The sequence below is a fragment of the Burkholderia sp. AU17457 genome, assembly GCF_002223255.1.
Taxonomy (GTDB): Bacteria; Pseudomonadota; Gammaproteobacteria; order Burkholderiales; family Burkholderiaceae; genus Burkholderia; species Burkholderia sola.
Genome location: NZ_NKFB01000008.1, coordinates 1 through 115,343 on the forward strand (window position 1 = coordinate 1; position 115,343 = coordinate 115,343).

A 115,343-nucleotide genomic window follows, 5' to 3' on the forward strand; every position below is an offset into this window, starting at 1 on the left:
GACCGTGAAACGACTCTACGCCGATGATAGTGCGGATTCCCGTGTGAAAGTAGGTAATCGTCAGGCTCCCTTAGCCAAGAACCCCCGCCCGAAAGGCGGGGGTTTTTGCATTTCGGCGTCCAAAAAACATGCTGGATGGCGAACTCTATGCGAGGCGGGGCGTAGAAAGCGTCATTAGACCGCCTGGTCGGACTGATCGAACTCAGGCATTTCTCCGCCGCAACTTCGCTTGTCACCACCGACAGTTCAATCCCATCGGCCACACGCACAGCGAACCATCTTGCTGCTTTCACTACCCATCAGACCGTGATCCGCAAGATCGGAAAAAACCTTCCCGGAACGACGCTGGATTCCTTTTCGCCGATCTTTTCAGCGCCGAGCGTCAGATAGAACGGCACAGCATTGGGATCCGCTTCGATCACAAAGCTTTTGATTCCTCTCGCGGCGGCCTCAGTCCGAACTGCTTCCCACAGCGCACGGGCGACACCCCGGCCCATATGATCGGGATGAACGAACAACCATCCGGGTGTCGGTCGACCAGAATCCACTGATGCTCGCACCCAGAACCCGATGATCGACTGGGCCGATTCCGCGACGTAACCGATCGCCCCTTCGATCGTCTCCGGCGAAATCGTTAGATCGCTTTGCCACAGGTCGAGCCATTCCTTCGGATAGCCCCAGTGCGCCTTCGAAAGGCGCGCCAGTCGACTGAGTTCGTCCGCGTCCGCGACACGTGCGGCACGCACGGTAAATAGCTTGTGCATTTCGTCTCTCGTCGTGGTCGACACCACCTCCGTCGACGTTTTCATCGGCGCATCACCCGCATCGTACGGTCTCACCGCCGACCGACAGCCGGCCCGTTCGCCATAGCATCACCTGCGGCAGTTCAACCGCACACGCGGCGCAGCTACACGACCTGCGATGCATGTCCTGCGACGACGCGCCAGTTAGCGCCTGATCGACGCCAGAGCCGCGTATAGGCAAATGTACCGGCGAATGCCGTGCCATCGAAATGGCCCGCGAGGGTCGCTCGCGTCGTGGTCAGGATCATCTCGTCGATCGCGCATGCGCGCATTTCGTGGACGTCGAGTGCGTCGAGACGCAAAAGCTTCGCGCGATGCGCGACGAGGTCGTCCTCTTTCGAGATGACCTGGCCGGTCGGGACTGTGAACACCAGATCGTCGTCCAGCAGCGCCTCGAGCGCTTCGACGTCGTTGGCGAGCATCGCCGCGCGAAGTGCGGTTTCGCAGGGTTCGATGACGGTACGGATCGCATCCATGTCAGGCCTCGCATCATTTCGGAGGGGTAGCGGTACGGCGACAAACGCAGCCTACCGCGCATTCGGCAACGACTGACGCCGCACCAGCATCACCAGGCAGATGCCGATCGACGCGATGAGGTTGACGGCCGGATAGAACGCGACCGCGACACTCCACGTGCTCAATGCCAGCAACGCCAGTGCGTACTTGAGCACGCACAGCGCGAAATAGGCGAGGCTCTCGCTCCACGGATCGCGGATCGTCTTGCGCACGGTCGGGCCAAGGCCGGCAAGCCCGATCAGCGTGACCAGACAGATCGACACCGTCGGATCGTCGGTCAGCATCCACAGCGGAATGGCCGACAGTGCCGCGCACAGGAACAGCCAGTCGAGGCCCGTCCAGCCGCGCTCACCGCGAAACAGGCTGGCGATCAGCGTCAGAAAGCACGTGAGGGCAATCGCCGCCGTGCACCACGCGGACGGCCCCGCGCCCGCGACGAACTGGCCGGCGGCCGCGATCGCCGTGACGACCGACCACACGAGCCACGTGAACAGATGCGGGCGAATGGTGCGCCGGTAGATCGCGAGCGCGTAAGGAATCGCTGCCAGCAACGACATGGCCGTTCCGATCACGCCGAAGATCGAAGCGGCGCTCCCATCGACATTCACCATCCGCGCAACCTCGTTCAGACTGGCCGACCAGTATGTGGTCTGACGGATCGGGGTGCAACGTCATACGCGCGCTGCGGTGCGGTGAGCGTCATGCAGATTCGCACCGGAACGTGCAAGAAATCCAATCCAATCCAAACAAACGGCACCCTGACTGCGATGCTGCAGGCAAACCCACGGCGCATCGGCGCCTGCTTGACGTCAGCAATCGAACATCCGCAGGCGCTCGGCGTGTGCTTCGAGCCCGTCGAGCCCGAGATAGTGGCTGAGCTTGCCGGCGCGAACCTTGCGGATGTCGGCCTTCAACTCGTCCAGCAGTTTGTCGCTCGCGGTGCGGTAGGCAACTGCCGTATCGACGCCATGGGCCGACAGCGCCGCGCCGATCAGCCGTGCGCTATCGGTGCCGCCGCCCGCGACGCAACGCGCCATTGCGTCGGCATCCGGCCGCACGCCGGCTTCAAGCAGCATGCGCATCAGCTTGACCGGTACGGCGCCGGACACGGATGCCAGCGCATCGGGCACGACTGGCGCGCCCGCGGCGAGCAACGCGGCGGCTGCGGAAAACTTCTGGCGTCGCAACGCGTAATCCGTCGGGATCGAACTGCCCGCGAGCGCCACGCCAAGATCGGCGACGATCGACGCCAGTCGCGCGACGAGTGCCGCATCGTCGTGATCGATCGCATGGCGTAATGCGTGCCGTGCGAGTACCGGCTGCATCCCGAGTGTGCCGTCGGCGAGCGGCGTGCGCCAGTCGATCACCGCTTGTCGATAGAACGCGATCAGCTTGTCGGCCAGCGAGGCCGGCAGGCCATGATCGTCGCGGCGTTCATCGACGTATTCGAGCAGCGCGACACCGGTGCCTGGTTCGCCGCCGGGCGCCAGCGGATCGGCATGAAGCTGCAGCGCGCCGAATGCTGCGTACAGATCGGGCGCGATCGTCGCGAGACCGTCCTCGTGCATCGCGCCGCGCCACGCGGGCGGCAACCCTTGTTTCCATGCAAGCACATGGCCATAGTCGTGTGCGCCGGGCTCCGTCACGACGTAGATGCGGTCGCAATATTCGAAGCCGCCGAACGGCAGCGCATCGATTTTGCCGTTCCACGTGCGCGCGTTCTCTTCCGCGGCTTCTTCGGCCAGTTCGAGTTCGTGGTCGATCCAGCCCTGCAGGTCGCGGTAACCGTCGCTGCCGTTGTAGAACAGTTCGCTCCAGCTGATGGCTTCGACATTGCCGTTCATCTCCAGCGTCAGGTCGTAGTCGAGGCTGCCGCCGGCCGTGATGCGCCACAACTCGAGCAGCGGGAGCGGAATATCGCCGTGACAGCAGGCCTGCACGGCCGCGATCTGGTCAGGCGCCATCGGCGGCTGTGCGTCGAAGATCACGCGGCCGGCAAACAGCACGATACCGTGCGCGCGCAGATCGGCCAGTTCGGTGTCGGAAAAGGAGGTGGCTTGCATCGGAGCGTGAGCGGTGAGGGTTGATCGGTGTTCGCCGCGGTCCGGGGACAATGGACGGCAGCCGCATGTTTGCATCGTATCAGCGGTGCGGGGCGAGACGTTCCGTGCTTGCACGCCATTCAAGACTCCGCGTTCGCCACATGCACGTCGCGCCGAAATGCACCGGGGCTCGTGCCCGTCCATTTCCGGAACGCGCGATGAAACGCGCTCGGCTCGGTGAAGCCGAGCTCGGCCGCGATCTCCGCGACGCTGAGCGCGCGCCCGCGCAGCAGCGACTGGGCCAGCGCACCGCGCAACTCGTCCTTGATCGCCGCGAAGCTTTGCCCTTCGCTGCGCAAACGCCGCCGCAGCGTCGCGGGCGTCGTGTCGAGGCGTACGGCCAGCGTATCGAAGTCGGGCCACTCGGCGGCCGGCAGCGCCTTTAGATATGCGCGCGTCTTCGCAACCCAGCCCGTGTCGTGCCGGTAGCGCACGAGCAGGTTGCCGGGCGCGCCGCGCAGGAAGGTCTTCAGCGCCTGCTCCGAACGGATCGTCGGCAGCGCGAGATAGGCCGCGTTGAATGTGAGCCGGCTGTCGGGCCGGTCGAAATGCACGGGGACGCCGAAGAACTGGTGATAGTCGCTGCGCTGGCCGGGGCTGGAGCACGCAAAATCGATGCGCTGCAGCGGGATGCGCCGGCCGATCAGCCAGCACGCGACGCCGAGCAGGATCAGCCAGAACGTCCGGTACGCGAACGCCGGGTACGGCGAACCCGATTGCGCCAGCACGATCTGCGCGTGCCCGTCGGCTACGATGAGCTCGCCGTGCGGCTCGTCGAGCACGACCCGGAGAAACTGCAGCGCGCGCCGCAGCGCCTTGTCGAGCGTGCCGGCATGCAGCACCGCGTGGCACAGCAGCGTGAAACTGCCGCGCCGCATCGGACGCGCGGCGAGCCCGAAGAATTCGTCGTCCAGGGTGCCCGCGATCGCGAGCCACAGGCGGCCGTACTGCTGCGGCGTGACGGACTCGCGCACGACGGCCGGCAGCCCGGCGCTGCGCAGCACGGGCGCCGTCGGCAGGTCGTGCCGGCGCAGGCACGCGAGCGCATCGTCGACGAAATCCGGCGAAATCATCTGCGGCCCCATTTTCCTGTGTCCCCCCGACATGGCAAAAGCGATCACGATTCTAGATTCCGTTTGTCATTGATTGCAATGTAGCGGCTGTCTACTATCGATGTATCCCCGTCGCGCCCCTGGCTCGCCGGTGGCCATAACGAACAGGAGACACGCATGCCTGAAGGAGCTACCGCCCAGCCGGTGCCGGCTTACGCCGACGCCGTGGCCCGGTTCAGTATCGAGACAGCCGCCGCGCAACTGAGCGGCGACCTGGAGCGCGGCCTGAACGCGTGCGTCGAATGCTGCGACCGGCACGCGAAGTCGGACGCGATCGCGCTCGACTGGATCGACGCCGGCGGGCAGCATCACCGCTTCACGTTCGCGCAGATGCAGGCGTTGTCGGCTCGGGTCGCGAACCTGCTCGTCGCGCACGGCGTGCAGCCGGGCGACGTGGTGGCCGGGCTGCTGCCGCGCACGCCGGAACTCGTCGCGACGATCCTCGGCACGTGGCGCGCGGGCGCCGTGTATCAGCCGCTGTTCACAGCATTCGGCCCGAAGGCGATCGAGCACCGGTTGCGGATGAGCGACGCGCGGCTGATCGTGACCAACGTGGCGAATCGCGCGAAGCTCGACGAAATTGCCGATTGCCCGCCGGTGGCGACGGTGCGCGAAGCAGGCGAGACGCTGCCGGCGCACGACATCGATTTCCGCGCGGCGCTCGACGCGCGGTCCGATACGTTCGAGCCCGTGCTGCGCAAGGGGTCGGACCTGTTCATGATGATGTCGACGTCGGGCACGACGGGCTTGCCGAAGGGCGTACCGGTGCCGCTGTACGCATTGCTCGCGTTCGGCGCGTACATGCGCGAAGCGGTCGATCTGCGCGCCACTGACCGGTTCTGGAATATCGCCGACCCGGGCTGGGCGTACGGCCTCTATTACGCGATCACCGGCCCGCTTCTCCTCGGCCATGCGACGACGCTCTACGAGGGCAGCTTCACGGTCGACAGCACGTATGACGTGATCGAGCGTCTCGGCATCACGAGCCTCGCGGGTTCTCCAACCGCGTTCCGGATGCTGATGGCGGCGGGGACGGAAGCGGCCGCGCGCATGAAGGGCCAGCTGCGCGTGGTGAGCAGCGCGGGCGAACCGCTGAATCCGGAAGTCGTGCGCTGGTTCCACGCGGCGCTCGGCGCGCCGATCCACGATCACTACGGCCAGACCGAACTGGGAATGGTCGTGAACAACCATCACGGCCTCGCGCACGTGGTGCACGTCGGTTCCGCCGGCTTCGCGATGCCGGGCTACCGTGTCGCGGTGCTCGACGAAGCGGGCCGCGAGCTCGGGCCCGGCGAGCCCGGCAACCTCGCGATCGACATCGCGCGCTCGCCGCTGCTGTGGTTCCGCGGCTACTGGCAGCAGGACACGCCGGCGATAGCGGGCGGTTACTACCGGACCGGCGACAACGTCGAGTTGGAACCGGACGGCGCCGTGAGCTTCATCGGCCGCGCGGACGACGTGATTACGTCGTCCGGTTACCGGATCGGCCCGTTCGACGTGGAGAGCGCGCTGATCGAGCATCCGGCCGTCAGCGAGGCCGCCGTGATCGGCGTGCCCGACCCGGAGCGCACGGAAATCGTGAAGGCGTTCGTCGTCCTGTCGAAAGGGTTCGACGGCACGCCCGGACTGGCCGAGGAATTGAGTCTGCACGTGAAGCGGCGGCTGTCCGCTCACGCTTATCCGCGCGCGATCGACTTCGTCGCCGCGCTGCCGAAAACCCCGAGCGGCAAGATCCAGCGCTTCGTGTTGCGCAAGATGGAAGCCGAGAAGATCGCTCAACCCTGAATACGGACTGCGAATGAATATCAAGGATCGTGTTTTTCTGATTACGGGCGCCGGTTCCGGCCTCGGCGCCGCGGTGGCGCGCATGGTCGTCGCGCAAGGCGGCAAAGCCGTGCTGCTGGACGTCAACGACGAGGCGGGGGCGCGTCTCGCCAGCGAACTCGGCGCGGCCGCGCGCTTCGTGAAGACCGACGTGACGAGCGAAGCCGACGCTCAGGCGGCCGTCACGGCCGCGCGCGACGCGTATGGCCGCGTCGATGCGCTCGTCAATTGCGCGGGCGTCGCACCGGGCGAGAAGGTCGTCGGCCGCGACGGCCCGCATTCGCTCGACCGCTTCGCACGCGCGGTATCGATCAACCTCGTCGGCACGTTCAACATGATCCGGCTGGCCGCCGAAGCGATGTCGAAGCAGGACGCCGACGCGGAAGGCGAGCGCGGCGTGATCGTCAATACCGCGTCGGTCGCGGCGTTCGACGGGCAGATCGGACAGGCCGCATACGCGGCGTCAAAGAGCGGCGTGGTCGGCATGACGCTGCCGATCGCGCGCGAGCTCGCGCGCTTCGGCATTCGCGTCGTGACGGTCGCGCCCGGCATCTTCGCGACGCCGATGATGGCCGGCATGCCGCAGGACGTGCAGGACGCGCTCGGCAAGAGCGTGCCGTTCCCGCCGCGGCTCGGCCGCCCGGAAGAATTTGCGGCGCTGGTGCGCCACATCGCCGAAAACACGATGCTGAACGGCGAAGTCATCCGTCTCGATGGCGCGTTGCGCATGGCGCCGCGCTGACACTGGAGGAAGCGAATCATGACGACTCAGGATCCGATCGTAATCGTGGGTGCGGCGCGCACGCCGATGGGTGGTTTTCAGGGCGATCTGGCGGCAGCCAGCGCCAGCGACCTCGGCGCGGTGGCGATTCGCGCGGCGCTCGAACGCGCGAACGTGCCGGCCGAACGCATTGATGAAATCGTGTTCGGCTGCGTGCTGCCAGCCGGCCAGGGCCAGGCGCCCGCGCGCCAGGCCGCGCTGAAGGCCGGGCTGCCGCTCGCGGCGGGCGCGACGACGGTCAACAAGATGTGCGGTTCCGGGATGAAGGCGGCGATGTTCGCGCACGATCTGCTGCTGGCGGGTTCGGCGGGCGTGGCCGTGGCGGGCGGGATGGAGAGCATGACGAATGCGCCGTACTTGCTGCCGAAGGCGCGCGCGGGCATGCGCATGGGGCACGGGCAGGTGCTCGACCACATGTTCCTCGACGGGCTCGAGGATGCGTATGAAAAAGGCCGCCTGATGGGCACGTTCGCCGAGGATTGCGCGCAGGCTTACCAGTTCACGCGCGAAGCGCAGGATGCGTTCGCGATTGCGTCGCTGACGCGGGCGCAGCGCGCGATCGCGGAAGGGCATTTCGTGTCGGAGATCGCGCCGGTGACCGTGAAGGCCGGCAAGACGGAAAGCGTCGTGTCGATCGACGAGCAGCCGGGCAAGGCGAAACTCGACAAGATCCCGACGTTGAAGCCGGCGTTCCGCGAAGGCGGCACGGTGACGGCCGCGAACGCATCGTCGATCTCCGACGGCGCGGCCGCGCTCGTGATGATGCGCCGCTCGGAAGCCGAGCGCCTCGGCCTCACGCCGAAGGCCGTGATCGTCGGGCATTCGACTTATGCGGACAAGCCCGGGCTGTTCGCGACCGCACCGATCGGCGCGCTGCGCAAGCTGTCGGAGAAAACCGGCTGGAACTTGCGCGACGTCGATCTGTTCGAGATCAACGAAGCGTTCGCGGTGGTGCCGATGGCCGCGATGCGAGATCTCGATCTGCCGCACGAGAAGGTGAACGTGCACGGCGGCGCGTGCGCGCTCGGGCATCCGATCGGCGCATCGGGCGCGCGCGTGATGGTGACGCTGCTGGCCGCGCTCGACACGTATGGCCTGAAGCGCGGCATCGCATCGCTGTGCATCGGCGGCGGTGAAGCGACGGCCATTGCGATCGAGCGCATCGCGTAATACGTCGCCGCAACACGTCGCTTTACGCATCGCATCGCATCGCATCGCATCGTTCGCACGCGCGAACGCGGCATCACGGGCGGCGCGTATCGCACGGGACATCCCCGTGTGGTGCTCGCCGCCTGTTTTTAATTCGGCGGATCGTCGTGTCGCGCTACGGCTTCGCGTTCGGCGACACCGCGCCGCACGCACGAATCACGAGCTGCACGACCTGCTCGGTCTTTTCGTCGAACGCCTTCTTCGTGAACGCGCGCTTGCCGCTCAGCGCGCGAATCTGCGCATCGAAATCCGCATAGTGCTGCGTGGTCGCCCAGATCAGGTACATCAGTGCATGCGGGTCGATCGGCGCGAGCAGCCCGCTCGCGATCCAGCCTTCGATCACCTTCACGCGGGTGTCGAACCACGGCTTCACACGTTGCGACAGGATGTCCTTCATGTGCTCCGCGCCGTGAATGATCTCGTTGGCCCACACCTTCGAGCCGAGCGGGCGCCGCTGCGACAGCGCCATCTTCGCGCGCACGTAGCCGCCGATCGCCTCCACCGGATCGTCGCCGGCCTCGAACGAGCCGGCCGCGCGATGCCAGTCCTCGAACAGGTCGTCGAGGACGCGTCGGTACAGCGCGAGCTTGGTCGGGAAGTAGTAGTGCACATTCGCCTTCGGCAGGCCGGCGCGCTCCGCGATCATCGCGGTGCTGGCGCCGGCGAGCCCGCGTTCCGCGAATACGGCCTCCGCGCACGCGAGCAGGTGCGCTTCGTTGGACTCGCGAATGTGCGCCTTGCGTCGCCGCAAAGGCGCCGGCGTTTCGTCCCGGTCGGTCGCTTCGATCGTCGCCTCGTCATGTCTCATCGTTACCCTCGCGCGGCGGCCATGCCGCGTTGGGCTTCATTCTAGCCGCTGATTCGCGTCGCGCGCACGCACGTGAATGCCGCCACGCCGCGGCGATGCTGCGTTGCGATGGCACGTTTCTCGCTCCCGTGCGTTGCGCAAGAAAGACGTTGCGCTGCGCATTTTGATCGTCTAAAACCTGTCCAATCGGACAGGATTTGACGCATTTCGCGAACCGACCGAGCATGCACCGCATCCGGGCGGCGCGCCCCGAAACAGGTCTCGCATGCACCGGCACAGACCGGGCTGACGACATCACCGACCCCACAGGAGCGATACGAATGAGCGCGGTATCGGAAACAGTGAAGCGGGCAGCTTTCGACACGTCGATCAAGGTCGACGGCAGGCGGCTGTGGGACAGCCTGATGGAAGTCGCGAAAATCGGCGCGACGCCGAAGGGTGGCGTATGCCGCCTCGCGCTGACCGATCTCGACAAGGCCGGCCGCGACCTGATCGTCGGCTGGGCGAAGGCCGCCGGCTGCACGGTGACGGTCGATACGATGGGCAACGTGTTCATGCGTCGTGCGGGCCGCGTGGCCGACGCGGCGCCGGTCGTCACGGGCTCGCACGCGGATTCGCAGCCCACCGGCGGGCGCTTCGACGGCATCTACGGCGTGCTCGGCGGCCTCGAGGTGATTCGCAGTCTGAACGATCACGGCATCGAGACCGAGCATCCGGTCGAGGTCGTGATCTGGACCAACGAGGAGGGGTCGCGCTTCGCGCCGGCGATGGTCGCATCGGGCGTGTTCGCGGGCGTGTTCACGCTCGACTACGGGCTGTCGCGCAAGGACGTCGACGGCAAGACGATCGGCGAGGAACTGGCGCGCATCGGCTACGCGGGCGACGTGCCGTGTGGCGGGCGCAAGCTGCACGCGGCGTTCGAACTGCATATCGAGCAGGGGCCGATTCTCGAAGCGGAGTGCAAGACGATCGGCGTCGTGACCGACGCGCAGGGGCAGCGCTGGTACGAGATCACGTTCACCGGCCAGGAAGCGCACGCGGGGCCGACGCCGATGCCGCGCCGCCGCGACGCGCTGCTCGGCGCGTCGCGGGTGGTCGATCTCGTCAACCGGATCGGCCTCGATCATGCGCCGTTCGGTTGCGCGACGGTCGGCATGATGCAAGTCCACCCGAACTCGCGCAACGTGATTCCCGGCCGCGTGTTCTTCACCGTCGATTTCCGTCATCCGGACGACGCCGTGCTCGCGAAGATGGACGCGGCGCTGCGCGATGGCGTCGCGCGCATCGCGGGCGACATCGGGCTCGACACCGAACTCGAGCAGATTTTCTACTACAAGCCCGTCGCGTTCGACCCCGCCTGCGTGGCGGCCGTGCGTGATGCGGCCGACCGCTTCGGCTACTCGCATCGCGACATCGTGTCGGGGGCGGGCCACGACGCGTGCTATCTGGCGCAGGTCGCGCCGACGTCGATGGTGTTCGTGCCATGTATCGACGGCATCAGCCACAACGAGATCGAGGACGCGACGCCCGCATGGATCGAGGCCGGCGCGAACGTGCTGCTGCACGCTATGCTGTCGCGTGCGTGCGAGCCGGCTTCATGACCGACCGGACATAGCGCAGCAGGCAGGCTGCGCGTCGCCTGACCGTAGCACCCCGAAGCATGACCGCCCCGACTGTGCATCCGCAGCCGGCGGGGACGGCTTTGTCTCCACCCAGTCGAAGGAACGCGTATGACCACCCAGCCAACCGGCGATATCGCCGCGCATCGCCTGTCGTCCACGCAACTCTCGTGCGAATTCGCCGATATCGCGCCGCTGCTCGATCCGACCGCCGCGGCGGCTGCCGCCAGCCGCTGCCACTACTGCTACGACGCGCCCTGCGTGCACGCGTGCCCGACGCAGATCGACATCCCGAGCTTCATCCGCAAGATCGGCAACGGCAACCTGAAAGGCGCGGCGATGGATATCCTGTCCGCGAATCCGCTCGGCGGGATGTGCGCGCGCGTGTGCCCGACCGAGATCCTGTGCGAAGGCGCATGCGTGCACAACCATCAGGATGCGCAACCGGTCGCGATCGGCGCGTTGCAGCGGCACGCAACCGACTGGGCGATGCAGACCGGTGCGGTGCAGTTCCGGCGCGCACCCGAGACCGGCCGCCATGTGGCGGTGGTCGGCGCGGGGCCGGCCGGGCTCGCCTGTGCGCACCGGCTCGCGCTCGCCGGGCACCGCGTCACGCTGTTCGACGCGCGGCCGAAGGCCGGTGGACTCAACGAATACGGGATCGCCGCGTACAAGACCGTCGACGATTTCGCGCAGCGTGAAGTCGAGTGGCTGCTGTCGGTGGGCGGCATCACGCTGGAAACGGGTATGGCGCTCGGACGCGACGTAACGCTCGACGCGCTACGCGAGCAACACGACGCGGTATTCCTGGCGATGGGGCTCGGCGGTGTGCGCGCGCTCGCGATCGACGGCGAGCAACTGGGCGGCGTGATGAACGCGGTCGACTTCATCGAGCAGGTGCGGCAGGCGGACGGATTGGAGAACGTGCCGGTCGGACGGCGCGTGGTCGTGATCGGCGGCGGCAACACGGCGATCGATGCGGCCGTGCAGGGCCGCAAGCTCGGCGCCGAGCGCGTGACGATGGTGTACCGGCGCGGCGTGGATGCGATGAGCGCGACGTGGGCCGAGCGCGAGTTCGCGCAGAAGAGCGGCGTCACGCTCGTCACGCACGCGAAGCCGGTGCGTATCGCAGGTACGGACGGGCAGGTCACGGGCGTCGAGTTCGAGGCCGCGTCGGGCGAGCGTTTCACCATCGACGCGGACATGGTGCTGAAGGCGATCGGCCAGACGCTCGTGCCGGACGGCATCGCGGCGGAATTGCTGACCGCGGACGGTTCGCGTATCGCGGTCGATGCAAACGGGCGCACGGCGCTGCAGGACGTGTGGGCCGGTGGCGACTGCGCGGCGACGGGCGGCATCGACCTCACGGTGCAGGCCGTGCAGGACGGCAAGCGCGCGGCCGCGTCGATCGACGCGACGCTCGCCGCGCGCGACGCGAAGGCGGCCTGAACGCGCGACGCACCGCACGCACACCGAACACGACCCCATTCTCACGGAGCCGAACATGGCCGATCTTCGCTGCACCATCGCAGGCATTACTTCGCCGAATCCCTTCTGGCTCGCGTCCGCGCCGCCGACCGACAAGGCCTACAACGTCAATCGCGCGTTCGAGGCGGGCTGGGGCGGTGTCGTCTGGAAGACGCTCGGGCTCGATCCGCACGTCGTCAACGTCAGTTCGCGCTACGGCGCGGTGCAGTGGAACGGTCAGCGCATCGCGGGGCTGAACAACATCGAGCTGATCACCGACCGTCCGCTCGACGTGAACCTGAGAGAGATCGCGCAGGTGAAGCGCGACTGGCCGGACCGCGCGTTGATCGTGTCGCTGATGGTGCCGTGCAACGAGCGCGACTGGAAATGGATTCTGCCGCTCGTCGAGGATACCGGCGCCGACGCGGTCGAACTCAACTTCGGCTGCCCGCACGGGATGAGCGAGCGCGGGATGGGCGCGGCGGTCGGGCAGGTGCCCGAATACGTCGAGATGGTCACGCGCTGGGTGAAGGAAGGCACGAAGCTGCCGTGCCTCGTGAAGCTCACGCCGAACATCAGCGATATCCGGATGGGCTCGCGCGCCGCATACAAGGGCGGCGCGGACGGCGTGTCGCTGATCAACACGATCAACTCGATCGTCGCGGTCGATCTCGACCAGATGGCGCCGATGCCGACCGTCGACGGCAAGGGCACGCACGGCGGCTATTGCGGGCCGGCGGTCAAGCCGATCGCGCTGAACATGGTCGCGGAGATCGCACGCGATCCGGAAACGCCGAACCTGCCGATCTCGGGCATCGGCGGCATCTCGTCATGGCGCGACGCGGCCGAGTTCATGGTGCTCGGCGCCGGTAGCGTGCAGGTGTGCACCGCCGCGATGCATTACGGGTTCCGGATCGTGTCGGATCTCGCCGACGGCCTGTCGAACTGGATGGACGAGAAGGGCTACGCGACGCTCGACGACATTCGCGGCCGCGCGGTGCCGAACGTGACCGACTGGAAATACCTGAACCTGAAGTACGACATCAAGGCGCGCATCGACCAGGACCGCTGCATCCAGTGCGGGCTGTGCCATATCGCGTGCGAGGACACGTCGCATCAGGCGATCACGGCGACGAAGGATGGCGTGCGGCATTTCGAAGTGATCGATTCGGAGTGCGTCGGGTGCAATCTTTGCATGCATGTGTGTCCGGTCGAGCAATGCATCACGATGGAGCGCGTCGACGCGGGCGACTACGCGAACTGGACCACGCATCCGAACAATCCGGCGAGCGCGGAGGCGGGGGCGAGCGCAGGCGCCGCGGCACCCGAGAAGCACGCGAAGAAGGCTGCCTGACCGGCGTCCGGCGATGCGGGGCATCCTGCACCGCCGCCTTTCGTTCCACCCGGGCCGGCATCGCACGATGCCGGCGTTGACGTTTTCGTGGAGTGTGTTCGATGAATCACGCAGCGATTCCCGCCGATCCCGATAGCGCTGCGGCGCACGGCGGCAGCCTGTACAACGACGACCTCGCGCCGACGACGCCGGCGCAGCGCACGTGGAAGTGGTACCACTTCGCGGCGCTGTGGGTCGGGATGGTGATGAACATCGCGTCGTACATGCTCGCGGCCGGGCTGATCCAGGAAGGCATGTCGCCGTGGCAGGCGGTGATGACGGTGCTGCTCGGCAACCTGATCGTACTCGTGCCGATGCTGCTGATCGGCCATGCGGGCGCGAAGCACGGGATTCCGTACGCGGTGCTCGTGCGCGCGTCGTTCGGCACGCAGGGCGCGAAGCTGCCGGCGCTGCTGCGCGCGATCGTCGCCTGCGGCTGGTATGGCATCCAGACCTGGCTCGGCGGCAGCGCGATCTACACGCTGCTGAACATCCTGACCGGCAACGCGCTGCACGGCGCTGCGCTGCCGCTCGTCGGCATCTCGTTCGGGCAGCTCGCGTGCTTTCTCGTGTTCTGGGTGCTGCAGCTGTACTTCATCTGGCACGGCACCGATTCGATCCGCTGGCTCGAAAGCTGGTCCGCGCCGATCAAGGTCGTGATGTGCGTGGCGCTCGTCTGGTGGGCGACGTCGAAGGCGGGCGGGTTCGGCTCGATGCTGTCGGCGCCGTCTCAGTTCGCGGCGGGCGGCAAGAAGGCCGGGCTCTTCTGGGCGACCTTCTGGCCGGGCCTGACCGCGATGGTCGGCTTCTGGGCGACGCTCGCGCTGAATATTCCGGACTTCACGCGCTTCGCGCATTCGCAGCGCGACCAGGTGATCGGCCAGTCGATCGGGCTGCCGCTGCCGATGGCGCTGCTGTCGGTGGTGTCGGTCGTCGTCACGTCGGCGACCGTCGTGATCTATGGCAACGCGATCTGGGATCCGATCGACCTGACGAGCCGGATGACCGGCATCGGCGTGGGCATCGCGCTCGTGATCCTCACGCTTGATACGATGTGCTGCAACCTCGCCGCGAATCTCGTCGGGCCTGCCTACGATTTTTCGAGCCTGTGGCCGAAGGCGATCTCGTACCGCGCGGGCGGGATGATCACCGCGACGATCGCGATCGTGATGATGCCGTGGAAGATCCTCGCGACGACGGACGGCTATATCTTCACCTGGCTCGTCGGTTATTCGGCGCTGCTCGGGCCGGTCGCGGGCATCCTGATGGTCGACTACTTCCTGATTCGCGGCACGCAGCTCGACACGCGGGCGCTGTTCGACGAGGGCGGCGACTTCAGCTACGCGCGCGGCTGGAACCCGGCCGCGCTGGTCGCGCTCGCGGTCGGCGTGCTGCCGAATTTGCCGGGCTTCCTGCATACGGCATTTCCGGCGTCGTTTCCGAACGTGCCGGCGTTCTTCAACACGCTTTACACGTACGCGTGGTTCGTCGGCCTCGTGCTGGCGTCCGGCGTGTACGGCACCTGGATGAAGTGGCGCGCCGGACCGCGCGCGCAGATCGCGAGCGCATGACGCGCGGGCCGGATGCGACTCGCGCGCGGCATGCGGCACACCGACAGTCAACGAGGAGGCAACGAAATGGCAATCCTGATTCGTGGCGGCACCGTGGTCGATGCGGACCGCTCCTATCGCGCGGACGTGCTCTGCGCGGATCCGCAGGATGGCGGCACGATCCTGCAGATTGCGGAGCAGATCGACGCGCCGGCCGGCGCAACCGTCGTCGACGCGCACGACCAGTACGTGATGCCGGGCGGCATCGATCCGCATACGCACATGGAACTGCCGTTCATGGGCACGACCGCGAGCGACGATTTCTATTCGGGCACCGCTGCCGGGTTGTCGGGCGGCACGACGAGCATCATCGATTTCGTGATTCCGAGCCCGAAGCAGCCGCTGATGGAAGCATTCCGCGAATGGCGCGGCTGGGCCGAGAAGGCGGCTTCCGATTACGGTTTCCACGTGGCCGTGACGTGGTGGGACGACAGCGTGCACCGCGACATGGGCACGCTCGTGCGCGAGCATGGCGTCTCGAGCTTCAAGCACTTCATGGCGTACAAGAACGCGATCATGGCCGACGACGAAGTCCTCGTGAACAGCTTCACGCGTTCGCTCGAACTCGGCGCGCTGCCGACCGTGCACGCGGAGAACGGCGAGCTCGTGTTCCAGCTGCAAAAGGCGCTGCTCGCGCGCGGGATCACGGGGCCGGAGGCGCATCCGCTGTCGCGGCCGCCGGAGGTGGAAGGCGAGGCCGCGAACCGCGCGATCCGCATCGCGCAGGTGCTCGGCGTGCCCGTGTATATCGTGCACGTGTCGGCGAAGGACGCGGTGGACGTGATCACGCGCGCGCGCAGCGAAGGGCTGCGCGTGTTCGGCGAAGTGCTGCCGGGCCACCTCGTGATCGACGAGGCCGTCTATCGCGATCCGGACTGGACGCGCGCGGCGGCCCACGTGATGAGCCCGCCGTTTCGCTCGGCCGAGCATCGCGAGGCGCTGTGGCGCGGGCTGCAGTCGGGACAGCTGCATACGACGGCGACCGATCACTGCGTGTTCTGCGCATCGCAGAAGGCGATGGGCCGCGAGGATTTCACGAAGATCCCGAACGGTTGCGGCGGCGTCGAGGATCGCATGTCGGTGCTGTGGCATCACGGCGTGAACCACGGCCGCATCACGCCGAACGAGTTCGTGCGGATTACGTCGACCAATGCCGCGCAGATCTTCAACCTGTATCCGCGCAAGGGCGCGGTGCAGGTCGGCGCCGATGCCGATCTCGTCGTGTGGGACCCGGCCGCGACGAAGACGATCTCGGTGAAGACGCATCATCAGCAGGTCGACTTCAACGTGTTCGAGGGGATGACGGTGCAGGGCGTCGCGACGCACACGCTCACGCGCGGCGCACTCGCGTGGGCCGACGGCGAATTGCGCGCGGTGCGCGGCGCGGGCCGTTACCTGAAGCGTCCGCCGGCGGCCGGCTACTACGAGGCCGCGCGGATCGCGAACCGGCTGCGCGAGCCGCATCCGGTCGAGCGCGCGGGCTGAACGACGCGTATCGTGCGGGGCGTGTCCGTTCCGACGGCGCGCCCCGCGCGTGTTTTGGCCGTGTAGATAGAACAACTGATCAAGTTGACGAAGACGAAAACGGAAACGATCGATGCCATTGATCGCGGCGATTTTGGCGACGTTGCCGGCGTGCGTATCGAGCGAGTAACATCCACCCACCCGATCACGCGGGTCGCGGGCACGGGCCGCCCGCCGGACAGTTCAAATAGTGAGAAAGGAGCACAAGGTGGATATTCTGCGCAGTCTCCTCGGTATGCTGTTTCTGTTGCTGGTCGCGTATCTGTTGTCGAACAACCGCCGCGCGGTCAGCGCGCGGACCATGATCGCCGCGCTGCTCACGCAGTTCGCGATCGGCGCGCTGGTGCTGTTCGTGCCGTCCGGCCGCGCGGCGCTGGCCGCGGCCGCGAACGGCGTCAATCGCGTGCTCGACATGGGCAATCACGGCATCGCGTTCGTGTTCGGCGGGCTCGTCGACGCGCGGATGTTCCAGTTGTTCGGCGATGGCGGGTTCGTGTTCGGCCTGCGCGTGCTGCCGATGATCATCTTCGTCACCGCGCTGATCTCGGTGCTGTACTACATCGGCGTGATGAAGTGGATCGTCGCGATTCTCGGCGCGGGGTTGGCAAGGTTGCTCGGGGTGAGCCGCATCGAGGCATGCTCGGCCGTCGCGACGATCTTCCTCGGACAGAGCGAGATGCCCGCGCTCGTGAAGCCGTTCGTGCGCAACATGACGAGCGCCGAGATCTTCACGGTGATGGCGAGCGGGATGGCGTCGGTCGCGGGCTCGGTGCTGGTCGGCTATGCGGGCCTCGGCGTGAAGATGGAGTACCTGCTCGCCGCGTCGTTCATGGCGGTGCCGGGCGGGCTGCTGTTCGGCAAGCTGTTGTTTCCGACCGTCGAGCCGAGCCGCGTGGTGGTCGACGGCCTCGATTTCGACGACAAGCGCGCCGCCAACGTGATCGAGGCGGCCGCATCCGGTGCGTCGGTCGGCCTGCGCATTGCGATCAACGTCGGCGCGATGCTGATTGCGTTCGTGGGCCTCATCGCGCTGATGAACCTGATCGTCGGCGGCGCGGCCGCGTTCGCGGGCTTTCCGCAGGTCACGCTGGTCGGTATCATCGGCCACCTGTTCGCGCCGCTCGCGTGGATCATCGGCGTGCCATGGCATGATGCGGCGCTGGCCGGCAACTTCATCGGCGAAAAGCTGATCTTCAACGAATTCGTCGCGTACGGCGACCTGTCACCGTACCTGAGGGGCGGTGCGCACGCGGCGGCGGCCGGCCTGCCGGTGCTCGATCCGAAGACGCTCGCGATCGTGTCGTTCGCGCTGTGCGGCTTCGCGAACTTCTCGTCGATCGCGATTCTCGCGGGCGGCTTCAGCGCGGTCGCGCCCGAGCGCCGGTCGGACGTCGCGCGGCTCGGTTTGCGCGCGCTGACGGCCGCGACGCTGTCGAACCTGATGAGCGCGGCGATTGCCGGCCTGTTTTTCTCGCTGCATTGAACCGTGCAGTCGACTCCGACCGATCGAAGCGAGGCAACGATGTTTCTACCGCAGGAATTCATTCGCAGGAAGCGCGACGGGCAGCCGCTCGATCGCGACGGGATGGCCGCGTTCGTGCGCGGCGTGACCGACGGCAGCGTGACCGAGGGCCAGGTGGCCGCGTTCGCGATGGCCGTGTATTTCAACGACCTGAGCACGGACGAACGCGTCGCGCTCACGCTCGCGCAGCGCGATTCGGGCGACGTGCTCGACTGGCGCGCGCTCGATCTCGGCGGGCCGGTGATCGACAAGCATTCGACGGGCGGCGTCGGCGATGTCGTGTCGCTGATGCTCGGGCCGATGGTGGCCGCGTGCGGCGGCTACGTGCCGATGATCTCGGGGCGCGGGCTCGGCCACACAGGCGGCACGCTCGACAAGCTCAGCGCGATTCCCGGTTACGACGTGATGCCCGAGACGGACGCGTTTCGCCGCACGGTGCGCGAGGTCGGCGTCGCGATCATCGGGCAGACCGCGCGGCTCGCGCCGGCCGACAAGCGCATCTATGCGATCCGCGACGTGACGGCGACCGTCGAATCGGTCGCGATGATCACCGCGTCGATCCTGTCGAAGAAACTCGCGGCGGGGCTCGACGGGCTCGTGATGGACGTCAAGGTCGGCTCCGGCGCATTCATGCCGACCGCGGAGAAATCGGCGGAACTGGCGCGCAGCATCGTCGACGTCGGCAACGGCGCCGGCATGAAGACGACCGCGATCCTCACCGACATGAACCAGTCGCTCGCGCCGTGCGCGGGCAATGCGCTCGAAGTGGCGTGCGCGATCGACTACCTGACGGGCAAGTCGCGTCCCTCGCGCCTGCACGACGTGACGATGGCGCTGTCGGCCGAATTGCTCGTGACCGGTGGGCTCGCGCCCGATGTCGCCCACGCACGCGAGAAGCTGCAGCAGGCGCTCGATTCCGGCGCGGCGGCCGAGCGTTTCGCGCGGATGGTCGTCGCGCTCGGCGGCCCGACCGATCTGATCGACGCGCCCGCGCGGCATTTGGCGCGCGCGGCGACGATCGTGCCGGTGGCGGCACCCGCGAGCGGCGTGGTGCAGCGTATCGATTGCCGCGCGCTCGGGGTGGCCGTGGTCGCGCTCGGCGGCGGCCGCACGCGTGCGGAGGACGCGATCGACGTCAGCGTCGGCCTGTCGGCGCTCGCCGAGATCGGGCAGCGCATCGAGGCCGGCGAGCCGCTCGGCTTCGTGCATGCCCGCGACGAAGCGGCCGCGGCCCGCGCGGTGGACGCAGTGCGCCGCAGCTACGTGCTCGGCGAGACCGGCGAGGCGCCGCCGACCCTTTACCAGCAGATCGGCTGACCCTGCTCGCGGAGGCATCACCACGATGGAACGAGACGAACTGATCGAACAGGCGAAGGCTGCGCGCGAGCGCGCGTATGCGCCGTATTCGCGCTTCAAGGTCGGCGCGGCGCTGCTGGCGCGCGACGGCACGGTGTTCCACGGCTGCAACGTCGAGAACGCGTCGTACGGACTGTGCAATTGCGCGGAACGCACGGCGCTGTTCGCGGCGATCGCCGCCGGCTATCGGCCGGGGGATTTCGCGCGGCTCGCGGTCGTCGGCGACACGGACGGCCCGATCGCGCCGTGCGGCGCGTGTCGTCAGGTGATCATCGAGATCGGCAAGCCCGACATCGAGGTGATCCTGGCGAACCTGAAAGGGGCCGTCGAGATCACGACGGCCCGCGCATTGCTGCCGGGCGCGTTCACGCTGTAACGGCGCGCACCGCGGCGAGCCGCATGCGTCACGTCACGCGCTGTCGCGCGCGTCGCGGATCGGGATCACGGTGCGTGCGCCGCACTGGCGCAGCAGGTCGCGCAGCTCGTTGATGACCGGAAACACCTCGTGGTTCCAGTCGGCGCCTTGGGCGTCGTGCGCTTCCTGCTCGCGCTCGACGATCCAGCGATCCTCGCGGAAGATGCGCTCGGTGAACCACACGAGCAGCGGCCACGCGAGATCGAGTGCGAACGGGATGCCGGGCTTGTGGATCGACAGCAGCCCGAACGTGCGGTTGGTGCGCTGCTCGGCGTCGAGCGGCACGTAGACGATCCACAGGTCCATCACGAGCGTGCCTTCGCTCGAACGGATTTGCAACGTCTGGTACGGGTAGCCGGTGCGCACCGTCATCACGCTCTTGTCGGACTGGTCGGCCGGCTTCTTGCTCGCGCCGAACACGAGCGCCTCGCCGACCGGCTGCTTGCCTTCCATCCGCGCGAACGTGTAGTCGACCTCGACCCAGTCGTCGCCGCGGCGGCGGCCCACGGAGCGCGCGCGCATCTGCCCCATCTGCTTGCGATGCAGGAACTGATGGTTCATGTCCATCAGGTTCTCGTGCATGAACGAGTAGTGGCACTTGACCTCGCGGCCGAAGCGGCGCGTCTTGTACGCGGGGTTGTCGGCCGATTCGAGCGCGGGGAACGGCCGTTCGTCGGCGAGCGTGGCGTCGCCCGGAAACACGAAGATCAGCCCGTGGGCCTCGCGGCACGGATACGCGCGCACGCCGTTGGGCAAGCGCTCGCGGCCGAGGTAGGGCACGTCGACGCAGCGGCCGCTGTCGCACGCGTAGGTCCAGCCGTGATAGCAGCAGCGCAGCGTTTCGCCGCTCACGACGCCCGCGTGCAGCGGCACCTGGCGGTGCGCGCAACGATCTTCGAGCGCATACACGGCGCCCGATTCGGTGCGCACGAGCACGATCGGATCGCCGGCGAAGCGCACGCCGAGCGTCTTGCCGCGCTTGAGCTCGCGCGACCACGCGAGCGGGTACCAGTGATCCGGGTGAATGGGCACGCGGCGCAGGTCGCGCACGACCGCGCCGGTGGACGGTTCTTCGAGGGTGTTGCTGTCAGGCAAAGGCACTGCGCGCATGCGTGACGCCTCCTGGCTGGACTGAATGTCGAGCGCCGCAAGAAGCGGCGGGAATCAGGAGAGTCTACGCGAAGTTGCCGATCGCGGCGGATGCGATGCGGGTTTGCCCCGGCATCGCGTCCGCCGGTTCGTTGATCCGGCGCAAACGGGAGCCGCCGGTGCGGTGTGCCCGCGGCTCTGCTGGGCGGCGGGCGTCCGCCCCGTCATGCAGCGAGCGGACGGTCACAAGCGGCTTATAAACGACTCATCAACGACTCATAAGCGGGCTTCGCGCCACAGCACCGGGTCGGCACGGTACAGCGCCGGGAAGCGCTGCTTCAGCCCGGCGACCTTCGGCAGGTCGTTGAACGCGATATACGGCGCGTCGGGGTGCAGTTCGAGGTAGTTCTGATGATAGGCCTCGGCCGGATAGAAGCCCTTGTAGGCTTCGACACGCGTGACCACGGGCGCCGGAAACACATGCGCGCCGCCGAGCTGCGCGATGTACGCGGTGGCGACCGTGCGTTGCTGCGCCGTGGTCGGGAAGATCGCGGAGCGGTACTGCGAGCCTTCGTCGGGGCCCTGCCGGTTCAACTCGGTCGGATCGTGCGCGACCGAGAAGAACACCTGCAGCAGCCGGCCGTACGTGACCTGGGTCGGGTCGTAGACGATGCGCACCGATTCCGCGTGCCCGGTCAGCCCCGAGCCGACGAGCGCGTAGTGCGCGGTTTCGGATGCGCCGCCCGCGTAGCCTGCGGTTACCTGCTTCACGCCCTTCACGTGCTCGAACACGCCCTGCACGCCCCAGAAGCAGCCGCCGGCGAACACGGCCGTCTCGTCGTGCGACGCGCCGGGCGTTTCGTCGAGCGTCGGCGCGGGCACGGTGCGCATCGGCTCCGCGGAATTGACGATGCGCTGGTAGCCGAACACGGCGGCCGCCGCGACGGCGATGGCGCCGATGCGGCGCAGCATGGTCGCGCGCCGGCGTGCGGCGGCATCGCGGGTAGGGATCGGGTTCATCTTTTGCTCCTTCGGAATGCGTTGGGAAAGGCGGCGCAGGGATGGCGGCGGCGTGCGATCAGCCGAAAGTGAATGCATACGCATCGACCCCGGGATCGAGAAACTCGATCGCGAACGTGCGGTCGGCGATCGCGCCGGGCTGGCGGACGAGCTGGTACAGGCGCTGGCCCGTGACGGTGCCGTAGCCCTGCGCGTCGACATCCGTGCCATGCGCGGCGCCGGGCGCCGCGCCGTCGAGCGTCACGCGAAAGCGCACGGGCCGGCCGTTCGTGCCCGGGCCAAGCACCAGGTGCAGGTCGCGTGCATGGAAGCGGTAGACGATCCGGCCATCCGGCGCGGCGAGCGACGCGCGCTCGGCGCCGACGTTCCACGTGCCCGTGAGGCCCCAGTCGTTGAGCGCCGGCCGGGCCGGCGCGTCGTAACGGTGTGCGGCATCGCGCACGGCACCGCCCGGCGACGCGAAGCTTTCCGCACGCGCATAGCCGACATACGTTTCGGGTGAACGGACGTCCGCGCTGTCGGCCGCCGCGAGCGCGCCCTTCGCTGGTGCGCCGGCGAGCCCGAGCGGCACGTTCAGCGCGTCCGGGTGGCCGGCTTCGGCGAGCAGCGACTGGATCGCGCGTTCCGATTGCGCGTATTCGCCTTCGCCGAAGTGGTGATGGCGGATCCGCCCTTGCGCATCGATGAAGTAGTGCGCGGGCCAGTATTCGTTGTTGAACGCGCGCCAGATCGAATAGCCGTTGTCGATCGCGACCGGGTAGTCGATACCGAGGTCGTGAACGGCCTTCTTCACATTGCCGATGTCGCGCTCGAATGCGAACTCCGGCGCGTGCACGCCGATCACGACCAGCCCGTACGGCGCGTATTTGCGCGCCCACGCAGCCGTGTACGGCAGCGTGCGCAGGCAGTTGATGCACGAATACGTCCAGAAATCGACCAGCACGACCTTGCCGCGCAGCCCGGCCGCCGTCAGCGGCGGCGAGTTCAGCCACTGCACCGCGCCGTCGAGCGACGGCAGCGTGCCTTCGACCGGCAGCGCGGCCGCGGTGGCGCCGGCCGCACGCATCATCGCGCTGCCGGCCATCGCACCACCGCCGGCCTGCGCGTCATCCACTGCGGCGGCCATCATCGCGCCGCCCGTCGCGTTGTCGGTAGCGGCGCTCGGGGCCGCTGCCGCCGGCGCGCCGTTCGAGCGGCCGCCGAGGCGGTCGACGAGCTTCGTTTCGAGCCCGCCCGTGGTGACCGTCGACAGTTGCGCGAGGGCGCCCGTGTCGAGGCCGAGCGCGATCGCGCCGACGCCGGCCAGGAGCGCCGCGCCGATCCCGCGCCGGATCCATTCGCCGGCGCCGAGCGAGCGCTTCATCGCGGCGAACACCTTGCCGCCGATCACGAGCGCGACGCCGAGCGACGTCGCCGCGCCGGCCGCATACGCGACGAGCAGCAGCGTCGTGCCGACGCTCGCGCCGCGCAGCGCGGCGCCGGTCAGCACGAGGCCGAGGATCGGGCCCGCGCACGGCGCCCACAGCAGGCCTGTCGCGACGCCGAGCAGCAGCGACGACGCAGGGCCGGCCGGGCGGCCGTCGCGTTGCGCGAACCCGGTGAGCCGGTTGCCGGCGGCGACGAGCGGGCGCGTCAGGTGTTCCGCGAAACGCGGCATCAGCAGCGTCAGGCCGAACACGGCGAGCAGCACGATCGCGATCCAGCGGCCGGCCTGGTTGGCCTGCGCGACCCAGCCGCCGCCGACGGCGGCAAGCGTCGCGACGACGGCGAACGTGAGCGCCATGCCGGCGAGCAGCGGCAGGCCGGTGCGCACGAACGGCTGGTCGGCGCGCGCGAACACGAACGGCAGCACCGGCAGGATGCACGGGCTCAGGATCGTGAGCACGCCGCCGAGATAGGCAAGAACGATGAGGAGCATGATGCGTTCTCCAGTCGGATGGGAGTGGGGCCGGATCAGGCGGCAGCCGGGTGGAACGCGAGCGCGAGGCCGTTCATGCAGTAGCGCAGGCCGGTCGGCGCGGGGCCGTCGTCGAACACGTGGCCGAGATGGCCGCCGCAGCGGCGGCAGTGCACCTCGGTGCGGACCATCCCGAACGACGCATCGGTGTTGGTGCCCACCGCATGATCGAGCGGTTTCCAGAAGCTCGGCCAGCCCGTATGGCTGTCGAACTTGGTGGCCGACGAGAACAGCGCGAGGTCGCAGCCGGCGCACGCGAATGTGCCGTTCCGGTGCTCGTCGTTCAGCGGGCTGGTGAACGGCCGCTCGGTGCCGGCTTCGCGCAGGACCGTGTATTGGGCGGGCGTGAGCCGGCGATGCCATTCGGCGTCGCTGAGCGTGATTTCGAACGGGACGGCCTTCGGCGAGCCGGCCGGCGGCGCGGCGAACGCGCGGCCGACCAGCGCGCGGCGGCCGGCGGACGACAGCGCCGCGAGCGCGGCGAGGCCGGTGGCGCCGGCGAACAGCAGATGTCTGCGGGTGGGCATGATGGGCTCCTGGAAGCAGGTCCTGAAAACATGCGCCCATCGTAGGCGGCGGCCGGTGTCGAAGTCCTCACGGAAAGTTAAATGAATCGTGATTATTTTCTGGGTGTTCCGAATAGTTCCGGTGAAATCCGTCAAATCCCCGTCTGACAAGGGTTTGCCGGGTATTCGTGGTCCGTTCACTTCCACGGAAATCCGGCACGAGCCGCAACTTTTTAGTGTCTTTTTAGTGTTCGTCGTGTCGGGTAGGCTCTGCTTGGATGCGCGGGCCGACCTGATGACGAAATCGATGGAGGGCGATCATGGGTGCACTGACGGTCAGACAAATCGAAGCCGCAAGGGCGACTTGAAAGCGGTATTTCCTGTCGGATGGGCGTGGACTGTTCCTGCGCGTCGGCCCGACCGGCGGGAAAACGTGGTTTGTTCGCGTCAGCATCAATGGCAAGCAACGCGACAAGCCGCTGGGCAAGGTATGGGGGCGCTGCTCGAGCGTTGCGCAGCTGTCGCTAGAGGATGCACGCACGGCAGCCGCGATGATTCGCTCCCAGGCGCGCGACGGCGTCGACTATCTCGAAGCGAAGAAGCGTGAACGCCAGACCAAGGTCGAAAAAGCGGCGACGGCAGATCTCACGTTCGGCGATTTATTCGATGCATGGTTTGTGACCATCAACAAGAAACGCGGCAAAAAGGGTCGAAAGGATGGCGGTAAATTGCTTCGAGGTGGGATGGAAAGGCATGTGCTGCCCTCTCTCCGTACACACAGGATCGCAGACGTGTTTGCGTCGAACGTTCTGCCGCTGCTTACCGCGATTTCCGACGTGGGACACAACCGTCAAGCGGTCGAGATGTTGATAACGATCCAGCAAATGGTTCGATGGGGCGAACGTAATCAGCCGTGGAAGCGCTTGCTGATCGATTGCGACGTGCTTGCGCTTGCGAAAGAGGATGTCGTTTCAGGTGATTACGATCCGGTGCGTGGCAATGAGCGTAACCGCACACTCACGGACGATGAAATCCAGTCACTCGGTGAACTGATTCCGGCCGCGCGACTTCCGCGTTCCATCGTGTCAGCGGTATGGGTGATGCTCGCATGCGGAACGCGCGTCGGCGAAACACTCCTGACGCGCTGGATCGATCTCGACTTCAAAGCACGAACGTGGACGATTCCAAAGGAACACACGAAATCGAACACGGCGATTACGATTCATCTGTCCGATTTCGCTCTGGCACAGTTTGCAGCGCAGCAAGCCGTGCGCGCCGGCGTGCCCGAAGGCAACGCACGCCGCGAATACGTGTTTCCCTCGGAAAAGGGCAAACTGCCGCACGTCAGTATTCATACGACCTGCGGGGCGATCCATGACCGGCAACGCCCGAAGGATGCACCGACAGAAGGTCGCACAACGGCAACCGATGCGCTCACTGTCGCGGGCGGCCAGTGGAAATGTCATGACTTGCGCCGGACGTGCGGGACTATGATGCAGTCTCTCGGCATCCCAGAAAGCATTGTGCATCGGTGCTTGAACCACGCGCGCAACGATCCGCTTGATCGAATCTATCTGCAGTTCGACTATGACGCGCAGATGCGCGATGCATGGCGGCGATGGGGCGATCGTTTGTCGGTTTTGCTTGGCATGAGTACAGAAAACGTACGCTTTCTGTTTGCGCCGTAATCGGAGCGTGCTTGTCGACGACGCAGGTCTGAACTGTGGTCCGCGGATAGCCGCGCTAATGGCTTTGGTGAGCCCCTTCAAGTCATCGACCACGGCGATCAGAACGTCCTGGCAGGCGTGCGTTCGTTGAACATCTTGAGCCGGAACTTGGCGCCCTCGGTCCGTTCGATCCAGAGGCCCAGCACGTCGAGCTGGCCGTCGGCCTGGATGCCTAAGGCCGGAGACGGCCTAGTTGCTGACCACGCCGTCGTCGCGGATATGGCCCGCAGCGCGTCGAAGAAGACCACCGGATACATCGTCTCAAGCGGGCGGCTCTGCCAGCTCAGCGCATCGGCCATTACCTCGTCGGTGACCGAGATGATGAAGTCGGGAGATACCTCGGTGACGTATTGCTCGTGTCGTACGATTGCGTGCGTGGCGCCAAAAACCGGCGCAAGCCTATCCTGCGTTACCTCCTTTTAATGTCTTTGCTTTTGAAGTTCGCTAATCCCACGGGCTTGGTGAGTTTTGCTGCATGGAAAAAACAGAGCTCGGCTGCAGAAAGGACGAATCGGCTTGCGCAGGAAAATTGTGTGAGCCATACAGCAAAGCGAACTGAACAATGCGAAAAATGTCCCAGCCGCATGTGCGGATCCGTGGCAATCGGTTGATCTGTTGCCACAGGAAAACCGAATGCTGAGAGCGATCGCGCAGAGCGCACAGGTTTCGTATCGCGCAAGAAGGGCGATCGTCCGAACGCAAATCAGGTGCGCCAGTATCGAAGCGGAACGACAAGGCGCGAGGATTAAATCAATCGATCAGAGTTCCGCCGTTAGCATCCGTAAAAACGTGTACGCCCGATTGCATCAAACTTCAGATGTGGTCGTTGCCTTGGAAACGTAATCGATAGTGTGATCGGCGGTGTGACCCGGTGCTTGTGGGCACGCACACTTGAATACGCGCTTGCTCGCGCACAAAGGCAAAAATATTCTCGTTTCCAGGCGAGTCTGGCGAATTCTTGCATGTGCCGAGACCTCCAGTTTGGCTTGTTTTTTGACGTTAGCGGCCGCCATTGCCTGCAGAACCGAACAGCCGGGCGACGAGCAAACACCGCCCGTCAGTCGTTATGCCTTCATCTGCCGCATCGCATCGGCGAGCATCCACAGCGCACGGTTGGGCTTCACGCTCTGATCGATGCCGGTAATGGGGCGCGTGGACATCGCACGGCCCGAGCGGGAGCGGCCACGCAGGCCACCCTTGGTCAGGTTTTCCTGCACGCGGTTAAAGACGGTCCAGAGGTCGTCGTGGCGATCCTCGAAGCGGCGCGGGGCCAGCAACTGGCTTTCGCTGACGGGAGCAGGCGCTTCGGCGTCGGTTGGGTCGTACCGCAGCGCGAGCGCGGAGCGGGCGAACGCCTGCTGTTCGTCGCGGTCGAGCGTTACCGATCGCATGCCGTCTTTCTGTTCGCGGATCAGTTCGAACCCGTCGAGCACGTCGAACGCACCGTTGATCACGTTCTGCACCACGTTGCCTTTGTGCGGCACGCGGATATCGGCGATGTTCTCGCCCGCGACCATGCCGTTCTGGCAGACAAAGCGGAATGTGCCGGCGAGCATCTGGTAACTGCTGGTGCCATCGTGCGAGTTCAGCAGCACGATTTCATCGGCTTCCTCACCGGTGATCTGGTCGGCATGGCGCAGCCGAAGCATGTGTTTCGTGAATTCGCGCTTGCTGGAGTCGCGCACGCGGGTCTGACAGATCATGAACGGTTGAAAGCCCTCATTACGCAGGCCGCGCAGAACGTCGATGGTGGGAATGTAGGTGTAGCGCTCGGAGCGGCTTTCGTGCTTGCCGTCCGCGAAGATGGACGGGGCCACACGGCGAATCTGGTCGTCTGAGAGGGGGGCACTGGCGCGCAGCATCGGTGCGCAGTAATGGAAAGAGGAAGCGAGTTGCATGACGTTCTCCACAGTCAAGGTTGAGGACTTGAACCGAGCGAGGAGATATGTCATGCCGTTGCGGCTGGATATCTCCCGGTGGAACTCGGGGTTGGCGTTGCTGCCGCCTGACTCCCGGGTTCCCGCCCGTGCGACTGAAGGAGCCGATAGCGGGCAGGCGTCAAGGAAAAAGGCGCGGGAGGGGGCGGGCAACACGGTCCCGCGCCCCTTGATGGCTGCCCGCTATCGGCTACGGTCGCGGGTCAAGGGCGCGAAGCTGGGAGTCGGGTGCGTGCCATGCTCCGGGCTGACCGCAGGCTGCGTAGTGAGATGGGACTCGGCGCGCCGCGCGACACTCGTGTTGGCTTGCCAGCGTCGAGACGGGTGACGCTTTATTGCATTGCAGCGCAGGCCGGCGACAAGAAATCGCGACGAGGGTGACGCGGCGCCGCCGCCGCGTGCTTTGCTCATGGTTGACTGCGCGTGAGGCGGTGTTGCGGTGAAGTGTCCGATAAGTTACCGGTGAGCTACGGATGGTGAGCAAGGCTGATAGACGCCGGTGGTATTTTGGGCGTTAGGCCTGAGGGGGAAAAAATGCATGAATGACCGCGCCTTGCTGGTGTTGTGAAAATTCACGGGGCGCGATATGTCTGGATGGTTTCGCCGAGCATGCTTTATTTGAGAGCTGTTGGATTGGGACGAGCAACGCGGTGCCTCCGAGCACGAATACTGTATGGCGTCGAGGCACTGAAAGAGAATCCCGAAAACGGATGACGAAGAGTTACAACGAGCAGCAGGTCCTTGAGCGGCAAGTCCGCGAGTGGACGGCAGAACTGAAGCGGTTGGCCGGGCAGATTGCAGCAGCAAAAACAATCATGCGCGATCGTGATGATCACGCCGCTTGACGCGGACTACACAGACGTCGTGCCTGAACTGATCACCGAGGACGCGATGCGCGTCTTGAATTACGGCTGGCCGGAGGGCTTTGAGGTCGAAGTCCTCAATCAATCAGCCTGATCGATCCGTGAGATCAAGATGAGCGATATTCCTTCCGAAGCGGAGCAAGCGGCCGTTCGCGCCGTTGCGTCGAATACTTCAGTGCGTGTCCGAAGTGCTCGCGTCCGTTCCGGACCTGTTGCTGCACTCGAAGTGTCGCGTGGCTGTATTGGAGTACTTCCCACGTGTGTGACTGCGTATCGATCTTGGCGTCGACACGCACATGTGCTGCTGATGGAGAGATTGTCATGGCAGGGAATTTGTCTTGCAAGACCCCCCATTGGGGGGGTATAACAGTAAGTCTCGTCGAGGAGAGCAACATGGACGTGGCTGTCGATCCTGAAACCGCCCATGCGGCCGATGTGTTCCTGAAACGTATCGCGCAGCGCTACCCGGTCCGCCGGGCAATCCTCTTTGGTAGCCGAGCGCGTCACGAGCATACCGACGAAAGCGACGCTGATATCGCAGTCATCCTGAGCGGCGTTCACGGTGAACGCACGGACATCGTGCTGGACATGGCGGGGACGTCGTTTGACGTATTGCTGGAAACGGGAGTGCTGGTCGGCGCCCTTCCGATTTGGGAGGACGAACTGGAGCACCCGGAACGGTTCAGTAATCCGGTCTTGATCGAGAACATCCGCCGCGAAGGAATCACGCTATGAGGATGACTTCCGCGGACTATATGGCAAAAGCCGTACGCGCGTTGGCGGAGGCCCATGTATTGCTGCAGGTCGGTGGGCGCGAGGGCGCATGCAATCGCGCGTACTATGCGATGTTCGACGCCGCTCATGCCGCGTTGCTCGGCGTTGGAGTCGTTGAGCAATCGCCGGCAACCCATAGCGGCGTGATCGCGGCATTTGGTCTAAAGCTTGTGAATCAGGGGCTTGTGCAGCCCGAATACGGCCGATCACTGAGACAAGTCGAGAGTTTGCGCGGCATCGCAGATTATGGCGTCGGTAATATCCCCATGGACAAGGCGCGTTGGGCGGTTACGCAGGCGGAAAATTTCGTTGCAGTCGTGCGGGAGCTTTTGACGCCTGATCAGGAACAAAGGCCCGATGATCCGGATGCGTCTCCGACGCCCGATCTGGACTTGTAAGCGAGGGGACGCGAATGGCCACCAATAAGTCGCCTCCTGAGATCACGCAGCAGGTGTTTCTCCGCGATGCGATGGCGTCACTCTGCATGACGCGTATGGAGTTCGCAGAGCGTATCAGCGTTCCGATCAAGACGCTGGACAAGTGGTTGGCACCGATGAGCACAAGCGATTTTCGGAATATGCCTGATGTGGTATGGGCCTATGTGCGAGAAATTTTGGACTGGACGAAAAAAGGGCTTGATTCTCAAGTCAGGGCCGTGTCAGAAACGTCATGTGCTAGGGAGCGGCTAAAAATCTCAGCTAATGGCGAGGTGCGTCGCTCGCCGAATAGGAATGCGAACAGATGACTGCTTGCCGCTAAGATTGTCGTATATACAATTTTCCGGATGTGGGGCGCGAAGGCGTAGAACGAAATCACCTGATCCCAGGCCCGGCGCCAGAGCGGCAATCGGGGGGTATTTTGTACCCCAGGGGCTCGTATCGAACGCATCCAGCGCCATGGCGGCGGCTTTCGCCGACGGTGCCCGATAGACCTCCTTGAGCGCCGCTGCGACCGATTTCCTGTCTTTCCAGCTGGCGAAGTCCAGTGAGTTCAGGATCAGATGCACGATGCAGGTCTGGACCGTCGTTTCCGGGAACACCGTGTTGATCGCTTCCGGGAAGCCCTTCAGGCCGTCGACCACGGCGATCAGGATATCCTGCACGCCGCGCAGCTTAAGGTCGTTCACTACCCTCAGCCAGAACTTGGCCCTCTCGGTCTGCTCCATCCAAAGGCCCAACACGTCGCGTGTGCCGTCGCGGCGCACGCTCAGCGCCAGGTAGATCGCTTTGTTGCGCACGACGCCTTCGTCGCGGATCTTGACTCGCAAGGCGTCGAAGAACGCGACCGGGTACATCGGCTCGAGCGGCCGCTGCTGCCATTCGCGCACTTCGTCGATCACGGCATCGGTCACCGTACTGATGAAGTCCGGCGACACCTCGATGCCGTACATCTCCAGCAGGAAACCCTGAATCTCCCGCACGCTCATGCCGCGTGCGTACATCGCAATGATCTTGTCGTCGAAGCCGGTGAAGCGTCGCTCGCCCTTGGCGATCAGCACCGGATCGAAGGTGCATTCGCGGTCGCGCGGAATCTCGACGTCGAGCAGGCCGTCGTCGGTCTTGATGCGCTTGCGGCTGGTGCCGTTGCGGTGGTTCGTGCTACTCGCTGGCTTGGCTTCACCCTTCTCGTAACCCAAGTGGTGGGTCAGTTCGCCGCCCAGCGCACGCTCGAAGATCGCCTTCTTGAGTGCGGCCAATTGCTCATTGATCGTCGCCGTCCAGTGCCCCGGGCACCAGTTGCTTGATCAGTTCCGGCGTCACGCCTGCGCTATTCGAAGACGGACGGATGGCTAGGACTGCTATCAGAACCAGTTGGCCGAATGGATCAACGGCATCCTCCCAGTACGAGTTCCTCTTGTAACGTCTCGCTGACCTTGCTCAAGCCGTCAAGACGGTCGAGCAGTCGGCGCGCATCTACACCCCTGAACGATCACATGCAGCCCTGAAATACAAAACGCCCGATGCGATGCATCGGGCATGCTAGCGCCTCGATACTGTCAACCTATTCAATGACTTGACACCCCCAACACGCGTTGCGCCGTATGGTCGGTATGTGTGGCATCGATTTCGATGCCACACATACTTTGAGCGAGTTACTGGCTGCAATTTCAAATGTGCGGGATCGAATTGATGGATGCGCCGGAGTTCCTCAGGTGCTTGGACGAGCGTATCACTTGAGCTATTGATTTTTTAAAATACCATCATTTATCATAGAAATACGGTCCGCATTACGGAATACTCAATTGTTTAGAAGACGTTCGAGCAGTTCGTACACGACGGGATCGCTCGCGCACTGACCGCCACCGCATTCGAGTAACGTCGATATGAGATTGGCGATGATCGTAAGCCCGAAGACTGCCATCGCGATTCGCCCGCGGGTACTCATCGACACGGGTTGCACAGTATTGCTTGTGCGGCGGACGGAAAGCAGCAAGGAAACATACAAAATGATCAAAACCGACGCGATAAAGCACCATGTGTAGAAATGCAAGCCCCACAGAGCTGAACCATACGCTCCCGAATCAGGTGCGATGTGTAGCAGTACCTGACGACCTGCGATGACGCCGGTTACGACAGCGCTGACGAGCACGCAGCAATAATGTGTGCCGCGTACACCGTATCTGACGTTCATTGCGAATCCGATCCCGGCGAGGATCAATCCGACGCGCTGCAGTAAGCAAAGTGGACAGGGTAGCTCATTGAATGCAAGTTGATAATAGAATGCGATGAGCAGTGATGCACTAATCGCAATTAATGCAAGAACATCTAGCGTATTGTTCGTCGTCGCGTTGTCGTTGCTATCGTTTCGTAGAATCTTCATTTCCATTATCGCGATGTCATTTAGAGGGATAGATTGAGCGAATCTGTCGCGTGATGAGAGAATGAGAAAAGTGTGGAGATCAGTGCGACGACGAACAAAGAGATCGTACGTGAACGCGTACCGTATATCATTGAGACGAACGATGCGAGTGACAACAGAAACGGAAGAAACATAAAAATTTCGAGTCCTTCAGGTGGTGGTTAAAACGAACAGCGTAACGAGGTTGGGTCAGACGACCGAAAATCGATTGCCTGTCACAGGTTGGAATAGAAGAGCCGGCAAGGCCGCCGTAGCGATCATGGCAGGGGCGTCATCCAAGCGTGCCGACAATGCTGACTTCCTTGTTGTCGGGAACTTCGTTGTACGACAGGACGGTTAGGTCCGGAGAGAACAGTTTGGCGTACCGCGCGAGCATCGGGCGAATGCGTGGCACCACGATCAGCACTGGGGCGGCGCCCATTTGTTTCAATTGTTCGACCACCGCCGGCATATGGGTCTGCAACTGCGAGAGCACATTCGGTTCGACCGGGAAATTGTCCAGCGGCACACGGGTTCCCGATTGCTCCGCGAGACTTAGGGCATTCAGCAGAATGTTCTCGAGTTCCACCGTCAGGCTGAAACCCTGGAGCGCCTCGTGCTGGGCGCCAAGTCCGGCCACGATCTGGCGACGCAGTGCGCAGCGGACTTCGGCCACGAGCAGTAGCGGATCCTTGGTGGTTTCCGCGGCCTCCACCAGCGTGGCGGACACGGTCTCGATGTCCTTGATCGACACGTTCTCGGCCAACAACGTACGGAACACCTTGCGCAACTGACTGTGCGTGAGGCATTTTCCCAGCGCATCGGCCAGCGCTGGCGCAATGGCCATCAGGCGTTCGATGATGGCGGTCACATGATCGTAGCTGAACAGGTCGGGAATCGTTTCGCGAATTAACTTGGCCGCATGCGTGGCGATCACCGTCGCGCAATCGACGACCTGGTAGCCGAGGCCGAGGGCATGGGCCTTCTGGTCGGGCTCGATCCACGTGACGGGCATGCCGTAGGCAGGGTCGATGTCGGGTGTGCCATCCAGTTCCCCGTAGACGGTAGGTGACGGAATGGCCATCAGCTTTCCAGGTTGCACTTGGGCCTGAGCCAGTGTGGTGCCATTGAGCACGATGGTGTAACTGGAGGGGGGCAGGCTCATGTCGTCGCGCGCGCCGATGGCCGGTAGCAGGAAGCCGAGCTGTTCCGACAGGGTTTGTCGGGTGCCATGCAGGCGGCGCACCAGCGGCGCGCCCTGAGCGCGGTCCAACATCTCCACCAGCTTATAGCCGAGGGATACCGAAAGCGCGTCCACATACGGCAGGCTGCTCCAGTCGAACGATTCGCTGCCGGGCGCGGCTAGCGTGGCTTGCATGACACGGGCGGTTTCTTCCGCCTCGACCGCGGCGGAGGGCGAAGTACGCTGCGTCATCCGATAGCCGACGTAACTGAGCACTGCTGCAAAGCACAGAAACACCAATGTCGGCATGCCCGGGATCAGACCCAGCGCGGCCATCAGTGCGGAAGCGCTGAACAGCACCAACGGCGAAGCCAGCAATTGCTGGCCGACCTGTTCCTCGAAGTCGCGTGCATCGTCGATGCGGGTGACAATGACCGCGGCGGCGGCGGACAGCAGGAGGGCGGGTATTTGCGCGACCAGGCCGTCCCCGATGGCCAGCAGCGCATACTTGTGGAATGCCTCGCCTGCAGGCAAGCCGTGCATGATTACGCCGATGATCACGCCGCCGATCATGTTCGTGATGAGAATCAGAATGCCGGCGATGGCGTCGCCGCGCACGAACTTCGAGGCGCCATCCATGGCGCCGTAAAAGTCGGCTTCGGTCGTAACGTCCTTGCGGCGTTGCTGGGCTTGTGCCTGTGTGATGACACCGGCGTTCAGATCGGCGTCGATGGCCATCTGCTTGCCGGGCAGCGCGTCGAGGGTGAAACGCGCCGACACTTCCGAGATGCGCTCCGCACCCTTGGTGACCACGACGAAGTTGATGATCATCAGGATCACGAAGACAACCAGGCCGACCACGAAGTTGCTGCCAATCACTACATTGGCGAACGATTCGATCACTTGACCGGCTGCGCTCGCACCCGTGTAGCCATTAAGCAAAACTACGCGTGTCGATGCGACGTTCAATGTCAGGCGCATCAGCGTGGCAGCCAGGATAATGGTCGGGAAGGCCGAGAAGTCCAGCGGTCGCTTGACGGTCACGGCCACCATGACCACCACAATGGACAGCACGATGTTGAACGTGAACATGATGTCCAATGCAGCTGGCGGAAGCGGCAGGATTACCATCGCCAAGATGGTGAACAGGGCGAGAGGCGCAGCAAACTTCAGGCGCCTGAATAGGTCGAGCACGTTCATCGGGATTGAGACTTTTGCAAGTGTTCGGGAATGGTGATGCCAGTGGGCAGCGAGGGTGAAACGTCGCGTCCACCGCTGCGGAATGCCTTGATCTGCAGCACGTAGGACAGCACCTTTGCTACGGCGCGATACAGCTCTGCCGGAATTTGCTGATTGACTTGGCTGGTGTGGTAGATCGCGCGGGCCAGCGGCGGCAGTTCGAGCACCTCGACGTTGTGCCCTCGGGCGACGTCGCGAATGAACAGCGCGACCTCATCTACTCCCTTGGCTACTACGTACGGCGCTTGTGCGCGCGTTACGTCGTACTTGAGTGCGACTGCATAGTGGGTCGGGTTCATCACCACCACATCGGCGGTTGGCACGGTCTTTCGGATCCCCTGGCGCGCGAGCTGGCGCTGGATTTGGCGGATGCGGCTCTTGACCTCGGGCTTTCCTTCAGACTGCTTCATCTCATCTTTGATGTCACGCTTGCTCATGCGCTGGCCGCGCTTGAAGATGATTTGTTGTACCGGTATGTCGACGAGTGCGAACACGATGATGATGCACGTCAGCGTGAGCGCAGAGGTCAGGAACAGGCTTGCCCCACCGGTCAGTGCGTCGGCGAGCGGCGCGCCTTGCAAGCGGATGAAGCCGCTCAAGTTGGAGCGGCAGACGATGAAGAGCGTGGCCATCAACACGAGGGCCTTGAGCACGGTCGTGCCGAACTGCAGGTAATGCTTGCCGGACACCAGGCGCTTGAGCCCGGAAAGCGGGTTCAAGCGGTTCAGCTTCGGCATGACGTTTTTGTGGCTTATGGTCCAGCCGCCCGGTACCAACGACGCGACGATGATGCTGGCGGGCACCGCGGCCAGCGGGGCAAGCATCTTGCACAATAGCAGCGCCGCTGCGGGAAATAGCATCGACGCCGCATTGCCGATCCTGTCGTCGCCGGAAAGGTCTGCAAACGACAACCCGAAAATGTGCTTGAGTTCAACCAGCCACGCCGGGGCTAGTACGACGATAAGCTTGAGAGCAATCAGAATTCCCACACACGTGCCGATATCTCGCGAACGTGCAACCTGGCCTTCCATTCTGGCTTTGCGCAGTTTCTGCGGGGTGGCCTTTTCTGTCTTGTCGCCGGTTTGTTGCTCGCTCATTGCATTCCCCCGTTGCCGAGGGGCCGCGTCGCGAGTCGGTCGTAGAGTTCTAGAACGTGCTCCACCATGCGACCGTAGTGATCCGGCAGTGACGGCAATAGCAGCGTCAGCAGTAACAGCCCGAACATGGTCGTGATCGAAAAGCCCAACGCAAAAAGATTCAGTGCGGGTGCTACGCGATTGAGGAGGCCCAGGCCGACTTGTACGACCAGCGTAGCGAACATCACCGGAAGCGCCAACGCCACGGCGGCGGAGAACACCCAGCCTACTGCGAATGCGAGATGCTTGAGCGCGTCGAGGTCGAAGGCAAAACGACCGACCGGCCAGACTGCAAAGCTGCGCGCGATGACAGCCGTCAGGATCAGGTGGCCGTCAACGGCGAAGAACAGCAGGATGAATACCACGTACATGACGCTGGTGAGTACGTCGGCCATCTGACCATTCATCGGGTCGTTGATCTGCGCCATGGACAGGCCCAATTGCGACGACGCGACGGTACCGAAAATCTGCAGCGCGCTCAGCACGAGATGGAACACGAAGCCGAGCAGGCCGCCTATCAGGACCTGTTCGGCCACGGCAGCCACACCTTCGAACTGCAGCAGGTCGATCACGGGCATCGCCGGAATACCGGGCTGTATGGCTAATGCGAGGATGAGGGCGATCAGCAGGCGAATGCGCACAGGGACCATCGCGTCACCCAGGATCGGCGACGCGGCCAGCGCGGCAGCGATTCGGCAGAAAGGCCAGAAGATCGTGTTCGCGAGCGGCAGGAGCTGGGCAAGGACAATTTCCATTGCCGAGTCACCCGGTCAGTTGCGCGGCGCGGCTGAAGATCTCAACCGTGTAATGCATGACGCGGCCGGTCATCCACGGGCCAGCCAGCGCGAGTGCGACCAGCGTCGTGATCAGGCGCGGAAGAAAGCTCATCGTCTGCTCATTGATTTGCGTCGCGGCCTGGAATATGGCCACCAGCACACCCGTGATCAGGCCTGGTGTAATCAGCACGAGGATGATGACGAGCACCAGGCGCAACGCGTCGACGGCGAAGCTGGCAGCCAGATCGGGAGTCAGCATCAGTAGGCCTTCACGCTGGTAATGAGGGTGTTGACGGTAAGTGACCATCCGTCCACCAGTACGAACAAGAGCAGCTTCAGCGGCAGCGAGATAACGAGTGGCGACAGCATCATCATGCCCATTGCCATCAGCACGGACGCGACAATGATGTCGACGATCAGGAACGGGATGAACAGCATGGCGCCCATCTGGAACGCAGTCTTCAGTTCGCTCAGCACGAACGCCGACAATTTAACCAGGAACGGCTGCTTCTCCGGGTCCGTGATTTTTTCGGTGCCGGAGAGTTTGGCCATCTGCGCAAGCGTGGCCTTGTTCGTCTGCGCGAGCATATAGCGCCCCAGCGGTTGTTCCGATGTCGCGAGCGCGGCTTGCATGCTGATCTTGCCCTGGTCGTATGGCACGAAGGCCTTTTGCCAGATTTCCTCGCCGACCGGGCGCATCGTAAGCATGGTCAGCACCAGCGCGACACCCGTCACGATGCGTCCCGGCAATCCTTGCTGCAGGCCTAGCGCCTGCTTGACCAGTGACAGCACGATCACATAGCGCAGGAAGCTCGTCATCGTCATCAGCAGCGCGGGCAGTAGCCCGAGCAGCGTCATCAGAACGAGGATCTGAGTTTTGACCGTGAAGCCTTGGCCGCCGACGGCATCGGATGTGAGCGTCAGCGTGTCGGCTTGCACGAGTGCGGGCACTGCGAAAACGGCTAACGCCAGACCCAGGTGGGGCAGGAGGTCGCGATTCTTCATGTCGCAAGCGAGTTGAGGTCGTCGAGTTCGATGATGCGTAGCCCGTAGTGTTCTCCCGAGACGACGACTTCGCCCAAACCCACAGGCGTACCATTTACCTTGATGATGAGGGGGTCGCCGGCCAGGCGATTGAGCTCCACCGTCGAGCCGGTTTCGTACGACAGCAGATCGGCTAGCGGTACGGTGGCTTCCCCCACCTCCAACGTCAAGCGCACGGGAATGCGGCGCAGCATACGCATCGGGTCGCGCGGCGAAGCAGGTTCTGTGATGGATTTGGGATCGTCGCCCAGATCCAGATCGCCCAACGCGGAGAGATCAAGGTCGGTGGTCGATGTCATGTTGGGGGGTTACTCCACGGGTTCGAAAGAAGTAATCCACAGCGCGCCTTGGTGTTCGGCCAAGGCCGCGCGGTAGAGGCGGACGTTGTTGACGAGCACGTCGACGGTATCGGGCAAGCGAACAGGCAGCACGTCGCCTGGCCTCATACGAAGCAGTTCGTCGAGGCGCATGTTCTTGGACAGCACGTGCACCGACATCGTGACCGGGATGCACACGTTGGCCGGAGCACTATCGGGTGCAGCACGCTGATGCTGAGCATCGAGGCGCGCAAACAAGCGGTCGAGCCACATTTCTTCCAATGCGAATTCAACGTCGCCACCGACTTTGCGCAAGCGGTCCAAGATGGTCATGCGCAGGACGCGGACACCGGGGCCGGGCAGGATGTCCCCACTTGGCAAAAAGGGCTCTGCGTGGTCGCCGAGCATTGCTGAAGCAAACGCGGCTAGCAGCGCGGTGTGTTGTTGTGCCGCGAAACGCCGTTCCGCCCCGGTTTCCGGCACGGGCGCCGGGGCGTTCGGCACGGCTTCGTCCAGCGAAGTGCCGTAATGACAGGCCAGCAGCGCCAGCAGTAGCGTGCGGTCGCAGCGCACTGAAATCTGCCCATGGTTGCATGCATAGGTGCGCCAGACGGCCGCATTGCGCGACCGCATCGCGGCGACAGAGAGCTCGGTGACGACGAAGCGCGTGCCACGGCGCAGATTGAACCGTTCATGAAGGGAGTGGTCGATTCTGCGCTTGATATCTTGCAGCACATCCTCGAGCAAATGGTATGGACGCCCCAGCATGCACGGATCAAGCACCACCGGAGATGCGGCTCGGCTGCTGCGGGAGTGGGAGGGAGATGCTGACACGGTCAAGGGGTCGTTTTGAAGAAGAGTGGGCGCCATTGTCGGCAGCGTGCTGCATGGAGCAGAGAATGTTGAACAGAGTTTGAACACCCCAAAAAAAACGACCCGCTCGTGGCGGGCCGGTTTTGAACTCCAGTGAATTGCGAGGCAATGCTTACTGGAGCAGCGACAAGACCATCTGGTTCATGCTGCTGGTTTGCTTGAGCATGGACATGCTGGCTTGCAGCAGCACTTGCTGCGAGCTCATCTTGGCGGATTCCGATGCCATGTCGGCGTCCATGATGCGGCCTTCGGCGTCAGCCGTGTTCGTCGACATGTTGGCCAGGTTGTTGTGGGTGTGCTCGAGGCGGTTTTCTGCCGCACCGATGGCCGAGCGCAGCGCGCCCACGTCGTCAAGTACGTTGTTGATCAGATCGATCGTCGCGTTGGCGCTTTTAGTCAGCTCCTCGCCGGCCACTTCAGGCGTGCCTTCTGCCGGGCCCTTGTAAGTTGCCGACAGGCCCTCGAACTTGGTGTCCGCGTTTGTGACGTGCTTGGAGAAATCGACGGTCATCGTTTCGTCCTTGGTGGCGCCGATCTGGAAAGTGATTTCCTTGGTCAGGCGACCGCCTTCTCTCACCACCTTCTCCACGTTTTTCCCGTCTTCCACCACCGTCTGCGTCACTTCCTTCTGCATCAGCTTGGCGCCGCCGTACGACGTGTTCTTCATGATGTTCGACAGTTCCTTGCCCAGCGCATCGTACTCGGCCTGCATGGCAGACTTTTCGTTTGCCGAGGACGATCCGTCAGCGGCCTGCGTCGCCAGATCCTTCATGCGGTACAGAATGTTGGTGACTTCCTTCATCGCGCCGTCCGCGGTTTGGAGCAGCGACGACGCATTTTGCGTGTTCTGCATGGCCATGCCCATGCCGCGGGTTTGCGCTTGCAGGCGCACGGCGATCTGCAGGCCGGCAGCGTCGTCCTTGGCGGAGTTGATGCGCAAGCCGGTGCCCAGGCGGGTCATCGTGGTGTTCAGGCTGCCGCTGGTGTTGCCGATGGCCTTCTTGATGTTCATGGCGGCGGCGTTGGTGTGCAGGCTCAGCATGGTAAGTAATCCTTAAATCTAGACTAGGTTGGGGGTATTTGTTTGTCGCTGCCCACTTGTCAGGAGGCGACGCCTGTTCAAGACGGCAGGCGATCCACAGACGTTAAATCGAATCGAGTCGGCCAAGCGGGAGATGCGGCGCGGCGGATGTGCAAACGTCGAGATTGCTTCTCCGCTGGCGGGGAAGGCTTGCCATTTAAGCGGTGCCGAGCGATGGCGCTATGAGTCGCTGCAATAGCGCCAGTGAATACTGCTGTGCTGGCGTTCCCGCGCGTGGCGACATGCTATTGATCCGGCCCGTCTAATGGGGCGACTCCGGAAAATAAGAGTTGTCTGATATTGGGCACGGCGGATTTCGCTCACACTTTAGCTCTACATTGGGATCTGTATCGCAGGTCCAAAAGGAGCTGGTTTGAGATTCAGGTCTCGCCGCGCAAACTTCACACTTGGCATTTCTCTTGCCACCGGTTCGCACTTGGGTTGCCCGTCCGTTAGGTTGCTGGCGATTCGTCGGCGGTGACGAGCGTTGCGCATAACGCGTGTTGAGAAACGTGCGAGTTCGGTTTGACTGACGCCTAATCTTCACTCTCAGGGCCTTTCTCGCACCATGTGCATGCGTGGGCTGCTGACGCAGTGCCGAGCGATTTCGGCCCCGCTGAAATGTCTGTGGCCTCGCGATATTTTTTCGCATCAAGGACGCCACAATTCGTAGTGTGCATTCTGTCTATCCTTGCGGGGGAACTCCGCTGCTTAACCGTGGGCTCCACGAATTCCGTTCGATAGCGTGTTGACGGGATACGTCGGTGGGTGCCTCCCAAAATCCTCATCAGTCTCGTAATCATGTCGACAGTCACACCCGCCGATGCAAAAAAGCCGCGCATTGCGCTCCTGGAAGACAACATCGCACATGCGAAAACCGTTCGGCACTGGCTCGAGGCCGCGGGCTACGATGCGATTGTCGAGCACGACGGCAGTCGCTTTATCGACCGCATCGGCCACGAGAAGGTCGATATGCTTCTACTCGATTGGGATGTGCCCGGCATGACCGGCATCGACGTACTGATAGACATGCGCAAGCGGGTCGACTATCTGATTCCCATTGTGTTGCTCACTCAGCATGACGACGAGCGCGATATCCTGCACGGCTTGAGCTGCGGGGCGGATGACTATCTGGTCAAGCCTATCAGCGAGCGAATGTTGATTGCGCGCGTTATCGCACAGTTGCGCAAATGGTACCCGGGGGTCCAGCGCAATCAGCAAATCAAATTTTCCGGATTCATCCTGGACGAGACCACGCGCACGGCGACGTTGCCCGACGGCGAGCAAGTCTCGCTGCCTGAGCGCGAATTTTCCATTGCGCTGTACCTGTTCGCGCACGCCGGACGCGTGGTGAGTCGCGATGTGCTGCTCAAGCAAGTTTGGGGTGCTGCGGATTCGTCGAATGTAGGCACGTTGGCAACCTATATCACACGGGTGAGAAACGGCCTTCGTCTGCGTCCGAACGGGCTCAGAATTTCGAGCGTATATCGCTACGGGTATCGCCTCGAGCGGTTGGCGGACGGTGCCGACAACGACTTGGATTGAGCTTGCGGCAAGCTGGTGGCTCCATGCGTGCACTCATTTCCCGCTTGATGATGATCGGCCCCTTGCGGGGCCTTGTGGTCCTTGCGATGCTGGCACTGGCTGCGTTGAGCGGTAACCCCGGCAGCGGCGTGGTGTCGGGTGCGCTTGATCGTGTGCTGTTCGATATGATGGCGCAGGTGGTTGCGCATCGGTCGACGCGACAGGTGGTGGTGGTCAACATCGACGAAGGGGTGATCGCCCAACTGGACCCGCATGGCATGGACGCGTATTTGGCTCAATTGCTCGGCGCCCTTGGGAAGGCGCGCAGCGTCACGCTCGATTTGCCGCTGTGGCCCGGGTTCGATTATTCGAGTCTGCGCGCCGGCATGCGAGCATGTTCGCATACCGTGTTGGTCGAGCCAGGCCTCGCTGGGCACGCACGAAGCTGTTCAAGCTTACTGCCGCCGGCACTCAGTTCGCTTGCTGCCGCGCGCAGCCAGCGCATCGTTACGATGGGCCACTACGGTGTGGTGAGTGGTTTCGTACCTTACCGTCTGTCTGCAGGCGTCCGTTATGCACACGTTGCGCTCGACGCGCTGCGGGTGGCGGGCATCGAGCCGCCGTTGCCGGTTGTTGATTTCGTCAGGCCGTACGCGCAGTCGATCGGAGCCGCACGCACGCCGGCGGTGATGACAATGCTGCCGGCATCGATGCACCTCACGCAGTATTCGGATATTGATGTGCTGCAGCAACGCGTACCTGCGGATGCGTTCGATGGGAAGGTGGTATTCGTCGGTAGTCACGCGTGGGGCGCCGGAGGGATGTTCCAGATCTCGTCGCTCAACTCGCACGAGGTTACGCGCTCACAACTCGACGCGCTCATCGCCGACGCCGTGGCGTCGGGCAATCTCGCACGCGAAGCGCCCGCCGTCGTCGGGGTGTCGATCTATCTGATCCTCGCGTTCGGCGTCGTACTGATCTGCGTGTTTGTGCCCGGTCGGGCGGTGCATCTGGCGGCGCTCGGCTGGGGCGCGCTGATCTTCGCCGTTCCACTGGGAATGTTGGTATTCCATATCTGGTTGCCGCTGGGGCTGCTTCCGGTTGTTTGCCTGCTGATCTACGGCTTTTTTGCGTGGGAGCGACATGCTCGCATGCTCTCGATGTTGCGAGGCGAATTGCGCGAATGGGGAGCGATCGCCGCTACGATCCATCCGCGAGAGGGTGTCGCCGCGGTCGCTGCGCCGTCCGGGCGGTCCGACGAGCTGGTCGGCATCAAGGCAGCGTTGCTGCAGGTACGCGGCTGGCAAAAGCTCTACGTCGACATGGTCAACCAGTTTCCGTATCCAGTCTTTCTCACGATGGGCGGCCACGTTGCCGTGTGGAACGCGAAGGCTGCCACTTTAATGCACGAGGACTCCGCCGGTGAGCTGACCGACGCTCGATTGCCATTCATGCAAGTCGAGCGGCTCGTGGCCGAGAGCGTATGCAAGGGCGGAGACGCCAGTCGTGAAATCGAATGGGGCGGTCGCACCTACATGCTGATGTGCGAACGGCTGTCGAGTGGACTGAGCGGGGATACTTCTTTCGACGGCGACACGCAGATGTCCCACCTGGTTTGTCTGATCGACCTTTGCGATCTGAAGGGATTTGTCTCGCACGACAAGTGGATGTTGCGCCATATCGCCCATGATCTGCGCAGCCCGCTGACGGCCATCCTGTCGTTGATCGATCGCCGGGGCGCGTCCGTTGGCGGTAATCCGGACGGGGAGTCGGATCGCGCTTTCCTGAGCGATCTACGGCAGCAGGCTTCATACTCGTTACGTATTGCGAAGGACTTCATGCAGTTGAGCCGTGCCGAACGACTCGACCGGACCGAATTCGAGCCGGTGGCGTTGAGCGAGGTGGCCGAAGAGGCGATCGACCAGAACTGGCTCGCCGCCGAGCAAAAGGGCGTCGTGTTGCGCGAACCGGCATTCTTGGTGGAAGACACCCTCGTTAGCGGAAATGGTGACATGCTCATGCGTGCGGTCGTCAACGTGCTGGACAACGCGATCAAGTATTCGCCGCCTGGTGCCGTAGTGTCGCTCACCATCGGCTCGGCTGGCGACGGCGCACTGGTACTGACGGTGGCTGACAGCGGCGTCGGCATGACCGACGACACGGTCCGTCGCCTGTTCGAGCCGTTCTTCCAGGCCGAGCGCAAGGCCGATGGCAGCGCCAGCGTCGGATTGGGGTTGCCTTTCGTCAAGGCCGTGATCGAAAGACACGGCGGCACGGTTGCCGTGCACAGTGCGCCAGGGAGCGGCACCGCGTTCGAGCTGATCCTGCCACGCGTCTCGGCGAAGGCGCGAGGTGTTGGATCGCTGGAAACGGTCGGCGTAACCCGACCTGCGACGGTGGCGATGACTGCCGCGCCCGCGCGTGACTGCCGGTTCGCCATATAGCGCGACGCTAGGGGCGCTCGGGCGCGGAGCCGCCCCGAACCATGTTCCTCCATTGTGTACCGGCTCATTCTCCATATGGTCGTGCTCTGCCCCATCGAGCACGAGCAGCAGTGACGGGCCGCCGCTAGCGGGCCAATCAATGTTTCGTTGAACATTCTCGTTCTACGACGGATGACGTCCCAGAATCTGCGCCATAGCCAATCTGGAGCCGCCATGACTGTCGACCTCTCGAGCGCGATGCTCGATTCGATTCGCCAATCCGTCATCCAAAAAAACGATGACCCGAAAACCGAAGCCGCTTCTGCCGACATCGCAGGAGGCTTCGCCGATTTACTCAAGCAGGCCGTGCGTGGCACGGATGCGCAACAACATCACGCCGACGATCTCGTCACCGCCGTGGAAACGGGCGCCAGCGATGACCTTGTGGGTGCCATGCTGGCCAGCCAGCAGGCAAGCCTGTCGTTCTCCACAATGGTCCAGGTGCGCAACAAGGTCATGAGTGCTTTTGACGACATCATCAAGATGCAGGTTTGATGAGGACCGCAAACGTGCTTGCTCAAGTCAAGGCTCAGATTGCGCGCTTCGCGCCTCCCGGCCATTTCCGATTGCCGTCCCCCGCGGCGCTGTCCAAACTGGTGCCCATCGTCATCCTGGCGATTAGCCTGGCCGCGCTGACCATGATGCTGATGCATCGTCAGGACTCGCGCTACAAACCGCTTTTTGGCTCCCAGGAAGCAGTGGTCGCCGCCGACATGATGGCCGCGCTGGACGCCGATGGCATTCCGTACCGTATCCACCCGGACAGTGGCCAGGTGCTGGTGCCTGAGCAGAAGCTCGGTGCTGCCCGCATGATGCTGGCCGCCAAGGGTGTGGTAGCCAAATTGCCGGAGGGGCTGGAGCAGGTGGACAAGAGCGATCCGCTGGGCGTCAGTCAGTTCGTGCAGGACGTCCGGTTTCGGCGTGGCCTCGAAGGCGAACTGACGCAGAGCGTGATGGCGCTCGAGCCGGTGTCGTCGGCTCGTGTGCATCTATCGATTGCCAAATCGGCGTCGTTCATTCTGGCCGATGGCGACAAGAGTTCGGCGTCGGTAGTGCTCACGCTCAAGCCTAACCGCAAGCTGAGCAAGGAGCAGATTGCGGCGATAGTCGCGCTGGTAGCGGGCAGCGTGGCGAACCTCGACCCGGCCCGCGTGACGGTGATAGACCAGGCCGGCAATCACCTGTCCGCGCAGATCGATCCGGTACTGGGAAATTCCACACTCGACAGCGAGTTGGGTGCGCAAATGCGTGAACAGGTATTGCGCAATATTCGCGAGTTGCTCACGCCGGTGTTGGGGGACGGCAACTTTCGCGCGAGCGTTGCCGTCGAGCTGGACCACGATCGCGTGGAAGAGACCCGCGAGCAATACGGCGAGGCCCCGAAGGTGACACAGGAAGCGATTCGCGACGAGAAGGACATCGGTCAGGCAGCGTTGGGGGTACCGGGTTCATTGTCGAACCGCCCGGCACCGCCGTCGACGGCCAGCATGCCCGAAGCGCCGCACTCGGCCAAGAACGCGCAGACACGCCAATACGCTTACGACCGCAATGTCGTACAGATCAAGCGCAGTCCCGTGCGCGTGAAGCGCCTGAACGTGGCGGTGGTTCTGAACAACGCCGCCGCGCCCGGCGGTGGAAAGGCTTGGGCGCCGGCGCAACTTGCGCAGGTGGACACGATCCTGCGCAACGGCTTGGGCATCGATGCCGACCGTGCAGATGCACTGACGGTGTCGTCGCTGGACTTCCGCGGCACGCCGGTGACCGTATCGCAGCCGTGGTGGAAACAGCCCGACAACATCGTGACGATTGGTACTTGGGCAGCGTGGGCATTGGGTGCGCTACTCGGGTTCGTATTCATCTTCCGCCCACTGCTTAAGGTGCTTCGCATTTGGGCCAACGGCGGGCGCGATCCGCAGTCGCAAGGCGCCAACGCCGTACCCGGCGGTCCGGAAACCCCGGCGCTTGCGGCAGCCGCCGACGCCGACACGCAGCCCCTGCTGCTGGCCGACGCGAATCTCCCGCCGATTGGCTCCGGCGCCGACGTGCTGATCGCACACCTGAAGCATCTGGCAGCTCAGGACCCTGAGCGCGTTGCCGAAGTCATCAAACCCTGGATTCGAGACGATGAGCACACCAACTGACGTACCTGCGACCGTGGACGCCGCCATAACGGCAGGCCCGCCAACCCAGACTCTTGCCGCGGTGGAGCGTGCTGCCATCATCCTGCTCAGCATCGGCGAGGAAGCTGCGGCGGGCGTGCTGCGATGTCTCTCGCGCGAGGAGTTGCTGGACGTGACACTCGCCATGTCACGCATGCAAGGCGTCAAGGTGGAGGCTGTGCAGAACACCATCGAGCACTTCTTCACGAATTTTCGCGAGCAGAGCGGCGTACGTGGCGCTTCGCGCTCGTTCTTGCAGCGCTCGCTGGAGATGGCGCTCGGCGGTGTGGTAGCTAATAGCGTGCTCAACAAGATCTACGGCGACGCGATAGGCCCGAAGATGGCGCGCCTGCAGTGGGCACAGCCGCAATGGCTTGCCGACCGCCTGCGCGATGAGCACGTACGCATGCAAGCCATATTCCTCGTCTTCCTGCCGTCGGAGCAGGCGAGCCGCGTGATTCAGGCGCTGCCCGAAGTGCGACGCGAGCAAGTGCTGCTCGATATCGCGCGTCTGACGGAGATCGATCATGACCTGCTGCGAGACTTGGAAGGCGTAGTCGACGGCTGCATCGCTAACCTTGGCACACAAAGCACGGCGGTCGAAGGTGTGCGGCAGGCCGCCGACATCATTAACCGTATGCCGGGCGACCGCGCCCACATGGTGGAAATTCTGCGTGCCCGAGACCCGGAGTTGGTGGCAGCGGTGGAAGACCTTATCTACGATTTCGCGGTGATCGCGAACCAGGATGATGAGGTGATCTCCGTCATTCTCGAACATGTCGACACGGCGCTGTGGGGCGTGGCGCTCAAGGGTGCCGACCCAGCTGTGCGCGACGCACTGTTGCGCTCGATGCCGCGGCGCGCGGTGCAGGCCTTCGAGGAGATGTTGCGCCGGACGGAACCCGCAATCCCGAGCAAAGTCGAGTCGGCGCGCCGCGAAATCATGGACATCGTACGAAGACTTGCCGACGACGGCGACATCGAACTTCGGCTCGTGGCGGAGGAAGCACTTCGATGAGGACGTACCGACGCTATGCATTTCCCTCGCTGGCACGCATTCGCGCGGCAAGCGAGCAGCTTGGCGGATTCACGGCGCCCGACGAGGTGGATCTGCTCTCCGAGCAACTGCATGTACCACCGGCTGCGGAATTGCTTGAAGAAGCTCGGCAAGCGGGTTACGAGGAGGGCTTTGCCGCCGGCGAACGAGTCGGCGCCGAAGGCGCACGCCGCGATGTGCGTTCTGGGTTCGATGCGCTGGTAGCACCGGTCGACGCGCTGGTTCGTGGCTTCCAGCGCGTGCAGGAAGCGTATCGAGCCAAGGTGCGCAGCGAAGTGGCCGAGCTCGTTGGCGACGTTGCCCGGCAGGTTGTGCGTGCGGAGCTTGAAACTCGTCCCGAGCGGATCCTCGCGTTTGTGGATGAAGCCGTCGGCACGCTGACGAAACCGCCCGAATCCGTCAGCGTGCGACTGAACCCGGCCGATTACGCGCGCCTGGCTGAGGCGGCACCCGACCGAGCGCAGGGCTGGCAACTGGTGCCGGACGACCGGCTTGAGCCCGGCGAATGCCGCGTGCGGGCCGATGACATCGAAATGGACGCGGGCTGTGGTCAGCGCCTTGTCGCCTGCATCGAGCGGATTACCTCGCAGCTTGCGCATGCCCATGCCGATGACTCGGACGGAGTGCCAGCATGAACGAATCCGTACTCGGCAAGCTTCACCTTGGCGATGTGCCCGTCGCAAGGCAGGTAGGGCGCTTGTCCGCCGTCTCGGGCCTCCTGCTTGAGGTGACCGGCTATGCATTCGAGACCGGTCAACTCGCACGGATCGAAACCGCATCGAATGACTGGCTCGACGCCCGCGTGGTCGGCTTTCGGGAAGGCGTGTCGTATTTGATGCCCTTCAGGCCCGCAGAGGGTTTGGCCGCGGGCGCGCGCGTGTTTGGCGATGAACGTGCGCGCACGCTGTCGATCGGCGCTGGATGGCGGGGCCGCATCGTCGATGGCCTCGGTGAACCGATCGACGACCGTGGTCCGCTCGTCGGCGACGCCGTGCTCGATCTGGCTCCCCCGCGCGTGAACCCGCTGCGCAAGCAGCCGGTGGAGGGGGTGATGGACGTAGGCGTGCGCGCGATCGACGGCATGCTGACGTTGGGCCGCGGGCAGCGCGTTGGCCTTTTTGCTGGCAGTGGCGTTGGCAAGAGCGTGCTACTCGGCATGATCGCGCGCCAGGCCGCGGCCGATGTGGTGGTGGTTGGCATGATCGGCGAGCGAGGCCGCGAGGTGCGAGAGTTTATCGAGCACTCGCTTGGCCCAGAAGGCTTGTCCAAAGCCATCGTCGTGGTCGCACCGGCGGATGATTCCCCGCTGATGCGTTTGATGGCGACCGAGCTGTGCCACGCGGTTGCCACACACTTTCGCGATGCCGGTAACGATGTGCTGCTGATGGTCGATTCCCTCACGCGTTACGCGATGGCACAGCGGGAAATCGCGCTGGCGCTGGGGGAGCCGCCTGCCACACGCGGCTATCCGCCCTCTGTGTTCGGCATGTTGCCACGCCTGGTGGAGCGTGCGGGCAACGGCGAAGGTGTTGGCAGCATGAGTGCCATCTACACAGTGTTGGCTGAAGGCGACGACGAACAGGACCCGGTGGTCGACACGGCGCGTGCGATTCTCGATGGTCACATCATGCTGTCGCGCGATCTCGCCTCCCAGGGGCATTACCCGGCGATCGACGTGCTGCGCTCGGTCAGCCGCTGCATGTCACTCGTGGCGCCGCGCGAGCAGATCGACGCGGTACGCAAGGTCAAGCAAATGATGTCTCGCTACGCCAATGTTCGCGATCTGATCCCGCTGGGCGGCTACGTGGCCGGCGCGGATCTCGTTACCGATCACGCCGTGAAGATGCACGACCGGATCGAAGCCTTCCTGTGTCAGGCGCAGGACGAGGTCGCGCCGCGCCAGGCGACGCTGGATATTCTGGCGGAGATTGCCGCATGAACGCCCGACATGTCGTTGCCGGACTATCGCAACTCGTTGCGATGCGTGCGAAGGAAGTGGATCGGCTGGAAGTCGATGTCGCCGCGCGTGATGCGGAAGGCGCTCGCTATCGCCATCATATTTTGCAAATGACTTTGCTGATGCAAAGCGTTGACACCGGTACGCACGTACATCCTGAGCATGCGATGAACGGTGCGCGCTATCGCTCTGCGATCGCCAATCTGATTCATCTGCACGAGCGTCAATTGGCAAAGCACGAGGCATTGGTCGCGGGCTTGCGCGCGGATTTGTGCCGCGCACGCCTACGGTACGAGCAGATCGATCGAGTTCGCAGCAAGAAGCTTGGCGCGCTCGAACTCGAGAAGCGCGCACGCGATCGCAAACTCGAAGACCAGCAGGCTTCCCAGGCATGGCTGCGCAGGCGGCTGTCGCAGCAACGTTCGATATCCAACCCATTCTGATCAAGCGAGGACGCCATGTTCGGCAGTATTGGAGACCCAGTGGCAAGCGCCAAGGCGCTTACCGAAAAGTACATGCAGAATGCAGTTCAGCGCCTGAAAAGCCAGCAAGCGGGCAACGCGGTTGCCCAGGCCGGGCTTACCCGGTTACAAGGCGCGTTGAGTTCGTTTCAGACCGCGTTGAAGGGCTTGTCCGGTGTTGGTGGCATCGTCAAACAAAAGGCTTCGCTGTCGAACCAGGCGCTAGGCGAAGCCACGGCGGCGGCCAGTGCGCAGCCCGGTCGTTACGCGTTCTTCGTCAAGCAGCTTGCGTCGGCGCATCAGGTGGCTTTCAAGGACCTCTCGTCATACGGTGCCACGGATGCGGGCACACTCGGAATCGCACTCGCGAACGGCGAATCGTTCAAGGTGGACCTATCGGCGGCCAACGCGGACGCGAGCAGCAATGTGTCGCCGGCCGAACTGGCTCGCGCGATCAACCAGGCCGCTGGCAACAAGGGCAAGGTATCTGCATCGATCGTCACGATCGAGGGTGAGCAGCGTCTCGTGCTGACCTCGGGCGAGACAGGCGAGGCCGGTGCCATTTCGCTCGACACCAGCGGCATCAACGATACAGCGCTGTCAGCTGCCCTGTCGGGTACGCCGGACGAACTGTCGGTAGCACGAGACGCCATATTCAAGCTTGGCGGAAAGAGCGGCGTCGAAATCAAGCAGGGCAGCAATAGTTTCACCGGCATTCAGGGCGTGTCCGTCACGTTCAAGCAGTCGATGGTCGAAAGCGACGCGCCATTGTTGCTCGATATCAAGCTTGACCACGGCGGCACGGCCGACGCCGTGCAGGCGTTTGTCGATGCATATAACAAAGCAATGGGCGTGCTGGCCGAGCTGACAAAGGTTAACCCTGACAATCCATCCAACGCGGGGCCGTTCGTTGGCGATGCCGGTGTGCGCAATCTCCAACAGCGAATGAACGCGCTGTTGCGCGCCACAGTGGGCGAAAGGCGGATGTTGGACTACGGCATCTCAGCGGACCGTACCGGCAAGCTGTCGCTCGATACGGACAAGCTGAAAGCCTCGCTGGACAAGAATCCAAATGGTCTCGCCGCCTTGTTTGCCGATCCTGAGAAGGGCATCGTCGCGCGCATGGACGCCTACCTGAAGACATGGACCTCCTCCGTCGACGGTCAGGTCAAGCGTCGTCAGGATTCCGCCGAGCTTATTCAGCAATCGTTAAAGAAAAAGGAGCGTTCGCTCGAAGTGCAATACCGTCAGGTCTATGACCGATATCTGACCCAGTTCACGCGCGTGGCGGAACTGCAGAAGCGGATGGAATACACGAAGCAGTTGCTCGACGACCTCCTTAGCGGAAACAAGAAATGATGACCGGACATGGTTACGGCAATTACCAGACGACGAACCTGGCGAGTCAGGCGGCAAGCGCGTCGCCGGTACGGTTGGTGATTGTGCTGATGGATGGCCTGCTCGACGAGATGGCGCGCGCGCGCGCCCATATCGAAGCTGGACGCTACGAAGAGAAGGGCAACAGCCTGAACAAGTGCATCGGCATGCTGCATGGTCTGACCAGTGCACTCGATTTCGACGTCGGCAACGAGGTCGTCGTCAATCTTGCCCGGCTGTACGAGTACTGCACGGTACGCTTGAATGAAGCCGGACTCGCTCTGGATCCGCTCCTCATCGATGAAGTCTCGATGCTGATTCGCACGTTGCGCGCGGCGTGGGAAGGCGTCGATCAACGATTCGGATGATAGGCCATGGACCAGAGCGACTATGTGCTACGACTTGCAATGCGCGTACGACAAGCAATTGCGAAGTGCGATTTCGACGCGCTGGTGTGCTTGAGCGTCGAAGTACACGATATCGTGAGCAACATGGCAACCGGTACGGCGTTGACCGCTGCCGAGCTGGAAGCACTGAGACTTTTGACGATCGCGCACCGCGTCGCTATTTCGTTATTGGAAATCGAATCCGAACGGCTGATCGAGGCGATGAACGATCTCAATGATCGCCGCGAAGTCTGGCAGGCCTATGCAGTTCAAGGGAGCCAGCAATGATGAGCGGTCTTTCGGCAATGGCCGACCTTGCGCCGGCAACGGCAACCGACGGTAGCGCCGTGCTGGCTGCAGTGCTCAGCGTGCAGCCATCCGTGTTAACCGATGATTTCGAGTCCTTGCTGGTGGAAGGCTCCGGACTGGACGACGGCACGGACGCTACGGCGGATCCGGTGTCGGTGCTGGATCCGTGGTTGGCACTGGCGCGAGCGCCTGAAACCGAACCGCCGGCTAGCGACATGCCATCGTTGCAGGACGGCGCGGTGGTCGCACCAGGCCTTATGCAGGCGCTGGAAGCACGTGCAGTCGACACTGTCGCACCGGACCGGACGACAAGCGACGCACCGGTCGATACCGTCGCAATGCAACGCCTTTCCACCATCGTTTCGTTGCCGGCACACACGCAGGGGACAGCGCAACCAGTGGACTTGTACCGGCGCGGCGCGATCGAGCAAGCGGCTTTGCCGCAAGTTGGTGCGAAGGAACCAGTCGCGCCCATGCTGGCCGCGCGCCTGTTCGACCATCGATCGAGTGCGGTACCTGGGGCGCTGTTGAACCAAAGCATGAATCTCGCGACGACGCACGTGTCGCCGATCTTCGGCCCGCTCGCGTTCGGTGATGCAATCGCTCCGACAGGGCCATCGGCCGTCACGCCCGACTGCGAAGTAGGCACCCGCGCAACACAAGCCGAACTGTTGACGGACGCGGCAAGGGTACCGGAATTGGCAAAGGCACCGGAAGCGGCAATGGTACCGACAACGGCTACGGGTGCGCCGACCGCGCGTCAGCAGAAGCTGATCGACGCGTTGGGAGAGCGCCTGAGCGTGCAGATGGCTCAAGGCATGCGTCAAGCCGTGATCCGACTCGAACCGGGTTCGAACGGATCGATACGCATCGACCTACGCCAGAACGTCAACGGCATGGCAGTTCACTTGTCGGCCACTCATCCCGAGGTCGTTCTCCAGTTGCAGGCGATCGGAGAAAGCTTGCGCCAGGATCTCGGCGCGCGCCATGGTGGCGACGTGACCGTGCAGGTCTCGGCAGGTCGGCAAGGCCATGGGGAGGCGAGCGGCTCGGGCGGCCGCGAGCACCCCCCACGCGATGATGCGCCCACGCGAGGGCCTGGTGGCGGATTGGCCTCCGCAGGAGGCGATTCAATATTCGAATTGACGCCTCGCGAATTAGCGTACGTGAAGAGGATGACGACATGAATCGGAACGCACGGCAACAAGGGCAACACGCGGCCGTGCAATCTGATGCCGGATATGCTGCTTTCGGCTAACGAAACGAATTGCGCGAAGGGCTGCCGGCGCTGAGCGAGAGGGGCCGAGGCGTACCAGCCGCGCGCACGATGGTCGATGTGCAGTGCATAGAATAGCTCGAATCAGCAGCATTGCTCGATTTGGAATACGAACATTGTGCTGCGGCACCAATCGCACGCTCTCGTAACGTGACGGTAACGAAGGTCATGATGGACCGAATACGATGACTGCAACGATTTACACCGAATACCAAAGTGTACAGCGCGAGAACCAGACGTTGTCCTCCGCTGATGAGGCACGCTGGATGACGCAGTATGCGCCGCTGGTGAAGCGCATCGTGCGCAAGCTGGCGTCGCAGGCGGGTGGAGCGATGGAGGCCTGCGACCTCGAGCAACTCGGGCTAATGGGCCTGCTCGAAGCGCTGCGTCGCTACGGCGAGCCCGATGATGAATTCGAGCATTTTGCGCTATTTCGCGTGCGGGGCGCGATTCTGGACGAACTGCGCCGCCAGGACTGGCGCCCGCGCTCGGCACGCCAAGGTGCTCACCGTCTGCGCAGCACCGAGCGAGCACTGCGCCGGGAACTGCGCCGCGATCCTACGAAAGAAGAAGTGTGCAACGCGCTGGAAATCGGCGACGACGAATACGAGCAGTTGCAACTGGACGACTGTGCACAAGAGTTTGTCAGTTTCGACGCCTTGCTGGAAGAGGACGCGGAACGGTACGAGTGCGGCGGCAGCGATGGCATTGAACACCGGGCCATGCTGCGCCGCTCGCTTGAACAGGCGCTGGGCGTGCTCGATGCACGCGAGCAGCAGATTATCCAGCTCTATTACGAATTCGATCTGAGTCAAGCGGAGATCGGGGCGGTGCTGGGCCTGACGCGGGCTCGAGTCTGTCAGATCAACAAGAGCGCTTTGGTCAAGATGCGCAAGCGCCTCGCTCAGCATTGACGTTGAAGAATATTGCGCCGCTGGCATCGGACGGCGCGCAGGTCGGGAAGAAATCATGCAACAGATATTTGGAATTTTGATCGTGCTTGGCTGCGTATTCGGCGGCTTCGTATTCATGGGGGGCGATTTCCGCAAGCTCTGGCAGCCTGTCGAGCTGTTGATCGTCGTCGGCTCGGCCGTTGGTGCGCTGGTGCTCGGCAATTCGCGCCACGTGCTCGTGGACATGGGCAAGCAATTGCGTAAGGTGATGGGCAGGCGCAAGCGCATGGCCAACAAGGAACTCCAGCGCCAGCAACTGCTGCTGATGTATGAGCTATTGAACATCGGCAGAGACCTCAAGGCGCTCGACAACCACGTCGAGAACCCTCACGAAAGCCGGCTGTTCCAGCGCTACCCGCTGGTGCTACAGGGTCCCGAGCTGCTTACCTTTATCGTCGACAACCTTCGCTTGATGGCGATGGGCAAGATCAGTTCCCACGAGCTGGAAAGCGTGCTCGAGCAGGAGTTGGTTGCCATTCAAGAGAACATCGAGTTGCCGTCGCGCTCGATCAAGAAGATTTCGGAAGCCATGCCCGGCTTTGGCATTGTGGCGGCGGTATTGGGCGTGGTGATTGCCATGGGCAGACTTGGCGACGGCGCCAGCGCGGCCGAACTGGCCGAGAATGTTGCAGCCGCCATGATTGGCACGCTTATCGGCATTTTCTTCTGTTACGGCGTCTTGGATCCGGTGTCGAACCTGGTCAAGCAGGCGATGAAGGCCGAGATGTCGGAAATGGAATGCATGAAAGTGATACTGGTGGCCTTTGCTGGCGGCAAGCCACCGCTGCTGGCGATCGATGCGGGCCGTCGCATGATGCAACCGGCCTGCAAGCCAAGCTTCGCGCAGCTCGAGGGCTGGATCGGGCAATTGGACGCGGGGCGTGAATGAGCTTGGATAGCACCCACGAAAGCGTCACAGCCGAAGATGCACCCGTCGCGCCCGCGACGGCTAATCCTGCCAAGCGAGTTGAACGCCGGGCGGCCCCAATCGACTTGATCGTCAAACGCCCGGTTCGGCGCGATTACGATGACGATCATGGCGGTGGCTGGAAAGTCGCGTTCGCCGATTTCTGCCTCGCACTGCTGTGTGTGTTCATGTTGTTGTGGGCACTTAGTGCGCGCGACGAAGAGACGCGCCGCAAAATGGACGCAATGGTCGACAGTGCACTGTACGACGACGACTCGGACATGCCGGCCGGTGCGCCGTTGGGGCCGAATACTCACGCGCTGCAGGACACGTCGGCGTCGCACGTGGCTGACGATGGGGCTGGCGACGTGAAGCACAGCCAGCCGATGGCAGGCAGCCGCGAGGCGATGGATGCGCTTGCCGAGCGTGTGCGCAAGCTCGGTAAGGACGCAGGGGTGCTCGACAACGTTCAAGCGATCGTCACGCCAATGGGCCTGCGGGTCATGCTGCACGATACCGAAGAGCGCGGCGTGTTCGTCAGCGGTGGTGCGGTACCTTCCGAGCCGTTTCGACCGATGCTGATCAAGCTGGGCGCGCTCATGGGCTCGATCGGCAATCCACTGTTCGTACTGGGGCACACTGATTCGGTGCCGTATCGCAACTCGGACGCCGGCTCGCGTTCGAACTGGGATCTGTCGGTGGATCGCGCGATGTCCGCCCGGTCGTGGCTGTTGCAAGGAGGCGTGAACTCCGAACAAGTGATGCAAGTGATCGGCATGGCCGACCGGGCGCCGCTGGTGAGCAATCCTCGCGCCGCAATCAATCGACGCATTGAATTTCTGGTGCTGACGCCGGAACGCGCCCGCGCTATCTGCTCCATGTTCGGCCCAGTCGACCAAGTGGTGCCGCTGACGCCCGGCATTAACGCCACGTCGGCCGGGAATCCTGACGCGGGCCGCGTCGGTGCGGAGGTCGGTGTCGAGCTCGACAAAAAAAGGACTTAACAGATCGATCCGCTTGCTCGTTCTGAAGGAGTGAGGACGGGTAACAATTTTGAGGGCCGCGGGGCCTTAGGGTGACATCATGCGAATTGCTAATCTGGCGGCACACGCCGCAGTCAATGGAGCGGAAGGCGTACAGCGTTCCGAGGGCGCGCGCCACAAGCGTACTGTGGCGTCAACTGAAGTGGTGCACGAAAAGACCCGTGATCGCCTGGTGCTGGATGCAGCACGCGCTGCGCTGGACGAGACGCCGGAAATCGACATGGTTCGCGTGGCTCGCGTTCAGGCCGCGCTGGCCGCCGGCAAAATCCGGTTCGATGCCTGCAAGCTTGCGGGCACGATTCAACGTTATCACGGAGGTAGCGAATGACGGGCACGGGTTCCCCGCACCAACTGCTCGTGGATGTTATCGCAGACTGCGTCGGCTACCGCAAGCTAGTGCAACTGCTGGAAGATCAGTTTGCTGCGGCGCGGCAACTCGATACCGTGAGGCTTGGCGTGCTCGCTGGCGTGATCGCAGCTGAGGCCGATGCGATTGACATGCGGCGCCGCTACCGCATTGAGCGGCTCGGTCTGGTGCCGGGTGCGGTGCTGGACCTTGGTCGGCGTCTGTTGGCCGACGACAGGCACGCAATGCAACGCGCATCGTTCGTCGAGCGGTGTGAGGAAGTGAAGCTGCTTGCAGCGCGATGCCACGCCCTCACTCGGCGCAACAGCGGCCTCTTGGTCGCGCAGTACGAGGTGATGCAGCGCCTGGTGTACGGAGAAAGCCACACCTATGTTCCGGCCTGACGTCGCATTCGTGCCCGCCGCGCCGGGTCCGTCTGCCCGCACTCCCTCTCCCGTTGCGTCCGCAAGCGAGTCGGCGATGGGCTTTGGTTCGTTGTACGCGTCGCTGAATCGCGATATCCGCGGCACTATCCGCAACGGCTTCGGCCGCTCGATCGAGCCGCAGCTTTCGTCGCAGGCGGCAACGTGGACCAATATGATGCGAGCCCGCGCGGAAGCGCTCGCGAAGCCGCAGCAGGGTGTCTTGGGAAACGACGCGTCTGCGACGGGGCCGAACTTCGCCGATTCGGATCAGCAGGCCTTTCTGGCCGAGATCATGCCGCACGCTCGTCGTGCGGGTGCGATGATTGGCGCGGCACCGGAACTGATTGCCGCGCACGCGGCGCTTGAGTCAGGCTGGGGCAGCAAACCGCTGAAGAACGTACGCGGCGAGACCACGCATAACCTGTTTGGCATCAAATCGACGGGCGGATGGGCGGGGGAGTCGGCTGCTGCCGTCACCACCGAGTATGTCAACGGTTCGGCCGTGAAGATGGTCGACCACTTCCGCGCGTACCGCAGCTATGGCGGCGCCTTTCATGATTACGCCAAGCTGCTGCGCTATTCGCCCCGCTACGCCGGCGTGCGCAACGTAGGCGACGACGCTGGCGCATTTGCCGGCGCACTCAAGCGCGGTGGTTACGCGACCGATCCTGCGTACGCGACCAAGCTTGTGGAAATGGTAGGGCTGGTCAAGCGGATGGTTCGCTGACGTTCATTATGGCCGGGTGCCGACGGCCGTGTCACCTCTACTTCGTCACGCCGACCGGCTCGACGGTGTCGGCACTGATCACCCGCGCGAAGATTACTTTGCCGGTGCTCGCGTTTTTCACGCGGATAACCTCGTCGACCGCGCCATTCTGCATGGCGGTGCCCGGTACGGATACGCGTATCGGCCCGGAATTAGCCTCGATTTGGACCGCCTGGCCGCGGTGGATGGTTTCCGCGCGGTTGAGTAGGCGCGCCTGGATCACCTGGCCGGCTTTTACCGTGCGACGCAGCATGCGCCCAACAGCAAGGGCGGGATCGGTCAGCGCATCAGGGGTGAGTGCAAAGTCACGGACATCCTGCTTGAAATCCGCTTCGTTGAGCGTGTGGCCGGAGGGCAACGCGGTTGCCGCTACCAGCACTGGCGTGTCGATGTGAGCCTTCACCAGATAGGTCGTGGCGCGCGGGTCCCCCTTGCAGCGCACTGAAAAACGCATGCGGGTCAGCGTTTTGGTGTCAGTCGCGGCGATTTCGTAGGGCTCGCTGCACGTCGGGGCGGGCCGACGCGGGGGCGACACCGCGACTGAAGCATGGGGTTTGGTCAGCGCGCGATCGGCAACATAGCGCTCAAGCCACGTCAGAGCCGCCTTCTCGACCTGCGGAACGGCCGGATCGCCTGGATGCGCCGTGGCGGGGGCGGGTGCCTGCGCAAAGGCTGCAAGCGGCATCGCCAACGCCGCGATGACTGCTGCCAGCACCACATGCTCGTGCGGTTGCTTGCGGGAGTGTGTCGGAGCCATCGCATCCTTTTTCTTGAACTGAATGTTGTCGCTCGATTATAGGGCGCCGCGCGGCTGTAGCGAACGCTCGAGCGCCGTGTTCAAGTTCTGTAAAACCTCTTCGCGGCCACGTTCGCCAGCCCGTAACCTCCACCCGGTCTATGACTCAACCGCTGCCCGGTAACAACCGCGCGGCACTTTCCGGAGGCAAGCCGCCACTATGGGATTGAATCTCGAACAAGCACTTGGCGTACATGCGGCCGCACTCAAGGTGCGTGCCGAGCGCACCAAGCTCCTTGCATCGAACTTGGCCAACGAATCGACGCCGGGCTACCAGGCGCGCGATCTGGACTTCCGTGCGAGCCTCGGCTATGTGCTCGCCAACGATGCCTTCGATGTCGCGCTGCGATTCGGCGGCGATGAACCGATGTACCGCGTGCCCAGCAGTCCCTCGCAAGATGGCAACACCGTCGAACTGGGTGTCGAGCAGGCGGCGTTCTCGCAAAACGCGGCGGATTTCCAGGCCAGCCTGACATTCGTCAACATGAAAATCAAGGGTCTGAAATCCGCCATCACGGGGAACATCTGATGAGCTTCAAGGACATTTCGCAGATCGCGGGTTCGGCGTTGTCCGCGCAAGCCGTGCGACTCAACACCATCGCCAGCAACCTTGCCAATGCAGGTACGTCCGGCACCGAGGAAACCGCGTACCGCGCGCGCAAACCGGTATTCGCATCGGTGTTCCAGAACGGCGGTGCGCGCGTGCAGGTGCTGGACGTGATTGCCACCGACGATGCGCTCGCTGCTCGACATGAGCCGGGCCACCCGCTGGCAGATGAAAACGGCATGGTGTTTTACTCGAACGTCAGCGCCGTCGAGGAAATGGCCGACATGATGGCCGCTTCGCGCGCTTTTTCCACCAACGTTGAGGTGCTCACGCGCATCAAGGGTATGCAGCAGGACCTGCTGCGCATGGGTGAGGGCTGAACACGGTGGATATCCAGAACAATGTCAATAACGTCAGTGGCACAGGTGGCTCGGTCGCCACGCCGACAGCAGGCAATGGCGGAGGCGATGTGTCTGCCATGTTCACCCGGCTGTTGGTCGCGCAGGTCAAGAATCAGGATCCGCTGGCGCCGATGGAAGCCAACCAGTTCGTGACGCAGTTCGCGCAGATGAGCCAGGTGGAAGCCATGCAAACGCTTGCCAACCTGAGCGCCGCCAACGCCAGGACGCAGGAAAGCATGCTCGTCGTGACGCTCGGGTCGCAAGTCGGATCACAGGTGCGCGTGCGATCGGAAAAGGTCGAGTTGGGCGATGCGGGGGTCAAAGGGGGCTTCAAGCTCGAATCGTCGGCGTCGGAGGTCGGTGTGATCCTGACCGATGGGGGCGGCACCGAGTACAAGGTCCCGCTCGGCGCAAAACAGGCGGGCGACGTCGACTTCAACATCGACCCCGCAGAGCACGGCCTGCCGCCGGGCAAGTACACGCTCCGCGTGGTTGCCGACTCCGGCGAGAAGCCCCCCGTCGAGCTCGATGGCAATCTGCAAAGCGTGCGTCTCGGAACGGATGGTCGCGTGATCTTGACGATCGCGGGCATGGGTGATGCGGCGGCCACGGACATCACGCGTTTTCTCGGCCGTTCAAATCAGCAACCTATGTCTTCGGAAACCGCGTCTCCCCAGAGTCTCCCCATTTCAAAGAGGTTCCAGTCATGAGTTTCAACATCGCGCTCGCCGGCATCAACGCCATCAACGGGCAGCTCAACCAGATCAGCAACAACATCGCCAACAGTGGCACGCTGGGCTTTAAATCGGGCCGCGCCAACTTCGCGTCGAGTTACATCAATGCGATGCCGTCGGGCGTATCGATCGGTTCGACCTCGCAGTCGATGGACGTCACCGGGAATTTTTCCGCGACGGGTCGCAGCATGGACGCCGCGATCGCAGGCAAGGGGTTCTTCATCTCTCGCGACACCGACGGCTCGATGGTGTATTCGCGCGCCGGTGTGTTCAACATTGACAAGAACGGCAACGTGACCGATTTCATGAGCCGCGTCGTGCAGGGGTATGGCGCGGACGGGGCACTGGGCAACCTGACGATTCCCAGGGGCTCGATTCCCGCACAGGCGAGCAGTTCGCTGGAATACGTCGGCAATATGTCTGCCGACTGGACCAAGCCGACGGTGTCGCCATTCAACAAGGACGATCCGAAGTCGTACAACGGCATCTCGGCCGCCACCGTGACGGATTCTCTCGGTCGCGAGCATACCGTCACCCAGTATTTCGTGAAGGATGCGGGCAACAAGATGCAGGTCTATTACGCGATGGACGGTCAGGATGTCGGCAACCCCGTGGAGCTGAGCTTCGACAACACCGGCAAGCTGGTAACGCCGGCCTCCACCGTTCAACTTGACCTCGGCACGCCGACCGATGCCGCACCGATGTCGATTGCAATCAGCTACGCCGGCACGACGATGTTTGGCGGCAAACAGACGACCGACAGGTGTCGGGCTGACGGCTACAAGGCCGGCACCGCGACCGGTGTGTCGCTGGCCGAGGACGGCTCGATCGAGGTGCAGTACAGCAACGGCAAGAAGCTGTCGGCCGGCCAATTGGCCATCGCGACGTTCCAGAACGAAAACGGCTTGGTGCCGGTGGAGGGTTCCGCCTGGCAGGCCAGTTCCGCTACCGGTGAACCGCTGGTCGGCAAACCGGGTACCGGCATGGCCGGCAAGCTCGCCGTGCGCGCAGTCGAGCAGTCGAACGTAGACATGACCGCGGAACTCGTGAGCCTGATGGGCGCGCAGCAGAACTACCAGGCCAACTCGAAGGTGCTGTCGACCGAAAACGAAATGATGCGCGCGTTGATGCAGGCGCTGTAACGCGATGGACAATTTCCTCTACACCGCCATGACCGGCGCCGAGCATTCGCTGCGCGCGCTCAACGTGCGAGCCAACAACCTTGCCAACGTGCAGACCAGCGGCTTTCGCGCCGATCTGGCTAGCGTGACAAGCGAGGCAGCCAGGGGTTATGGCTACGACTCGCGTTACCACGCCACGCTCACGTCGACGCATGTGAATCAGGAGCCGGGCAAGATCAGCGAAACGGGGCGCACGCTCGACGTGGCGATCGACGGAGCCGGCTATCTGGCGGTGGAAACCGATCAGGGCGTGGCGTACACGCGAGCTGGCGCGCTCACGCTCGACGGCGACGGCGCACTGACCTTGAACGGTAACGCGGTATTAGGTGAAGGCGGTCCGATCGTGCTGCCCGAGCACGATGCGTTGACGATCGGCGCGGACGGCACGATCTCCGTCGTGACGGCGGGCGAGAAGGATGTGCAGGATGCGGGTCGCCTGCTGCTGGTGAACCCGGAGCCGACCGACTTGGTGAAGAACGCGCAAGGTCTCATCGTTTCGCGCACCGGTACCGACTATGCGGCGGACGACAGCGTGACCGTCAAGGGCGGCCACTTGGAAGCCAGCAACGTGTCGGCCGTCGAGGAAATGATGCAAACGATGTCGCTCACGCGCTCATTCGAGATGCAGATGAAGCTATACAAGGTGGCCGATGAAATGGCCGATGCCGGAAACAGGCTCATCCGCGGGTAAGCGGTCGGCTGGACCGGCGCCTAACGAATCAACCAACACTGAAGGGCAACGATGAATCACGCAATGTGGATCAGCAAGACGGGCATCCAGGCCCAGGACGCGAAGCTGCAGGCGATTGCCAACAACCTTGCGAACGTCAACACGGTCGGCTTCAAACGCGATCGTGCCGTGTTCGAGGACATGTTCTACCGTGCCGAGCGCCAGCCCGGTGCGCAGGTATCGGACAACGCAACGGGGCCGGGTGTGCAACTCGGCAACGGCACGCGGATTGCCGGCACGCAAAAGGTGTTCACCACTGGCGCGCTCCAGGAGACCGGCCAGCCGCTGGACGTGGCCATTGTCGGCAATGGCTTTTTGCAGGTGGAAATGCCGAACGGTGAAGTGGGCTACACGCGCGCCGGCCAGTTGCGCCTGAACGACCAGGGCCGCCTGATCAATGCACAGGGCCTGCCGCTCGTGCCGGGTATCGACATTCCGCCTGAGGCGGTGGGTATCACCATCAGCGAGAACGGGACGGTATCGGTTTCGACGGGCGCAGGCAAGACGCTGGCCGAAGTCGGCCAACTTCAGCTTGCCCAGTTCGTTAATCCGGCTGGCCTGCTCGCATTGGGCGGCAACCTGTATGCGGAAACCGTTGCCAGCGGCGCGCCCACCGAAAGTGAGCCCGGTCAGAATGGCACCGGAACGATCAAGCAAGGTGCGCTCGAGGGTTCCAACGTATTGGCCGTGGAAGAAATGGTCGAGATGATCGCTGCCCAACGCACCTACGAGATGAACACCAAGGTGCTGTCGGCTGCCGACAACATGATGCAGTACCTGTCGCAGGCTGCGCGCTGATGACGCTCACCCGCTTCGTTGCCATGGGCGGCGTACTGGCCTTCTTGGGCGGTTGTGCGACCGGGCCGTTCGATCGTTCACTGCCGGACTTCGGCGACGGCATGCCGGATACCGTTTTCGATGTCCGTCGAGGCACGGCGGGCGGCGTGCTGGTTCCCGATCAGGCGTGGTCGCTCACGTCGGACGTGCGCGCCTTCCGCGCCGGCGACGTGTTGACGGTGGATCTCGAAGAGTCGACCCAGGCGAGCAAGAAGAGCGGCACGCAGGTCGGCAAGGACAGCAGTCTCAGCGCCAAGAAGCCGTCGCTGTTCGGCAAGGCGCTGCCGGTCGAGGCCGAACTCGGCACGAAGAGCGGGTTCAACGGCGCGGGTTCCAGCTCGCAACAAAACACGCTGCGCGGCTCGGTGACGGTGGTGGTGCTGCGCGTGATGCCCAACGGCCTGCTGCAAGTGCGGGGCGAGAAGCGCCTCGTGCTCAACCAGGGCGAAGAGAACGTACGTCTGGCGGGTTACGTGCGTGCGGCCGATATCGATTCGAACAATCGTGTGTCATCTCAACGCGTGGCGAATGCGCGCATTACCTACGCGGGCCGCGGGTCGCTGGCGGACGCAAATCAGCCCGGCTTGTTGACCCGATTCTTCAACAGCCCGTGGATGCCGTTCTGAGTTGACGACGAACGGACTGAACCAGGTCGACGCCCAGTCGACCACAGGATGAAACGATGAAACCAACCCGACTAACCATCCGTGTCGCCGCCCTGGCTATCGTAATCGGCATCGCGCTAAGCAACACAATTGAAGCGCGCGCGCAGACCGTCGGTAGCCTGGTCGACGTAGAGGGCGTGCGTGAGAATGCGCTTGTCGGCTACGGCATCGTGGTTGGCTTGGCGGGATCGGGTGACGGCACGCAAGCCAAGTACACCACCCAGTCGCTGACGAATATGCTCAAGCAATTCGGCACGCGACTGCCGGAAAATATCAACCTGCGTTCGCGCAACGCGGCCGCGGTGATAGTGAGCGCGACGTTCCCGCCGGGCTATCGCCGCGGCCAGAAAGTGGACGTGACCGTTTCATCGCTCGGTGATGCGAAGAGCCTGCGCGGGGGCACACTGCTGATGACCCCCTTGCGTGCGGCGGACGGCGACGTCTATGCGCTGGCGCAGGGCAACCTGGTGATTCCAGGTCTGAACGTGCAGGGGCGCAGCGGCACCAGCGTCACCATCAATACGCCCACCACGGGCCGGATTCCCAAGGGTGCGACGATCGAGCGGGAGATTGCCACCGATTTCGCCGATACGCCTACCGTACGCTTGAACTTGAAACGTCCGGATTTCCAGACCGCCTCCAGTATCACCGACGTGATCAACAACGCACTCGGCAGCGAAGTCGCCAGCACGGTGGACGCCACCTCGGTGGATGTGGTCGCCCCCCAGGTGGCGAGCCAGCGCGTGGCGTTCGTTGCGCGCCTGAACGCGTTGAAGGTGAGTAAAGGCGCAGAGGTGCCGCGCGTTGTCTTTAACTCGCGCACCGGTACGGTCGTTATTAGTCAGGGCGTGACGGTCAAACCGGCGGTCGTCTCGCACGGCTCGCTGAAGGTTACGATCGCCGAAGGCACGATGGTCAGCCAGCCGAACGCATTCGCCAACGGCAGCACCGTGACGGCGCCCGTGAGTGAGATCGGGGTGACGCAGGCGGGCGGCAATGCGTTTCAGTGGACATCGGGCGCTAGCCTGCAAGCGATCGTCGACACGATCACCCGCACCGGTGCCACGCCGGATGACCTGATGGCGATCCTGCAAGCCCTTTCCGAAGCTGGCGCGCTGACGGGCGACCTGGTGGTGATCTAACGAGGAATTCGATTATGACGCTTGAACCCGGATACCTGCCACACGAACAGTACGCCGCGATTGAGACCGCCTCCATCAAGGCATCGGATCCAGCTTACCGCGCACGCGTGGAAGATGCAGCCGTGAAATTCGAAGGCCTTTTCATCGCGCAGATGTTGAGCGAAATGAAGAAGGCGACCGACCAGCTCAAGGGAGACGATGGCTTTGCCGACCGTTCCGGCGAAGCAATGCTTGACTATGCGAACCGTGCGGTGGCCGATGCTATCGCGAAGCAACGTGGCTTTGGCATCGCGGACACGCTGGTCGCACAGATGCTGCCACCTGACGCGACGCCGTCGAAAGACTGATGCATTAACACAATCACCGCCACACTCTTTGTACTCGAACCTCACTATGAATATTACCCAAATTGGTTTGTCAGGCGCGCTCGGGGCGCGAGCAGCAATGGACAGGTCGGCGCGCAACACGGCAAACCAGCAGACCGTCGGCTACACGCGCCAGGGTGTGCTGCGAACCTCGCGCGTGAGTGGTGGCGTCGATGCGAGTTCGGTGATCCGTTTCGATGATCACACCAACACGCAGCAGAAGTGGACGTCGCACGGATCGGTCGGCGAGCATCGGGCGGCGGAATCGTACTTCCGTCAGCTCGAGGAAGTGATGGGGCTCAAGGACGGCAGCATCAAAGTCTCGATGGGCAAGTTCTTCAGCGCGCTGGATGCGGCCAGTGCCGATGTGGCTAACTCCGCGCTGCGGCAGCAGGTGCTGCTGGCCGCCGGTGGCATGGCGAAGAGTTTCAACAGTGTGCAGCAGATGATGCGTGGCCAGCTCGATACGCTGCGCCAACAGAGCACGGCCACCGTGGAGCAGATCAACGGTCTATCCCGAACTGCCGCCGAGTTGAACCGTCTCGTCGCCGAAGCGGAAGCCAACGGTGGCGCACCATCCGAGCTCATCGATCAGCGCGACCAGGCCATCGACCAGTTGGCGGCGTTGGTCGATATTCGCACCGTTCGTCAACCCGACGGCACCGTCGACGTGAGTCTTGCGGGCGGTACACCGCTGATTGCGGGCCGTCAGGTCGCAAAGATGAAGGTGGAAACGCTGTCCGGCGGCACGTTCGAGCTCAAGCTGGAACTGGTCGGCACGCAGTATTCGGTGGACGGTGCCAAGGTCGGCGGTGAGCTGGGCGGCTTGTCGTCTTTTGCAAAGGACACGCTGCTGCCGCAGATGGACGCTATCCGCTCGCTGGCGGCCGAACTTGCGGGCAGCTTCAACGAGCAGGTCACTGCCGGCTTCGGCATGGGAGGTTCGCCGGGCAAGGCGCTGTTCACGTTCAATCCGGTAACGGGCCACCTGACGGCTAACGAGATGAAGCCCGAGGAACTCGGCTTTTCGGGCGATCCAAAGACTCCTGGCAACAGCGACAATCTTCTCAAGCTGATCGAACTGCGCTCCCGACGTATCGATTTGCCGGGCTTCGGCGAGGCGTCGTTGGGCGACGCATACGTGCAGCTCGTCGGGAAGCTCGGCGCGCAGAGTGAGCAGAACCAGTCGAGTTTGGCAATTGCCGTCAATGTTCGCCAGCGAGCGGAAGAAGCGTGGCAGTCGCTTTCGGGGGTCAGCATGGACGAGGAAGCCGTCAATCTTTCCGAGGCCCTTCAGGTCTACTCGGCCAACATGAAAGTGATTTCCGTCGCAAAGGAATTGTTCGACGCGACAATGCGCGCTTTCTAAGCGGGATGGAATGGATGGCTCGCACCTGCGAGCGGTGTGAGCCAATGAAGGGACGCCAGGAAGCCGTTCTCTCAAAGGTGAGCGGCATCAAAGAGCCCGGTTCGGCAATCGCAATTGTCGATGCAGTGGGGAAATCCGGTGCGATCGGTATGACGGCGTGTGGTCGCCCATACCGGAAAGGCTGCGTGACCGCGACGGCGGCGTAAGCAGTGGCACGGCGCGTCGAAGACTAACATTTAATTCGGTAAACAGCACATGCGTATCGCCAGTCAACACTTCGGCAACACCATGCTCGCGACGCTACGCGCGTCGAACAGCAAGGCCGCCGATCTCACGTCCAAGATATCCACGGGCCAGCGCGTGCAGCGCGCATCGGACGACCCGATTGCGGCCGCGCGGCTGCTGCTTATTGAGCGCGACACCTCGGTGCTCGAGCGTTATCAGAAGAACATCGACACGCTGTCGGTGCGCTTGCAAAAGAATGAAGCGCATCTTGACGGCATGCTTGGCACGGTGATGTCCGTGCAGGATTCGTTGTTGACTGCCGCCGACGGTAGTCGCAGCGCGGCTGATCTGAATGCGCTCGCCGCGCCGCTGCGTATGCGGCTCGACAACCTGAAGCAGGCCGCCAACGCCAAGGATGGCGATGGCAACTTTCTTTTCTCCGGCTCGCAAACGAATACGGCGCCGATCGCATATGACGCGACCGCGCCTGTCGGCAACCGTTACTCGTACGCCGGCAATGGTGAACTGCAGCAAGTGGTGATCGGCCACGGCGTCACCCAGCACGCCAACGTCACGGTCGAGCCTCTGGCCGATGTGATGAACAAGCTCGAAGCGGCCATTGCGGCCATGGAGAATCCTGACGTCAATCCGAGCGCACCGGCGGTGCGACGCGTCTTGACGGCGGCGTTGGACTCGGTCAAGCGCAACGGTATCGATGCACTGAGCATGAAGATTACTGATCTAGGCGGTGCCCAGAACACGCTGGATCTGATGAGCGAGAATCATTCAGCGCAGCTTGTCGCCAACGGGCAAGCCGTTAGTCTGGTAGGGGAACTGGACTTTGCCGAGGCGATCGACCAGTTAAACAACTACATCGCAGCCGTGAAAGGTTCGTACGCGATTTATACGCGCATGACGCAGTTGTCGTTGTTCGACGCAATCTGAGGCCGCGTTCATGAAGATGGGATCTACCACACCCGTTCGCGGTCAGTTGGTTTCCCGGCGTGACGATGCACATGTGGCCAGCCGCGCGCAGCGGGGTGCTCGTACGAAGCACGCCGCCGCACTCACCGCGACACCGATTGCCCACCTGCCGGCATCGGGAATTTCCGCCGCGGCGCCGCGCTTCCCGGAAGTGTCGGTCGCCTTTACCGCACGCCACGCACAACTGAACGCCGACGTGACTGTCGCGCAGCGTGCGCTCGCGTTTGTCGAGACGGCCGCTGGGCAGTTGCGCGGCTTGAAGAGGGCAATCGGCATGGTCTTGAGCGGCGCGGAACGCGGGGGCGATGGTGCTGCTGCACTGATCGAGAAATTCGGCGCATTCTGGCGCGACCGCGCGGTACTGGCGGGCGGTGTGCTGGATGCGCAGTTGGCGGTGCATCCGGCCGCCGATGCAGTATGTACGTTCCGCATGCGCGCGCTCGATGTCGAGCAATGGCGAAGCGGCGGTGCGGAAACGCTCGTTTTCCACCCGGCCGGGTTGGGAAAGCAGCCGATAGCGGTCAGCTTTGGCGATGCGCCGCTGGACGCAGCCGCCTTTGTGGGCGAGCTCGACCGTGCACTGGCCTGCATGGGTGTTCGCGCGGCGCTGGCCGTGGACGGCCAGATTGATTTCACCGTGGCGGAATCGCGCTGGCCCACCGTGCGCGATCATCTGATGGTGCAGGGCGGAGGCAGGCGGTTCCCTGGAGGCCGCCCCAGCCGCGCGCAAGTCGACGCGATGCCGGAAGCCGTCGATTCCGCGCGCTGGCAAGTGACCGACCGCGTGTCGCAACGCGCGGCATTGCGCGACGTGGTGCGCGCGCTCGACGGGCTGACGCAAGCGGACCGCACGCTGCGCGCCCACCTCGATACCAAGGGACAAGCCCTGCAAGGCGACAAGAACGGGCCCGCAGTCGCACAGGCGGCGACCGACATTCAGTCGGTATCGGATGCGCTTGCCGAGTCGGCGGACTTCAAAGTGCTGTCCGTCGTTACGTCGACGTTGTCTGGTCTGAGCCGCAGGAGAGTCGAAGCACTACTTGTGCATTGACGGTGTGGGGGTGAGAAAAAGCCGCACGGTCCCGATGTGGGCACGCACGTACGTGCGTGAAGTATGCCCCGGGATCGAAGTCGCTCAATGGCGTCGTGTCGATTAGACAACCCATCGCTGCCGCGTTCGACGCCAGGTTTGGAACTGACGAACGAGTTGTTGCGCCTCCCGATCGCGATACCACGCAGCGCTCGCTCGGCAATCCGGTTGCGGATCGCGGCCCCGCACGTCGCTGCGGCTTCCCGACACGATTGGAAGAGCGCGATGACGATTTCGCACTGCTTTACCCGTATCGAGTCAACATCGGGGGCTGAATCTCAACGCGCCTCCCATACGGAAGTCCGGATGTCTCCGGCAGGAGTTGGAACCGAGCGGCGTGGCGCTGATTGAAGACGCACGCCGCGCTGCTCACGTCATCCCCGAATTTCTCTAACGCCGCCGGCTCGAAGCCTGTGCCGAGGCCAACCCGAAACTCATTTGAGACATTTCTGATCGATGTGGCTTGCCACTGTCGGTACCATCAATTTCATTGGACTCCGCCGACAGGGTTCAAAATCTTGGCCACTGGAAACGAAAGGAGAGGGCTTCGGTGAATAACAATCGATGCGAAAACAAGGTAGTCGTTCTGGAGGTCCACCCCGGTGACTATCATCATGTAGAGCGGGCCGCAGAGAGGTTGGGCTACGGAACCCCGGAGTTTGTGATGTTGAGTGCCTCGCTCGTCGCATCCGCCATCGCGAACGGCGACGATGCACTAAGAACGCCGGCGGCATTGCGCGAGAGCACTGATCGTTGGTCTCGATGACGCAAGGCGTCGAGCTGTACTCCAGGCGGTTAACCTCGCTCGACATCCCGGTCATCAAGTGCAATGCGTAGCCGTTAGTCGTTGGTCACGGGGCTCGACCCGGGATGGCCTCAATGATTTCGATTAGCAATCCTACTGTGAAAACGGCGGGCACAAATAAGAGTTGTCTGATTGGGTCGGGCTGACCGGAGGCAGAAAATGTGATTGGCGTGCGCATCCTGTTGCGCTGCCCCTATTAATCATTCGTGGAGTATGTATGCATCAATCAATCGTTCGTGCGTGTCTGCTGGGCGCGGTCGCAATTGCCGGTACCGCGCACGCGGAGGTCAAGCAGCAGTCCTTTGAGATCAAGCTGAGCGCCGAGGTGCCGGTGGCGGGCGGCTTCGAGATCAAGGAGGAGGGTTGGAACAGCGCCGAGCCGCTGAAGCTCGATTGGAACGAGGCCGAAAAGAAGTTCGATACGCGGAAGAAGAGCGTGCTTGCGAAAAGCGGGGTAGGCAACGTGCAGGTCAAGTTCTCGACCACCGATGAGCTGAAGCTCAGCCACCAAAAGAAAGAGGACGCGTTCTTCAAGTTGGGTGTCAAGGTCGGCGGCAAGGACGTCGGCGTTGATCCCGTCGAGGTGGTGACGAAGGACGAAGCGAAAAACGGCAAGTCGATCGAAGTGGAGATCATGCCGGGGGAGGCGAGCGATGCGATGAAGGATAGCCTGGTGGCGGGTGACTATTCGGGCACGGTGTCGCTGATGTTTGAGACCAAGGTCGACGAGTAAGGAGGAATGCGGTGAAAAAGTTGGTATTGGCAGTTGCAGCGAGTGCATGTGCAATGTCGGTGTATGCGACAAATCCGGAGCCGATCAATCTCAATGTTCAGATCAAGGGCGAGGTACCCTCGCAGGATTTCTTTGATGTTACGGTGAACCGCGGAGATTTGGATAACGTTGTCTTTACGCATCCGGATGGGTGGACGAAGGGCAACTCGTCAAAAGTGGAGCTGAGCTGGAAGGTGCGCAGCAGCTATGGTCGAGTCCGCATGCGGGTCGGTAATATGGGTGAGAGCGTATATATTAAAAACGCTAGTGGCGACGCTATGCAGGTCGCCTGGAACGCCTCGACGGTCGACAACAGGGACTGGATAGGGAGCTGGATAGGCCCCTATTGGGTGGGGACTCGGCACGACGTTGCTGGTGCAGAGGTAGCCAAGACAGGGGGGCTGGCCGGGTTGGCACTGTGGGTGAAGCTTGATGGAGCGCCGCGGCCCGGAGAATACAGTGGAACGCTTCCAGTGGTCTTCGAGACCGGCATCGAGGATTGAGGTTGTGCTTTCGCTCGTGCATGTGCGGTGCTCCCCGCCAGCGCACGACGACGGACTCGTCCCTATAAGTCGGGGCGAATCCGTCTTTCCACAGGCGCCGATCAAATGGCCATTGCGTGCCGCTATCGCATTAACTTGAATGGTCCAAACAACTTACTGCAAGTGTCAATTGTTCAGCATGATGAAAAGGCTCGTTGTGGCAATTGTTGCCAGTGCATGTGTAATGTCGGCGTATGCCGCAGATCCGAACCCGATCGATTTCAACGTTCAACTCGCCGGTAAAGTTCCGCTGCCGAATTTCTTTGAAGTAAAGTCAGTCGGTTGGGAAAATGGTGAGGAGGCCAGGTTCGACATTCCGGAGGAGTGGGATGATCAGATGCAAGTTAAAAAAGAACTCCCATTCCTGGTAAAAAGTAGCTATGGTGCTATTCATATGAAGGCGTGGTTGCTTTCGGGGGAGCAAAAGGCGAATGCTAAAGACGACTGGTATCTCCAGAGCAACGATGGAAAATCGAGGGTCGGTTTGTTGCGGCAGGTGTCCATTCCCGGTAAGCAGGATTTAATATGGGCCGATAGGGATAAATTGGAGATCGCAAGTAAAGACCATGCTGCAAAAGGTGCTCAAATAAAATTGGTTCTGACTGCCTTGCTTGGGGAGAGCGCGAAAATAAAAAGGGGCGTTCAGCATACCGGGACTGTGTTTGCGGTCTTTGAGACGGATCTCGAAGGCTAAGGGAGTTGTATGTGCGATAGGCCATGGTGTTTAGTGTATATGGCTTGTTCGTCGGTGAGGCCGCTCTTTGACGTCTTCGCGGTTCACGCGGGCGCACGGCGCGAAGCAGTAACCGTTAGCCTCGGAATCCAACCTCCGCTCGGGCTAAAACCGGGCGGCAAATCATCAATCCATGTGTGTAGCCGTGAGTCGATGACCATCGCGAAATCCGCGAGGAGCGGTGCCGATGGCATCGTTAGTGATCCTGTCTTCATCGGCAGTGCACAAATAAGAGTTGTCTGATTGGGCCGGGCTGACCAGAGGCAGAAAATGTGATTGGCGTGCGCATCCTGTTGCGCTGCCCCTATTAATCATTCGTGGAGTATGTATGCATCAATCAATCGTTCGTGCGTGTCTGCTGGGCGCAGTCGCAATTGCCGGTACCGCGCACGCAGAGGTCAAGCAGCAGTCCTTTGAGATCAAGCTGAGCGCCGAGGTGCCGGCGGTGGGCGGCTTCGAGATCAAGGAGGAGGGTTGGAACAGCGCCGAGCCGCTGAAGCTCGATTGGAACGAGGCCGAAAAGAAGTTCGATACGCGGAAGAAGAGCGTGCTTGCGAAAAGCGGGGTAGGCAACGTGCAGGTCAAGTTCTCGACCACCGATGAGCTGAAGCTCAGCCACCAAAAGAAAGAGGACGCGTTCTTCAAGTTGGGTGTCAAGGTCGGCGGCAAGGATGTCGGCGTTGATCCCGTCGAGGTGGTGACGAAGGACGAAGCGAAGAACGGCAAGTCGATCGAAGTGGAGATCACGCCGGGGGAAGCGAGCGATGCGATGAAGGATAGCCTGGTGGCGGGTGACTATGCGGGCACGGTGTCGCTGATGTTTGAGACTAAGGTCGACGAGTAAGGAGGAATGCGGTGAAAAAGTTGGTATTGGCAGTTGCAGCGAGTGCATGTGCAATGTCGGTGTATGCGGCAAATCCGGATCCGATTGATCTCAAGGTCCAACTAGCCGGTAAAGTCCCGTCGCCGAGCGTCTTTGATGTCACTCACGACGCTGCGGTATGGGATGGCTCGAACATAGCGTTGACCGCGCCAGTTGACTGGAATGGCGGTGAGACGGGTAAGCTAAGGGAAGTCCAATGGAGTGTGAAAAGCACCTATGGACCCGTCCGTATTAAACTTCGTTCCCCCCTGCAGGGCAAAGACGTGTCGCAACAAAACCGTGGAGTGCTCGTACACGACAACGGCGAGTCTATCGAGTTTCTCGCGGCCGTATTTCAGTCGAACGGTTGGTGGGGGACGTGGAATGCAGTGAATCGTGAAGACGGATTCGAGGTCTTGACGGCTGAATCTGCTGCAAACGGCGGCAAGATCCATCTCCGCTTGGGTCTTCACGCTCCCGGCGGCACTCCGCGTAGCGGTGCCTACACTGGCTCGATGACCGCGACCTTCGAGACCGGCATCGAGGATTAAGATTGTGCTTTCGCCCGGGCGTGCGCGGTGCTCCCCGCCAGCGCACAACGACGGATTCGTCCCTATAACCAGAGGCGAGTCCGTCTTTTCTCAGGCGTCGGCTCAATGACGCATTGCGTGCCTGAACGGCGCCGGCTTGTCCAATTCAACCGGCGCCGCTTTTCATTATTTAATAATCTCCACATTTAACGAGCCGATTCAGCCGTGTCCTGGCCTCCCAAATCAGATTTCTCTGATTCGTTTCGGTCATTCAATTTCCCATAATTGCCTCAGTCGACACCGGCCGCATCTCGTCGGCGTTGCGCTTTCCGGCCGTCCACACCGATAGATTGCCGCGCGTCCGCTGCGGTGGTTTTGCTCGCGTGGCTCTGGAGCGCGTTTCGCCAATACGGCGTGTCCGGTTTCGATTGTCCCGCGTATCCATCGGGTTATCCATTTAACGGAATTTAACGAATGTTGGAGCAGCTATGCCAAAAATGAGCAAGATCAGCGTCGCTATTTTTCTTGCCATTGGCGCGCTGTGCCAACAGGGTGCGTTCGCGCGTGCGGAGGTGGCCGGCTCGGGGGCGGACCTGTTCGAGCAGGCGGAGCAGCTTCCGGCGGATTTTCTCGAGCAACTGTTCGATTCGCCGCTGATTGTGCGCATCGATTTTGACGGTCATTCGGCAGGCGAGGGCACGATCACGTTGAGCCGTGATGGAAAGGTTCAGTTGGTGGCGCTCTCGGATGAGCAGCACGGCGGCATCGACCAGGGCGATCGCGCGCTGATCGAAAAATTTCTGCGTGAGCCGCGTGCGCTTGGCGCCTGCGAGACCAACTGCGATGGCGTGCTCGCGCTTCACTACAACCTCCAGGACTCCGTTTTATCGATCGTGACGCGCCGCGCGGAACAGGATGGTGAGCAGAAGAAATATCACCCGCTGCCGGCCAGTGGAAGCACCGGCCTGATTACGTACAACTACCTGAATCTCACGGGTGGCCAGGGCCGCGAAATCGGCGGACGGTATGCGTTCGACGCCATCGGCAGCGTGGGAAACTGGTCGATCACGAGCGGATTGCAGGCGACGCAGAACCGCGGCATGCGGCGAGCCAGCGAGATTGAATACTCGGTGCCCCGGCTGTACGCGCAGCGCGAGTTCGAGGGCAAATTTGCGCGCGCGGGCTTCTTTACGCCGGACCTGGCAACGGGTATTCGGCCTCCGCGCATGCCTGGCGGAGGGGCGGCGACGACGCTTGGGGTGATGTTTGGCACGTCCGAAGCACGCGAGGTTGAAGGCGCGCGCCCGAGCCTCTATCCCGTTTATGTGACCGCGAATCGCCAGGGCATGGTGGAAATCTACCGCAATGGCGCATTGATCCACAGCCAATCGGTGCAACCGGGGCTGCAGGTGGTCGATACGCGCCCGCTGCCCAGCGGCATTTATGAAGTGGAGATCCGGCTTGTCGAGGATGGTCAGGTTGCGTCCACGCAGAACGAGCTTATCTACAAACCTGCGGCATGGAGCGATCCTGCACAACGGTGGAAGTACGCATTCTTTGCTGGACAGGAGCGCAACCTGATCGGCGAGGATCGCTCGCACGCGTTCACCGCGGGTGGCGCGATCAACTACCTCGCCCATCCGCGGGTCGTGCTCGGTGCGTCGGCGCAGCATGTGGCCGACGCCAACGTATTCGGCGCGTCGCTTGACTGGCAGTTTACCGACCGTGCGCGAACCTACTGGAATGTGTACCACTCGTCGAAGCACGGAGTGGGCGGCGATGTGCAGATCCTGATGCCGTACCGGGACGGGAGCGTATCGCTGAGCCACAGCCAGCGCTGGCAACGCAACGACCGACGCCAGCGGAATGCGCGCGCGAGCGTGCGCAGCGGCAAGGTGCATGACTCGGCGATCACGTGGAGCCATCGCTTCACGCCGCAAACGAGCATTATGTCGCGCGCTTCATACGCCAGCGGCGCGACGAGCGGCCTGGGTGTCGACCTGTCGGTTTCGCATCGACATAGCTTGTTCGGCAACGATCTCACCTGGCGCTTGTCCGGCTTCGATCGTCCCACCGGGACGTTGGCGAGAACCCGCAACCGAGGCGTCGATCTTGGCTTGAGTATTGCGCTCGGCAAGGAAAAGCGCAGTTACAACGTGAACCTCGGAACGCGAAGCGGCTCGGATGGCCAGCGTGATCAGTATGCGTCGCTGGGCGTACGGCAGGAGCTGGACACTGGCTTCATCAAGTCGGTTGGGGCAAACGGAACCGTCGACCGGTACGGCTTGAGCATGGGTGCCACCACGCAGTTCGAACATTCGGTGGCGCGCGGCGATGCGTTCCTCCAGCGCTCGTCCAAGGAAGGTGGCATTGCCGGCGGGATGAACCTGTTCAGTACCGTTGGCACGAACGGCAAGTCCGCTGCCGTATCCGGCAAAAGCAATGCCTTCAACGGCGAGTCCGCGGTGATTGTGGACCTGGCATCCGATTTCGAGGGCGTCAAGGTGCGTGCGCAGGACACCGCGGGGGGCAGCATTGAACTGCGCCCGGGTCGCAATCTGGTTCCCGTGTCGGCTTATCGCGCAGGTCGACTCCAGTATTTCTTCGATCGATCGCAGGCGCCGGCGGCGACGCTGCAGCCGAGCACGACTCATTACCACCTGAACAAGGGCGGCGTCGGGTACGAGAAGGTGCACGTCATGAAGACGATGACGGTGATCGGCCGACTGGTCGACCATGCAGGCAACCCGGTGCGAGCCGCTCATCTGTCCAGCCCCGCGGGCCGGTCGGTCACCGAGGCCGACGGATTTTTCGCGCTCGAGGTGAGTCACGCGAAGCCGGTCGTCAAGGTCGAGAAAGGGGGCAAGCCGCTCTGCACGCTTCACCTGAAGCCGCAGGACCATCAAATGGAAGGGGACTCTCTGATTGTCGGGGAGTTGGAGTGTGAACAGGAGCAGACCAATGCCGATTCAGGGGAAAGCCGTGATGAACAGGGGTAATCAGAAGGGTAGCGCCAATCGCGGCGCGCGCGCATCCACCGCCCGAGCGCTCATCGTGCTCATGCGATGGCTGGCCGGTTCGGTGTTGGTGCTAGCCGGCGCAACCGTCGTGCGTGCCGCCGATGTGTCGATCGAGGCTGAATATCTGCCCGGTGCGCAGATCCAAGGCGACAACGGCTTTCGCAATATCACGAGGCCGGCAGGCTTTTGTGCGGCCGATCCGGGTGGCTGCGCAGGCGTGACGACTGTCGATCTGCCGGTGGGCGATGTGAGTTACGGTGCGCTCGATAGCAGTGCGACTGGGCAGGATGGCGTCTATCTTCGGGCGCCGGCCAATCCGATTCGTGTCGAACTCAGGGACGAACGCACGAACCGGGTCACTGCGGTCACGTTCCGGGTCGTGGGCATGTTCGGGCAATACACGCTCCGGCCCGATGTGTACCAGCTGACCGGTACGCCGGCAGGAAGCGCCGAAACGGCGCATGCGGCCCTTTGGAATGGAGGTGGCTGGCTACAGCCGCCGGCAGGATGTACGGCGCTCTCCGTCCAGCCTATGGCCACGGCAAATGCCTACCGGTTCGGCTGGCGTTTGCCCCGCGACGGTGGGGGCTGTTTCAAGACCCCTCGCCAGCCGCTTCCCGCGGGCGCAGTCGTCCTCGATGGAAGCTCACTTGCCGTGGCATACGAACTCGTCGCGCCGGATCCCGTATCGCTGCCCAATGGCACTTACCAAGGGGTGCACACCTTCACGGTTGGGCCAGGCAAGGATTTCGACTTCGGCGCGCACGCTCACGTGGCGCGATCGAGCGTCGATGTCGCGTTCGTGCTGAAGGTGCGCCACAAATTCATGATCACGGACTCGGGCGCCGGTAACGATGTCAAGCTCGCCCCTGCTCAGGGCTGGTTGAACTGGATAGCCGAAGGCAAGCCCTCTACAAGGATCGAGCGTGACGTCGCGTACGGGCTGTCCACGGGCGAGCCGCTGCGGGTGAGCCTGCGGTGCGAGGACGGTGAAGACGCAGCCGGCCGCTGCGTCATGCGCAACGCCCATGGCTCCGTCGTACCGGTCGATCTTGCGTTGACGGTGGCCGGTGCGACCACTGACCGTCAAGCGCCGTTTAGTCGGATTCCACTGACCACGCGGGCGCCCGCCGCGCTCGATGTCGACCGGTATCTGGACAACGCAGTGGCAACCGCCCATGTTGCCATTGACGGTCAGGGAGTCTCGGAGATGGGCCGGCATCCGGGGACGACCTATACGGGAAGGGCCTCCGTTGTATTTGATGCGATCGCCGAGTGACGCGACGGACGGGGCCGCGGCCGGCGCTTTCAGATTATTCCGATATTCGCCGCAACCTGGCGTGCGGAAAATGGAATCTCTGACATGCAGCCGGTCCACGCAAGCGCTGCATATTTTTGAACTGGCACACATGCAATGAGCGAAAGACGGGCCCCGGCAGCATCGGGCGAGATCGCATTCAGTGCCGATAAAAGGAGTGTCGAATGAAAGTCAATCTCGCGAAGTGTATGTTTGCCGGCCTACTGGCCATGTGCTCTCTTTCGGCCCACGCGGGCTCGCCGTCGATCAACATTGGCCCGATGTTCGAGTACATGGGCGGCAAGCAGTCATCGATCCTCAAGCGGATCCGGAACAAGGGGGATGCGACCGCCTTCGTACGGGTCGAGGTGAGCGAGGTGGTGTTCAAGGATGACGGCAAGCAGGAAGAGGTGCCGCTCGACCCCGCGCTGTTGACCCAACGAGACGGTCAAGGGCTGATCGCGAGCCCCTCTCGCCTGATCGTGCCGGCCGAGGGTGCCCAATCGGTGCGTCTGCTGTATCGCGGCAAGCGCGACGCGGAGCGCTACTATCGCGTGCGCTTTGTACCGGTGGTGCCGAAGTCGAAAGACGACTTTGTGCTGAGCAACGACGAAATCGAGCAATACAAGGAATCGCTGTCCGCGGGCATCAACGTCCTGACCGGATACGGGGCCATGGTGATCGTGCGTCCGGGCGACGAGCGCTATCAAACGGAGTTCAAGGTGGCGGGTGGCAAGAGCACCGTCGAGAACAACGGAAGTTCGATGGTGACGCTCGAGGCCTATCGCGTGTGCAAGGAGAAGAACGGTGCATGCGGTGAACCGACGGCGTACTACATCCGCCCAGGGAAAACGAAGGAGCTGCCGTGCGAAGCCGGCTCGCGGTGCGAGTTCGAACTGCGCGAAGGCGAAAAGCGAACGAGGATGCATGTCGAGGCCGGGCAAGCCGCGTCAGCGACGTGAAGATGACCTGCCTCCGCTGACGTATTCCACCGGGAAGTTGGTGACACGGCCGCAGTGACCTTGGCCCGCCCGCCAACTTGCGCGCGGTGTACTCCTGAGCGGTAGGTCGGTTCGTCGACAACCCGTCGCGCGCTTCAAGATGAGCGGCCCCGCTGGCACTCTATGAGTGCTCCTTCGGCGGCAAGGACGGCGGCACTGAGTCTGTCAAGGTTGTGACGAAGGCCCAAGCGAAGAGCGGCAAGCCATCGAGCTGGTGATCACGCTCGGGGAGGCGAGCGACAAAATCAAGGCTGCCCGGGTGACGGGTAAGTACACGGGCACAGTGCCCCTGGTGTTTGAGACTGAAGTCGAGTAAGGAGTAGTCGGTGAGAAAGCTTGCTTTGGCAATTGCTGCGAGCGCATGTGCAATGTCGGCGTATGCGGGAAATCCGGAGCCGGTCGATTTAAAGGTCCAGCTCGCCGGTACAGTACCGAAGCAGAATGTCTTTAAAGTAACGCCACTCGGCTGGGAAAATAGTCGCGAGGTGAAATTTAAACCCGATGACGGGTGGAATGGTAGAGGGCTAGGCGAGGTCCTGTTCTTCAATGTAAAAAGTAGTTATGGCGCTATTCATATGAAGCTGACGTTGACTTCGGGCGGCGAGTCAATGACGACGGGTAACTGGTACCTCTTGGGCGAAGACGGAATCTCGAAGATCGGTGTACGGCGAGAGGTGCTTCCCCTCGACCATAAAATGGTGGATCCGGTAAATGAGGAGAAGATGGAGGTTGCAAGTAAGGACGCTGCTGCAAGGGGCGGCGACATGCAATTGAACCTGGGCGTCTATTTTGACAAGGATATCCCCATGAAAAGAGGTATGACATATACAGGTGTTGTGTCTGCGGTCTTTGAGACGGCCCTCGATGAGTAACGGGCTTGTATTTACTATTGGCCGGAGTGGCTCCTGACGGTAATTCACGTAGTGGTGCCTACACTGGCACCATGGCGCGGTTTTCGATACAGAGTTCCAGGCTTAACCTGATGATTTGGCGCGTACACGGCGGGTATTCCCGCAGGCGTATGGCGATGACTCGCCTCTAGGAATAGAGGCGGGTGTTTTATTTAGAAATACACCGGTTCAATGGTTATAGAGTTTCGGTATTGCATTGACTTGAATTGTCAAAATAATTCCCGGATTTCGAGTTCATAAGCCGCGGCCATGTCGATCGCTGGTGCATCGATGCGCTCAACTGCATCTTCGGACGCTGTTCGAATGGCTTAGCCATTTCACACGAGCGTTCCTGGCCGATTCAAAGTACTTGCCGGGCGAGTGGATCGATCGCTAGTGTTGCGTAGCGTTGATCTTTATGAAGCGCGTGTTTGTCCAGGGCCAATGTTGGTTTGCCGACTGGTCGGGCACGCGCGCGCGTGCCTATCAGCGCATCTTGTCGAGCGATTTAACCGTGTGCCGCCCGAGATCGTGGAAGGCGGCTACCGCCTGCGCTGCGCTAACCGGTGTTCGGGTTCATGACCGCCGGCCGAAGCGCATCGGAGTCGCGCACGTAGCGAAAGGCGCAGAACTACCTGAGCTACGCGCTGCTGTACGGTAGCCCATTTTTGCCGACTCACAACTTGCCGTTCCTCGGCAAGGCCGGGACTTCTATCCGGACTTCGACGCCAGCCTGGCCCGCGCGTGCTGTTACAGGCATTTACGGAGCACGACGCGAAAATGGCGGCGCGTGTCACGAGCGCTCGAAGCTCCTGCTCAATTCGGTCGGCAGTCACGACTCCGGCAACGTCGCCGTGTATTTCTACGCAATCGCATCGTTATATCGCGATGCAAGACACATCGCATATTCTTTGGAGGCGTTGGCGCATGTATCAGGACTTGGACCTCGGCGAATGATTCACCGGATGCGGTGATGTCGGCCTAATCAACTCGCGGACGGATTAGATTGCGAATGCGGTCAACGCATGCTTCGCGAGGCTGAAAGAGACGAGCAAGGTGCCCCAGGCGACAGCCGACATGAGGGGCTTCCAGCTTGTGTGTGCGTACGGTAGCCCCTTCTGAGGGGCAAACTGAATTGCAGACAGGACCTCGATCGCTGATTCGGGCATCGGCGAGAGACACGCTGCCATGGCAAACGGATTAGGCCGGATTTCGGCTCTTTGTATAAATTTCCATGGAAAATCGCGACCGAGTATTATACGTGAGCGTGACTCACGGGCGTTGTGCGCCGCAAAATTTCAATGCTCGGGGCGAGACTTCGAGAAAGGTGGGCTGGCAAATTCCGTCATATCGAGGCGCACCGTTGCTCCGCAAGCACCGTGGAAACATGAATCCCCGCGCATGCACGCGCTGCGTTCGAAGAGAAATCTCGACTTGGTCGGTATCCGAATAGAAAGTTGATTAAGATTGACGGGGGCCGAACGGTGAGCCCGCGGATTGCAACCGCCATCGGAAGGATAGACAGCTGTTTTTGGGGAAAATGTTGATGAATGCATCCACTGAAAGTGGCAACGCTCGTCGTCGCATCAACGTCGTCGTGGCCGATGACCATCCGGTAGTTTCTACCGGCGTCGCCGCGATCCTGTCGGCCGAGATGGACATCAATGTGGTCGGTGTCGCATCGACAATTTCGGACCTGCTGCATTTGTTGCAACAGCAGCCTTGCGATGTCCTGATCTGCGATTATTCATTCAGTGGCGATCAGGAGCCCGACGGAGTGGCACTGTTCAAGCGGTTGAGGCGTAGCCATCCGAACGTTGCGATTATTGTGCTGACTGCACATCAGGATATCGCGCTGCTCGTCTCTCGCGTCATGAATGCGGGCGTTGCAGGCTTCCTGAGAAAATCAAGCCAGGATTTCGCGCGCCTGGCTGCAATCGTGCGCCGCGTGCATGCCGGGCAAACGTTCGTTGATCCGGCCGTGGCTGTCGACCTGCTCGAGGCCGGACATGCGGCGCAGACTTCGATCGAATCGCTCAGCGAGCGCGAGCTCGAAATATTTCGAATGCTTGGGCGCGGGATGTCGGTTACGGAAATCGCGATGCATACGAATCGCAGCATCAAGACGATCAGCCACCAGAAAATGAGGGCCATGCACAAGCTGGGGGCAAGGTCCGAAGCTGACCTCTATCGCATCTACACGGAACATTTCGGCTCATGAGCCAGTCTCGCGGCAACGCAGAGGGAGCTTCGGATGGGGCCGACGACGGAATCGTAACGGCAACCCCAGCTTACGTGCCGCTCAGGTTGACGTTCTCAAAGCGCCTGCTGATTGTTTCGACCATAACGTTGACGTGCCTTATCCTGGTATGCGCCGGGGGCGTGACCGAACTCCTGATATCTCATCAGCACGAGGAATTTGCGCAGCAATTTTCCGCGCAGAGAGAGGCATTGAAGGAGGAGGTCGACAGGCGCGAGGCCCGCATTCGCCAGTTGGTCGTGACGTACCAGATTGCAAAGGAGTACCTGGAGTCAGGTGATTCGCAGGCGCGGAAGGTTCTGTTGCCCCGACAGAACCAGTTGGCTCAGACAGTGCCCGGATCTGCGGCGACCCGCGCATTCTCGGTCGTGTCGACACTCACTTCACCCTTGGACGCGGCTCGCCAGACAAACTTGATCGATCTGGCAAGATATGCGTCGACATTTTCGCTTTCCCATCAGGACAACTCGCCAGCGCTATCGGAGGGGTTTATCTATACGCCGGATAAGCGATTTTTGGCAACGCTTCCGCCGCTCGCACCGGACCAGATTGCTCGACTGAACACTGGAAAGGCCGCCGAAGACTTCATCGGGAAACGCATGGAGGCTATCGAAGAGGAGATGCAGCGCGATGCCCGGAACGGAGTTCGGGGCAAGGTTGTGTGGGTGACCGGGTCCAAGGATCCGCTCAACGACATGACGACCACGTATTTTGCGACATCCGTCTACGAAGGTGAGCAACGCAAGGCAACGATCGCATTGTCAATTCCGTGTAATCGATTCAATCAGTATTTTCTGCACAACGAAGGCGATCCGCATTTTTTTGTTGTCTCGTGCGCGGTGCAGCGACTATTGGGTATCGACGAAACGAATCCGCAAGAGGCGCATTGGGCGGAAATCATATCGAGAAATCCGTGGGTATACCAGGCGGCGAACGGACGGCCCCAACGCATCTGGCGGGAGGGCAGCTTCTTCGTTATTCAGCGTGTGCCGGGCCCGCAGTGGGTCGCGGTATATGCATATACCTGGAGCGACCTTCTGGGGGCAATCACCCAGCAACTGCTGCTTGTTGTACTCGCGACGCTGAGTGGATGCGGTTTGGTCATCGGAGGCGCGTTCTGGATGAATCGCGAGGTGATTCGGCCGTCCAGCGAGCGACTGCATAGCCTTTTGGAGGGCGAGGCGTTCAGTCGGTCCATCATCCAGGTCGCGCCAGTGAGCTTGACCGTCGTGGCCAGGGGGAGCGGTGCCATCCTGTTGCAGAATGCGGAAGCGCAAAGCCTTCAGATGGCCTTTGCCAGTCAAGGGGAAAAGGACGCCAGCCCCGACAACGTACTTGCACGTGCCGGCGCACTGGTCAGGTTTCATGCGGGAACTGCCGAGCGCTCCGGCGTGGTAAGCCGGTTTGAGATGGAGCCTGATCTCGAGGTTGCCTATGCGCAGGCAAAGTATCGCGGAGACGACGTTTTCGTGATCGGGATGGTCGATCTGGCGAAGCGAAAGGAAATCGAACGGCGGCTGCGAGAGTCCAGAGCGCGTGCTCAGGCCGAGAGTCACGAGAAGGGAATGTTTTTGGCGACGATGAGCCATGAAATCAGGACACCGTTGCACGGGGCATTGGGGAATCTTGAATTGCTTTCGCGGATGGGATTGACCGAGGAGCAGCGCTCGCGCTTATTGATTGCGCAGGACTCGTTTGGCTCACTCCTTTCGCTGATCAACGGCGTGCTCGATCTGTCCAGGATTGAGGCAGGCGAGTTCCTGCTACAGGAACAGCCACAACATATTGATCAACTCGTCGAGCAGGCAAGCCGGACGTTTGCGGTGGACGCGCAGAAAAACGGCGTGCGGCTTCTCTGCCTGATCGATCCGGCGCTACGGGGCACGTGGATTTGCGACGGGTACCGGTTCACGCAAATAGTCACCAATCTCATTGGCAACGCCGTCAAGTTTACATCTCACGGGGCGATCACGGTTTCACTCGGCTCGACCGAGGACGGTCAGGTGCGGCTTCGCGTCGCTGACTCCGGCAGGGGTATTCCCGAGGACGAGATTGAAAAGATTTTCATGCCTTACGTCCAAGGCTCGGCCGGGCCGAAAAGTTCGCGAGCAGGTACCGGGCTCGGCCTGTCTCTTTGCCAGAAAATCGCCGAACGAATGGGTGGCAATATCACCGTCGAGAGCGAGGTTGGCGTCGGATCGATTTTCACCGTCGTGTTGCCACTTCGTCACGATTCGGCGGCGCGAATCAACGGCAATGCCGGCCAAGGCATCCATTTCGTCGTGAATTGCGATATTCCCAGTTGGCGTGGGCAACTGGCGGCCCAGCTCAGCGCGTGGTATCCGGCCGCTCGCGTTACGAGTGGTCAGGAGGACGGACGGGAGGAAGCGCCTGCTTCCACGGTTTTCATCGACGCGCGCGACTGGCTCGAACATGACGGTTCTCCCGAAACGACTGGCGCTTACCGTCGCATTACGATCGGCCTGGACGGGCCGCTTGTCCCGATCTCCGCAGGCCATGCCGTCGTCATTAGCGCCTACAGTGGCCAGTTGCTTCTCGACGCGATCGAAATGGTCCTTTCTGGAGCGGACGATGATGGCCGCGCGGGTAGCACTGACAGTTCCGGCGAGATCACAGGCGGTGCGTGGAGTGAGGCCAGCGTTCTGGTGGTTGAGGACGACCGAGTCAGTGCGCAGTTGATGTGCGATCAATTGCGAATGCTCGGGGTCGGACATGTAGACGTCGTCGGTAGCGCGGAGGATGGCATTCGACGTTGCCAGTCCCGGATCTACGATCTCGTCGTCACCGATTCCAATTTGCCGGGCAAGGGCGGAGCGGAGCTGTTGTCCGACTTGCGAGCAGCGGGGATATCGTGGCCGGTCGTTTTGTGTACTGCCGATGCGACACTCGCGGGAGTGGCAAACACCCCGTTCGACGCGCTCATCACAAAACCGTCGACTTTGAGCGACCTTTCTCTCGTGCTGCAAAACGTGCTCGGGCCTGGCGACGTTCAGCAACTGCCACGGGCTACACCGGGTGTCAGCCGGCTTCTGTCGTTGTTCATCGAATCGTGGATTTCCGACAAAGAAGCACTCCGGTTGATGGTGCAGGCGGGTCACGTATCCGAGGTGCTGGAACGATTGCACCGGATCCAGGGCGCCCTGATGATTCTCGATAGGGGCGAACTGGTAAGTCACTTGGAAGAGTGGTCCGCGAAGATAGCGGAATCCAAATGTGTCGAGGAAGCAGATCGCCAATCGTTTGTCGATGCGGTGGAGTCTTGGCTGGCGCTGCATGTTACAGCCCAAAAGTATTCCTGAAAGGTGACGCCAGCGGTCGAGATACACGCTCAACAGCCTTCAAGGGTCCCACGCCGGTGGAGCTGACCCCGTAATACCGGACACGGCATTACGCTAAGGTTACCGAATCCATCGAACGCCGGGACTCGCGAGGCGAGCGGTATTTCAGCGTGCTATGGGGATGCTTCTCGTGGCGATGCTCGAACGCGATGGCCACGTTGCATGCAGTAGTCGCTGCGTCCGGCTTCGGCATGAAGGCGACGTAGTTGCATTTCGTCGTCTTCACGAAGCGCTCGGCCATCCCATTGCTTTGGGGGCTACCAGTGCGGTCAATGGCTTCAGGCCAATGGCCGCCGCGAACCGGCGCGTGGCGTCGGCCATGTAGCTCGCCGTTTTCGCTCAGCCACTCGATTTCGGATGGCTTATGCAGTTCGTCGCCGAACCGATTTTCCACTGCAGCGAGCACCACGTCTCGCACGATGTCGCCGCTATGGCTTGCCGTCGTGGCTGCCCAACTCATCGCCTCACGATCACATCAATCCGGTGCGAACGTTACGCACAGCGGCTCGCCGTTGTCGCCGCCGAATTCGAAGCCGCCCGAGCACCATCGGTGATTGCTGCGCGCGACGGCCACCTTGCCGTCTGAAAAATTAGATATGCCTGATCCACGATTTCAAAAGTGGATCGTGAAGGTGCGCGTTATTTTAGCCTGCCGATAAGAGTCTCCAATATAAATTCGATTTTTTAATTAAATCGACTCGTCTTTAGGTGGTCCCCCAGCGCTCGAATAGGAAATGGCCTATGTTTCCGTCGAAAAATAGGACATCGGGCGAATTTTTTGCGTCGCTTCCTATATTTCATGGCACCGGGTGGGGCCGATAATTCGATGGACTTTGGAGTCGGATCGTCATTGCGTCCATGAGCGTAAAGCAATGGGTGCGCGCATGAAGCCCGGCGGGTCTCATGGCCATTACCCGAATCGATGTGGCGCGGGATTTCGGTCGGCTGTTCGTTCGATAGCAATGCTCCGCCATGCTAATGGATGAACGCTGTTTTGTTTTGAGATAGAGAGTGTTATATGAATAAGTCGTACAAGGTGGTTTGGAATGCATCCAGCGGAACATGGACCGCGGCTTCTGAAATTTCGAAATCTCGTTCCGGCGGAAAATCGTCGAAAAAAACACTCGTAAAGATCAAGCAATCCCATGGCGCTTTCGCTGGGAATATGTCCTATCGTCCAATTCTGGATGCGGCGGAAAGTGTGTGCATGATCACACGTGAAAATCTCACCGGACTGCGTAAGGCGCCCGCTATATTGGCGCTTTCTATTGGTGCCGGAATGGTCGGGGCTGCCAGTGCTAAAACGCATATCGGATTGGCCGATGGCGAGAGCGTTTACTGTGCGGCAAGCGATAGCGTTGCGTCGGGGAAGTGCAGTCCTTTCAACGACGCGGTGGATCATTCGGCGGGCGGTGTACTTGAGTCGTCCGTGCCAGTTAGTGAGGCAAAGGCAGGTCGTCAATCTGACGACGACACCGTGAAGAAGCTGGCGTTGTCGTCAGGCAGTGGTATCGACGTTTCAAAAGCGAGGATTACTTCGTTTTCAGCGAGCGTTACGGATGCCGATGCGCTGAACATCAAAAAGTTGAGCGATGCGGTCAATAGCGATATGTTTGCTGCAAACAAGAAAGACGTTTCGCTCGGGACTAGTGCTATTGCGAAGAATCCTGGTGACATCGCTGTGGGCTGGAGCGCGCGCGCCGAAGGCGGTGACTCGACTGCGATTGGGATGCATGCGCAGGCGGTCCCCGCCGGTTCTGTGGCAATCGGGGCAAACGCCGGCGTAATGTACTACGCCGAAGGTGCGGTCGCGTTAGGTAGCGGATCCGACGCGGATCGAGGTTTTTCGGTAGCGGTCGGTAGTGAAGATGCGCAGCGCCAAATTATTCACATGGCGGCCGGTACAGCAGGCACCGACGCTGTCAACGTCGACCAACTTTCGAGTGTGGTTGCCGCCGTTGGTGGCGGCGCAAAGGTGAACTCGGACGGGACAATTGCCGCGCCGACGTATAAGGTCGGAGGCTCCGACGTTCACACGGTTGGCGACGCGTTGTCGAACCTTGACGGCCGTGTGACGACGAACGCGACGAACGTCGAGAAACTGCAAGGCAACTTTGCTGATACTGGCCTGCTGGACGCGAAAACGGGCAAAGTGACTGCGGCGGTGACGTCGGACCAGATGAATGCCGCAATTGCGAAGGCCAGTAGTGACCGGCTTGACACAGAGCGGGTCACGATCGGGAAGGGCGCGTACGCAACCAGTAACAATGTCGCGGTAGGCGAGGGCGCGAAGGCGGATACTGGGGGAGCGGGAGCGGGCGTGATTGCTATTGGCGCTAACGCAGCAGCCGGTCGGCCGGGGTATTCGGGGGCTATTGCGATTGGCGACGGCGCACGCGCGGTCGATGGCTCGCAAGGCGGCTGGATGCGTGCAGTAGCAGTCGGAGCAGGCGCGCAGGCGCAAGGGGTTTCTGTTGCCATTGGACCCGATGCTCAGTCCAGCCCTGGTAATGGGGTCGCGTTAGGGGACCAAGCCAGTGTAGGCGCGAATGCCACGTGGGCAGTGGCGCTTGGCACTGGATCGGCAGCCGATCGAGCCGATACGGTCTCGGTAGGGAACGCCAAATCCCAGCGTCAGATCGTGAACGTTGCAGCGGGTACGCAGGACACCGACGTCGTGAACGTGACGCAGTTGAAGGGCGTAGCGACGGCGCTGGGTGGTGGTGCCGGCATCGGCGCCGATGGCAGCGTGACGGCACCGACGTATCACGTCGGCGACAAGACCTACGGTAACGTAGGTGACGCGATCACGGCCGCGGCGGAAACCGGCGGCGGTACGAATCCGAACGAGGTTGCATACGACGATGCGACGACGAGCACGATCACGCTGGCCGGCGAGCAAGGCACGACGCTGAAGAACGTTGCAGCGGGTGCGGTGAATGCGACGAGCATGGAAGCGACGAACGGTGCACAGCTGTACGGCGCGTCGCAGAGCGTGGCGGGTGCGCTGGGTGGCGGTTCGACGGTGGACGCAGTAGGCAAGCTAACGGCACCGGCGTACACGCTGGACGGCGGCAAGACCACCGCGCACAACGTTGGTGACGCGGTGTCGAACCTGGACGGCCGTGTGACGACGAACGCGACGAACGTCGAGGAACTGCAAGACAATCTTGCCGAATCCGGTCTGTGGGACAAGGACAAGAACCACGTAATCGCGGCGGTGACGTACGACCGCAAGGCAGATGGCACGGCGGATCGCGGCTCGGTGACGCTTGGCGGTGCGGGCGCAGCAGCGCCGGTGGTGTTGAAGAACGTTGCAGTCGGTACGGTTGACACTGACGCAGCGAACGTGAGCCAGTTGAAAGGCGTTACTACGGCGCTGGGTGGCGGTGCAGGCATCGGCGCCAATGGCAGCGTGACGGCGCCGAAGTACCACGTTGGTGACAAGACCTACGGTAACGTGGGCGACGCGATCACGGCGGCGGCGGAAACCGGCGGCGGTGGCGGTACGGATCCGAACGCGGTTGCATACGACGATGCGGCGAAGAGCACGGTCACGTTGGCTGGCGAGCAAGGCACGACGCTGAAGAACGTCGCGGCCGGCGCGGTGAACGCGACGAGCCTGGAAGCGATGAATGGTTCGCAGCTGTACGGCACGTCGCAAAGTGTGGCGAGCGCGCTGGGCGGTGGTTCGACGGCGGACGCAGCCGGGAAGCTGACGGCACCGGCCTACACGCTGGACGGCGGCAAGACGACCGCGCAAAACGTTGGCGACGCGGTGTCGAACCTGGACGGCCGTGTGACGACGAACGCGACGACCGTCGAGAAACTGCAAGGCGATATAGCCGAATCCGGTCTGATGGACAAGGACACGGGCAAGGCGATTGCAGCGCTGACGTATGACCGCAAGGAAGACGGCACGGCGGATCGCGGCTCGGTGACGCTTGGCGGTGCGGGCGCGGCAGCGCCGGTGGCGTTGAAGAACGTTGCGGTCGGTACGACTGACACCGATGCAGTAAACGTGAGCCAGTTGAAAGGCGTTACGACGGTACTGGGCGGTGGTGCGGGCATCGGCGCCGATGGCAACGTGACGGCACCGAAGTACCACGTCGGTGACAAGACCTACGGTAACGTCGGTGACGCGATCACGGCCGCTGCGGAAACCGGTGGCGGTGCGAATCCGAACACGGTTTCATACGACGACAAGACCAAAGGCGCGATTACGCTGGCTGGCGAGAAAGGCACGACGTTGAAGAACGTCACAGCCGGCGTGGACGCGACCGACGCAGTGAACGTCGGCCAATTGTCGGATGCAACGAAGTCGATCCGCGATTCGCTCTCGGACGGCAGCCTGTCGATGCGCTACATCAAGGTCAAGGCAACGGGGCAAGCCGCAAACGCGATGGGAACCAATACCGTCGCGATCGGCGCGGGCGCAAACGCGACCGGAAATGGCTCGCTGGCCTTGGGTACGGGTTCGCGCGCGAACGGGCTCAACTCGGTCGCGATCGGCCTCAATTCGGTTGCTACGGAGGCGAACCAGGTATCGGTTGGCGACGTCGGTCGCGAACGTCGCATTTCGAACGTGGCTGACGGTACGGAAGATACCGACGCAGTCAACGTGAATCAATTGACCGAAGCGATCGAAAAGATGTCCGACCGGACCGACAAGCTGTCGTCGGAACTCAGGTCGCGGCATGGCTCGCTGACGGCTAACGTCCTTGCAGCCAAGACAGACTTGGCATCGGTCGACCCATCGAAATTCTTGCAAGTTGCCGGTGCGGGAGCGGACGGTAGTCAGGAGAATACCGCGAACATCGTCGGCGGCGATCCGGCGAGCGACACTGCCGCCGCGATCGGTGTAGGTTCCATTGCCTCGGGCGCGAATGCGGTCGCCCTCGGCGTGCGTAGCTACGCGTACTCGGATGGCGCAGTGGCCATCGGTAACATGGCCCAAACGGGTGCCGGCCAGGCGAACGCGGTGGCCATCGGGTCGAATGTGACGACCAATGGAGAAAGCGCGCTTGCTGTGGGTTCGCAGGCGCGGGCAAACGGCGACAACGCGATCGCGCTCGGCAATAACGGCGTGGCGGCAATCGGCGCGAATTCCATTGCGCTCGGTAACAAGGCCAGCTCCGCAGCAGGTGCGACCAATGGCATTGCGCTGGGCGCGTCCGCGAGTGTTGCACGCAACGTGGCCGACTCGATGGCGCTGGGCGCAAATACCAGCGTCGAAAAAGGCGCGAACAGTGCGGTCGCACTGGGTACCGGTTCCAAGGCGACGCGCGCCAATACCGTTTCGGTGGGTAATGCCGGAAGCGAGCGCCAGATCGTGAACGTCGCGGCGGGTACGCAAGGCACCGACGCGGTGAACGTGACGCAGCTCAGTGGCGTAACGACGGCGTTGGGTGGCGGTGCGGGCATTGGCGCCGATGGCAGCGTGACGGCACCGAAGTACCACGTTGGCGACAAGACCTACGGTAACGTGGGCGACGCGATCACGGCCGCGGCGGAAACCGGCGGTGGTGGCGGTACGGATCCGAACGCGGTTGCATACGACGATGAAGCCAAGCGTGCGGTCACGCTGGCTGGCGAGCAAGGCACGACGCTGAAGAACGTTGCAGCGGGCACCGTGAATGCAACGAGCATGGAAGCGGTGAACGGCTCGCAGCTGTACGGCGCGTCGCAGAGCGTGGCAAGCGCGCTGGGCGGCGGTTCGACGGTAGACGCAGCAGGCAAGCTGACGGCACCGGCGTACACGCTGGACGGCGGCAAGACGACGGCGAAAAACGTTGGCGACGCAGTGTCGAACCTGGACGGCCGTGTGACGACGAATGCGACGAACGTTGAGAAGCTGCGAGACGATATTGCCGAATCCGGCCTGGTGGACAAGGACACGGGCAAGGTGATCGCGGCGGTGACGTACGACCGCAAGGAAGACGGCACGACGGATCGCGGTTCGGTGACGCTTGGCGGTGCGGGCGCAGTAGCGCCGGTGGCGTTGAAGAACGTTGCAGGCGGGATTTCGGATACCGACGCAGTGAACGTAGGCCAGATGAAGGGCATCACCACGGCATTGGGTGGTGATGCGGGTATCGGCGCCGACGGCAGCGTGAAGGCACCGACGTATCACATCGGTGACAAGACCTACGCTAACGTGGGTGACGCGCTTGCAGCCGCGGCAGCAAGCGGTGGCGGTGGTACGGATTCGAATGCGGTTGTGTACGACGATGCAGCCAAGAGCGCAGTCACGCTGTCTGGCGAGAAAGGTACGACGCTGAAGAAAGTTGCAGCGGGCGCGGTGAGTGCGGATAGCACGGAAGCGGTGAACGGTTCGCAGCTGTATGGCGCCGCGCAAAGTGTGGCGAGCGCGCTGGGTGGTGGGTCGAAGGTAGACGAAACCGGTAAGGTGATGGCACCGACGTATAAGCTGGACGGCGACAAGACCAGTGCGAATAACGTTGGCGAAGCCGTGTCGAATCTCGACGGCCGTGTGACGACGAACGCGACGAACGTCGAGAAACTGCAAGGCGATTTTGCTGAGTCGGGTCTGGTGGACAAGAACACGCGCAAGGTGCTTGCGGCGGTGACGTACGACCGTAACGACGGCACGGCGCATGGCAACTCGGTGACGCTGGGCGGCGCGGACGCGGCAGCGCCGGTTGCGTTGAAGAACGTTGCAGATGGCGCGGTGGCCAAAACGAGCACGGATGCGCTGAACGGCTCGCAGCTGTACGGCGCGTCGCAGAGTGTGGCGAGTGCGCTGGGCGGTGATTCGATTGTGGACGCAGGCGGTACGGTGAGGGCGCCGACGTACACGCTGGACGGCGGCAAGACCACGGCGAAAAACGTTGGCGAAGCGGTGTCGAACCTGGACGGCCGTGTGACGACGAACGCGACGAACGTCGGGAAACTGCAAGACAATCTTGCCGAATCTGGTCTGTTCGACAAGGACAAGAACCAGGCAATTGCGGCGCTGACGTACGACCGCAAGGAAGACGGCACGGTGGATCGCGGTTCGGTAACGCTTGGCGGTGCGGGCGCAGCAGCGCCGGTGGCGTTGAAGAACGTCGCAATGGGCATCGGCGACACCGATGCGGCGAACGTGCGTCAGGTGAAAGGCATTACCACGGCGCTGGGCGGTGATGCGGGCATCGGCGCCGATGGCAGCGTGACGGCACCGAAGTATCGCATCGGCGACAAAACCTACGGCAACGTTGGCGACGCGCTCGCAGCCGCGGCAGCGAGCGGAGGCGGCGGTACGGATTCGAATGCGGTCTTGTACGACGATGCAGCCAAGACCGCGGTCACGCTGTCCGGCGAGAAAGGCACGACGTTGAAGAACGTTGCCGCCGGCGCGGTGAACGCGACGAGCATGGAAGCGATGAACGGTTCGCAGCTGTACGGTACGTCGCAAAGTGTGGCGAGTGCGCTGGGCGGTGGTTCGACGGTGGACGCGGCCGGCAAGGTGACGGCGCCTGCGATCCGTGTCGGTAGCAAGACCTACGGTAACGTCAGTGACGCGATTGCGGCCGCGGCAGCCAGCGGCGGCGGTGGTGGTAAAGGCTCGAGCTTCGTCACGATCGATGGTATGGGTTCGGACGGTAGTCGGTTCAATACCGCGAGCATCGCGACGGGCGATCCGGAGAGTACGACAGCCGCCGCGATCGGCGTGGACGCTCATGCGGCCGGGGCGAACGCGATTGCGCTCGGCCTGAACACCGGGGCGCTGTCGAACGAATCGGTTGCGATCGGCAATATGGCGCAGACGGGCTCGGATCAAGCGTACTCGGTGGCCATCGGTTCATGGGTGACGACCAATGGCGCGGGGGCGCTGGCGATCGGCTCGAACGCGAAGGCAAACGGCGAGAACGCGGTTGCGCTCGGCAGTAACGGCATCAAGGCTATCGGGGCAAGCTCGATCGCGATCGGCAATGCAGCAGAAGCCGCGGTAGGCGCGACCAATGGCATTGCAATGGGCACGAGTGCGAGCGTTGCACCGAACCTGACCAATGCGATGGCGCTGGGTGCCAATACGAGCGTGGAAGGCGCGGCGAATGGTGCCGTGGCGCTGGGCGCAGGCGCCAAGGCGACGCGCGCCAATACCGTTTCGGTGGGTAACGCCGGAAGCGAGCGCCAGATCGTGAACGTTGCGGCGGGTACGCAAGGCACCGACGCGGTGAACGTGACGCAGCTCAGTGGCGTAACGACGGCGCTGGGTGGCGGTGCGGGCATTGGCGCCGATGGCAGCGTGACGGCGCCGAAGTATCACGTCGGTGACAAGACCTACGGCAACGTGGGTGACGCGATCACGGCCGCGGCGGAGATTGGTAGCAGCAAGGATCCGAACGCGGTTGCATACGACGATGAAACCAAGAGCACGGTCACGCTGGCCGGCGAGAAGGGCACGGCGCTGAAGAACGTTGCAGCCGGCGCGGTGAATACGACGAGCATGGAAGCGGTAAACGGCTCGCAGCTGTACGACACGTCGCAGAGCGTGGCAAGTGCGCTGGGCGGCGGTGCGACGGTGGACGCAGCAGGCAAGCTGACGGCACCGGCGTATACGCTGGACGACGGCAAGACGACTGCGCACAACGTTGGCGACGCGGTGTCGAACCTTGACGGCCGTGTGACGACGACCGCGACGAACGTCGAGAAGCTGCAAGACGATATTGCCGAGTCCGGTCTGGTGGACGAGGACACGGGCAAGGTGATCGCGGCGGTGACGTACGACCGTAAGGAGGACGGCACTGCAGATCGTGGCTCGGTGACGCTTGGCGGTGCGGGTGCAAAGGACCCGGTGGCGTTGAAAAACGTCGCAGCCGGTGCGGTAAACGCGACGAGCACGGAAGCGGTGAATGGCTCGCAGTTGTACGGCGCGTCGCAGAGCGTGGCAAGCGCACTGGGTGGCGGTTCGACGGTGGACGCAGCAGGCAAGCTGACGGCACCGGCGTATACGCTGGACGGCGGCAAGACGACCGCGAACAACGTTGGCGACGCGGTGTCGAACCTGGACGGCCGAGTGACGACGAACGCGACGAACGTCGAGAAGCTGCAAGACGATATTGCGGAGTCCGGTCTGATCGACAAGGACACGGGCAAGGTGATCGCGGCGGTGACGTACGACCACAAGGAAGACGGCACGGCGGATCGCGGCTCGGTGACGCTCGGCGGCGCGGGCGCAGCAGCGCCGGTGGCGTTGAAGAACGTCGCGGCTGGCGCGGTGAATGCGACGAGCATGGAAGCGGTGAACGGCTCGCAGCTGTACGGCACGTCGCAGAGCGTGGCAAGCGCGCTGGGTGGTGGTTCGACGGTGGACGCGGCGGGCAAGGTGACGACACCGAAGTACCACGTTGGCGACAAGACGTACGGTAACGTGGGTGACGCGATCGTCGCCGCAGCCGAAATGGGTAGCGGTACGGATCCGAACGCGGTTGCATACGACGATGAAGCCAAGCGTGCGGTCACGCTGGCTGGCGAGCAAGGCACGACGCTGAAGAACGTTGCAGCGGGCACCGTGAATGCAACGAGCATGGAAGCGGTGAACGGCTCGCAGCTGTACGGCGCGTCGCAGAGCGTGGCAAGCGCGCTGGGCGGCGGTTCGACGGTAGACGCAGCAGGCAAGCTGACGGCACCGGCGTACACGCTGGACGGCGGCAAGACGACGGCGAAAAACGTTGGCGACGCAGTGTCGAACCTGGACGGCCGTGTGACGACGAATGCGACGAACGTTGAGAAGCTGCGAGACGATATTGCCGAATCCGGCCTGGTGGACAAGGACACGGGCAAGGTGATCGCGGCGGTGACGTACGACCGCAAGGAAGACGGCACGGCGGATCGCGGTTCGGTGACGCTGGGTGGTGCGGGCGCAGCAGCGCCGGTGGCGTTGAAGAACGTCGCAGCAGGCGTGGATGATAGCGACGCGGTGAACGTCGGCCAGTTGAACACCGGGTTGTCCGATATGAAGCGCGAACTGGCTGAAGGCAACATCGATCTGAAGTACATCAAGGTCCGGGCCAGCGACGCACCCGCGACCGCTACTGGCGCTCAGTCTGTCGCGATCGGTTCAAAGGCCTTGGCAGGCGGTTCGAATACATTGGCGCTGGGTGCCGGTGCGCGTGCGCTCGCGAGCGGATCGGTTGCGCTGGGTTCCAACTCCGTTGCGAACGAGGCGATGACGGTGTCCGTCGGTGATGACGGGACCGAACGCAAGATCGTCCACGTGAGAGCGGGGGACGTCACAGCCAGGAGTACGGATGCGATCAATGGATCGCAGTTGTTCGAGGCGCTGGGCAAACTGAAATCCCGTGTCGCAGCTGAGCAGTCGCACCTGTTGTCTCGGGTCAATGCGCTTGCGGATTCGGACGAGTCGAATTCCCTGGTCGCGGTCGACGGTATGGGGGGGACGAACTCGGCGAGTATCAGCGGGGGCGATCCGGAGAGCACGACGGCCGCCGCGATCGGCGTAGAGGCTCATGCGGCAGGGGCAAACGCGATCGCGCTCGGGCTGAACACTGGGGCGCTATCGGACGAGTCGGTTGCGATCGGCAATATGGCGCAAACAGGCGCGGACCAATCGTACTCGGTGGCCATCGGTTCGAAGGTGACGACCAATGGCGCGGGAGCGCTGGCGATCGGTTCGAACGCGAAGGCGAACGGCGAGAACGCGGTCGCGGTCGGCAATAACGGCATCAAGGCGATCGGTGAAAGCTCGATCGCGATTGGCAATGCCGCTGAAGCCGCAGTGGGCGCGACCAATGGCATTGCGCTGGGCACGGGTGCGAGCGTTGCGCCGAACGTGACCAATGCGATGGCGCTGGGTGCCAATACGAGCGTGGAAGGCACGGCGAACGGTGCCGTGGCGCTGGGCGCAGGCGCCAAGGCGACGCGTGCGAATACCATTTCGGTGGGTAGCGCCGGAAGCGAGCGCCAGATCGTGAACGTTGCGGCGGGTACACAAGGCACCGACGCGGTGAACGTGGCGCAGCTCAGTGACGTAACGACCGCGCTGGGCGGCGGTGCGGGCATCGGCGCCGATGGCAGCGTGACGGCACCGAAGTATCACGTCGGCGACAAGACCTACGGTAACGTCGGCGACGCGATCGCGGCTGCAGCGGCAAGTGGCGGCAGTGGCGGTATGGATCCGAACGCGGTTGCGTACGACGATGCGGCGAAGAGCGCGGTCACGCTGGCTGGCGAGAGAGGCACGACGCTGAAGAACGTTGCGGCCGGCGCGGTGAATGCGACGAGCACGGAAGCGGTGAACGGCTCGCAACTGTATGGTGCGTCGCAGAGCATGGCCACAGCGCTCGGCGGCGGCTCGCAGGCAGGCGCCGACGGCACGATCTCCGCGCCGAGCTACTCGCTCGCGGGCGGCACGACGACGGTGAACAGTGTCGGTGCGGCGATCGGCAATCTCGACGGGCGGGTGACGGCCAACACCGGCGATATCTCGACCCTGAAGGATACGATCGCGAACAGCGGTCTGATCGATCCGGAAACCGGGCAAGCGGTCGCAGCGGTGCGCTACGATCGCAACGAAGACGGTTCGGCGAATCGTGCGTCGGTCACGCTCGGGGATGCCGGTACAGCGGTTGGCCTGCACAACGTGGCGGCCGGAGCGGTAAGCGCGACGAGCACCGATGCGGTGAACGGATCGCAACTGCACGGCATGGGCACAAGCGTCGCGAATGCGATCGGGGGCGACACGACCGTCGATGAAAGCGGGCAGGTTGCCGTCCATTCGATCGAAGTGGGCGGTCACAAGTACGCGACCGTCTCGCAGGCGGTGCAGGCGGCTGCGGCGTATGGCGCCACCGATTCGTTAGCGGTGCGCTACGACATCGACTCGCACGGCAACCCGAACTACGGTTCGGTGACGCTGGGCGGGCCTGCGGCGGCGCCGGTGATGCTGACCAACGTTGCCGACGGCAAGAGCCAGTACGACGCGGTGAACTACGGCCAGTTGTCGTCGCTGAAGAGCGACTTCGAAAACCGCCTCGGCACGATGGACGATCGCGTCAGCAAGATTGAAACCGCTGGCGGTTCGGGCGGTGACTCGCGCCGTACGGTCGGCAACGACCTGATCAGCGGTTCGGGCGAAGCGGGCCAGGCGGTGACGGCGGCCCAATCCGGCAACGGCAGCAACAACGTTGCGATTGGTTCGGGTTCGACGATCAACGACGATGCTGGCAACGCCACGGCAGTCGGCGCGAACGCGACGGTGCACGCCGCGGGCGGCACGGCGATTGGCGGAGGTGCTGATGCACACGCGGCCAATAGCACTGCGATCGGCCAGGACTCGTCGGCTCGCGGCGAGAATAGCACGGTGATCGGTCAGGGTGCGAAGGCCCGCGGCGACAACAGCGTTGCGATTGGTGCAGGCTCCGTCGCGAACGAGGACAACACGGTCTCGTTCGGTGACGGCTCCGACCAGGGCAAGCGCCGGATCGTCAATATCGCGGATGGCGTGAATGCGTCGGATGCGGCGACCAAGGGGCAGCTCGACCGGGCGGTTGGCGGGCTGCAAGGTCAGATCAACGGCGTATCGCGTAATGCCTATTCGGGCATCGCGGCGGCAACGGCGTTGACGATGATTCCGGGTGTCGACCCTGGCAAGACGCTGTCGTTCGGTATCGGCAGTGCGAGCTACAAGGGCTATCAGGCGGTCGCGTTCGGCGGGGAGGCCCGCATCAACAAGAACCTGAAGATGAAGGCCGGTGTGGGCTTGTCGAGCGGTGGCAACACCGTTGGCCTCGGTGCATCGTATCAGTGGTAATTGCCGACTGACGGAGCGGGGAAACCCGCTCCCGTATTTCCGGACCCGCCTCGCGCGGGTCTTTTTTATTTACGCCCAGCATGCGAGGTCGGACGGAATTCGTAGAGGTCAACTGGTGCTTGAGCTTGTTGTTATGCCGCTCCAATTCCTTGAGGTGCTGCGCTTCGGGGGCCGTCCTCCCGGCGAACTTCGTTTTTCAGTTGCGGTAGGTCGCTTCGGAGATCCCGTACTTGCGGCACAGCTCTGCCGGCTTCAGGTCAGTCTCGACTCCGTTCAAGATACCGATGATTTTTTCTTCAGTGAACCGCGTCCGCGCGAATGGAGAGGCAACCCTTGATTTTGCAACTAGAATAATCTAATTAAGGTGATTTGGCAGTGAGGTGTTGTGGGTTGTCACAGGAGACTTGATCGATTTTAGAACGTTAAAGAAAATTCAGGTTTTCCAAATATAACTAAAACTATGATGGTTCTGTTGCTGGTTTTTCTTGCGATTGTCGGTGCGGCTTTTGTCGCTCTTGGCGTGAACGGGGTAAGGCGTTCGCGAAAATATAGGCCGCAATCGGAAAGTGGTTCGAGGGCCGAGCGTCAAAGTCTTGCGAAGGGAGTTGAGCCGCTCGCGCCGGGGCGTGCGCAGTTCGAGAGCGAGTTGCTTGTGGAGCGTGGACGAGTGGCCGGAACGGCAGTGCCTGACGTCGGAAGTCATCCTGACTGCACGGATAAGCGCACCGCGAGGCGCGGTCCAATGATAAAAGGCGAGCCGAAATCTTTGCTCGCGGGCGCAGCTCCTCATGGACATCGGGCACTTACCGCTGCGCAAGAGTCAGAGTTTTATGATCGATTGTGCACTGCATTGCCGGAGGCGGACATTTTCAAGCAAGTTGCTTTGAAAGAGCTCGTTGATGCTGAGCATAATGATAAATTGGATATAAAATTATATAATAAAAAGGTTTTCGATTTCGTGGTTCGTGGAAGCGATGGTGGCTTATTGTATGCTGTTGAGTTGGATGATAGGTCGTGTGCGTGGCAATATACCCGCCGAGATGATTTGTTGAAAGATGACGTTGCACGGGCCATTGGGTTGCGCGTGATGCGGTATTGGAGCGTCAAGACTGATTCGACCGTGCTGAGGCGAGATTTTGAGTCGTGTGCGGCTCGCTCATTTGGACGGCGGAGTTAACCTGTTATTTCATGGCAACTTGGGGCGTGGTTGATCCCTACAGGTGCGATCGACATCGACTGCTGATAGATATGCCGAGACATGTCATTCAATGATGCAATTCAATGTGACAGAAGGGGTGCTGGCTCCCAGCCTGCAGGTGTTTCCGACATTCGTCCTAATCGGGATCGTTGTTGCGCTTGTACTGGGTGGAATGGCCAAGGGCATCACCGGCATCGGCGTGCCGCTGATCGCGATGCCGATCGTCAGCCAGTTCATGCCGATTCGGGATGCAGTATTGCTGCTGTCTATGCCGATCATTCTCGGCAACATTCCGCAGGCGCTCGAAGGCGGCCAGGTGCTTGCGACGGCGCGGAAAATCGCCGCGCCGATCGCGGGGACGGTGTTAGGTAATATCGCCGGCGTGGCGCTCCTCCTTTCGTTGAACTCGGGTCACGCACAGGCAGCCTCTGGCGCAGTACTGATTGTGGTCGCGACACTGATGCTCGCGGCACCGAAGCTCAATTTGGCACCCGCATGGCGCAAACCTGTTGGTTTCGCGCTCGGCTTCGGTGCGGCAGTGACGGAGAGCATTGCATCGGTTCCCGGCCCGTTGCTCGCCACTTACTTGATTTCGTCCGGAGCGAGCGGCCGGGCGTTTACGAAGCAGATCGCGATCATCCTCGTGGTTTCGGTCGTCACGCTGCTCACTACGTTCAGCGGCGCCGCGCAGGCGAGCGGTGCGGATCTCGCGATTTCGGCGGCCGCCACGCTGCCAGCGATTGCCGGCATGTGGCTGGTTCGTCCGCTGCGGGACAAGATGTCCCCTGAAATTTTCAGGAAGGTCGTCCTGCTGTTCGTGCTCGTTGCAGCGGCGCAAATGATCTGGAAATCCGGTGTGTTTCGACATGACGGATTACTCGCCACTGATGCGTGCATTGTTAAGCCGTTTGATGAGTTTTTCGACTTTGGTGCAAAAGACCGCCAATGCCGCCTCTTGACCCGAGAGGTCACCCAGCCGAAGTTGGGCGGCCAGTTTTTCACCGTAATCCCCCAAAGCACCTGAGCCGAATAATTTGCTTGCGCCAGCTATCCGATGGATGCGGTCGGCGACGGCTACCGCGTTTTTGTCGGCTACTGCTGCCTGAAGGAAAGCAATATCCTTCAAGGTCTCTGTCACGAACCCTTGAATCAATATCGGCGGGTATGCGCCTTCTTCGGGCGAGAGATGCTGGGCCAGACTGCTCGTCGAGTCTGTCCGGGTCGAGCAAGGCGAAATTCCGATCCAATGCGCGAGTTTGTCACGCAGCACGGCCAAGGTTGTCGGTTTGACGAGCAGGCCGTCCATGCCGGCTTCCGCGCATCGGATTGCTTCATCGGGCAACGCGCTTGCAGTCAAGGCAACAATGGGGGTATCCCGTGATCGATGTTCCCGGGAACGGATGCGTTTCGTCAATTCATAGCCGTCCATCTCCGGCATCGCGCAATCGGTGAGTATCAATGCGAAGTCGGAATCGTCCAGTACTCGGAGTGCGTCCATGCCGTTGGATACCGCAACAGCGGTATAACCGAGTCGTTCAAGTTGCGCCTTGATGACCAGGCGATTGACCGGATGGTCGTCGACGACAAGAACTTGAATTCCCGACGTTTGATATTCGACCTGCAGATGCCGGATATCGGTCTCGGCGGATTGAGTTGCACCGACGACATGTAGACAAAGTGCTTCGACCGCGGAGTACATCAACGGATTGTGGCTGAGCCGACACGTGCCGTCAGCCGCGATCTCGTAGCCCGTTGGAATCGGGTAGACCGTTAGTCCGATAGCTGGCTTGTCGTTATCGATTGCCTCGAGTCGACTTTCGTCGACAAAGTGTATGTCTGCCTGGGAGGCGGCTCCCGCAGGGATGATACCTAGCGGTGTCAAGAGTTCGCGTAACGCTGCGGCTAGCGCCGGGTCGGACAACGCGATATGTGCATGTTTTCCCGCTAGCGGCGTGGAACGAGTCTGCAGCTGTACGTCCAGGTCCAGTTCAACCGTGACTCGAGTGCCGAAACCCGGCGTGCTCTCGATATGAATGGATCCATACATCAGCTCGACCAAGCGTTTGCAAATGGCCAAACCCAATCCAGTGCCGCCGAAGCGACGTACGATCGAAGTGTCGGCCTGCGTGAAGGGCGCGAACAGGCATTGCAGTTGCGCGGGCGCGATGCCGATGCCCGTGTCATGTACCGTGAAGTGCACACGTTGGCACGCTTCCCGTTGGTCGAAGACGGAGATGCTGATGCCGACCTCGCCGTTTTCCGTGAACTTGATCGCGTTGCTTATCAGATTAATGAGAATCTGGCGAAGGCGCAGACCGTCGACCTTCAATTCGGCGGCGAGTTGGTTACTGACGGAATTACGAACGATAAGGCCCTTATCGTGAGCCAACGTCGAGGCCATGGCGCTGACGCCGTCCACGAGCGCCCGTAGATCAGTCGGTTCCGTCACGATCTCCAAGTGTCCGGCATCTATCTTCGAGAAATCGAGAACGTCGTCGAGAATCTGCATCAACGTCATCGCAGATTCCCCGATCATGTGAAGCATCCGTTGCTGCTTTGTGCTCAACGATTCGTGGCGCAACAGTTCCAACATCCCTATGATCCCGTTCATCGGCGTGCGGATCTCGTGGCTCATGGTGGCGAGAAATCGCGACTTCGACGCTGCCGCAATTTCAGCTGCTTCTTTCGCACGGGCGAGCTCTTCCCCCTGCGCCTTCGCGTGAGTGACGTCCGACCAGACTCCGCTCCAGAATATCGTGCCGTCTGGCTCCATTTGCGGCGTCGCTTCGGTGTGGATCCATCGCTCGAGGCCATGTGACACACATCGAAAATCGATGGAGATCGGCGTCATGGTAAGCGCCGAGTACTTGACGGCGGATTTAATGAGAGGCCTGTCATCGGGGTGAATCCGCGAGAGCGCCGTAAGCGCATCGGCTTCCATCGTCAGCGCATCCAGATCCCACATGGCACGCGTATTACCACCTACATAAGGAAACCCTAGTGCGCCATCCGGTGTACGGCGAAGTTCGAAGACGACCACTGGAAGATGAGAAGTCACGCGTCTTAAACGTTGATCCAGAGCACGCGCACGTTGTTCTGCGTCGCGAATGGTCGTCACATCGACCAACGTCACCAGAAGGCCACCTGGCTTTCCGCTTGGCAATTGAAACGGATGCATCCAGTACAACCAGGACCGCAACTTATGGTCGCCGTCCATCAGGTTGACCTCGGCATGATGGGCTCGATTTTGATCTTGGACTTGCTCGCTCATCGTGTGGATCTGCATACTCCATGCGGGCTCCACCGGTAAAGCTTCCAGCGTTGTTCGACCAATCAAGTCCTCACGCTTCACCGAGAATGCAGTTTCATAGGCATGGTTGAGCGCGATATATCGGTTTGCACTATCTTTAGCGACCAGCGGATACGGTAGTGACTCCATTAGCGCTTCACGAAAGCTAAGCTGGTCTGCCAGCTCACGCTCGACCGCCAGCCGCTGACGGACCTCGTGACGAAGCCGGATGTACGCGATGATAATGATCGCCAATATGACCGCAGCGCCTAGTAACGTAAGCTCGAAGGTCCTCCATGGCAGTCCGACTGAATAGCGAGGCCAAAGCCAACGGCTTCGAATCCGTTGCTGCTCCATTTTTGGCATCGCGGCGATCGCGTTATTAATTATAGGTACCAGTCTCTCATAGCGGCGGTTTATTGAAATGGTCAACCGACTCTCGATATTGGCAGGTGATGCAATCTTGAGAGCACCCGGGAAATAGCTCCTGATGTTGAAATCGACGATCGCTGCGTTTCCGAGATACGCGTCGGCACGCCCCTCCGCTACCTCTTGCATCGCGTGATAGGCGTTCGCGGCCACGGCAATATCAGCGTCTGGCAGTTGGCGCAATACTTGAGCGGGAAGCTCGCTTGGATCCGAAATAACGATTCGACGGCCAGCGAGATCGACGATGCCTTGCGGCAGCGCGTGGGGACGGGTAACGATGACGTCGGGAAGGGTAATAAACGGGGTGCTGTAGAGCAAGTCGTCGCCGTGCCCCGTCGGGGCATTGACAGGCGCGGCGGCATCCACTTCACCTGATTGCGCCAGCGACAAGGTTTCTGCCCACGACTTCGTTTTCACCAGTGCGAAGCGGATGCCAAGGGATTTCGAGATATATGCCAGATAGTCGGCGACGATGCCACTCGGGCGACCATTGGCATCAATGTAGGCGATCGGTGCCCAGTCAGGGTCAATGCCAAGTTTGATCGGAGGCAGCGAAGCCAGCCAGCGTCGCTCGTCTGCCGTGAGTGCCAAACCGTGGGCCTCGTCAGGAATCTGCGGCGGCGACACCGGGTTTGTCGGCGAAGGTAGCGTCAACCGAAGCGCTGATGCTTCGATATTTTCAACCGTTGCCGAATCGATCAGACTCATAGTCAGGACGACTATGGCAATGATACTGCTCGACCGGGCACTTATCCAAAAGGTATTCTTCAAAATAACGGATTATGTGGAGTACGTTGTAACGCGCGCCGTATAGAGCATTTCAACTCGCCGTGTACCTCATCGCTTTGGGGCATGGATCTTGTGCCGGGGGAACCGTGACGTCCAATAGCGCTTGCAGTGAGGAGGGTAGTGTCAACCGTTGAGCCCGAGATTGGCGACGTACTCGTAGAGTTCCGCATCGCTTTTGAGGCCAAGCTTGCGCTTTGCCGATATCTTGGCCCAGCTGACCGTTTTGATTGTCCGATGGAGAACCTGGCTGACTTCAGCCGGTGATTTACCGCTGCCGAGAAGGCGCAACACTTCGAGCTCTCGAGGAGTCAAATTAGCAGCACGCCGGCTTTCTGTTTCGGTCAGCCCAAGCTTCGATAGTTCGAGCTGCAGCTTGGCACTGATATAGACTGCCCCTCTCAGGGCGGCACGGACGGCGGCGAACAGTTCGTTCCTTTCCGCTCCTTTCTCGACGATACCCAGCACACCCTCGTTCAACATCGCGCGTAACAGCCCGGCATTTGCCATGTTTGTGAGCACGATGACCGGTAAGGCCACGTGTTCTCGTCGAATGATCGAAAGCATAGGCAATCCGTCGACACGTCCGGCGTTAGGCATCGAGAAATCGGTAATCACGACATCGCACGCGACGCGTGCCAAGATCGACATCAACTCCCTGGAGTCGCGAGCCTCCCCCACGACCTCGAGGCCGTTCTGCTCGATCAGAACGCGGCAGCCGAGCAGCATGATCGGATGGTCGTCTGCGAGTACAACACGGCATGCCATTCCAGACTCCCCACTAATTAGTATCGGCCGAGTTTGCCAAATGATATGGGGCCGATGTGCGCCAACCAAAAAGCCAGATTACGCCTGTGCGCTTCTCATAAATATCAGAATTGTCTGATTTCGAAAGTGCGCGAATCAATTTATATTGTTTTTTGATCGCGCCATGCCACGCCGGCACTCCTCTTCAAAGGTGGTGGATTTGTACCGGCGGCGAGTGATCTGAGCGACCTGCCGGGGTCCTGGATTACCCGCTGTCGAAACGCAAGCGTGGTTGCCGTCAGGAAAACCGTAACCGCTCACGCTTTAGGCTTGGTCCTGATATTGGGTTGACGTACATCTGAAAGGTCTTCATTCCGGGCGTACCCGCCTCGTGATGTGCGCGCCCCAAAACCGTGATGGCAATTCCTATGGGAGAAAAGCGATGCCAGTTGTCACCTTGAAGCTGCTGAAAGGCGCGTTTTCGCAAGAGAAGACGCAGCAGATGATGGATGGTGTTACCGACGCGATTGCGGCAATAGCGGGAGAGTATATTCGTCCGCATACGGTCGTCATTGTGGAGGAAGTGTCGGACGGGCTCTACTCATCGGGAGGCCACAAGGTGACGTTGAAGACGATCGACATGCTACGCATGAGAGGCGCCAAATCGTCGAACTAAGGACCTATCCGTGATTTCGTGGGCGGGCATATCATGAGGTGTAAAAGTCATGGATATGCCGCCAAGGAAGAAGAAACAGACGGTGGCGTCCAAGGCAGCGGCCCGTGGGCCGCTGCCTGAATTGCCCAAGCCACTGCTGAACCAGTTGGTCAAGGGGCCGATGACGCCTGCCGAGGCGCAGGACCTGATGCTGGCGTTCAACAAGACAGTCATCGAGCGCGCGATGGGCGCCGAGATGAATCTGCATCTGGGCACCAGCGGGGCCAGTCCAAGCCGCCTGGGCAGGCCAACGAGCGCAACGGCGCCAGCGGCGAAACGGTCATCACCGATCGCGGCCCGGTTCGGGGCGACGTCCCCCGCGATCGCGACGGCAGCTTCGAGCCGATCCTGATTCCCAAGCATGAGCGCCGCTTCACCGGCTGTGACGAACGCATCATCGCGTTGAACAGGGGCGCGTTCTGCACAAGCATTCCAGATCAATCGCGATCCCATTGGGCAAGCATGGCGCCTGGCGTGCTTGCGGCGGAGCCGACATCGATGGTGATTCTCCAGGCACCGGCCACGACTCCGTAGGTGCTGCTGCCGGGAGCGTCCAGCTCGCGATGGCTGCCACCATCGTGCTTACTACACTGCTGCGGATGCAAGTCCGGGGCGGATCGGAATCGGCCGACGCCGGACTGCGCTGATTCGTCCTTGGCTGATTTACGGCGGTCGGAACCCACAGCGATACTCGGCACTTCATTCAAATTGACGGCGGGGCGACGCGCCACGTGTCGGCAGAATCGTCGCTCACATACGGATATGCAGGACATTACCGGTCGTTTCGCGCTCCCGCTTACGCCCCCTTTTTCGGATGTGCCGCCGCCGTACGGTCGGTGCCGTAGCATGTGTGAGAAAAGGGGCGGCCCAGGGCCACGCGTGTTCGACTTGTGCTCCCACGGAATCTCGCGTGAGCAAGCAAAAGCGTCCGCGGCGGATTTCGGATCTGGCAACGCTGCATGGCTGCGTCAGCGTCCTGCGTCCCGTTCGTTGCGGCGAACGCTTGCCGTTGGCCTTGCGTTCGCGGCGTCGTGCTGCCTTGCGACACATATGCTCGAAAACGGGCCGGCACATCCGTCTCCAGACACCGTTTACCGGGGCTCCATCTCCGGTGTGTCGACGCGGCAATCGGTACCAGCGCGAGTATCGGCCGCTGATGACGTAGAGGTGGAGGTGGCGCTGGGGCCGTATTCGCGTGCCATGTCACCGCATGAGGCATCGCATCGTGACCCGGTGCGCAACGCTGCCGCCCCGACGGCAGTGACGAAGTCTCACAACCGTGGCGGGCACACCTCGGTGCGAACGGTGCACACGAACGTGCAAGCCAAGGCCGAGCATGGAGCGTCGGTAGAGCGCTTGGCCGAAGGGCTTGACATGACCGACGCTGAATTCGCGCACTGGCTGGAAGCGACGCGGGATCACCCCCTCCGTCGAGAGCCCCTCTCCGAACAGGGCAAGTGGTACTTCGACTCCATCAACCACCCGCGCCTGATCCCGTATTGACAGTGGACGACGCGTTCACGACCCAGCCGAAATCCTCACGATCCGAAGCCGTTCCGCCAGTGGGCACCCCATGACGCGTGATCGAACAATGCCATTTGATCGGGCGCGACATGCCATCTGCGCTGAGAACGGCGGGCATGAGCCACGTGCACATACCGGACGGGCTGCGCATGTAGGTTACAAACGCATCTAAGCGCCTTTCTCGCGCCATGGTCTTCGCAATGATGCACGATGAATGTGCTTTTTTCGCACCGACGATGAGAATTTTCTAGTCCCTTACGGCGATGTCGAGCGTTATTGTTCAGGCATTGGATTTCGCGCGACCGTCGGTGTCACGATCTCCAGCTTGGGATAGCGTACTGTCGCAGTGACTTGATACCTTCTGTCGTGTCGGAGGTGTCGCCACGACAGTTTTTTGATAGTCATGTTTGGAATTTCCATCGATGAGTTTTATTGATCGAGAAAGCTATTCGAGTTCGTTTTCGTCCGGCATGAATGCAGATGATTTTATTCCGGCACGGAAGATAAATATTGTCGTCGCAGACTCCTATCCGATGATAGTGCAGGGCCTGCGTCACATTTTCTCGAGTGTGGAAAGTATGCAAATCGTCGCCGAGGCGCATACGTTGTCCGGCATGGCCTCGATGTTGAGCACTTGCGAATGTGATGTGTTGATTTGCGATTATGCATTTGGCGACGATCCGGAGCCGGACGGGATGCGAATGCTTGAAACCATCCGCAGAAACCATCCGAACGTGAAGATTATCCTGTTGGCCGAGTTGAGGGATGGACTGTCCGTCCAGCGCGTGATGAAAAAGGGCGTATCGGCATTCGTTGTGAAATCGAGTGACGATTCACTTTCCTTGCCGAAAATCGTCGATAAAGTCATGCGCGGGAAAAGGTATGTGGATCCGGACATTGCGGGAGATATGCTGTGCGATTCGGGTCGAGGTGGTGACAGGCAGGCGCGAACCAATTTATTGTCACCGCGCGAGCTTGATGTGGTACGGCTTCTGTCGCGCGGAATGGCAGTCGGGGAAATCGCGGAAAAGCTCAGTCGAAGTCGGAAAACGATCAGTACGCAAAAGGCAAATGCAATGAAGAAGTTCGGCGTGAAGACCAATGTCGATCTGGTAGACGCCGTGCGGGATATGCTTTGGCGAGGCTAGCTGATTTTTTGACGCGGTTCGACCATTTTCTGACAATGGTTCTTTTCAATGAAAGGGCCGCCCGCGCCACCGTTAAATTACGTTTTCGAGCTCGACGTGATTGAAGATCGCAGGAAATTCCCGCCGTTATGCCCCGCTTTTGTAATGATAGCCGTATTACTTTCCTCATGCGATGGCGATTCTGGGGTAGGGAGCATCGGGTGGAAGGAAAACCACGGCAACGAGATCGTCGTCAAGATGCGCCGATCGTCCGGCGGGACGCAGCGCTACGGCACCGTGATGGCACGGGACATGTACAACGATGTAGTTGACGGAACGCGATGGGCGACGGTGCCGGTTACTCGCGCGCTGGAAAATCGACGTCCTGAAAAGGCAGTCAACCTGAGCGTCGCATCGGTCGACGCCTGCAGTTGGACATTTCAGGACGCTATCGACGATCTCATGGGGCAAGGCGTGACGGTTGTCGCTGCCGCCAGCAATGATGTCCTTAGCGAGATCGATGCATCGCCGGGTCGTCGGGATATGATTTCAGTGGCGAAAAGCGACCAGGCCGGTCGTCGCGTGCTCGGCGGCAATACGCATTCACGTGTGACGCCGAGCTCACTGGGGACGAACATCGGGACTCTCTCCCCTACCGGTACGCGAGTACCAGCCGATGCGTCCCACGGCGATATGCATGGCACTAGTCTCGCGGCACCCCAGGTGTCGGGCGTGGTATCGCTGATGTTGACGACCAACCCTTGGTTGCCCCCCGCTGAGGTCGCGAGCATTTTGAAGCGCACGGCACGTTTTGCGTCAATTGCGCCGGAGACACGATCGCGCAGGGTGATTTCGCCGAGAGGTGGCATACACGATGCAGCAGGCTGCTGTATCGACTGCTGCCGCCGAGCGGAATAGCCCGACCCGCTAATGAAAGGGCCGACTTTCATTTTAGAGGTGGCGCTCGCCACAATCCGATTTTTCGCGCCGGGTGGCCACACTATTCACGCTGTGCGGCCATCAACGTGCTGAGTCTGGCGGTCAACTGCTCGACTTGTGCGAAAAACGCCGCCAGTGCTGCCTCCTGGCCCGTCACGCCATCCTCTCGAAGTCGCTCGGATAATCGCTCGCCGGCATCAGCCAGGACATCCGAGCCGAATAATTTGCTGGCACCGGCGATGCGGTGGATATGCTCGGCCGCCGCCACTGCGTTGCCGCTTTGTATTGCGGCCTGAAGGAAGGCCATATCCTTCGCGGTCTCGGCCAGAAATCCCCGGATCAGCTTGGGCAAGTGTGTGCGTTCTACAGGCGAGACGGGCGGGGAAAGCCAGCGCATGGCGTCCGTCTGTATCTGGCAAGGCGCCGTTGGCACCCAACGCGCGAGCTGCTCGCGCAGTACCGCCAGCGTGGTGGGTTTGACGAGCAGGCCGTCCATGCCGGCTTCGGCGCACCGAATCGCTTCGTCGGGCAATGCGTTGGCCGTCAACGCAAGAATGGGGATGCGCCGCGATCGGGGCTCCCGGGAGCGGATACGTCTCGCCAGGTCGTAACCATCCATGTCCGGCATCGCGCAATCGCTGAGCACCAGCGCGATACCGGAATCGTCCAGTGCGTGCAGTGCGTCCGTGCCGTTGGAGACCGCAATGGCGGTATAGCCGAGTCGGGCGAGTTGCGCCTCGATGACGAGCCGATTGATCGGATGGTCGTCTACGACGAGGATTCGAATACCCGACGACGGATATTCAACGGATGGAAGACGGGTATCGGTCCCTGCGAAGCGAGGTGCGGCAGTGGCATGAAGGCACAATGCTTCGACCGCGGTGCATGTCAACGGATTGTGGCTGAGCCGACACGTGCCGTCGGGCGAGATCTCGTAGCCCGTCGGGATGGGTTCGTCGGTCAGGCCGATAACGAGCCTGTCGTCGCGGATTTCGAAGAGCCGGCATTCGTCCACAAAGCGTATGTCTGCCCGCGACGTATCGCCGGTCACGACGACGCCGAGCGGCATCAGAACTTCGCGCAGCGCGGCCGCGAGCGCTATGTCGGATAAGTCGATACTGGCCTGCTTGCCTGCGACCGGCGTAGACCGAGCCACAAGATGGACGTTCAGGTCGAATTCGACGATGACGTGCGTACCGACACGCGGCGTGCTTTCAATGCGAATGGAGCCCTGCATCAGTTCGACCAGTCGTTTGCAGATGGCCAGCCCCAGACCGGTGCCGCCGAAGCGGCGCGAGATCGACGTGTCGGCCTGTGTGAAAGGCGCGAACAGACATTGCAGTTGTGCCGGGGTGATGCCGATGCCTGTGTCGTGTACCGTGAAGCGAACGCGCTGGCACGCATTGCGGTAGTCGATAATCTCGACGCGTACGCCGACCTCGCCGCTTTCCGTGAACTTGATTGCGTTGCTCATCAGGTTGAATAGAATCTGGCGAAGACGCAGGCCGTCTATCTCGAGTTCAGCGGCGAGTCGGTGGCTGACGAAATTGCGCACGACGAGGCCCTTGTCGTGGGCGAGCGTGGCGGCTACCGCACTGACGCCGTCCAGGAGCGCGCGCAGGTCGGTCGGTTCGGTCACGATTTCCAACTGTCCTGCATCGATCTTCGAGAAGTCCAGAACGTCGTCGAGAATCTGCATCAACGTCATCGCGGATTCACCGATCATGTGAAGCATGCGCTGCTGCCTGATGCTCAACGACTCGTGTCGCAACAGCTCGAGCATCCCTATGACCCCGTTCATCGGTGTGCGTATCTCGTGGCTCATGGTGGCGAGAAATCTCGCTTTTGATGCCGCGGCCAATTCGGCCGCTTCTTTCGCACGGGCCAGTTCCCTGGCTTGCGCCTTGATGTGAGTGACATCCGACCAGACGCCACTCCAGAATATCGTCCCGTCATGCTCGGTTTGGGGTGTCGCTTCCGTGTGAATCCAGCGTTCGCATCCCTGGGAACGGCAGCGAAAATCGATGGAAACCCGCTGCATGGTCCGTGCGGAATGCCTGACAGCCGATTTGATGAGAGATCGGTCATCGGGATGCACCCGTGAAAGCGCCGTCAGCGCATCGTCTTCCATTGTTTGCGCATCCAGATCCCACATGGCGCGGGTATTGCCTCCGACATAAGGAAAACGGAGCACGCCATCCGGAGTGCGACGCAATTCGAAGACGACCGCCGGAAGATGGGCGGTCACGCGCCTCAATCGTTGATCCAGCGCGCGTGCACGCTGTTCTGCATCACGAATCGTGGTGACATCCACCAACGTGACGAGCAGCCCGCCGGGCTTCCCACTCGGCAATTGAAAGGGATGCATCCAGTACAGCCAGGACCGCTGCTTCTGGTCGCGATCCATCAGATTGACCTCGGCGTGATGAGGTTGTTGCTGATCCTGAACTCGCTCGCTCATCGCGTGGATGCTCCGATTCCATTGGGGATCCAGCGGCGACGCGTCGAGCGTCGTTTTACCGATCAGCTCGTCGCGCTTCACCGAGAATGCAGTTTCATAAGCGTGATTGAGCGCGATATATCGGTTCGCGCTATCTTTCGCGACCAATGGGTATGGAAGGGATTCCATCAGCGCTTCGCGGAAGCTGAGCTGATCGGCCAGTTCACGCTCAACTGCCAATCGCCGGCGAACCTCGCGGCGCAGCCGGACGTATGCAGTGGTAATGGTTGCCAATACGATCGCGGTGCCGAGCAACACAAGCTCGAACGTTTTCCATGGCAGGCCCGCCGAATATCGAGGCCACAGCCATCGGCTTCGAATGCGTTGTTGTTCCCTCTTGGGGATAGCTGCAAGCGCACAGTTGATCAGGGGAATCAGTCGTTCGTAGCGGCGGTTGACTGCAATACTCAGCCGGCTGTCGAGATCGGCCGGCGACGCGATCTTGAGAATGCCAGGGAAATAGTTCCGGATGTTGAAATCGACGATCGCCGCGTTTCCGACATAGGCATCGGCACGTCCTTCTGCCACCGCGCTCATCGCTTGATGAGCGCTCGCGGCCATGACGATTTCCGCGTCGGGCATCTGTTGCCGTACCGTGGCGGGAAGCTCGCTGGGATCCGAGACCGCTATCCGGCGGCCGGCTAGATCGACGATTCCTTGCGGCGACACGTGAGGTCGAGTCACGACCACGTCCGGGAGCGTGATGAACGGGACGCTATAGAGCAAGACCCCGTCGCGGGCGACCGGCGTATTGACCGGTATGGCAGCATCCAGTTCACCCGACTGCGCGCGAGACAAGGTTTCCGCCCACGAATTCGTTTTCACGACAGCAAAGCGAATGCCTAGCGATGCCGATATATGGCCCAGATAGTCCGCAGCAATGCCGCTCGGGCGATCGTTTGCGTCAAGGTAGGCAATGGGCGCCCATTCCGGGTCCACGCCCAGTTTGATCGGGGGAAGCGAGGCCAGCCAGCTACGGTCTTTCGGCGTAAGCGTCAAGCGCTCGACCGTGCGATGAGTTTGTATCGACACCGTCGGTTCCTTCGGCCAGGGCACCGCCGACCGAAGCGTCGATTCTCCGACATTTGCAACCGTTACGGACTCGATCGGGCACGTGCTCAGGACCGCGACGACGACAGCCACGCTCAACCGCAAGCTGACCCACAAGCTGTTCTTCAAAATTGACTTACCGTGCGATTGGATGGCGATGCTGCCGCCGATGCGGCACGCACATTTCAGTTGATGGGGGCGCGAATCGAATCGTTCCGGTGGGCATGACGCCTGAACCGGGGCCGTCTGCCACGTCCGACCGCCGTCGCGGCCGGGCAAGCGGCATCAGCCAATGAGTCCGAGATTGACGACATACTCGTACAGTTCGGCATCGCTTTTGAGGCCGAGCTTGCGCTTTGCCGATGTCTTGGCCCAGCTGACGGTCTTGATGGTCCGATGTAGTATCTGGCCGACTTCCGTCGGCGATTTGCCGCTGGCAAGAAGGCGCAGCACCTCCAACTCGCGGGGCGTCAAATTCGCGGCCCGCTGGCTTTCCATCTCGGTCAGTCCGAGTTTCGTCAATTCGCGCTGCAGTCTGGCACTGATGTAGATCGCGCCTCGCAGCGCAGTGCGAACGGCAGCGAACAGTTCACTTTTTTCCGCTCCCTTTTCCACGATGCCCAGTACGCCTTCGTTCAACATTGCACGCAACAAACCGGCATTCGCCATATTCGTGAGCACGATGACGGGTAAGGCGCCGTGATCCCGTCGAAGGGTCGACAGCATTGCGAGTCCATCGGCGCGTCCGGTGTTGGGCATCGAGAAATCCGTGATGACGATATCGCAGGCGACGTGGGCCAGGATTGACATCAACTCGCTCGAGTCGCGCGCCTCTCCCACGACCTCCATGCCATTCTGCTCAATCAGAAGACGGCAACCGAGCAACATGATGGGATGGTCGTCTGCGAGCACAACGCGCCAAGCCATTTCAGAATCTCCCAAATTAATTTCGGCAAATTTTAGCAAGTGATAGACCGCTTATGCTCATCAAAGAATAAAACCAGAATGCGCCTACGCGCTTGGATTGAAAATAAGCATTGGCTGATATGTAAAATGGACGCTTTGCCTTATAGTCTTATCGGGATTTATCAGGTTTGTATTTGCCTTCTACTAGTAAATTTTTTGGGCGATTTTTTGGTGAGTATGGCGGTAATTAGAATGCTAATCGTTACAGCTCTTTTTTGGGGTGTTTCGGTACCGGGCGACGTTGCAAATGGCATCGAGGATGAAGCCGAGTAGATTCGAGAAGTCGGATGCAAGGAGGAGGAATGAGAAGCGCTTGGGTGGACGGTAAGGCAGTGATCGTGGAGGTGGGTTCCAGTGATTACCGACATATCGAGTCGGCGGCGCGGAAGCTCGGGTATACAGTGCAGGAATTTCTGCTGCTGAGTGCGTCTCTGATTGCTTCTGTCGTGCATGGACAGGGGGCCGCCCAGGATTGAAGCGGTGCGGCGTAATCGGACGGGTCCGGTATCGTGCGGACCACACGGGAGTGACGTCGCAGCATGGATTCCGCATCGGATGACATGGCACGTCTTCACGTTACGGACGGTGTCGGATATCCTGGCCAGCCCCTTTCGGAAATCACGAGCCACCCGCCAAGCCCGGTGACAGCACCAGGGATCATGACAGCACCAAGGCGAACACCATGCCGAGCTTGGGGGGGGCAAAGCCCCCAAGTCAGTTACAAAACTTCCGAAGATTGATCGCTGCGTTTATAGGAAAAAGAGGCTTCCTTGCCTTTCGATGTTGGAAGAGTGATCGCAACCACCGGAACTACAATTCCATATTCCTGATAGAAGGTTTTTTGATCGATTTTTGCATTGATTAGGGCCTGATTGTCGCCGGTTATGTAGAAAAACGAATGAATCGGAAGTTTTTTGCCATTGTTTTGCTTCCATGTAGCCACGCGCAACTCGTTTTGGATATTCCACCATGGCGAAAGCATCTTTTGCCTCGCCAGAATGCTTTGATAAAAATGATCTGCGGTACCTGAGTGTCCTTTGGTGACATCCCAGCCGCATTGATCGCTGTATTTTATCTTTAGCGAATCAAAATGATTTATCCATTTTTGAGCATCTGTGATTCCCTGCTCGATGCAGGGACGGCTCTCGGTAGGGTAATTGGCGGACGCGCCGCAACCATTCCCAGGGCGCTGGTCGGTGCCTCCATCCATTGAATAAGCACAGAGAACCATGATGCTGTCTTTGCCTTGAAGCGTGCTATATCCGGGGTATAGTATGAATCCATTCTTATAACCAAAAACAAGCTTTGAAAAATTACTGTCGGCTCTGATCCACGAGAAAGAGACGCCGCCACTCGCTTGTGAGGCCGGGCTTGGGTTCCATGGCCGGAATGCGGGACTTTCCACGGTGGCGCGCAACATTACTCCGCTACACAGGAAAGCTGGTCGATACTGGCCGCCGCAGCTTTTGGGAGTTTTGTAATACCAATCGTATAGCTGGCTGATCGCAATAGGTCCGACGTAGTCGATAACTTTTGCTTCTGCCTGGGTGGCGGTGTTTTGTGCGAATGCAGTTTGGCTGAGAAAAAAGATTGCTATTGAAGATAATAAAAGTTTGAATAAATGATTCATGGTGATGCTGTTGGTGGAAATTGGCTGGCGGCACCCTTTTTGCGATTTTTAATCGCCATTTTTCTGTTCGATAAATTCCTCCGTATCGTTCGGGTGTTTTAGGAGTTGTCGTGTCGACTCTCGCCCTGCGGCGCTGACGGCAAACCACGGGGCGCGCGTTGCACAACGCTTGGAAAGAGAGATCGGCGTGCATGCCCGTGAGCATTGATCTTCCACGATGCCTCGGTTGCCAACCACCGAAACACCGACATTCGGTGCTCCAAGGATGCTATGCATCTAATCCGTCGCTACGCGGCGCGGAGGGGGCAACGCCAACTGGATATATGTAACCGCCCGACCGGGACGATAAGCGTGTTCGTTTCGAAACGCTGCTAGATAATTCTGGAACTAGAGAAATTTCCGAAATTACAACAGCGCGCCGACTATGTATTGAGGCTGCTCTCCAGATGCCGGTATTCTGCTGCCAACGCAACCGATTCTAAAAATCTTGCGAATTGTTTTGATGGTTGTCGGTTTGTGTTGTAACTATTGGAATTGATTAGTATGCGACGTAAATTTGTTTCAGGCACGGTGTTGCACGTGGGGGCGCGCGAGCTGTATAAGGTTTCCGTCGTTCTCGCGACGGTCGCTGGCGGCGGGTGTGGTGTCCTGTTTTCTTCTGCCGCGTATGCGCATAAT

General features: G+C 61.8%; 94 protein-coding genes and 6 pseudogenes (1 of these 100 running past the window's edge). 68 read left to right on the plus strand and 32 right to left on the minus strand.

What is annotated here, in order from left to right; all coding sequences use genetic code 11:
• Nucleotides 1-299: 299 nt before the first annotated feature.
• From CFB49_RS30120 to CFB49_RS30140, 5 genes are all read right to left on the minus strand, one after another.
• Nucleotides 300-764, minus strand: coding sequence for a GNAT family N-acetyltransferase (locus tag CFB49_RS30120; RefSeq protein ID WP_089493698.1), 465 nt, complete (start codon nt 762-764; stop codon nt 300-302).
• 143 nt (nt 765-907) lie between these two features.
• Nucleotides 908-1,279, minus strand: a complete 372-nt coding sequence (locus CFB49_RS30125) for a nuclear transport factor 2 family protein (RefSeq protein WP_089493186.1) — start codon at nt 1,277-1,279, stop codon at nt 908-910.
• A gap of 51 nt (nt 1,280-1,330) precedes the next feature.
• Nucleotides 1,331-1,930 carry a hypothetical protein gene (locus CFB49_RS30130; protein ID WP_089493187.1) on the minus strand — a complete coding sequence of 200 codons (600 nt, stop codon included), beginning with the start codon at nt 1,928-1,930 and terminating at the stop codon, nt 1,331-1,333.
• Nucleotides 1,931-2,128: 198 nt separating this feature from the next.
• Complete coding sequence (locus CFB49_RS30135) at nt 2,129-3,382, minus strand: SMI1/KNR4 family protein (RefSeq protein ID WP_249190606.1); 1,254 nt, start codon at nt 3,380-3,382, stop codon at nt 2,129-2,131.
• A 119-nt stretch (nt 3,383-3,501) separates the two neighbouring features.
• Nucleotides 3,502-4,506 (minus strand): AraC family transcriptional regulator, encoded by a 1,005-nt coding sequence (locus tag CFB49_RS30140; RefSeq protein ID WP_089493189.1) that lies wholly within the window; start codon nt 4,504-4,506, stop codon nt 3,502-3,504.
• Nucleotides 4,507-4,650: 144 nt separating this feature from the next.
• On the opposite strand from CFB49_RS30140, the gene CFB49_RS30150 reads away from it, so the two are divergent.
• Genes CFB49_RS30150 through CFB49_RS30160 form a run of 3 tightly spaced genes read left to right on the plus strand, consistent with a single transcriptional unit; the run spans nt 4,651 to nt 8,308 of the window.
• Complete coding sequence (locus CFB49_RS30150) at nt 4,651-6,318, plus strand: acyl-CoA synthetase (protein WP_089493190.1); 1,668 nt, start codon at nt 4,651-4,653, stop codon at nt 6,316-6,318.
• Nucleotides 6,319-6,331: 13 nt separating this feature from the next.
• The gene (locus CFB49_RS30155; protein WP_089437578.1) at nt 6,332-7,099 is read left to right on the plus strand and encodes a 3-hydroxyacyl-CoA dehydrogenase; all 768 of its coding nucleotides are present in this window, start codon (nt 6,332-6,334) and stop codon (nt 7,097-7,099) included.
• Between the two features lie 18 nt (nt 7,100-7,117).
• On the plus strand, nt 7,118-8,308 hold the full coding sequence (locus CFB49_RS30160; protein WP_069620576.1) for an acetyl-CoA C-acetyltransferase: 1,191 nt from the start codon (nt 7,118-7,120) through the stop codon (nt 8,306-8,308).
• Between the two features lie 154 nt (nt 8,309-8,462).
• Here the strand turns inward: CFB49_RS30160 and CFB49_RS30165 are convergent, their stop codons facing one another.
• Nucleotides 8,463-9,155, minus strand: coding sequence for a TetR/AcrR family transcriptional regulator (locus CFB49_RS30165; RefSeq protein WP_089493191.1), 693 nt, complete (start codon nt 9,153-9,155; stop codon nt 8,463-8,465).
• A gap of 320 nt (nt 9,156-9,475) precedes the next feature.
• On the opposite strand from CFB49_RS30165, the gene CFB49_RS30170 reads away from it, so the two are divergent.
• The 8 genes from CFB49_RS30170 (at nt 9,476) to CFB49_RS30205 (ending at nt 20,022) form a co-directional block, all read left to right on the plus strand.
• On the plus strand, nt 9,476-10,756 hold the full coding sequence (locus tag CFB49_RS30170) for a Zn-dependent hydrolase (RefSeq protein WP_069620578.1): 1,281 nt from the start codon (nt 9,476-9,478) through the stop codon (nt 10,754-10,756).
• Nucleotides 10,757-10,885: 129 nt separating this feature from the next.
• Nucleotides 10,886-12,223, plus strand: a complete 1,338-nt coding sequence (locus CFB49_RS30175; RefSeq protein ID WP_089493192.1) for an NAD(P)-dependent oxidoreductase — start codon at nt 10,886-10,888, stop codon at nt 12,221-12,223.
• Between the two features lie 55 nt (nt 12,224-12,278).
• On the plus strand, nt 12,279-13,595 hold the full coding sequence (gene preA / locus CFB49_RS30180) for an NAD-dependent dihydropyrimidine dehydrogenase subunit PreA (protein WP_069620580.1): 1,317 nt from the start codon (nt 12,279-12,281) through the stop codon (nt 13,593-13,595).
• Between the two features lie 101 nt (nt 13,596-13,696).
• Entirely contained in the window at nt 13,697-15,205 is a 1,509-nt protein-coding gene (locus CFB49_RS30185) for an NCS1 family nucleobase:cation symporter-1 (RefSeq protein WP_069620581.1), read from the plus strand.
• 66 nt (nt 15,206-15,271) lie between these two features.
• Nucleotides 15,272-16,729: a dihydropyrimidinase gene (hydA, locus tag CFB49_RS30190; RefSeq protein WP_069620582.1), complete on the plus strand. Its 1,458-nt coding sequence runs from the start codon at nt 15,272-15,274 to the stop codon at nt 16,727-16,729.
• A gap of 247 nt (nt 16,730-16,976) precedes the next feature.
• Complete coding sequence (locus CFB49_RS30195; protein WP_089437581.1) at nt 16,977-18,251, plus strand: NupC/NupG family nucleoside CNT transporter; 1,275 nt, start codon at nt 16,977-16,979, stop codon at nt 18,249-18,251.
• Nucleotides 18,252-18,290: 39 nt separating this feature from the next.
• Entirely contained in the window at nt 18,291-19,607 is a 1,317-nt protein-coding gene (deoA, locus tag CFB49_RS30200) for a thymidine phosphorylase (RefSeq protein WP_089493193.1), read from the plus strand.
• Between the two features lie 25 nt (nt 19,608-19,632).
• On the plus strand, nt 19,633-20,022 hold the full coding sequence (locus CFB49_RS30205; protein ID WP_069620585.1) for a cytidine deaminase: 390 nt from the start codon (nt 19,633-19,635) through the stop codon (nt 20,020-20,022).
• A 33-nt stretch (nt 20,023-20,055) separates the two neighbouring features.
• On the opposite strand, the gene CFB49_RS30210 is transcribed toward CFB49_RS30205, so the two are convergent.
• From CFB49_RS30210 to msrB, 4 genes are all read right to left on the minus strand, one after another.
• Nucleotides 20,056-21,171, minus strand: a complete 1,116-nt coding sequence (locus CFB49_RS30210; RefSeq protein ID WP_050016159.1) for an aromatic ring-hydroxylating oxygenase subunit alpha — start codon at nt 21,169-21,171, stop codon at nt 20,056-20,058.
• 255 nt (nt 21,172-21,426) lie between these two features.
• Nucleotides 21,427-22,170, minus strand: coding sequence for a peptide-methionine (S)-S-oxide reductase MsrA (gene msrA, locus CFB49_RS30215; protein WP_089493194.1), 744 nt, complete (start codon nt 22,168-22,170; stop codon nt 21,427-21,429).
• Between the two features lie 58 nt (nt 22,171-22,228).
• A complete protein-coding gene (locus CFB49_RS30220; RefSeq protein ID WP_089493195.1) occupies nt 22,229-24,088 on the minus strand; it encodes a cytochrome c biogenesis protein DipZ in 1,860 nt (619 codons plus the stop codon).
• Nucleotides 24,089-24,123: 35 nt separating this feature from the next.
• Complete coding sequence (gene msrB, locus CFB49_RS30225; RefSeq protein ID WP_069620588.1) at nt 24,124-24,654, minus strand: peptide-methionine (R)-S-oxide reductase MsrB; 531 nt, start codon at nt 24,652-24,654, stop codon at nt 24,124-24,126.
• A 359-nt stretch (nt 24,655-25,013) separates the two neighbouring features.
• On the opposite strand from msrB, the gene CFB49_RS36625 reads away from it, so the two are divergent.
• Nucleotides 25,014-26,321 carry a tyrosine-type recombinase/integrase gene (locus tag CFB49_RS36625; protein WP_349252628.1) on the plus strand — a complete coding sequence of 436 codons (1,308 nt, stop codon included), beginning with the start codon at nt 25,014-25,016 and terminating at the stop codon, nt 26,319-26,321.
• A 98-nt stretch (nt 26,322-26,419) separates the two neighbouring features.
• Here the strand turns inward: CFB49_RS36625 and CFB49_RS37180 are convergent, their stop codons facing one another.
• Together CFB49_RS37180 and CFB49_RS30240 are read right to left on the minus strand one after the other, a co-directional pair.
• The gene (locus CFB49_RS37180) at nt 26,420-26,659 is read right to left on the minus strand and encodes a transposase (protein WP_373453197.1); all 240 of its coding nucleotides are present in this window, start codon (nt 26,657-26,659) and stop codon (nt 26,420-26,422) included.
• 765 nt (nt 26,660-27,424) lie between these two features.
• Nucleotides 27,425-28,258: a DUF932 domain-containing protein gene (locus CFB49_RS30240; RefSeq protein ID WP_089493700.1), complete on the minus strand. Its 834-nt coding sequence runs from the start codon at nt 28,256-28,258 to the stop codon at nt 27,425-27,427.
• 749 nt (nt 28,259-29,007) lie between these two features.
• Between CFB49_RS30240 and CFB49_RS36950 the strand changes: the two genes are divergently transcribed.
• The 5 genes from CFB49_RS36950 (at nt 29,008) to CFB49_RS36630 (ending at nt 30,679) form a co-directional block, all read left to right on the plus strand.
• Complete coding sequence (locus CFB49_RS36950; protein ID WP_256979928.1) at nt 29,008-29,142, plus strand: hypothetical protein; 135 nt, start codon at nt 29,008-29,010, stop codon at nt 29,140-29,142.
• The gene (locus CFB49_RS36955; protein WP_256979929.1) at nt 29,126-29,254 is read left to right on the plus strand and encodes a hypothetical protein; all 129 of its coding nucleotides are present in this window, start codon (nt 29,126-29,128) and stop codon (nt 29,252-29,254) included. The genes CFB49_RS36950 and CFB49_RS36955 overlap by 17 nt, the downstream gene beginning before the upstream one ends.
• A 299-nt stretch (nt 29,255-29,553) precedes the next feature.
• On the plus strand, nt 29,554-29,895 hold the full coding sequence (locus CFB49_RS30250) for a nucleotidyltransferase family protein (RefSeq protein WP_069620592.1): 342 nt from the start codon (nt 29,554-29,556) through the stop codon (nt 29,893-29,895).
• A complete protein-coding gene (locus tag CFB49_RS30255; protein ID WP_212195597.1) occupies nt 29,892-30,332 on the plus strand; it encodes a HEPN domain-containing protein in 441 nt (146 codons plus the stop codon). Before CFB49_RS30250 ends, CFB49_RS30255 begins: the two co-directional genes overlap by 4 nt.
• A 14-nt stretch (nt 30,333-30,346) precedes the next feature.
• The gene (locus CFB49_RS36630) at nt 30,347-30,679 is read left to right on the plus strand and encodes a hypothetical protein (RefSeq protein WP_256979948.1); all 333 of its coding nucleotides are present in this window, start codon (nt 30,347-30,349) and stop codon (nt 30,677-30,679) included.
• A gap of 17 nt (nt 30,680-30,696) precedes the next feature.
• Here the strand turns inward: CFB49_RS36630 and CFB49_RS30265 are convergent.
• Nucleotides 30,697-31,682: pseudogene (locus CFB49_RS30265) on the minus strand (IS256 family transposase); the annotation flags it as partial.
• 45 nt (nt 31,683-31,727) lie between these two features.
• Here CFB49_RS30265 and CFB49_RS36070 point away from each other — a divergent pair.
• Nucleotides 31,728-31,917: pseudogene (locus CFB49_RS36070) on the plus strand (integrase core domain-containing protein); the annotation flags it as partial.
• A 255-nt stretch (nt 31,918-32,172) separates the two neighbouring features.
• On the opposite strand, the gene CFB49_RS30270 reads toward CFB49_RS36070, so the two are convergent.
• The 10 genes from CFB49_RS30270 to CFB49_RS30310 form a co-directional block, all read right to left on the minus strand.
• Nucleotides 32,173-32,754, minus strand: coding sequence for a disulfide bond formation protein B (locus CFB49_RS30270; RefSeq protein WP_249190605.1), 582 nt, complete (start codon nt 32,752-32,754; stop codon nt 32,173-32,175).
• A 20-nt stretch (nt 32,755-32,774) separates the two neighbouring features.
• Entirely contained in the window at nt 32,775-32,927 is a 153-nt protein-coding gene (locus CFB49_RS37185; protein ID WP_222150282.1) for a DUF5993 family protein, read from the minus strand.
• Between the two features lie 137 nt (nt 32,928-33,064).
• Complete coding sequence (locus tag CFB49_RS30275; protein WP_089493198.1) at nt 33,065-35,155, minus strand: flagellar biosynthesis protein FlhA; 2,091 nt, start codon at nt 35,153-35,155, stop codon at nt 33,065-33,067.
• Complete coding sequence (gene flhB / locus CFB49_RS30280) at nt 35,152-36,291, minus strand: flagellar type III secretion system protein FlhB (protein WP_089493199.1); 1,140 nt, start codon at nt 36,289-36,291, stop codon at nt 35,152-35,154. The genes CFB49_RS30275 and flhB overlap by 4 nt, the downstream gene beginning before the upstream one ends.
• Nucleotides 36,288-37,085: a flagellar biosynthetic protein FliR gene (fliR, locus tag CFB49_RS30285; RefSeq protein ID WP_089493200.1), complete on the minus strand. Its 798-nt coding sequence runs from the start codon at nt 37,083-37,085 to the stop codon at nt 36,288-36,290. Before fliR ends, flhB begins: the two co-directional genes overlap by 4 nt.
• Before the next feature lie 7 nt (nt 37,086-37,092).
• Nucleotides 37,093-37,365 carry a flagellar biosynthesis protein FliQ gene (gene fliQ / locus CFB49_RS30290; protein ID WP_054928525.1) on the minus strand — a complete coding sequence of 91 codons (273 nt, stop codon included), beginning with the start codon at nt 37,363-37,365 and terminating at the stop codon, nt 37,093-37,095.
• Entirely contained in the window at nt 37,365-38,111 is a 747-nt protein-coding gene (gene fliP / locus CFB49_RS30295) for a flagellar type III secretion system pore protein FliP (RefSeq protein WP_089493201.1), read from the minus strand. Before fliP ends, fliQ begins: the two co-directional genes overlap by 1 nt.
• Nucleotides 38,108-38,449, minus strand: a complete 342-nt coding sequence (locus CFB49_RS30300; RefSeq protein WP_089493202.1) for a FliM/FliN family flagellar motor switch protein — start codon at nt 38,447-38,449, stop codon at nt 38,108-38,110. Before CFB49_RS30300 ends, fliP begins: the two co-directional genes overlap by 4 nt.
• Before the next feature lie 9 nt (nt 38,450-38,458).
• On the minus strand, nt 38,459-39,235 hold the full coding sequence (locus CFB49_RS30305; protein ID WP_069620598.1) for a flagellar motor switch protein FliM: 777 nt from the start codon (nt 39,233-39,235) through the stop codon (nt 38,459-38,461).
• Between the two features lie 217 nt (nt 39,236-39,452).
• The gene (locus CFB49_RS30310; RefSeq protein WP_089493204.1) at nt 39,453-40,382 is read right to left on the minus strand and encodes a flagellin N-terminal helical domain-containing protein; all 930 of its coding nucleotides are present in this window, start codon (nt 40,380-40,382) and stop codon (nt 39,453-39,455) included.
• Nucleotides 40,383-41,222: 840 nt separating this feature from the next.
• Here CFB49_RS30310 and CFB49_RS30315 point away from each other — a divergent pair.
• The 18 genes from CFB49_RS30315 to CFB49_RS30400 all read left to right on the plus strand — a co-directional run bounded on the left by CFB49_RS30315 (nt 41,223) and on the right by CFB49_RS30400 (nt 57,811).
• Nucleotides 41,223-41,966 (plus strand): response regulator transcription factor, encoded by a 744-nt coding sequence (locus CFB49_RS30315; protein WP_089493701.1) that lies wholly within the window; start codon nt 41,223-41,225, stop codon nt 41,964-41,966.
• Nucleotides 41,967-41,989: 23 nt separating this feature from the next.
• Complete coding sequence (locus CFB49_RS30320) at nt 41,990-44,389, plus strand: sensor histidine kinase (protein ID WP_089493205.1); 2,400 nt, start codon at nt 41,990-41,992, stop codon at nt 44,387-44,389.
• A 213-nt stretch (nt 44,390-44,602) separates the two neighbouring features.
• Complete coding sequence (gene fliE / locus CFB49_RS30325; RefSeq protein ID WP_050017761.1) at nt 44,603-44,923, plus strand: flagellar hook-basal body complex protein FliE; 321 nt, start codon at nt 44,603-44,605, stop codon at nt 44,921-44,923.
• Nucleotides 44,923-46,569 (plus strand): flagellar basal-body MS-ring/collar protein FliF, encoded by a 1,647-nt coding sequence (gene fliF / locus CFB49_RS30330; RefSeq protein ID WP_089493206.1) that lies wholly within the window; start codon nt 44,923-44,925, stop codon nt 46,567-46,569. The genes fliE and fliF overlap by 1 nt, the downstream gene beginning before the upstream one ends.
• Nucleotides 46,553-47,605 (plus strand): flagellar motor switch protein FliG, encoded by a 1,053-nt coding sequence (locus CFB49_RS30335; RefSeq protein ID WP_069620603.1) that lies wholly within the window; start codon nt 46,553-46,555, stop codon nt 47,603-47,605. The genes fliF and CFB49_RS30335 overlap by 17 nt, the downstream gene beginning before the upstream one ends.
• Entirely contained in the window at nt 47,602-48,279 is a 678-nt protein-coding gene (locus CFB49_RS30340; protein WP_089493207.1) for a FliH/SctL family protein, read from the plus strand. Before CFB49_RS30335 ends, CFB49_RS30340 begins: the two co-directional genes overlap by 4 nt.
• On the plus strand, nt 48,276-49,583 hold the full coding sequence (locus tag CFB49_RS30345) for a FliI/YscN family ATPase (RefSeq protein WP_089493208.1): 1,308 nt from the start codon (nt 48,276-48,278) through the stop codon (nt 49,581-49,583). Before CFB49_RS30340 ends, CFB49_RS30345 begins: the two co-directional genes overlap by 4 nt.
• Entirely contained in the window at nt 49,580-50,044 is a 465-nt protein-coding gene (locus CFB49_RS30350; RefSeq protein ID WP_143329338.1) for a hypothetical protein, read from the plus strand. The genes CFB49_RS30345 and CFB49_RS30350 overlap by 4 nt, the downstream gene beginning before the upstream one ends.
• Before the next feature lie 39 nt (nt 50,045-50,083).
• Nucleotides 50,084-51,421 carry a flagellar filament capping protein FliD gene (fliD, locus tag CFB49_RS30355; protein ID WP_179234978.1) on the plus strand — a complete coding sequence of 446 codons (1,338 nt, stop codon included), beginning with the start codon at nt 50,084-50,086 and terminating at the stop codon, nt 51,419-51,421.
• Entirely contained in the window at nt 51,418-51,807 is a 390-nt protein-coding gene (gene fliS / locus CFB49_RS30360) for a flagellar export chaperone FliS (RefSeq protein WP_069620608.1), read from the plus strand. Before fliD ends, fliS begins: the two co-directional genes overlap by 4 nt.
• Nucleotides 51,808-51,813: 6 nt before the next feature.
• A complete protein-coding gene (locus tag CFB49_RS30365; protein WP_089493211.1) occupies nt 51,814-52,113 on the plus strand; it encodes a hypothetical protein in 300 nt (99 codons plus the stop codon).
• Nucleotides 52,110-53,321, plus strand: a complete 1,212-nt coding sequence (locus tag CFB49_RS30370) for a flagellar hook-length control protein FliK (RefSeq protein ID WP_089493212.1) — start codon at nt 52,110-52,112, stop codon at nt 53,319-53,321. The genes CFB49_RS30365 and CFB49_RS30370 overlap by 4 nt, the downstream gene beginning before the upstream one ends.
• 274 nt (nt 53,322-53,595) lie before the next feature.
• A complete protein-coding gene (locus tag CFB49_RS30375; protein WP_089493213.1) occupies nt 53,596-54,324 on the plus strand; it encodes a FliA/WhiG family RNA polymerase sigma factor in 729 nt (242 codons plus the stop codon).
• Between the two features lie 55 nt (nt 54,325-54,379).
• Nucleotides 54,380-55,252 (plus strand): flagellar motor stator protein MotA, encoded by an 873-nt coding sequence (gene motA / locus CFB49_RS30380; RefSeq protein ID WP_089493214.1) that lies wholly within the window; start codon nt 54,380-54,382, stop codon nt 55,250-55,252.
• Nucleotides 55,249-56,274, plus strand: coding sequence for a flagellar motor protein MotB (locus tag CFB49_RS30385; RefSeq protein WP_089493215.1), 1,026 nt, complete (start codon nt 55,249-55,251; stop codon nt 56,272-56,274). The genes motA and CFB49_RS30385 overlap by 4 nt, the downstream gene beginning before the upstream one ends.
• A 79-nt stretch (nt 56,275-56,353) precedes the next feature.
• The gene (locus CFB49_RS30390) at nt 56,354-56,641 is read left to right on the plus strand and encodes a flagellar biosynthesis anti-sigma factor FlgM (RefSeq protein WP_089493216.1); all 288 of its coding nucleotides are present in this window, start codon (nt 56,354-56,356) and stop codon (nt 56,639-56,641) included.
• The gene (locus tag CFB49_RS30395) at nt 56,638-57,063 is read left to right on the plus strand and encodes a hypothetical protein (RefSeq protein ID WP_089493217.1); all 426 of its coding nucleotides are present in this window, start codon (nt 56,638-56,640) and stop codon (nt 57,061-57,063) included. Before CFB49_RS30390 ends, CFB49_RS30395 begins: the two co-directional genes overlap by 4 nt.
• Before the next feature lie 76 nt (nt 57,064-57,139).
• Nucleotides 57,140-57,811 carry a glucosaminidase domain-containing protein gene (locus CFB49_RS30400; protein WP_179234979.1) on the plus strand — a complete coding sequence of 224 codons (672 nt, stop codon included), beginning with the start codon at nt 57,140-57,142 and terminating at the stop codon, nt 57,809-57,811.
• 37 nt (nt 57,812-57,848) lie between these two features.
• On the opposite strand, the gene flgA is transcribed toward CFB49_RS30400, so the two are convergent.
• Entirely contained in the window at nt 57,849-58,607 is a 759-nt protein-coding gene (gene flgA / locus CFB49_RS30405) for a flagellar basal body P-ring formation chaperone FlgA (RefSeq protein ID WP_089493219.1), read from the minus strand.
• A gap of 199 nt (nt 58,608-58,806) precedes the next feature.
• Between flgA and CFB49_RS30410 the strand changes: the two genes are divergently transcribed.
• The 21 genes from CFB49_RS30410 to CFB49_RS36085 all read left to right on the plus strand — a co-directional run bounded on the left by CFB49_RS30410 (nt 58,807) and on the right by CFB49_RS36085 (nt 79,350).
• Complete coding sequence (locus CFB49_RS30410) at nt 58,807-59,175, plus strand: flagellar basal body protein (RefSeq protein ID WP_089493220.1); 369 nt, start codon at nt 58,807-58,809, stop codon at nt 59,173-59,175.
• Complete coding sequence (gene flgC / locus CFB49_RS30415) at nt 59,175-59,573, plus strand: flagellar basal body rod protein FlgC (protein WP_027782020.1); 399 nt, start codon at nt 59,175-59,177, stop codon at nt 59,571-59,573. The genes CFB49_RS30410 and flgC overlap by 1 nt, the downstream gene beginning before the upstream one ends.
• Nucleotides 59,574-59,578: 5 nt before the next feature.
• Nucleotides 59,579-60,304, plus strand: coding sequence for a flagellar hook capping FlgD N-terminal domain-containing protein (locus tag CFB49_RS30420; RefSeq protein WP_089493221.1), 726 nt, complete (start codon nt 59,579-59,581; stop codon nt 60,302-60,304).
• Nucleotides 60,301-61,470 (plus strand): flagellar hook-basal body complex protein, encoded by a 1,170-nt coding sequence (locus CFB49_RS30425; protein ID WP_089493222.1) that lies wholly within the window; start codon nt 60,301-60,303, stop codon nt 61,468-61,470. Before CFB49_RS30420 ends, CFB49_RS30425 begins: the two co-directional genes overlap by 4 nt.
• A 4-nt stretch (nt 61,471-61,474) precedes the next feature.
• On the plus strand, nt 61,475-62,200 hold the full coding sequence (locus CFB49_RS30430; protein WP_089493223.1) for a flagellar basal body rod protein FlgF: 726 nt from the start codon (nt 61,475-61,477) through the stop codon (nt 62,198-62,200).
• A gap of 51 nt (nt 62,201-62,251) precedes the next feature.
• Entirely contained in the window at nt 62,252-63,037 is a 786-nt protein-coding gene (gene flgG, locus CFB49_RS30435; RefSeq protein ID WP_179234980.1) for a flagellar basal-body rod protein FlgG, read from the plus strand.
• Nucleotides 63,037-63,702, plus strand: coding sequence for a flagellar basal body L-ring protein FlgH (gene flgH, locus CFB49_RS30440; protein ID WP_089493225.1), 666 nt, complete (start codon nt 63,037-63,039; stop codon nt 63,700-63,702). The genes flgG and flgH overlap by 1 nt, the downstream gene beginning before the upstream one ends.
• A gap of 56 nt (nt 63,703-63,758) precedes the next feature.
• Nucleotides 63,759-64,883 (plus strand): flagellar basal body P-ring protein FlgI, encoded by a 1,125-nt coding sequence (locus tag CFB49_RS30445; protein WP_179234981.1) that lies wholly within the window; start codon nt 63,759-63,761, stop codon nt 64,881-64,883.
• A 14-nt stretch (nt 64,884-64,897) separates the two neighbouring features.
• Complete coding sequence (locus CFB49_RS30450; RefSeq protein ID WP_143329339.1) at nt 64,898-65,230, plus strand: flagellar biosynthesis protein FlgJ; 333 nt, start codon at nt 64,898-64,900, stop codon at nt 65,228-65,230.
• A gap of 46 nt (nt 65,231-65,276) precedes the next feature.
• A complete protein-coding gene (flgK, locus tag CFB49_RS30455; RefSeq protein WP_089493226.1) occupies nt 65,277-66,617 on the plus strand; it encodes a flagellar hook-associated protein FlgK in 1,341 nt (446 codons plus the stop codon).
• A gap of 255 nt (nt 66,618-66,872) precedes the next feature.
• The gene (gene flgL, locus CFB49_RS30460) at nt 66,873-67,787 is read left to right on the plus strand and encodes a flagellar hook-associated protein FlgL (RefSeq protein ID WP_089493227.1); all 915 of its coding nucleotides are present in this window, start codon (nt 66,873-66,875) and stop codon (nt 67,785-67,787) included.
• A gap of 10 nt (nt 67,788-67,797) precedes the next feature.
• Nucleotides 67,798-68,877, plus strand: coding sequence for a hypothetical protein (locus tag CFB49_RS30465; protein ID WP_143329340.1), 1,080 nt, complete (start codon nt 67,798-67,800; stop codon nt 68,875-68,877).
• 1,061 nt (nt 68,878-69,938) lie between these two features.
• A complete protein-coding gene (locus CFB49_RS30470) occupies nt 69,939-70,454 on the plus strand; it encodes a CS1 type fimbrial major subunit (RefSeq protein WP_089493229.1) in 516 nt (171 codons plus the stop codon).
• An 11-nt stretch (nt 70,455-70,465) separates the two neighbouring features.
• Nucleotides 70,466-70,996, plus strand: a complete 531-nt coding sequence (locus CFB49_RS30475; protein WP_143329341.1) for a hypothetical protein — start codon at nt 70,466-70,468, stop codon at nt 70,994-70,996.
• Between the two features lie 178 nt (nt 70,997-71,174).
• On the plus strand, nt 71,175-71,729 hold the full coding sequence (locus CFB49_RS36075; RefSeq protein WP_143329342.1) for a hypothetical protein: 555 nt from the start codon (nt 71,175-71,177) through the stop codon (nt 71,727-71,729).
• A 367-nt stretch (nt 71,730-72,096) separates the two neighbouring features.
• Nucleotides 72,097-72,612: a CS1 type fimbrial major subunit gene (locus tag CFB49_RS30485; protein ID WP_089493232.1), complete on the plus strand. Its 516-nt coding sequence runs from the start codon at nt 72,097-72,099 to the stop codon at nt 72,610-72,612.
• Nucleotides 72,613-72,623: 11 nt separating this feature from the next.
• Complete coding sequence (locus CFB49_RS36080; protein ID WP_143329343.1) at nt 72,624-73,181, plus strand: hypothetical protein; 558 nt, start codon at nt 72,624-72,626, stop codon at nt 73,179-73,181.
• Nucleotides 73,182-73,657: 476 nt separating this feature from the next.
• Complete coding sequence (locus tag CFB49_RS30490) at nt 73,658-76,159, plus strand: TcfC E-set like domain-containing protein (RefSeq protein ID WP_179234982.1); 2,502 nt, start codon at nt 73,658-73,660, stop codon at nt 76,157-76,159.
• Nucleotides 76,122-77,459, plus strand: a complete 1,338-nt coding sequence (locus CFB49_RS30495) for a hypothetical protein (protein WP_143329344.1) — start codon at nt 76,122-76,124, stop codon at nt 77,457-77,459. Before CFB49_RS30490 ends, CFB49_RS30495 begins: the two co-directional genes overlap by 38 nt.
• Before the next feature lie 203 nt (nt 77,460-77,662).
• Nucleotides 77,663-78,439: a fimbrial biogenesis chaperone gene (locus CFB49_RS30500; protein WP_143329345.1), complete on the plus strand. Its 777-nt coding sequence runs from the start codon at nt 77,663-77,665 to the stop codon at nt 78,437-78,439.
• Nucleotides 78,440-78,804: 365 nt separating this feature from the next.
• Nucleotides 78,805-79,350 (plus strand): hypothetical protein, encoded by a 546-nt coding sequence (locus CFB49_RS36085; protein WP_143329346.1) that lies wholly within the window; start codon nt 78,805-78,807, stop codon nt 79,348-79,350.
• Nucleotides 79,351-79,613: 263 nt separating this feature from the next.
• On the opposite strand, the pseudogene CFB49_RS36960 reads toward CFB49_RS36085, so the two are convergent.
• Nucleotides 79,614-79,929: pseudogene (locus CFB49_RS36960) on the minus strand (ISL3 family transposase); the annotation flags it as partial.
• A 985-nt stretch (nt 79,930-80,914) separates the two neighbouring features.
• Here CFB49_RS36960 and CFB49_RS30510 point away from each other — a divergent pair.
• Both CFB49_RS30510 and CFB49_RS30515 read left to right on the plus strand, forming a co-directional pair.
• A complete protein-coding gene (locus tag CFB49_RS30510; RefSeq protein WP_179234983.1) occupies nt 80,915-81,589 on the plus strand; it encodes a response regulator transcription factor in 675 nt (224 codons plus the stop codon).
• Nucleotides 81,586-84,948, plus strand: coding sequence for an ATP-binding protein (locus CFB49_RS30515; RefSeq protein WP_089493238.1), 3,363 nt, complete (start codon nt 81,586-81,588; stop codon nt 84,946-84,948). The genes CFB49_RS30510 and CFB49_RS30515 overlap by 4 nt, the downstream gene beginning before the upstream one ends.
• An 88-nt stretch (nt 84,949-85,036) precedes the next feature.
• Here CFB49_RS30515 and CFB49_RS30520 read toward each other — a convergent pair.
• Nucleotides 85,037-85,570, minus strand: a pseudogene (locus tag CFB49_RS30520) (DDE-type integrase/transposase/recombinase); the annotation flags it as partial.
• Between the two features lie 435 nt (nt 85,571-86,005).
• Between CFB49_RS30520 and CFB49_RS30525 the strand changes: the two are divergent.
• Nucleotides 86,006-97,765: a YadA-like family protein gene (locus CFB49_RS30525; RefSeq protein ID WP_089493239.1), complete on the plus strand. Its 11,760-nt coding sequence runs from the start codon at nt 86,006-86,008 to the stop codon at nt 97,763-97,765.
• 196 nt (nt 97,766-97,961) lie between these two features.
• On the opposite strand, the gene CFB49_RS37190 is transcribed toward CFB49_RS30525, so the two are convergent.
• On the minus strand, nt 97,962-98,120 hold the full coding sequence (locus CFB49_RS37190; protein ID WP_143329359.1) for a transposase: 159 nt from the start codon (nt 98,118-98,120) through the stop codon (nt 97,962-97,964).
• Between the two features lie 108 nt (nt 98,121-98,228).
• Here CFB49_RS37190 and CFB49_RS30530 point away from each other — a divergent pair, with 108 nt between their 5' ends.
• Together CFB49_RS30530 and CFB49_RS30535 are read left to right on the plus strand one after the other, a co-directional pair.
• Nucleotides 98,229-98,942, plus strand: a complete 714-nt coding sequence (locus CFB49_RS30530; RefSeq protein ID WP_179234984.1) for a DUF2726 domain-containing protein — start codon at nt 98,229-98,231, stop codon at nt 98,940-98,942.
• Nucleotides 98,943-99,033: 91 nt separating this feature from the next.
• Nucleotides 99,034-99,987 (plus strand): sulfite exporter TauE/SafE family protein, encoded by a 954-nt coding sequence (locus tag CFB49_RS30535; protein WP_249190604.1) that lies wholly within the window; start codon nt 99,034-99,036, stop codon nt 99,985-99,987.
• Nucleotides 99,988-100,227: 240 nt separating this feature from the next.
• Here the strand turns inward: CFB49_RS30535 and CFB49_RS30540 are convergent.
• Both CFB49_RS30540 and CFB49_RS30545 read right to left on the minus strand, forming a co-directional pair.
• A pseudogene (locus CFB49_RS30540) lies at nt 100,228-103,389 on the minus strand (ATP-binding protein); the annotation flags it as partial.
• Nucleotides 103,390-103,593: 204 nt separating this feature from the next.
• A complete protein-coding gene (locus tag CFB49_RS30545) occupies nt 103,594-104,235 on the minus strand; it encodes a response regulator transcription factor (protein ID WP_089493242.1) in 642 nt (213 codons plus the stop codon).
• A 421-nt stretch (nt 104,236-104,656) separates the two neighbouring features.
• Between CFB49_RS30545 and CFB49_RS30550 the strand changes: the two genes are divergently transcribed.
• From CFB49_RS30550 to CFB49_RS30570, 5 genes and pseudogenes are all read left to right on the plus strand, one after another.
• Nucleotides 104,657-104,890, plus strand: a complete 234-nt coding sequence (locus CFB49_RS30550; protein ID WP_050014192.1) for a tautomerase family protein — start codon at nt 104,657-104,659, stop codon at nt 104,888-104,890.
• 49 nt (nt 104,891-104,939) lie between these two features.
• Nucleotides 104,940-105,334, plus strand: a pseudogene (locus CFB49_RS30555) (transposase); the annotation flags it as partial.
• A gap of 969 nt (nt 105,335-106,303) precedes the next feature.
• Nucleotides 106,304-106,432: a hypothetical protein gene (locus tag CFB49_RS36965; protein WP_256979930.1), complete on the plus strand. Its 129-nt coding sequence runs from the start codon at nt 106,304-106,306 to the stop codon at nt 106,430-106,432.
• Nucleotides 106,433-106,875: 443 nt separating this feature from the next.
• Nucleotides 106,876-107,601 carry a response regulator transcription factor gene (locus tag CFB49_RS30565; protein WP_249190602.1) on the plus strand — a complete coding sequence of 242 codons (726 nt, stop codon included), beginning with the start codon at nt 106,876-106,878 and terminating at the stop codon, nt 107,599-107,601.
• A 48-nt stretch (nt 107,602-107,649) separates the two neighbouring features.
• Nucleotides 107,650-108,498: a S8 family serine peptidase gene (locus CFB49_RS30570; RefSeq protein ID WP_089493246.1), complete on the plus strand. Its 849-nt coding sequence runs from the start codon at nt 107,650-107,652 to the stop codon at nt 108,496-108,498.
• A gap of 82 nt (nt 108,499-108,580) precedes the next feature.
• Here the strand turns inward: CFB49_RS30570 and CFB49_RS30575 are convergent, their stop codons facing one another.
• From CFB49_RS30575 to CFB49_RS36095, 3 genes are all read right to left on the minus strand, one after another.
• Complete coding sequence (locus tag CFB49_RS30575) at nt 108,581-112,186, minus strand: ATP-binding protein (RefSeq protein ID WP_256979931.1); 3,606 nt, start codon at nt 112,184-112,186, stop codon at nt 108,581-108,583.
• Between the two features lie 168 nt (nt 112,187-112,354).
• On the minus strand, nt 112,355-112,996 hold the full coding sequence (locus CFB49_RS30580; protein ID WP_050014196.1) for a response regulator transcription factor: 642 nt from the start codon (nt 112,994-112,996) through the stop codon (nt 112,355-112,357).
• Nucleotides 112,997-113,753: 757 nt separating this feature from the next.
• Nucleotides 113,754-114,665: an N-acyl homoserine lactonase gene (locus CFB49_RS36095; RefSeq protein ID WP_143329348.1), complete on the minus strand. Its 912-nt coding sequence runs from the start codon at nt 114,663-114,665 to the stop codon at nt 113,754-113,756.
• A 543-nt stretch (nt 114,666-115,208) separates the two neighbouring features.
• Here CFB49_RS36095 and CFB49_RS30585 point away from each other — a divergent pair.
• Nucleotides 115,209-115,343, plus strand: the start of a protein-coding gene (locus CFB49_RS30585; RefSeq protein WP_143329349.1) for a YadA family autotransporter adhesin. It continues 3,084 nt past the right edge of the window; the window shows 135 of its 3,219 coding nt (coding positions 1-135); it begins with the start codon at nt 115,209-115,211; the stop codon falls past the right edge of the window.

Excerpts from the sequence above, each read along its gene's own strand:
- CFB49_RS30275 (WP_089493198.1), bottom strand. The coding sequence starts at position 35,155 with ATGAACGTGCTCGACCTATTCAGGCGCCTGAAGTTTGCTGCGCCTCTC.
- flgH (WP_089493225.1), top strand. The coding sequence starts at position 63,037 with ATGACGCTCACCCGCTTCGTTGCCATGGGCGGCGTACTGGCCTTCTTG.
- CFB49_RS30310 (WP_089493204.1), bottom strand. The coding sequence starts at position 40,382 with ATGCTGAGCCTGCACACCAACGCCGCCGCCATGAACATCAAGAAGGCC.
- CFB49_RS30300 (WP_089493202.1), bottom strand. The coding sequence starts at position 38,449 with ATGACATCGACCACCGACCTTGATCTCTCCGCGTTGGGCGATCTGGAT.
- CFB49_RS36095 (WP_143329348.1), bottom strand. The coding sequence starts at position 114,665 with ATGAATCATTTATTCAAACTTTTATTATCTTCAATAGCAATCTTTTTT.
- CFB49_RS30570 (WP_089493246.1), top strand. The coding sequence starts at position 107,650 with ATGAAAGGGCCGCCCGCGCCACCGTTAAATTACGTTTTCGAGCTCGAC.
- CFB49_RS30495 (WP_143329344.1), top strand. The coding sequence starts at position 76,122 with ATGCCGATTCAGGGGAAAGCCGTGATGAACAGGGGTAATCAGAAGGGT.
- CFB49_RS30365 (WP_089493211.1), top strand. The coding sequence starts at position 51,814 with ATGGACCAGAGCGACTATGTGCTACGACTTGCAATGCGCGTACGACAA.
- CFB49_RS30155 (WP_089437578.1), top strand. The coding sequence starts at position 6,332 with ATGAATATCAAGGATCGTGTTTTTCTGATTACGGGCGCCGGTTCCGGC.
- CFB49_RS30185 (WP_069620581.1), top strand. The coding sequence starts at position 13,697 with ATGAATCACGCAGCGATTCCCGCCGATCCCGATAGCGCTGCGGCGCAC.
- flgL (WP_089493227.1), top strand. The coding sequence starts at position 66,873 with ATGCGTATCGCCAGTCAACACTTCGGCAACACCATGCTCGCGACGCTA.
- CFB49_RS30515 (WP_089493238.1), top strand. The coding sequence starts at position 81,586 with ATGAGCCAGTCTCGCGGCAACGCAGAGGGAGCTTCGGATGGGGCCGAC.
- flgK (WP_089493226.1), top strand. The coding sequence starts at position 65,277 with ATGAATATTACCCAAATTGGTTTGTCAGGCGCGCTCGGGGCGCGAGCA.
- CFB49_RS36955 (WP_256979929.1), top strand. The coding sequence starts at position 29,126 with ATGATCACGCCGCTTGACGCGGACTACACAGACGTCGTGCCTGAACTG.
- CFB49_RS30135 (WP_249190606.1), bottom strand. The coding sequence starts at position 3,382 with ATGCAAGCCACCTCCTTTTCCGACACCGAACTGGCCGATCTGCGCGCG.
- CFB49_RS30125 (WP_089493186.1), bottom strand. The coding sequence starts at position 1,279 with ATGGATGCGATCCGTACCGTCATCGAACCCTGCGAAACCGCACTTCGC.
- msrA (WP_089493194.1), bottom strand. The coding sequence starts at position 22,170 with ATGAACCCGATCCCTACCCGCGATGCCGCCGCACGCCGGCGCGCGACC.
- CFB49_RS30550 (WP_050014192.1), top strand. The coding sequence starts at position 104,657 with ATGCCAGTTGTCACCTTGAAGCTGCTGAAAGGCGCGTTTTCGCAAGAG.
- preA (WP_069620580.1), top strand. The coding sequence starts at position 12,279 with ATGGCCGATCTTCGCTGCACCATCGCAGGCATTACTTCGCCGAATCCC.
- CFB49_RS30340 (WP_089493207.1), top strand. The coding sequence starts at position 47,602 with ATGAGGACGTACCGACGCTATGCATTTCCCTCGCTGGCACGCATTCGC.
- CFB49_RS30120 (WP_089493698.1), bottom strand. The coding sequence starts at position 764 with ATGCACAAGCTATTTACCGTGCGTGCCGCACGTGTCGCGGACGCGGAC.
- fliP (WP_089493201.1), bottom strand. The coding sequence starts at position 38,111 with ATGAAGAATCGCGACCTCCTGCCCCACCTGGGTCTGGCGTTAGCCGTT.
- CFB49_RS30490 (WP_179234982.1), top strand. The coding sequence starts at position 73,658 with ATGAGCAAGATCAGCGTCGCTATTTTTCTTGCCATTGGCGCGCTGTGC.
- CFB49_RS30205 (WP_069620585.1), top strand. The coding sequence starts at position 19,633 with ATGGAACGAGACGAACTGATCGAACAGGCGAAGGCTGCGCGCGAGCGC.
- CFB49_RS30400 (WP_179234979.1), top strand. The coding sequence starts at position 57,140 with ATGGGCTTTGGTTCGTTGTACGCGTCGCTGAATCGCGATATCCGCGGC.
- CFB49_RS30160 (WP_069620576.1), top strand. The coding sequence starts at position 7,118 with ATGACGACTCAGGATCCGATCGTAATCGTGGGTGCGGCGCGCACGCCG.
- CFB49_RS36965 (WP_256979930.1), top strand. The coding sequence starts at position 106,304 with ATGACCGACGCTGAATTCGCGCACTGGCTGGAAGCGACGCGGGATCAC.
- CFB49_RS30390 (WP_089493216.1), top strand. The coding sequence starts at position 56,354 with ATGCGAATTGCTAATCTGGCGGCACACGCCGCAGTCAATGGAGCGGAA.
- CFB49_RS30320 (WP_089493205.1), top strand. The coding sequence starts at position 41,990 with ATGCGTGCACTCATTTCCCGCTTGATGATGATCGGCCCCTTGCGGGGC.
- CFB49_RS37185 (WP_222150282.1), bottom strand. The coding sequence starts at position 32,927 with ATGTTTCTTCCGTTTCTGTTGTCACTCGCATCGTTCGTCTCAATGATA.
- msrB (WP_069620588.1), bottom strand. The coding sequence starts at position 24,654 with ATGCCCACCCGCAGACATCTGCTGTTCGCCGGCGCCACCGGCCTCGCC.
- CFB49_RS30465 (WP_143329340.1), top strand. The coding sequence starts at position 67,798 with ATGAAGATGGGATCTACCACACCCGTTCGCGGTCAGTTGGTTTCCCGG.
- CFB49_RS30150 (WP_089493190.1), top strand. The coding sequence starts at position 4,651 with ATGCCTGAAGGAGCTACCGCCCAGCCGGTGCCGGCTTACGCCGACGCC.
- CFB49_RS30385 (WP_089493215.1), top strand. The coding sequence starts at position 55,249 with ATGAGCTTGGATAGCACCCACGAAAGCGTCACAGCCGAAGATGCACCC.
- CFB49_RS30130 (WP_089493187.1), bottom strand. The coding sequence starts at position 1,930 with ATGGTGAATGTCGATGGGAGCGCCGCTTCGATCTTCGGCGTGATCGGA.
- CFB49_RS30335 (WP_069620603.1), top strand. The coding sequence starts at position 46,553 with ATGAGCACACCAACTGACGTACCTGCGACCGTGGACGCCGCCATAACG.
- CFB49_RS30525 (WP_089493239.1), top strand. The coding sequence starts at position 86,006 with ATGAATAAGTCGTACAAGGTGGTTTGGAATGCATCCAGCGGAACATGG.
- flgC (WP_027782020.1), top strand. The coding sequence starts at position 59,175 with ATGAGCTTCAAGGACATTTCGCAGATCGCGGGTTCGGCGTTGTCCGCG.
- CFB49_RS30450 (WP_143329339.1), top strand. The coding sequence starts at position 64,898 with ATGACGCTTGAACCCGGATACCTGCCACACGAACAGTACGCCGCGATT.
- CFB49_RS30445 (WP_179234981.1), top strand. The coding sequence starts at position 63,759 with ATGAAACCAACCCGACTAACCATCCGTGTCGCCGCCCTGGCTATCGTA.
- CFB49_RS36630 (WP_256979948.1), top strand. The coding sequence starts at position 30,347 with ATGGCCACCAATAAGTCGCCTCCTGAGATCACGCAGCAGGTGTTTCTC.
- CFB49_RS30350 (WP_143329338.1), top strand. The coding sequence starts at position 49,580 with ATGAACGCCCGACATGTCGTTGCCGGACTATCGCAACTCGTTGCGATG.
- CFB49_RS30485 (WP_089493232.1), top strand. The coding sequence starts at position 72,097 with ATGCATCAATCAATCGTTCGTGCGTGTCTGCTGGGCGCAGTCGCAATT.
- CFB49_RS30375 (WP_089493213.1), top strand. The coding sequence starts at position 53,596 with ATGACTGCAACGATTTACACCGAATACCAAAGTGTACAGCGCGAGAAC.
- CFB49_RS30250 (WP_069620592.1), top strand. The coding sequence starts at position 29,554 with ATGGACGTGGCTGTCGATCCTGAAACCGCCCATGCGGCCGATGTGTTC.
- CFB49_RS30580 (WP_050014196.1), bottom strand. The coding sequence starts at position 112,996 with ATGGCTTGGCGCGTTGTGCTCGCAGACGACCATCCCATCATGTTGCTC.
- CFB49_RS30210 (WP_050016159.1), bottom strand. The coding sequence starts at position 21,171 with ATGCGCGCAGTGCCTTTGCCTGACAGCAACACCCTCGAAGAACCGTCC.
- CFB49_RS30500 (WP_143329345.1), top strand. The coding sequence starts at position 77,663 with ATGAAAGTCAATCTCGCGAAGTGTATGTTTGCCGGCCTACTGGCCATG.
- flhB (WP_089493199.1), bottom strand. The coding sequence starts at position 36,291 with ATGAGCGAGCAACAAACCGGCGACAAGACAGAAAAGGCCACCCCGCAG.
- CFB49_RS36075 (WP_143329342.1), top strand. The coding sequence starts at position 71,175 with ATGATGAAAAGGCTCGTTGTGGCAATTGTTGCCAGTGCATGTGTAATG.
- fliE (WP_050017761.1), top strand. The coding sequence starts at position 44,603 with ATGACTGTCGACCTCTCGAGCGCGATGCTCGATTCGATTCGCCAATCC.
- fliQ (WP_054928525.1), bottom strand. The coding sequence starts at position 37,365 with ATGCTGACTCCCGATCTGGCTGCCAGCTTCGCCGTCGACGCGTTGCGC.
- CFB49_RS30410 (WP_089493220.1), top strand. The coding sequence starts at position 58,807 with ATGGGATTGAATCTCGAACAAGCACTTGGCGTACATGCGGCCGCACTC.
- CFB49_RS30345 (WP_089493208.1), top strand. The coding sequence starts at position 48,276 with ATGAACGAATCCGTACTCGGCAAGCTTCACCTTGGCGATGTGCCCGTC.
- CFB49_RS36950 (WP_256979928.1), top strand. The coding sequence starts at position 29,008 with ATGACGAAGAGTTACAACGAGCAGCAGGTCCTTGAGCGGCAAGTCCGC.
- CFB49_RS30220 (WP_089493195.1), bottom strand. The coding sequence starts at position 24,088 with ATGCTCCTCATCGTTCTTGCCTATCTCGGCGGCGTGCTCACGATCCTG.
- hydA (WP_069620582.1), top strand. The coding sequence starts at position 15,272 with ATGGCAATCCTGATTCGTGGCGGCACCGTGGTCGATGCGGACCGCTCC.
- CFB49_RS30175 (WP_089493192.1), top strand. The coding sequence starts at position 10,886 with ATGACCACCCAGCCAACCGGCGATATCGCCGCGCATCGCCTGTCGTCC.
- CFB49_RS30240 (WP_089493700.1), bottom strand. The coding sequence starts at position 28,258 with ATGCAACTCGCTTCCTCTTTCCATTACTGCGCACCGATGCTGCGCGCC.
- fliS (WP_069620608.1), top strand. The coding sequence starts at position 51,418 with ATGATGACCGGACATGGTTACGGCAATTACCAGACGACGAACCTGGCG.
- CFB49_RS30425 (WP_089493222.1), top strand. The coding sequence starts at position 60,301 with ATGAGTTTCAACATCGCGCTCGCCGGCATCAACGCCATCAACGGGCAG.
- CFB49_RS30510 (WP_179234983.1), top strand. The coding sequence starts at position 80,915 with ATGAATGCATCCACTGAAAGTGGCAACGCTCGTCGTCGCATCAACGTC.
- CFB49_RS30255 (WP_212195597.1), top strand. The coding sequence starts at position 29,892 with ATGAGGATGACTTCCGCGGACTATATGGCAAAAGCCGTACGCGCGTTG.
- CFB49_RS30545 (WP_089493242.1), bottom strand. The coding sequence starts at position 104,235 with ATGGCATGCCGTGTTGTACTCGCAGACGACCATCCGATCATGCTGCTC.
- CFB49_RS30535 (WP_249190604.1), top strand. The coding sequence starts at position 99,034 with ATGATGCAATTCAATGTGACAGAAGGGGTGCTGGCTCCCAGCCTGCAG.
- motA (WP_089493214.1), top strand. The coding sequence starts at position 54,380 with ATGCAACAGATATTTGGAATTTTGATCGTGCTTGGCTGCGTATTCGGC.
- flgG (WP_179234980.1), top strand. The coding sequence starts at position 62,252 with ATGAATCACGCAATGTGGATCAGCAAGACGGGCATCCAGGCCCAGGAC.
- flgA (WP_089493219.1), bottom strand. The coding sequence starts at position 58,607 with ATGGCTCCGACACACTCCCGCAAGCAACCGCACGAGCATGTGGTGCTG.
- CFB49_RS30370 (WP_089493212.1), top strand. The coding sequence starts at position 52,110 with ATGATGAGCGGTCTTTCGGCAATGGCCGACCTTGCGCCGGCAACGGCA.
- CFB49_RS30165 (WP_089493191.1), bottom strand. The coding sequence starts at position 9,155 with ATGAGACATGACGAGGCGACGATCGAAGCGACCGACCGGGACGAAACG.
- CFB49_RS30470 (WP_089493229.1), top strand. The coding sequence starts at position 69,939 with ATGCATCAATCAATCGTTCGTGCGTGTCTGCTGGGCGCGGTCGCAATT.
- CFB49_RS30305 (WP_069620598.1), bottom strand. The coding sequence starts at position 39,235 with ATGCTGGGGCGTCCATACCATTTGCTCGAGGATGTGCTGCAAGATATC.
- CFB49_RS37180 (WP_373453197.1), bottom strand. The coding sequence starts at position 26,659 with ATGGCCGATGCGCTGAGCTGGCAGAGCCGCCCGCTTGAGACGATGTAT.
- CFB49_RS30170 (WP_069620578.1), top strand. The coding sequence starts at position 9,476 with ATGAGCGCGGTATCGGAAACAGTGAAGCGGGCAGCTTTCGACACGTCG.
- CFB49_RS30140 (WP_089493189.1), bottom strand. The coding sequence starts at position 4,506 with ATGGGGCCGCAGATGATTTCGCCGGATTTCGTCGACGATGCGCTCGCG.
- CFB49_RS30395 (WP_089493217.1), top strand. The coding sequence starts at position 56,638 with ATGACGGGCACGGGTTCCCCGCACCAACTGCTCGTGGATGTTATCGCA.
- deoA (WP_089493193.1), top strand. The coding sequence starts at position 18,291 with ATGTTTCTACCGCAGGAATTCATTCGCAGGAAGCGCGACGGGCAGCCG.
- CFB49_RS30315 (WP_089493701.1), top strand. The coding sequence starts at position 41,223 with ATGTCGACAGTCACACCCGCCGATGCAAAAAAGCCGCGCATTGCGCTC.
- CFB49_RS30530 (WP_179234984.1), top strand. The coding sequence starts at position 98,229 with ATGGTTCTGTTGCTGGTTTTTCTTGCGATTGTCGGTGCGGCTTTTGTC.
- fliR (WP_089493200.1), bottom strand. The coding sequence starts at position 37,085 with ATGGAAATTGTCCTTGCCCAGCTCCTGCCGCTCGCGAACACGATCTTC.
- CFB49_RS30565 (WP_249190602.1), top strand. The coding sequence starts at position 106,876 with ATGAGTTTTATTGATCGAGAAAGCTATTCGAGTTCGTTTTCGTCCGGC.
- CFB49_RS30430 (WP_089493223.1), top strand. The coding sequence starts at position 61,475 with ATGGACAATTTCCTCTACACCGCCATGACCGGCGCCGAGCATTCGCTG.
- CFB49_RS30270 (WP_249190605.1), bottom strand. The coding sequence starts at position 32,754 with ATGAAGATTCTACGAAACGATAGCAACGACAACGCGACGACGAACAAT.
- fliF (WP_089493206.1), top strand. The coding sequence starts at position 44,923 with ATGAGGACCGCAAACGTGCTTGCTCAAGTCAAGGCTCAGATTGCGCGC.